The sequence below is a fragment of the Streptomyces sp. NPDC059248 genome (genome assembly GCF_042753905.1).
Lineage (GTDB): Bacteria > Actinomycetota > Actinomycetes > Streptomycetales > Streptomycetaceae > Streptomyces.
Genome location: NZ_JBHYZV010000006.1, coordinates 17,721 through 133,063 on the forward strand (window position 1 = coordinate 17,721; position 115,343 = coordinate 133,063).

At 71.8% G+C, this 115,343-nt stretch carries 84 protein-coding genes (1 of these 84 only partly in view); 55 read left to right on the plus strand and 29 right to left on the minus strand.

The genetic code is table 11. The features are described from left to right. The 4 genes from ACFXG1_RS04215 to ACFXG1_RS04230 form a co-directional block, all read left to right on the plus strand. Positions 1-1,061 (plus strand): acetate--CoA ligase family protein (locus ACFXG1_RS04215; RefSeq protein WP_384740855.1); only part of this gene is annotated, 1,061 nt, incomplete at its 5' end. A 58-nt stretch (positions 1,062-1,119) separates the two neighbouring features. Beyond that, entirely contained in the window at positions 1,120-1,707 is a 588-nt protein-coding gene (locus ACFXG1_RS04220; RefSeq protein WP_384711754.1) for a DUF5998 family protein, read from the plus strand. Further along, the gene (locus ACFXG1_RS04225; protein WP_384740858.1) at positions 1,707-2,909 is read left to right on the plus strand and encodes an alkaline phosphatase family protein; all 1,203 of its coding nucleotides are present in this window, start codon (positions 1,707-1,709) and stop codon (positions 2,907-2,909) included. Before ACFXG1_RS04220 ends, ACFXG1_RS04225 begins: the two co-directional genes overlap by 1 nt. A 120-nt stretch (positions 2,910-3,029) precedes the next feature. Then, positions 3,030-3,680, plus strand: a complete 651-nt coding sequence (locus ACFXG1_RS04230) for a thymidine kinase (protein WP_384711757.1) — start codon at positions 3,030-3,032, stop codon at positions 3,678-3,680. 143 nt (positions 3,681-3,823) lie between these two features. On the opposite strand, the gene ACFXG1_RS04235 is transcribed toward ACFXG1_RS04230, so the two are convergent. After that, positions 3,824-4,684, minus strand: a complete 861-nt coding sequence (locus ACFXG1_RS04235; protein WP_384711760.1) for a VOC family protein — start codon at positions 4,682-4,684, stop codon at positions 3,824-3,826. Positions 4,685-5,002: 318 nt separating this feature from the next. Here ACFXG1_RS04235 and ACFXG1_RS04240 point away from each other — a divergent pair, with 318 nt between their 5' ends. The 3 genes from ACFXG1_RS04240 (at position 5,003) to ACFXG1_RS04250 (ending at position 7,583) form a co-directional block, all read left to right on the plus strand. Beyond that, positions 5,003-5,851, plus strand: coding sequence for a sulfurtransferase (locus ACFXG1_RS04240; RefSeq protein WP_384711763.1), 849 nt, complete (start codon positions 5,003-5,005; stop codon positions 5,849-5,851). Between the two features lie 288 nt (positions 5,852-6,139). Further along, on the plus strand, positions 6,140-6,487 hold the full coding sequence (locus ACFXG1_RS04245; RefSeq protein ID WP_384711766.1) for a cupin domain-containing protein: 348 nt from the start codon (positions 6,140-6,142) through the stop codon (positions 6,485-6,487). 118 nt (positions 6,488-6,605) lie between these two features. Further along, positions 6,606-7,583, plus strand: a complete 978-nt coding sequence (locus tag ACFXG1_RS04250) for a zinc-binding dehydrogenase (protein WP_384711769.1) — start codon at positions 6,606-6,608, stop codon at positions 7,581-7,583. A gap of 93 nt (positions 7,584-7,676) precedes the next feature. Here the strand turns inward: ACFXG1_RS04250 and ACFXG1_RS04255 are convergent, their stop codons facing one another. Next, positions 7,677-9,374, minus strand: coding sequence for a VanW family protein (locus tag ACFXG1_RS04255; protein WP_384711772.1), 1,698 nt, complete (start codon positions 9,372-9,374; stop codon positions 7,677-7,679). A gap of 387 nt (positions 9,375-9,761) precedes the next feature. On the opposite strand from ACFXG1_RS04255, the gene ACFXG1_RS04260 reads away from it, so the two are divergent. Continuing rightward, positions 9,762-10,013, plus strand: a complete 252-nt coding sequence (locus ACFXG1_RS04260; protein WP_384740864.1) for a glycosyltransferase — start codon at positions 9,762-9,764, stop codon at positions 10,011-10,013. A gap of 185 nt (positions 10,014-10,198) precedes the next feature. On the opposite strand, the gene ACFXG1_RS04265 is transcribed toward ACFXG1_RS04260, so the two are convergent. Continuing rightward, the gene (locus tag ACFXG1_RS04265; RefSeq protein WP_384711779.1) at positions 10,199-10,948 is read right to left on the minus strand and encodes a carbonic anhydrase; all 750 of its coding nucleotides are present in this window, start codon (positions 10,946-10,948) and stop codon (positions 10,199-10,201) included. A 611-nt stretch (positions 10,949-11,559) separates the two neighbouring features. Here ACFXG1_RS04265 and ACFXG1_RS04270 point away from each other — a divergent pair. After that, complete coding sequence (locus ACFXG1_RS04270; protein WP_384740867.1) at positions 11,560-12,504, plus strand: CHRD domain-containing protein; 945 nt, start codon at positions 11,560-11,562, stop codon at positions 12,502-12,504. A gap of 82 nt (positions 12,505-12,586) precedes the next feature. On the opposite strand, the gene ACFXG1_RS04275 is transcribed toward ACFXG1_RS04270, so the two are convergent. Together ACFXG1_RS04275 and ACFXG1_RS04280 are read right to left on the minus strand one after the other, a co-directional pair. Further along, positions 12,587-13,531, minus strand: coding sequence for an SCO0930 family lipoprotein (locus ACFXG1_RS04275; RefSeq protein WP_384740870.1), 945 nt, complete (start codon positions 13,529-13,531; stop codon positions 12,587-12,589). A gap of 313 nt (positions 13,532-13,844) precedes the next feature. Further along, entirely contained in the window at positions 13,845-15,362 is a 1,518-nt protein-coding gene (locus ACFXG1_RS04280; protein WP_384713910.1) for a hypothetical protein, read from the minus strand. A gap of 320 nt (positions 15,363-15,682) precedes the next feature. On the opposite strand from ACFXG1_RS04280, the gene ACFXG1_RS04285 reads away from it, so the two are divergent. The 4 genes from ACFXG1_RS04285 (at position 15,683) to ACFXG1_RS04300 (ending at position 28,128) form a co-directional block, all read left to right on the plus strand. Further along, positions 15,683-21,193: a beta strand repeat-containing protein gene (locus ACFXG1_RS04285; RefSeq protein WP_384740873.1), complete on the plus strand. Its 5,511-nt coding sequence runs from the start codon at positions 15,683-15,685 to the stop codon at positions 21,191-21,193. A gap of 99 nt (positions 21,194-21,292) precedes the next feature. Then, positions 21,293-21,589, plus strand: a complete 297-nt coding sequence (locus ACFXG1_RS04290) for a hypothetical protein (protein ID WP_384713904.1) — start codon at positions 21,293-21,295, stop codon at positions 21,587-21,589. Between the two features lie 126 nt (positions 21,590-21,715). Continuing rightward, entirely contained in the window at positions 21,716-26,287 is a 4,572-nt protein-coding gene (locus ACFXG1_RS04295) for an FtsK/SpoIIIE domain-containing protein (RefSeq protein ID WP_384740876.1), read from the plus strand. 599 nt (positions 26,288-26,886) lie between these two features. Beyond that, positions 26,887-28,128 carry an NAD(P)/FAD-dependent oxidoreductase gene (locus tag ACFXG1_RS04300; protein WP_384719476.1) on the plus strand — a complete coding sequence of 414 codons (1,242 nt, stop codon included), beginning with the start codon at positions 26,887-26,889 and terminating at the stop codon, positions 28,126-28,128. A 130-nt stretch (positions 28,129-28,258) separates the two neighbouring features. Here the strand turns inward: ACFXG1_RS04300 and ACFXG1_RS04305 are convergent, their stop codons facing one another. Together ACFXG1_RS04305 and ACFXG1_RS04310 are read right to left on the minus strand one after the other, a co-directional pair. Beyond that, positions 28,259-28,942: a hypothetical protein gene (locus ACFXG1_RS04305; RefSeq protein ID WP_384740880.1), complete on the minus strand. Its 684-nt coding sequence runs from the start codon at positions 28,940-28,942 to the stop codon at positions 28,259-28,261. After that, positions 28,939-29,238 (minus strand): hypothetical protein, encoded by a 300-nt coding sequence (locus tag ACFXG1_RS04310; RefSeq protein WP_384740883.1) that lies wholly within the window; start codon positions 29,236-29,238, stop codon positions 28,939-28,941. The genes ACFXG1_RS04305 and ACFXG1_RS04310 overlap by 4 nt, the downstream gene beginning before the upstream one ends. 163 nt (positions 29,239-29,401) lie before the next feature. Between ACFXG1_RS04310 and ACFXG1_RS04315 the strand changes: the two genes are divergently transcribed. The 5 genes from ACFXG1_RS04315 (at position 29,402) to ACFXG1_RS04335 (ending at position 32,997) form a co-directional block, all read left to right on the plus strand. Further along, positions 29,402-30,373 (plus strand): DUF1996 domain-containing protein, encoded by a 972-nt coding sequence (locus ACFXG1_RS04315; protein ID WP_384710191.1) that lies wholly within the window; start codon positions 29,402-29,404, stop codon positions 30,371-30,373. Between the two features lie 94 nt (positions 30,374-30,467). Then, positions 30,468-31,049: a sigma-70 family RNA polymerase sigma factor gene (locus ACFXG1_RS04320; protein WP_384710194.1), complete on the plus strand. Its 582-nt coding sequence runs from the start codon at positions 30,468-30,470 to the stop codon at positions 31,047-31,049. Further along, positions 31,046-31,765 carry a zf-HC2 domain-containing protein gene (locus ACFXG1_RS04325; protein ID WP_384710197.1) on the plus strand — a complete coding sequence of 240 codons (720 nt, stop codon included), beginning with the start codon at positions 31,046-31,048 and terminating at the stop codon, positions 31,763-31,765. The genes ACFXG1_RS04320 and ACFXG1_RS04325 overlap by 4 nt, the downstream gene beginning before the upstream one ends. Before the next feature lie 183 nt (positions 31,766-31,948). Continuing rightward, positions 31,949-32,755: a helix-turn-helix domain-containing protein gene (locus ACFXG1_RS04330; protein ID WP_384710200.1), complete on the plus strand. Its 807-nt coding sequence runs from the start codon at positions 31,949-31,951 to the stop codon at positions 32,753-32,755. Then, positions 32,752-32,997, plus strand: a complete 246-nt coding sequence (locus ACFXG1_RS04335) for a DUF397 domain-containing protein (RefSeq protein ID WP_384710203.1) — start codon at positions 32,752-32,754, stop codon at positions 32,995-32,997. Before ACFXG1_RS04330 ends, ACFXG1_RS04335 begins: the two co-directional genes overlap by 4 nt. Before the next feature lie 107 nt (positions 32,998-33,104). Here ACFXG1_RS04335 and ACFXG1_RS04340 read toward each other — a convergent pair whose 3' ends face one another. Then, positions 33,105-35,432, minus strand: coding sequence for an ATP-binding cassette domain-containing protein (locus ACFXG1_RS04340; RefSeq protein WP_384710206.1), 2,328 nt, complete (start codon positions 35,430-35,432; stop codon positions 33,105-33,107). Between the two features lie 278 nt (positions 35,433-35,710). Here ACFXG1_RS04340 and ACFXG1_RS04345 point away from each other — a divergent pair, with 278 nt between their 5' ends. Both ACFXG1_RS04345 and ACFXG1_RS04350 read left to right on the plus strand, forming a co-directional pair. Beyond that, positions 35,711-38,524 carry a hypothetical protein gene (locus ACFXG1_RS04345; RefSeq protein WP_384710209.1) on the plus strand — a complete coding sequence of 938 codons (2,814 nt, stop codon included), beginning with the start codon at positions 35,711-35,713 and terminating at the stop codon, positions 38,522-38,524. Then, complete coding sequence (locus ACFXG1_RS04350; RefSeq protein WP_384740890.1) at positions 38,521-42,669, plus strand: hypothetical protein; 4,149 nt, start codon at positions 38,521-38,523, stop codon at positions 42,667-42,669. The genes ACFXG1_RS04345 and ACFXG1_RS04350 overlap by 4 nt, the downstream gene beginning before the upstream one ends. A 22-nt stretch (positions 42,670-42,691) precedes the next feature. Here the strand turns inward: ACFXG1_RS04350 and ACFXG1_RS04355 are convergent, their stop codons facing one another. From ACFXG1_RS04355 to ACFXG1_RS04380, 6 genes are all read right to left on the minus strand, one after another. Beyond that, positions 42,692-43,543 carry a S8 family serine peptidase gene (locus ACFXG1_RS04355; RefSeq protein ID WP_384740893.1) on the minus strand — a complete coding sequence of 284 codons (852 nt, stop codon included), beginning with the start codon at positions 43,541-43,543 and terminating at the stop codon, positions 42,692-42,694. A gap of 4 nt (positions 43,544-43,547) precedes the next feature. Beyond that, the gene (locus tag ACFXG1_RS04360; protein WP_384714101.1) at positions 43,548-43,868 is read right to left on the minus strand and encodes a hypothetical protein; all 321 of its coding nucleotides are present in this window, start codon (positions 43,866-43,868) and stop codon (positions 43,548-43,550) included. Between the two features lie 14 nt (positions 43,869-43,882). Further along, complete coding sequence (locus ACFXG1_RS04365; RefSeq protein ID WP_384714098.1) at positions 43,883-44,728, minus strand: hypothetical protein; 846 nt, start codon at positions 44,726-44,728, stop codon at positions 43,883-43,885. A gap of 38 nt (positions 44,729-44,766) precedes the next feature. Beyond that, positions 44,767-44,976 carry a hypothetical protein gene (locus tag ACFXG1_RS04370; protein WP_384740896.1) on the minus strand — a complete coding sequence of 70 codons (210 nt, stop codon included), beginning with the start codon at positions 44,974-44,976 and terminating at the stop codon, positions 44,767-44,769. Positions 44,977-45,113: 137 nt separating this feature from the next. Further along, positions 45,114-45,473 (minus strand): hypothetical protein, encoded by a 360-nt coding sequence (locus ACFXG1_RS04375; RefSeq protein ID WP_384714092.1) that lies wholly within the window; start codon positions 45,471-45,473, stop codon positions 45,114-45,116. 242 nt (positions 45,474-45,715) lie between these two features. After that, a complete protein-coding gene (locus ACFXG1_RS04380) occupies positions 45,716-46,456 on the minus strand; it encodes a DUF4097 family beta strand repeat-containing protein (protein ID WP_384714089.1) in 741 nt (246 codons plus the stop codon). A gap of 257 nt (positions 46,457-46,713) precedes the next feature. On the opposite strand from ACFXG1_RS04380, the gene fabG reads away from it, so the two are divergent. Next, the gene (gene fabG, locus ACFXG1_RS04385; protein WP_384714086.1) at positions 46,714-47,493 is read left to right on the plus strand and encodes a 3-oxoacyl-ACP reductase FabG; all 780 of its coding nucleotides are present in this window, start codon (positions 46,714-46,716) and stop codon (positions 47,491-47,493) included. Positions 47,494-47,603: 110 nt separating this feature from the next. Here the strand turns inward: fabG and ACFXG1_RS04390 are convergent, their stop codons facing one another. Continuing rightward, positions 47,604-48,191, minus strand: a complete 588-nt coding sequence (locus ACFXG1_RS04390) for a dihydrofolate reductase family protein (RefSeq protein ID WP_384714084.1) — start codon at positions 48,189-48,191, stop codon at positions 47,604-47,606. A 735-nt stretch (positions 48,192-48,926) separates the two neighbouring features. On the opposite strand from ACFXG1_RS04390, the gene ACFXG1_RS04395 reads away from it, so the two are divergent. The 4 genes from ACFXG1_RS04395 to ACFXG1_RS04410 all read left to right on the plus strand — a co-directional run bounded on the left by ACFXG1_RS04395 (position 48,927) and on the right by ACFXG1_RS04410 (position 52,729). Further along, complete coding sequence (locus ACFXG1_RS04395; RefSeq protein WP_384714081.1) at positions 48,927-49,916, plus strand: ABC transporter substrate-binding protein; 990 nt, start codon at positions 48,927-48,929, stop codon at positions 49,914-49,916. Between the two features lie 77 nt (positions 49,917-49,993). Then, positions 49,994-50,956 carry an ABC transporter permease gene (locus ACFXG1_RS04400; RefSeq protein ID WP_384714078.1) on the plus strand — a complete coding sequence of 321 codons (963 nt, stop codon included), beginning with the start codon at positions 49,994-49,996 and terminating at the stop codon, positions 50,954-50,956. After that, positions 50,949-51,974, plus strand: coding sequence for an iron chelate uptake ABC transporter family permease subunit (locus tag ACFXG1_RS04405; protein WP_384714076.1), 1,026 nt, complete (start codon positions 50,949-50,951; stop codon positions 51,972-51,974). The genes ACFXG1_RS04400 and ACFXG1_RS04405 overlap by 8 nt, the downstream gene beginning before the upstream one ends. After that, positions 51,971-52,729 (plus strand): ABC transporter ATP-binding protein, encoded by a 759-nt coding sequence (locus ACFXG1_RS04410; protein WP_384714073.1) that lies wholly within the window; start codon positions 51,971-51,973, stop codon positions 52,727-52,729. Before ACFXG1_RS04405 ends, ACFXG1_RS04410 begins: the two co-directional genes overlap by 4 nt. A gap of 97 nt (positions 52,730-52,826) precedes the next feature. Here the strand turns inward: ACFXG1_RS04410 and ACFXG1_RS04415 are convergent, their stop codons facing one another. Together ACFXG1_RS04415 and ACFXG1_RS04420 are read right to left on the minus strand one after the other, a co-directional pair. Further along, positions 52,827-53,402: an EF-hand domain-containing protein gene (locus ACFXG1_RS04415; protein WP_384740903.1), complete on the minus strand. Its 576-nt coding sequence runs from the start codon at positions 53,400-53,402 to the stop codon at positions 52,827-52,829. A gap of 139 nt (positions 53,403-53,541) precedes the next feature. Further along, positions 53,542-54,168 carry a hypothetical protein gene (locus tag ACFXG1_RS04420; protein WP_384716998.1) on the minus strand — a complete coding sequence of 209 codons (627 nt, stop codon included), beginning with the start codon at positions 54,166-54,168 and terminating at the stop codon, positions 53,542-53,544. A gap of 152 nt (positions 54,169-54,320) precedes the next feature. Here ACFXG1_RS04420 and ACFXG1_RS04425 point away from each other — a divergent pair, with 152 nt between their 5' ends. Beyond that, positions 54,321-55,526 (plus strand): RNA-guided endonuclease InsQ/TnpB family protein, encoded by a 1,206-nt coding sequence (locus ACFXG1_RS04425; RefSeq protein WP_384716995.1) that lies wholly within the window; start codon positions 54,321-54,323, stop codon positions 55,524-55,526. Between the two features lie 50 nt (positions 55,527-55,576). Here ACFXG1_RS04425 and ACFXG1_RS04430 read toward each other — a convergent pair whose 3' ends face one another. Beyond that, the gene (locus tag ACFXG1_RS04430; protein ID WP_384716992.1) at positions 55,577-57,862 is read right to left on the minus strand and encodes a hypothetical protein; all 2,286 of its coding nucleotides are present in this window, start codon (positions 57,860-57,862) and stop codon (positions 55,577-55,579) included. After that, a complete protein-coding gene (locus ACFXG1_RS04435; protein ID WP_384716989.1) occupies positions 57,863-58,381 on the minus strand; it encodes a hypothetical protein in 519 nt (172 codons plus the stop codon). Positions 58,382-58,698: 317 nt separating this feature from the next. Between ACFXG1_RS04435 and ACFXG1_RS04440 the strand changes: the two genes are divergently transcribed. Beyond that, positions 58,699-59,169 (plus strand): Lrp/AsnC family transcriptional regulator, encoded by a 471-nt coding sequence (locus ACFXG1_RS04440; protein WP_384716986.1) that lies wholly within the window; start codon positions 58,699-58,701, stop codon positions 59,167-59,169. Positions 59,170-59,345: 176 nt separating this feature from the next. On the opposite strand, the gene ACFXG1_RS04445 is transcribed toward ACFXG1_RS04440, so the two are convergent. After that, entirely contained in the window at positions 59,346-59,879 is a 534-nt protein-coding gene (locus tag ACFXG1_RS04445) for an Lrp/AsnC family transcriptional regulator (protein ID WP_384740908.1), read from the minus strand. Positions 59,880-60,217: 338 nt separating this feature from the next. On the opposite strand from ACFXG1_RS04445, the gene ACFXG1_RS04450 reads away from it, so the two are divergent. The 7 genes from ACFXG1_RS04450 to ACFXG1_RS04480 all read left to right on the plus strand — a co-directional run bounded on the left by ACFXG1_RS04450 (position 60,218) and on the right by ACFXG1_RS04480 (position 66,622). Further along, positions 60,218-61,147: an ABC transporter permease gene (locus ACFXG1_RS04450; protein WP_384740911.1), complete on the plus strand. Its 930-nt coding sequence runs from the start codon at positions 60,218-60,220 to the stop codon at positions 61,145-61,147. Then, positions 61,144-61,941, plus strand: coding sequence for an ABC transporter permease (locus tag ACFXG1_RS04455; RefSeq protein WP_384714617.1), 798 nt, complete (start codon positions 61,144-61,146; stop codon positions 61,939-61,941). Before ACFXG1_RS04450 ends, ACFXG1_RS04455 begins: the two co-directional genes overlap by 4 nt. A 121-nt stretch (positions 61,942-62,062) precedes the next feature. Then, complete coding sequence (locus ACFXG1_RS04460) at positions 62,063-63,136, plus strand: PotD/PotF family extracellular solute-binding protein (RefSeq protein WP_384714614.1); 1,074 nt, start codon at positions 62,063-62,065, stop codon at positions 63,134-63,136. A gap of 2 nt (positions 63,137-63,138) precedes the next feature. Continuing rightward, positions 63,139-64,257, plus strand: a complete 1,119-nt coding sequence (locus ACFXG1_RS04465) for an ABC transporter ATP-binding protein (RefSeq protein WP_384714611.1) — start codon at positions 63,139-63,141, stop codon at positions 64,255-64,257. A gap of 118 nt (positions 64,258-64,375) precedes the next feature. Continuing rightward, a complete protein-coding gene (locus ACFXG1_RS04470) occupies positions 64,376-65,176 on the plus strand; it encodes a carbon-nitrogen hydrolase family protein (RefSeq protein ID WP_384714607.1) in 801 nt (266 codons plus the stop codon). 9 nt (positions 65,177-65,185) lie between these two features. Next, the gene (locus ACFXG1_RS04475; protein WP_384714604.1) at positions 65,186-65,854 is read left to right on the plus strand and encodes an RraA family protein; all 669 of its coding nucleotides are present in this window, start codon (positions 65,186-65,188) and stop codon (positions 65,852-65,854) included. A 48-nt stretch (positions 65,855-65,902) separates the two neighbouring features. Then, the gene (locus ACFXG1_RS04480; protein ID WP_384714601.1) at positions 65,903-66,622 is read left to right on the plus strand and encodes a 3-keto-5-aminohexanoate cleavage protein; all 720 of its coding nucleotides are present in this window, start codon (positions 65,903-65,905) and stop codon (positions 66,620-66,622) included. A gap of 337 nt (positions 66,623-66,959) precedes the next feature. On the opposite strand, the gene ACFXG1_RS04485 is transcribed toward ACFXG1_RS04480, so the two are convergent. Beyond that, on the minus strand, positions 66,960-68,033 hold the full coding sequence (locus ACFXG1_RS04485) for an XRE family transcriptional regulator (protein ID WP_384714598.1): 1,074 nt from the start codon (positions 68,031-68,033) through the stop codon (positions 66,960-66,962). Between the two features lie 219 nt (positions 68,034-68,252). Then, on the minus strand, positions 68,253-69,053 hold the full coding sequence (locus ACFXG1_RS04490) for a LysR family substrate-binding domain-containing protein (protein ID WP_384740918.1): 801 nt from the start codon (positions 69,051-69,053) through the stop codon (positions 68,253-68,255). 57 nt (positions 69,054-69,110) lie between these two features. Between ACFXG1_RS04490 and ACFXG1_RS04495 the strand changes: the two genes are divergently transcribed. Continuing rightward, a complete protein-coding gene (locus tag ACFXG1_RS04495) occupies positions 69,111-69,518 on the plus strand; it encodes a DUF5997 family protein (RefSeq protein ID WP_384718570.1) in 408 nt (135 codons plus the stop codon). Between the two features lie 20 nt (positions 69,519-69,538). Here the strand turns inward: ACFXG1_RS04495 and ACFXG1_RS04500 are convergent, their stop codons facing one another. After that, positions 69,539-70,312, minus strand: a complete 774-nt coding sequence (locus ACFXG1_RS04500) for an NUDIX domain-containing protein (protein ID WP_384718568.1) — start codon at positions 70,310-70,312, stop codon at positions 69,539-69,541. 172 nt (positions 70,313-70,484) lie between these two features. Between ACFXG1_RS04500 and ACFXG1_RS04505 the strand changes: the two genes are divergently transcribed. From ACFXG1_RS04505 to ACFXG1_RS04515, 3 genes are all read left to right on the plus strand, one after another. Further along, positions 70,485-72,146: a hypothetical protein gene (locus tag ACFXG1_RS04505; protein WP_384718566.1), complete on the plus strand. Its 1,662-nt coding sequence runs from the start codon at positions 70,485-70,487 to the stop codon at positions 72,144-72,146. Beyond that, positions 72,143-73,063: a hypothetical protein gene (locus ACFXG1_RS04510; RefSeq protein WP_384718564.1), complete on the plus strand. Its 921-nt coding sequence runs from the start codon at positions 72,143-72,145 to the stop codon at positions 73,061-73,063. The genes ACFXG1_RS04505 and ACFXG1_RS04510 overlap by 4 nt, the downstream gene beginning before the upstream one ends. A 61-nt stretch (positions 73,064-73,124) precedes the next feature. Further along, positions 73,125-73,790 (plus strand): hypothetical protein, encoded by a 666-nt coding sequence (locus tag ACFXG1_RS04515; protein WP_384718562.1) that lies wholly within the window; start codon positions 73,125-73,127, stop codon positions 73,788-73,790. 84 nt (positions 73,791-73,874) lie between these two features. On the opposite strand, the gene ACFXG1_RS04520 is transcribed toward ACFXG1_RS04515, so the two are convergent. Then, complete coding sequence (locus ACFXG1_RS04520; RefSeq protein WP_384712845.1) at positions 73,875-74,861, minus strand: LacI family DNA-binding transcriptional regulator; 987 nt, start codon at positions 74,859-74,861, stop codon at positions 73,875-73,877. 128 nt (positions 74,862-74,989) lie between these two features. Between ACFXG1_RS04520 and ACFXG1_RS04525 the strand changes: the two genes are divergently transcribed. From ACFXG1_RS04525 to ACFXG1_RS04545, 5 genes are all read left to right on the plus strand, one after another. After that, on the plus strand, positions 74,990-75,910 hold the full coding sequence (locus ACFXG1_RS04525; protein ID WP_384740924.1) for a ribokinase: 921 nt from the start codon (positions 74,990-74,992) through the stop codon (positions 75,908-75,910). Between the two features lie 41 nt (positions 75,911-75,951). Beyond that, complete coding sequence (locus ACFXG1_RS04530) at positions 75,952-77,298, plus strand: NtaA/DmoA family FMN-dependent monooxygenase (protein WP_384712839.1); 1,347 nt, start codon at positions 75,952-75,954, stop codon at positions 77,296-77,298. A 34-nt stretch (positions 77,299-77,332) separates the two neighbouring features. Beyond that, on the plus strand, positions 77,333-77,857 hold the full coding sequence (locus tag ACFXG1_RS04535) for a flavin reductase family protein (RefSeq protein ID WP_384712836.1): 525 nt from the start codon (positions 77,333-77,335) through the stop codon (positions 77,855-77,857). After that, positions 77,850-78,308 carry a riboflavin kinase gene (locus ACFXG1_RS04540; RefSeq protein WP_384712833.1) on the plus strand — a complete coding sequence of 153 codons (459 nt, stop codon included), beginning with the start codon at positions 77,850-77,852 and terminating at the stop codon, positions 78,306-78,308. Before ACFXG1_RS04535 ends, ACFXG1_RS04540 begins: the two co-directional genes overlap by 8 nt. Before the next feature lie 116 nt (positions 78,309-78,424). Continuing rightward, the gene (locus ACFXG1_RS04545; protein ID WP_384712830.1) at positions 78,425-79,186 is read left to right on the plus strand and encodes a nicotinamide riboside transporter PnuC; all 762 of its coding nucleotides are present in this window, start codon (positions 78,425-78,427) and stop codon (positions 79,184-79,186) included. Between the two features lie 121 nt (positions 79,187-79,307). Here the strand turns inward: ACFXG1_RS04545 and ACFXG1_RS04550 are convergent, their stop codons facing one another. Beyond that, positions 79,308-79,688, minus strand: coding sequence for a hypothetical protein (locus ACFXG1_RS04550; RefSeq protein ID WP_384712827.1), 381 nt, complete (start codon positions 79,686-79,688; stop codon positions 79,308-79,310). A 219-nt stretch (positions 79,689-79,907) separates the two neighbouring features. Here ACFXG1_RS04550 and ACFXG1_RS04555 point away from each other — a divergent pair, with 219 nt between their 5' ends. Further along, complete coding sequence (locus ACFXG1_RS04555; RefSeq protein WP_384712848.1) at positions 79,908-80,816, plus strand: aminoglycoside phosphotransferase family protein; 909 nt, start codon at positions 79,908-79,910, stop codon at positions 80,814-80,816. 62 nt (positions 80,817-80,878) lie between these two features. On the opposite strand, the gene ACFXG1_RS04560 is transcribed toward ACFXG1_RS04555, so the two are convergent. Then, positions 80,879-82,420, minus strand: coding sequence for a hypothetical protein (locus tag ACFXG1_RS04560; protein WP_384712825.1), 1,542 nt, complete (start codon positions 82,418-82,420; stop codon positions 80,879-80,881). Positions 82,421-82,494: 74 nt separating this feature from the next. Further along, the gene (locus ACFXG1_RS04565) at positions 82,495-85,245 is read right to left on the minus strand and encodes a hypothetical protein (protein WP_384740931.1); all 2,751 of its coding nucleotides are present in this window, start codon (positions 85,243-85,245) and stop codon (positions 82,495-82,497) included. Positions 85,246-85,925: 680 nt separating this feature from the next. On the opposite strand from ACFXG1_RS04565, the gene ACFXG1_RS04570 reads away from it, so the two are divergent. Both ACFXG1_RS04570 and ACFXG1_RS04575 read left to right on the plus strand, forming a co-directional pair. Next, complete coding sequence (locus tag ACFXG1_RS04570; protein ID WP_384740933.1) at positions 85,926-89,237, plus strand: right-handed parallel beta-helix repeat-containing protein; 3,312 nt, start codon at positions 85,926-85,928, stop codon at positions 89,235-89,237. A 53-nt stretch (positions 89,238-89,290) separates the two neighbouring features. Beyond that, positions 89,291-90,496 (plus strand): S8 family serine peptidase, encoded by a 1,206-nt coding sequence (locus ACFXG1_RS04575; protein ID WP_384740936.1) that lies wholly within the window; start codon positions 89,291-89,293, stop codon positions 90,494-90,496. A gap of 90 nt (positions 90,497-90,586) precedes the next feature. Here the strand turns inward: ACFXG1_RS04575 and eccCa are convergent, their stop codons facing one another. Next, positions 90,587-94,561, minus strand: a complete 3,975-nt coding sequence (eccCa, locus tag ACFXG1_RS04580; RefSeq protein ID WP_384740939.1) for a type VII secretion protein EccCa — start codon at positions 94,559-94,561, stop codon at positions 90,587-90,589. Positions 94,562-94,744: 183 nt separating this feature from the next. Between eccCa and eccD the strand changes: the two genes are divergently transcribed. The 9 genes from eccD to ACFXG1_RS04625 all read left to right on the plus strand — a co-directional run bounded on the left by eccD (position 94,745) and on the right by ACFXG1_RS04625 (position 114,769). After that, positions 94,745-96,148: a type VII secretion integral membrane protein EccD gene (gene eccD / locus ACFXG1_RS04585; RefSeq protein WP_384715608.1), complete on the plus strand. Its 1,404-nt coding sequence runs from the start codon at positions 94,745-94,747 to the stop codon at positions 96,146-96,148. A gap of 94 nt (positions 96,149-96,242) precedes the next feature. Further along, positions 96,243-97,712 carry a type VII secretion protein EccB gene (gene eccB / locus ACFXG1_RS04590; RefSeq protein ID WP_384740943.1) on the plus strand — a complete coding sequence of 490 codons (1,470 nt, stop codon included), beginning with the start codon at positions 96,243-96,245 and terminating at the stop codon, positions 97,710-97,712. 64 nt (positions 97,713-97,776) lie between these two features. Further along, positions 97,777-98,148 (plus strand): hypothetical protein, encoded by a 372-nt coding sequence (locus ACFXG1_RS04595; RefSeq protein ID WP_384715611.1) that lies wholly within the window; start codon positions 97,777-97,779, stop codon positions 98,146-98,148. Positions 98,149-98,236: 88 nt separating this feature from the next. Further along, a complete protein-coding gene (locus ACFXG1_RS04600; RefSeq protein ID WP_384715614.1) occupies positions 98,237-98,560 on the plus strand; it encodes a WXG100 family type VII secretion target in 324 nt (107 codons plus the stop codon). A gap of 76 nt (positions 98,561-98,636) precedes the next feature. Beyond that, entirely contained in the window at positions 98,637-99,119 is a 483-nt protein-coding gene (locus tag ACFXG1_RS04605; RefSeq protein WP_384715618.1) for a type VII secretion system-associated protein, read from the plus strand. A gap of 180 nt (positions 99,120-99,299) precedes the next feature. Next, the gene (locus ACFXG1_RS04610) at positions 99,300-102,377 is read left to right on the plus strand and encodes an AAWKG family protein (protein ID WP_384740947.1); all 3,078 of its coding nucleotides are present in this window, start codon (positions 99,300-99,302) and stop codon (positions 102,375-102,377) included. A gap of 60 nt (positions 102,378-102,437) precedes the next feature. Then, on the plus strand, positions 102,438-102,929 hold the full coding sequence (locus tag ACFXG1_RS04615; RefSeq protein ID WP_384711537.1) for a YbaB/EbfC family nucleoid-associated protein: 492 nt from the start codon (positions 102,438-102,440) through the stop codon (positions 102,927-102,929). Then, positions 102,926-103,237, plus strand: coding sequence for a hypothetical protein (locus ACFXG1_RS04620; protein WP_384711534.1), 312 nt, complete (start codon positions 102,926-102,928; stop codon positions 103,235-103,237). Before ACFXG1_RS04615 ends, ACFXG1_RS04620 begins: the two co-directional genes overlap by 4 nt. Positions 103,238-103,243: 6 nt before the next feature. Next, positions 103,244-114,769, plus strand: coding sequence for a hypothetical protein (locus tag ACFXG1_RS04625; RefSeq protein ID WP_384740951.1), 11,526 nt, complete (start codon positions 103,244-103,246; stop codon positions 114,767-114,769). 36 nt (positions 114,770-114,805) lie between these two features. On the opposite strand, the gene ACFXG1_RS04630 is transcribed toward ACFXG1_RS04625, so the two are convergent. Continuing rightward, positions 114,806-115,343, minus strand: partial view of a TetR/AcrR family transcriptional regulator gene (locus tag ACFXG1_RS04630; RefSeq protein ID WP_384740954.1) — the 3' portion only. It continues 104 nt past the right edge of the window; only the last 538 of its 642 coding nucleotides appear in the window; its start codon lies off the right edge, out of view; it ends in the stop codon at positions 114,806-114,808.

The following is a 115,343-nucleotide window of genomic DNA, read 5'->3' on the forward strand; positions in this document are numbered from 1 at the left end:
CGTACACGGACCCACGGGGGGCCCGGGCCCCCGCCCCCCCCGGGGCGCCCCGCCCGCCCCGCCCCCCGCGGGGTCGGGCCCGGGCCCCCGCCCCCCCCGCCCCGGGCGGCCCGGCGCCGACGAGCCCCCCGGCCCCGGACACCCCCGCCCCGACCAGCCCCCCCGACGTCCCGGCCGGCGGGCACCGCCCACGCGGCATTCCCGCCTACCCCGCCGCCGAGCGGGCCGTGCGCGCGCTCGCCGAGGCCGTCAAGTACGGGCAGTGGCGGCGCGAGGCGGCCGAGGGTGGCAAGGTGCCCGAGTACGAGGACATCGACGAGGCGCGGGCCGGGGAGCTGATCGGCGGACTGATCGGCGGAGCCGTCGGCCCGCGCGGCGTCACCCTGGGCGACGGGGACACCCGCGCGCTCCTGGCCGCGTACGGCATCCGGGTACGGCCCGCCCTGCCCGCGCCCGACCCCGACGAGGCCGTCCGGGCGGCGGAGCGGCTCGGCTACCCGGTCGCCCTCAAGACCACGGCCCCCCACCTCCGGCACCGCGCCGACCTCGGCGGCGTCCGGCTCGACCTGGGCGGCGAGGCCCAGCTCCGCCGCGCCTACCGGGAGCTGACCGAGCTGCTCGGCAAGCCCGTCGAGCTGCGGCCGGTCGTCCAGGCCATGGTGCCGCGCGGCGTCGACACCGTCGTCAGGGCCGTGGTCGATCCCGCGGTCGGCCCCTATCTCTCCTTCGGGCTCGCGGGCGTCGCGTCCGAGCTGCTCGGCGACACCGCGCACCGGCTCGTCCCGGTGACCGACCGGGACGCCGCGGGCCAGATCCGGAGCATCCGTACCGCCCCGCTGCTGTTCGGCTGGCGCGGCTCGGCACCCGTCGACACCGCGGCACTGGAGGAGCTGCTGCTGCGTGTATCACGACTCGTCGACGATCACCCGGAGGTCGTCGGAATCAGTCTGGAACCCGTCGTCGTGGCGCGCCGCGGACTCTCCGTCCTGGGCGCCTCGGTACGGCTCGCGCCCACTCCTGTCCCCACCGACCTCGGCCCCCGCCGACTTCCCAGCTACTGAGCACCCACTCGGTACCACCGAGCGTTCGACGCCCCCGATGGCCCGTAGGATGGACCACATGGCGAAGACCGGTACGACGACCCAGGGGCTGCGCGCGGCGATCGAGCGCAGCGGCTACTACCCGGCTCTCGTGGCAGAGGCGGTGGAGGCGGCCGTCGGCGGTGAGCAGATCGCCTCGTACCTGGTCCACCAGGAGACCACCTTCGACGCCAACGAGGTCCGCCGCCATGTGACCGTCCTCGTCCTCACCGCCAACCGGTTCATCGTCAGCCACACCGACGAGCAGGCGGCCGATTCCAGCTCCCCGACCCCGTACGCCACGACCTCCACCGAGTCCGTGAAGCTCGACCGGATCTCGTCCGTCGTGGTCAGCCGGGTCGTCGCCAACCCCGAGTCGTACACCCCCGGCACCCTGCCGCGCGAGGTCGTCCTCACCATCGGCTGGGGCGCGGTCTCCCGGCTCGATCTGGAGCCCGCCGCCTGCGGCGATCCGAACTGCGACGCCGACCACGGCTATACGGGCAACTCCACCGCCGACGACCTCAGCCTGCGGGTGAGCGAGGCGGGCGACGGGCCCGACACGGTCCGGCAGACGCTCGCCTTCGCCCAGGCCCTGTCCGAGGCGACCGCGGCGACCACCCGCTGATGGGCCGGCCCGAGACGGCCGTCTTCTGGCCCGACGAACCCCAGCCGCTCGCCCTGAGCGGCGCGCCCGTACCCGAATACGGCTCCGGCTCGCTCGCCGACCTGCTGCCGACGCTCGCCGCGGGGCTCGGAGTGCCCGGCTTCACCGCCGCCATACCCGAGCTGCTCCCCGCCGACCGGGTCGCGGTCTTCCTGATCGACGGCCTCGGCTGGGAGCAGATCAGGAGCCACCCGGAGCAGGCGCCCTTCCTCCACTCCCTCCTCCCCACCTCCAGGGGCGGTACGGGACGGCCGATCACCGCCGGGTTCCCGGCCACCACGGCCACATCGCTCGCCTCCGTCGGCACGGGCCTGCCGCCCGGCCGCCACGGACTGCCCGGCTACACGGTCCGCGACCCCGCGACCGGCGCCCTGATGAACCAGCTCCGCTGGAAGCCGTACACCGATCCGCACGCCTGGCAGCCGCATCCCACGGTCTTCGGGCTCGCCGACGCGGCCGGGGTCCATACGGCACAGGTGTCGTCCCCCCTCTTCGAGCACACCCCGCTGACCCGGATCGCGCTCAGCGGCGGAACATTCCACGGCAGGCTCAGCGGCGAGGAACGGATGGATCTCGCGGCGACGCAGCTCGCGGCGGGCGACCGGTCCCTCGTCTACACGTACTACAGCGACGTCGACGGCATGGGCCACCGCTACGGCGTGGACTCCGACGCCTGGCGCGGTCAGCTCGCCCATGCCGACCGGCTGGTCCAGCGGCTGGCCGAACAGCTGCCCCGGCGCGCGGCGCTCTACGTCACCGCCGACCACGGCATGATCGACATCCCGTTCGACGAGGAGTCCCGGATCGACTTCGACGAGGACTGGGAGCTGCGGGCCGGGGTCGCCCTGCTGGGCGGCGAGGGCCGGGCCCGCCATGTCTACGCCGTCCCCGGCGCCGAGGCCGACGTCCTGACCGTCTGGCGCGAGGTCCTGGGCGACCGCTTCTGGGTGGCGAGCCGCGAGGAGGCGATCGCCGCGGGCTGGTTCGGGCCGGTCGTCGACGAGCGGGTGCTCGGGCGGATCGGCGACGTCGTCGCCGCCGCCTGCGACGACCTCGCCATCACCGCCTCCGTCCACGAGCCGCTGGAGTCGGCGCTCGCCGGGATGCACGGCTCCATGACCCCCGTCGAGCAGCTCGTTCCTCTCGTCGAGGTCCGTACCTGAGTTCTCGAGCCCGCGTTTCCGACGGGACGCGCCCGCCCCTCCGTACCCCCGCCGCTCAGCCGGACGGCCCCGCCGAGGCCGAACACTGCCCCACGACTGCCGAAAGGTCCGCCGCCACCCATGCCCGAGCTGGTCTTCTTCTCCGGAACCATGGACTGTGGAAAGAGCACCCTGGCCCTGCAGATCACGCACAACCGTTCCGCTCGCGGACTCCAGGGCGTGATCTTCACCCGCCGGGACCGCGCGGGCGAGGGCAAGCTCTCCTCCCGGCTGGGTCTGGTGACCGACGCCGTGGAGGTCACCGACACGATGGACGTCTACGGCTATCTGGTGAGTGAGCTGTCGGCGGGCGGCAAGGCGGACTACGTGATCGTGGACGAGGCGCAGTTCCTCGCCCCGGAGCAGATCGACCAGCTCGCCAGGATCGTCGACGACCTCGGTATGGACGTCTTCGCCTTCGGTATCACCACGGATTTCCGCACCAAGCTCTTCCCCGGCTCGCAGCGGCTGATCGAACTCGCCGACCGGCTCGAACAGCTCCAGGTCGAGGCCCTGTGCTGGTGCGGGGCGCGCGCCACCCACAACGCCCGTACGGTCGGCGGGGCCATGGTGGTCGAGGGCGAACAGGTGGTCGTCGGAGACGTCAACCGTCCGGCGGAGGAGGTCGGCTACGAGGTCCTCTGCCGCCGGCACCACCGGCGCCGGATGACCTCCGCGTCCGAGCGTGCCGCGTCCCTCTCGCCGGACGTCCTGCCCGTCAACCACGCCTGACGCGCGCTGCCCGCTGCCCGATGCCTGATGCCCGGCGTCTGACGACCTGACGCGCGGCGCGTGTCCCGCCCGGGCTGCCGGTATCCCGACCGGCCGGGGCGGAACGCGCGCCGTCACGTGTCAGCTTTGCGCGGCTCCACGTGTCAGCGGGCCGATCTGACCAGTGTGAACACCGCGCCCTCGGGGTCCGCGACCGTCGCCCGGCGGCCCCGGGCCGCGGACCGCGGCGGGTCCACCACGCGTCCGCCCAGCTCCACCACCCGCTCGGCCGCCGTGTCCACGTCGTCGACCTCGAACCAGGTCACCCAGTGCGAACCGCGGTCGCGCGGCAGCGCCTTGCCGACTCCGCGCAGCCCGGCCACCGGCACGCCGTCCCGGACGAGGGTCACATAGTCGCCCTGCCCGCCGTCCCCGGAACCGTCGGCACCGTCGTGCCCGCGGTCCACATCCGTTCCGGGGACGGGGACGGGGTCGGCGCCGGGAACGGAGCCGGGGTCGGGATCCCGCGACTCCTGGTAGCCGAAGACCGACCGGTAGAACTTGACGACCGCCGCGGTCTCCGCCGTCACCAGCTCGCTCCAGACCGGCGTGCCGTGGGTGCCGCGGGCCGCGATACCGAGATGACCGGCGGCCTGCCAGAGCCCGAACACCGAGCCCGCGGTGTCCGTGACGATCGCCAGCCGTCCGGCGTCCTCGGCGTCCAGCGGCCCCACTCCGACCGTGCCGCCGCAGCAGCGCAGCGTCTCCGCCGTGCGGTCCACGTCCGGGGTCGCCAGATACGGCGTCCACGCGACCCGGAACCGGGGGTCGGCGGGCAGCCGCCCGACGCCCGCCACCTCCTTGCCGTCGATCAGGGCACGGACGTACGGGCCGAGCTGTTGTGGGCCTGGGTGGAACTCCCAGCCGAACAGCCCGCCGTAGAAATCCATGGTCGCGTCAAGGCCGTGCGCCATCAGACTCACCCAGCAGGGTGAGCCGGGAGCACGCCGAGTCGCCTCGGTCATCGTCATTCTCTCCTCGGACCATCGTGGTGGTCGTACGGGGGACCAGGGGGCCTGTTGTAGGGCCCGCGGGCGTGCGACGTGTCCGTCGTGTGTGCGTGGCCGCACGCCTCGTGCGCATGTTTCCACTCACCGGTGCCACTGGCGCCCCGGCCGCGCCGCATTTGGCGGGTTCCCGCTGGAGGTTGCCCGCTTTGGTGAGTTTTAGGGGTTGCGCGGCGGGGAGACATCTGCCCGCGGCCCCGGTGCGGCGCGTCAGCGGAACGCCCCCGGGGCCGGGTGGGCGGAACGCCCCGGGGCGGAGTGCGCCAGGATGGGCGCATGACTGCGACTCCGACCGCTCGCCCGATCGTCTCCGCCGCGGAACTCGCCGACGCCGTCGCGGGACCCCGGCCGCCGGTCCTGCTCGACGTCCGTTACCGGCTCGGCGGGCCCAACGGCCGTCCCGACTACGAGGCCGGGCACATCCCCGGCGCGGTCTTCGTCGATCTCGACGCGGAACTCGCCGGAACGCCCGGGGAGCGCGGCCGCCACCCCCTGCCCGATCCGGCGGAGTTCGGCGCGGTGATGCGGCGGGCCGGGGTGTCGGCCGGCCGGCCCGTCGTCGCGTACGACGGGGACAAGGGATGGGGCGCGGCCCGCGCGTGGTGGCTGCTGCGGTGGGCGGGGCATACCGATGTACGGGTCCTGGACGGCGGGCTCGCCGCCTGGACGGGGCCGCTGGAGACGGCGGAGCCCGTACCGCCGCCGGGTGATTTCGTGCCGGAGCCCGGTGGGCTGCCGCTGCTGACGGCCGACGCGGCGGCGGCGTTCGCCCGGTCCGGGCTGCTGCTGGACGCCCGGGCGGGGGAGCGGTACCGGGGCGAGGTCGAGCCGATCGACGCCGTCGCCGGGCATATTCCGGGCGCGGTGTCGGCGCCGACCACGGAGAACCTCGACGAGGACGGCCGGTTCCTCGCGGCCGACGCGCTGACGGCCCGTTTCACGGCGCTCGGAGCGGCGGAGCGGGGTGCCGAGATCGGGGTCTACTGCGGCTCGGGGGTGTCGGGCGCGCAGCAGGCGCTCGCGCTCGAACTGGCCGGGTACGTCCCGGCGCTGTACGCGGGCTCCTGGTCGGAGTGGTCCCGCGACCCGGCCCGCCCGGTGGCGACGGGCGCCGAGCGGGGCTGATCGCGGGGCGTTACGCAGCCGCATGCCGACGGCCCGCGGGGCGGTACGGAGCCGTACGCCGACGGTCCGCGGGGCTGACCCGGTCGCCGGGCGCGTTCGGGGCAGCCGTTCATCCGGCTCGCGGGCCCGGCCGTACCGTACGGTCCGACCTGCACGGTCCGACCTGCGTCAAGGCCGCCCCGACGGCTGTGAGATCGTCGGCGGGCGCCCGCGACGGGGCGCCGCGCACCGCGCACCCCGCACTCCCGTCGCCCGCCCGCTCGGACCGCAGAAAGGCAGTGCCCCGCCATGGACCGGAGTTTCGCCGTGCACATCCCGGACGCCGTGCTCGAACCCGACCCGCTCGATCCGGCGCAGATCGTCTCCGGTACGCCCGAGGTCAGCGGGGCCGTCCTGTGGGAGTCGCCGGACGGGCGGCTGACGCGCGGGATCTGGCAGATCACCCCGGGCGTGGTCACGGACGTGGAGGAGGACGAGATGTTCGTCGTCGTCAGCGGCCGGGCCACGATCGAGATCGAGGACGGCCCGACCCTGCGCGTCGGGCCCGGGGACGCCGGGGTCCTGCGGCGCGGGGACCGTACGACCTGGACCGTGCACGAGACGCTGCGCAAGGCGTACGCGATCAATCTGCCCTGAGCGGCCCGATCCCGGCCCGATCCCGAACCAATCCCGACCCGGCGCCGGTTGACCTCGACCAAGCTTGAGGTAGCAGGCTGGCCGTGTCAGGAAAGATCACGAGATCCGGGAGACACCCATGCGCGCCGCCGTCCTCCATGCCTTCGGTCCCGCCGGCAATCTGCGGTACGAGACCGTTCCCGACCCCGAGCCGGGACCGGGGCAGGTGCGGATCGCCGTCCGCGCGGCCGGGGTGCATCTCGTCGAGACCATGCTGCGGCGCGGCCCCGAGTGGAATCCGCTGCCGTGGACCCCCGAACTGCCGACCGTGCTCGGGGGCGAGGTGTCGGGGGTCGTCGAATCGGTGGGGCCCGGAGTCGACCCCTCCTGGGCCGGCCGGTCCGTGGTGACCGCGTCGGGCACGCCCGGCGGATACGCCGAACTCGCCGTCGCCGACGTGGAGTCCCTGCACGCCGTGCCCGGGGAGCTGAGTCACGAGGCGGCCGTCGCGATGGTCGTCACGGGCACCACGGCGCTGGAGTTCCTCGATCTGGCCGCCCTCACCCCACAGGACGTCGTCCTGGTGACATCGGCGGCCGGCGGAGTCGGCCAGCTGGTCGTCCAGCACGCGGTCGGGATCGGGGCGCGGGTGGTCGGGGTGGCGGGCGGCCCGGAGAAGGTCGCGACGGTACGGGCGCTGGGCGCGGAGATCGCCGTCGACTACCGGACGGCCGGCTGGACCGAGCGGATCTCCGACGCGCTCGGCGGGCGCAAGGTGACGGCCCTGCTCGACGGCGTCGGCGGGGAGTCGGCACGGGCCGCGCTCGGTCTCGTCGCCGACGGCGGCCGGCATCTGTCCATCGGCAGCGCCTCCGGATCGGAGTGGGTGCCCGATGTCGCGTTCCTGGCCGGGCGGCGGATCACCTACACCGACGCCCTCGGGCACATGCTGGAACACCGGGAGCGGGCCCGGGGGTTCCAGACCGCGGCGCTGGCAGCGGCGGCGGAGGGGCGGCTGGTTCCGGCGGTACGGAGCTTCCCGCTCGCCGAAGCCGCGGCGGCGCACGCCGAGCTGGAGAGCCGGGCGACCAGCGGCAAGGTCGTCCTCGTCCCGTGACGAACGCCGGGGCACGGGCGGCGGGCCCCGAACGGCGAACGGCCGCCCCCGGGGCGGGGGCGGCCGTTCCGACGCGTGGCGGTACCGGGACCGTCAGTCGCAGGTGACCTCGTCGCGCGGGGTGTAGCGGGTCTTGAACGGCTCCCGCTTCACCTCCTGCCCGTTGTCCATGAAGATCCGCTGGACCGTGACGTCGAAGCCCTCCAGCGGGGTCTGCGGCTGGCAGTCCTTCTCGGCGCCGGGGCGGGTGCCCGGCTCCTTCACATTGGTCCGCGGGCCCTTCTCGGCCTTGATCTCGTCGTACTTCTTCGTCCCGACGAAGGTCACCGTCACCGAGTCGCTGTCGGCGCTGGTGAGGATCTGGATCGCCTTGCCGGTGTCGTTCTTGAAGCGGAGGTCGAGGCTGCCCCAGGCCACGGTCGCCTCACGGCCCTCCGGGTAGCGCTCGATGTAGAAGGAGTGGGCGCCGTACTCGACGGGCTTCACCCCGGCGAAGAACATCGCGTTGAAGACGGTCGTGGCCACGGTCGACACACCGCCGCCCGCCGCCTTCGTGTACTTGTCGTTGAGGATGATGATGCCGTCGACGAACCCGTTCTCCGGGGTCCGCTCGCCGACCGTGTCGTTGAAGCTCCAGGTCTCGCCCGGCATCACCGTCGAGCCGTTGATCAGCTCGGCGGCCCGGCCGATGTTCGTGGTGCGGTACGAGGCGGTCTCGAAGGTCGAGGTGTAGGACGCCACCTTCTCCGTCAGGCCCAGCTCGGTGACGCTGTCCTTGGTCAGCTTCGGCTTGGTGGCGACCGTGGCGACCTCGGCGGTCCTGGCCGCGGCCCCCTCCTTCGTCAGCAGCGGCATGACGGCGTCGGTGAGGCCCTTGGCGGTGACCTCCTGGCCGGGGGTGCCCTCGGACGCCACCTCGACCCGGTCGCCGACGAGGCGCAGGGTGGCGTCCTTCGCCTCGTTCGTGGCGGCGGCGATCCGGGGGGCCATGATCCGGTCCTTGAGGAGCTTCGCGCCGTCCAGCTTCGGGGCCAGCTTGCCGTCCGCGCCGGGGGCGACGGTCAGGGCGCGGCCGATCGCGCCGGTGGTGACCGTGATCCTCTTGCCGCCCGTGGTCAGGGTCACCGGCTCGGACATCGCGGGTTCGGCGAACTCGCGCATCACGCGCTCCGTCTCCGCCGCGTCCGTCTTCGGGGCGGTCTCCTTCACGGTGAGGTCCGCGGGGCCGCCGGAGGCGCCCTCGGAGAAGGCCGTCCGGAGCGCGCCGACCGACTTGTCGACGTTCAGCGACTGGCCGGCCACCGCGGGTATCGCCTTGGCGTTGCCCTTGTCGAAGGTGATCCCGCCGTCGCGGACCTTCCGGTCGTGCTTCTTCGCCAGGGCGTCGAGGGCGGACTTGGCCTTGTCCTCGTCCATCTTCACCACGGGCTCGACGGCGCCGCCGCCGGACGAGAAGAGGTTGCCGATGACCGTGAACGGGTCCTTGTCGGAGCGGGTCGCCTTCGCCGCCGTCGCGGCCGTGTCGAAGGAGAGTCCGGCCGCGGCCGGACTGACGGTGTCCTTCTTGTCGCCGATGGTGACCGGGAGGGGGGCCGCGCCGAGCGCGGCCAGTTCCTTGTCCAGCTCGGCCCGCGCTTCGGACTCGCTCAGCCCGCCGATCGCCACGCCCCGGACCGAGGTGCCTCCGGGGACCTCGTCTCCCGTGAGCAGCAGTCCCGTGGCGTACAAGGCGCCCACGCCAAGGACGGCGGCCCCGCCCACGATGGCAGCGGGATGTATTCGGCGGCGCAAAGGGGACCCCCCGGGGAAGAGCGGTACGCGTCCGGCCGGGGGAGACCCGGCGACAGGCAAGACTGCTGTGGACGCTACCGGCGCGTGGCTAAGGGAACGGTAAATAATCCTACCTTTCGGATATCGCGGGCCTGTCGCCGGGGTACCCACGGGGGGTGTCCGATGGCCGGTTCCCGGCGTTCCCCGCCATCCGGACCGGACCCTGCGGATCTACGGCGGCGGCGAGGGGGAGGACGCCCTGCGGCGCCGGGGCGGGGCGCTGGGCGTCGCGGACTCGGTGGCCTGAATGGGGCGTACGGCCGATGTCGCGGGCGCGCTGAGGGGCGGCTCCGTCTTCGTCCTCGGCTCCCGGGGCGAGGGCTTCCCCCTCGCGCCGATGGAGGCGCCATGGCGACGGGCGTCCCGTGTGTCGCCTTCGATGTCGCCCCCGGCGTCGACGAGATCATCACGGACGGCGATGACGGGCCGCCGGCCCCACCGGGCGATCCGGAGCAACTCGCCCACCGGCTGGGGATGCTGGTGGCGGACGAGGAGATGCGGGAGGCGATAGGGGAGCGGGCCCGGCGGAACATCCGCCGCTACTCGACGGACCGGATCGTCTCCCGCTGGGAGAACCTGTTCGCCCTGCTGGAACGGTAGCCGTCGACGGGCCGTACCGACGGGCCGTACCGCATGGCCGGCCGGGGCGCCGAGGTCCCTTGCCGGAGGCGGACGGGCGGCCCCAGCCCCGTCGGGGCCGGGGCGGACGGGGCCGGGGCCGCACCGAAGTGCCGCCCGGTGTGCCGACGGGGGACGGCGGCGCGCCGGGCGGCGGTTCGTGCCGGTCAGACGACCTTGGTGACGGCCCAGGTGTCCAGGTCGTACCGCGCGCCGATCACATTGATCGTGCCCGCCGTCACCCGGGGGGCGATGTCCGGCTCCTGGAGGAGCTGGCTCTTGATCCGCCGGACGTTCTCGTCGATCGTCGCGTTCACCCGGTCCGGTGTGCCCACCGGGGGGATGGCGGCGTGGATCCGGGCCGACAGGAACTCCAGCCGGTCGGAGTACGGCGGGGGATAGGCCGGGTCGTTGTCCTTGCGGCCGATCGCGTACTCCACCGCGCCACAGCGCTCGTGTCCCAGGACGACGATGAGCTTCACGGACGACTTGCTCGCCGCGAAGGCGGTACTGCCGAGCACCGCGTAGTCGATCACCGGGCCGGCGACCCGGGTGGTGAAGAGGTCGCCCAGGCCCTGGTCGAATATCAGCTCCGGAGGCAGGCGGGAGTCGATGCAGCTCACGACCGCGGCCCACGGTGCCTGGCCGCCGGCCACGACGGCCCGTCTGGCGGCGTCCTCGCGGGGATGCGTCTGCTGCTGGTTGACCCAGCGCAGGTTCCCCGCGAAGAGGGCCGTCTCCGCGTCCGTTGGGTTGGCCGGCGTGACGAAGTTCTGGACCCCCAATGGTCGTGCCCCGGGTGCCGCCGCGGCGGGACCGGCGCCGCCGAGAGTCAGTCCGGTTCCGGCCACCACTCCACCGGCGACGAGACCGCGCAGCACCCCGCGGCGGCTGCCGTTCGCGACCGGATTTGCCAAGGATTGCTTGTCAGTTGACTCTTTCTTGCCTTCTTCTTTCATGAATCGAAATCTAAAGTCCTCAACGCCCCTTCGTAAGCGATCAATTACGCCAAGGCGATATGTTGCGGATGAGGCGGTTGTTTCTTTAAGCACGTGATGACCGGAGTGGAACGGCGTTCCCCATCCGATGCGTTACGTCGGACATTCCGCCCGAGCCCTTGTTGGCACATGTTTGACCTCCGCTTACCGTCGGTACGCTGCGGCGACGCGAGCGCGCTGCGGGACGAACGAACGACGAGCGTTCATTCCAGTACGGCTTCGCGGGCGGTCCCGGGCCGGAAGCGGCCGAGCGGCCGACCCCTCGGTCGGGTCGTGGAAATCATGATCCGCACGGGGGCCGGATTGCGACTGGACTTCCCCATCGGTAGGAGCGTCCCGAGGTTCCGCATCAGTCGAAGTCGGCTGGGTTCGGTCGGAGTCGGTCGGAGTCGGCCGGTTCATGGTTTCGCCGGTGAACCCTCGGCGCGCGGGACGCGTGCACCGGGTGGCCCGGACTCCGGCCCCCGCCGCCCGGACCGTCACCCGTCCGCTCGCGCTCCCGCGCGTACGACCCCGAGGACACAGCGACCATGCCGACCGAGCCGATACCCCGGCGCCGCGGACTTCTCGTCGCCGCCCAAGCCCTGCTGCTGACCGCCGCCGTGACGGCCTGCGCCGATCCGGCGCCGTCCGGTCCCGTGACCGATGGTACGAACCCGGGGGCCGAGGCTCCCGGGAGCCCGGCCACCGCACCGTCGCCGGCGGGTGCGCCCGGCGCGTCCCTGGTCGCCCGGCTCGACGGCGGTCCGGGAGTCGGAGCCGTCGCGCTGCTCGCGATCGACGGCGACACCGTCACCTACTCCCTCACCTGGAGCGGATTCCGCGCACCCCGCTCCGCCCGGATCGTCGGCGGCGACGCGACGACGGCCGTCGAACTCTTCGGCTCCCCGCTGCCGGACAGCGCGACCTCGGTAGCGGGCCGGACGACCGTGACCGACGCGGCGCTCGCCGAGCGCCTGCGGACCGCACCCACCGGCTTCGCCGTCTCCGTCGCCGCGCCCGGACTGCCCGGTGGCACCCTCGGCGGGGCCGTCGCCGCCTCACCCACCCCGGTCGACCCGCTCGGCGCGCTCCCGGCCGGGGTGCTGCGGGCCGTCGCCGACGGACGTCAGGAGTCCGGTGGCGGAGACGGAGACGGAGGCGGCGGTGGTACGGCCACCGGCGACCGGGACGCCGAGACCACCGTGTCCCTCAGCCCCGGCAAGGGGACCATCACCTACTCCCTGACGTGGCGGAACCTGGAACCGCCCACGGCCGCCCATGTCCACCGGGGCGCGCTGGGACAGGACGGCGAGATCGCGATCCCGCTGTTCACCACCCCGGTCCCGGCGAACGTCACCGGCCTCGCCGGAACGGCCCCGGCCGGTGACGCCGCCACCCTGTCCCGGCTCGCCACCGCGCCCGGCGGCTTCTATGTCGGCCTGCACACCGCGGACTTCCCCCGAGGGGCCGTCCGGGGGCAGATCTTCCGCTGAGCCGGGTTCGTCGGGCCGGTGCCGCAACGGCAGAAGGGGCGGTTCCCCCTGACGGGAACCGCCCCTTCTGCCGTACCGGGGTCTACTTCACGAGCTTGCCGTTCGCGCGGACCGTGTACCAGGTCCCGCCCACGCCCTGGCCATTGGTCTCACCGGGCGTCTTGTCGCCGGTGAACCAGTACAGCGGCCAGCAGTCGATGGCCAGCTGGCGGGTGCCGTCGGGCCGGACGTACGCGGTCAGCAGCTTCGGGTCGATCCCGGTGACCTCGGCGATCCGTGCCTTGTCGGGCATCTTCGCGGGCCGCCACTTGTCGAGGCAGGCGCCGAGGCAGTTGGACTTCATGGGCTTGTCGGTGTCCTTGGTGAAGCGGTAGAGCGTCCGGCCCTCGGCGTCCCGCAGGATCGGGCCGAGTGCCGCGTCGTTCCGTACGGACAACGCGGGCAGCGCCGCGCCCGTACCGGCGCCCGTGTCGCCCGTCCCCGTGCCGCCACCGGCCGTCGGGGCCTTCGCCTTGTCGCCGTCGGGGGCCGCGGCGAACCAGGTGCCGCCCACGCCCTGGCCGTTGGTCTGACGCGGCCCGGTGTCCTTCGCGAAGCGGTACAGCGGCCAGCCCTTGAGGGTCAGCTGCCGGGTGCCGTCGGCGCGGGCCACCGCGCCGAGCAGGGCCGGGTCCATCCCCTCGGCGGCCCCCGCGTCCGCCGCCAGCACCGGGGGCCACGCCTTGGCGCAGTCGCCCTCGCAGGTCGTCTTCGGCGGCGACGCCGTGTCGTTGTCGAAGCGGTAGAGCGTGAATCCGGTGCTATCGGTCACCACGGGACCGAGGGGGCCGCTCTGCCAGACACTGAGCTTTCCGGCGCTGACCGGCCGCACCCCGGCGGCCTGGGCCGTGCCTCCTCCGGCCGGGGCCTGGGCCCGGGCGGTGCCCGGCTTCTTCGCGTCGCCGTCCTGACCGCCGCAGGCGGTCAGGAGGACGAGTGCCGCCGCCGCGCCGGCCGCCGTGACCATCGTGCTCCGCAGGTTCCGCATGACTGTGCCTCGTCTTTCTTCTTCTCGGTTTCTCGGGTCACTTCTCGGTGCCGCCCCGGTGGCCGGGGAGGAGGCCGTCGACCACCGGGGCGGGGTCCTCATCGCCGAGCTCTCCGCCGTTTCCGTCTTCCGGTCTCGCCATTCATACGGCGCCCGGCGCCGGGCGGTTCAGCGGTTCGGAGAAGAATTCTCCGGGAAATTCCGGGAAGGCCGGACGGGTATTTCCGGCAGGCCGAATACGCCCGCGGCGAGTTCGCCGGGGCGTATTCGGCCATGGAGTCTTCCGGTTTACGGGGCCCCTTTTCGAGGGGTGTCAGATCACATTCGCGGCGGCCGGTCGCCGGGCCGGTACGGTCACCTTCAGACCCAGCACCCCGAGATCGACCACGCCCTCCGGCTCCGCGTACCAGCGCCAGTGCGCCCCCGGTACGTCGCCCACCGCCAGGACCGTCCAGCCGCCGCGCGGCGAGGCGAGTTCGGCCAGGACCCCGGCGTCGTCGGCGTCCACCGGACGCGGGACCAGGAGGAAGCCCGCGACGACACCCCGGCCGCCCACCGAGCGGACCAGACCGAGCCCGAGGCCCTCGGCCGCGTCGAAGACCGCCTCGGGCGCCCGGTGCCGTACCTCCGCGACGGAACGGACCCGGACCACGCCGTGCACCCCCGGCAGCGCGTCGGCGGCCGGGTCGACGGCCACCACCACCGTGTCCTGCCAGGGGAGTTCCAGCAGCCCGTCGGCGAGGGCGGTGACCGTGTCCCGGGCCACCCGCAGATCGCCCCGTACGCTCAGCGCGCCGTCGAGCTGGCCCAGGCCCACCATCACCTGCGCGCCGTGGGCGTCGACGCCGACGCGGGCCAGATGCGGCAGCGTCAGCCGCGGCCCGCCCTCACCGGAGCCGTCGGAGCCGTGAGAGCCGTCGGAGCGGTCGCTCCCGCCCGGGGTGTCCGGCAGTCCCGCACGGCGCCAGCCGGTCCGGGACTCCGCGACCCACGGCTCCGGGGCCCGGCCCGGGGCCGACACCGACGCCAGCAGCCCGCCGGGATCGGCACGTACCGTGTACACCCGGGTGGGGGCGGCCGGATCTGCGGCCCTCGCCAACTCGTCCAGGGCGCCCCTGACCAGCACCGGTGTACGGGTGTCGGCGGCGAGCCGCCCGGCCAGCGCCGCCCGGCGGCGGCGCAGCAGGGCGAGCGCCACGGGACGCGGCAGCCGGGGCCGCAGCACCCGGGCCGTGCGGACCAGGCCCCGGCCGACGGCGCGCAGCGCGCGGGCCAGCCGCCGCCTGGCGATCACGGCCACCGTGAGTGCCGTGACCCCGGCGATCCCGCCGATGAGGACCGGGACGGGCACCCGGTCGCCGATGGACGCGAAGGGGTTGGCGGCCCGTGCGGACCGCGCGACGGGGGCGCCCGTCCCGGGCCCGATCCGCTGTCCGCTCCGGCTGTTCGCCTCGGGCAGTACGCCGAACTGGACGCCCTCGCCCTCGGCGTCGGCGGGGAGCCGCAGGGCGAAGCCGGGCACGACCTGCTCGTCACCGAGGAAGAGGCTGCCGTCGGCCAGCTGGCGCCCGGTGTTGAGGACCAGGATCTCCTGGAACCGGTCGGGGCTGCCGAGCGTGCGGGCCGCGATATCGGCCAGGGTCTCGGGCCGGCCGCCGTTCTCCTCCACCGCCTCGACGACATAGAACTTCGTCGACTCCGTGACCTTCGCCGGGGTGAGCACGGTCCGGCGGTCGGGGAGTGTGCCGGAGGGCGCCGCGTGGGCGGGCGCGGGCAGCAGCAGCACCGTACCGAGCAGCAGGGACGACAGGACGGGGACGGCGCGCGGCACCCGCGGGCGCGTGCCGGATCGGGCACAGGATCGCGCACCGGATCGCGCGGTCACCCCCCTCCTCGTCACCGCCGTCCTCGTCGCCGTCACCGCCGCCGGGTGCGCGCCGGTCGTCGCTCCGGTCGTCGCTCTGGGGTCGTCTCGCATCTTTCCGGTCTCCTCCTCCGCCGGGCGGGCCGTGCGTCGAGGACCACACGCGCGGTGTCCGTCCATCGGTTCAACCGCGCCCTGGGGACCGGCCGTTCACGACGGTGCTGAACCGGTGGGCGGGGCCGGTACGTGGTGGGCGCGACGACGATCGGGAGCCAGGAGGCGGGCGGATGCCGCGACGACACACCACGGGGTTCGAGGTGCTCGGATTCGGTGAGGACCCCACGCCGGGCAGCCCGGAGGACATCCGTGTCCTGTCGGGGAAGTACCGGGAACTGGGCGACCAGGCAGGTGAGGGGGTCGATCTCCTCCGGGGCGACGGACGGATCAGGACCGGCAAGGGCCAGGCGATGGACGCCCTGCGCGAGCGGATCAAGGAGGTGCCGGGGCTGCTGGAACGTACCCGTGACTCCTTCCGGCGGGCCGCCGACGCCTACGACGCGTACGCCGGGGAGTTGGAGACCGCCCAGGGGATTCTCGACCAGGCCGTCGACCTGGGGCAGGCGAACCAGGCGCTGGCGGGGACCGAGGTCCCCGCCCCGGCCCCGGACGCCACGCCCGAGCAGCTCGCGGCCGGTGACGCGGAACGCGGCCGGGTCGACGAGGCCAGGGCCGAGCTGGACCGGGCGATCGGCTTGGGGCGGCAGGCGCGGGAGTTGCGGGAAGGCGCGTCGAACCGGGCGTCGGTGACCCTGCGGGACGCCGCCGACCAGGCGATCGAGGAGCGCTCGCCCGGCAAGAAGATCGGCGACTTCCTCGCCGACAACCCGATCGTCGAGATCATCGCGGGGATCGTCGTCGGGATCGTCGCGGTCTTCTTCCCGCTGGTGGGGGTGTTGCTGGGGGCGGCGCTGCTGACGTTCTCGGTGATCCGGATGGTGTCCCAGGGGAAGATCGACGTCGGCGAGCTGCTGATCAACATTCTGACGCTGGTACCCGGCGGGGTGCTGCTGGGCACGCTCGGGAAGGTGGGCGCCTCGTTCGCCAAGCTGTCGAAACTGGCGCCGCTGCTGGCCAAGTTCGGCAAGGGGGCGGGGACGGTCTCGGCGTTCGTCACCAAGACGCTCACCGGCTCGACCGCGTTCCGGAAGTTCATCGGGCCGCTCGGCAAGGGAATCGCCGGGCTCGGCACCAAGCCGGCGGTGGCGCTGGCGGGGAAGCTCACCGTGGACGCCGGTACCGAGTTCGCCCTGGGGATCACCGCTTCCGCTATCACGGCGGCGGTCGAGAAGAAGCCCTTCGACGCCAAGGCGGCGGCCATCGGCGCGGCGATCGGCGCCGCCGTCGGCGCCGGGATCGGGATAGTCGGCGGTACCGCTTTCGCGGGCAACCTCAAGAACGCCTTTACGGAGAAGGGGAAGTTCAAGGGCAACCTCGACAAGGCGTTCTCGAAGCAGAGCATCGGATACGGCGCCGACGGGCAGTTCTCCTTCGGGAACCTCCTCTTCGTGGACGGGAAGGGATTTCCGCAGAAGACCGGGTTCCACGGCATCAAGGGGAAGACGAGCGCCGACTCGGAGACCGGCGCCGTCAAGACGAAGATCACCACTCCGGAGGGTCTGAAGACGGAGACGGTCATCGACCCCGGCGCCCAGAAACCGCCGGGGACGGGCGCGGGGCAGCCTCCGCTGCTGAGTACGAAGACCACCACCCCGGACGGCTTCACATCCGAGACCATCGGGAACGTCAACACCATCGCATCGCCGGGCGGCGAGAAGGTGATCTCGGACGGCACCACGACCACGGTCGAGACCCCGGTACCGAAGGGCGGCGGTGGTCCGCTGACCACGACCGTCACACCCGGCGGCTTCACCACGTCCGGGTCGTTCGGCGAGATCTCCCAGGGGCCCGGCGGTACGACGATCTCGGGTCCCCCGCCCCCGGACGGTACGGGCGCGCCGCCGAAGTTCGTCCTCGGCGACGGCGGTATCGGCACCCCCGACGGACTGCTTGATGTGGGCAACGACGGCGCGTTCACCACCGTCACCACGGACACCACGACCATCACCAACCAGAACAACGTCGTCGACGTCTTCGACCGGCCGAACCCGGGCGACGGCGCCCAGCCCGTCGTCACCGTCGCCCCCGGGACCGGTGCCGTCACGGTCGCCACCGGCGGCGACCACACCATCACCACGAACACCAACACCCCCGGCACCGTGAATGTGGACACCCTTCCGGTGACGATCGACGGGGCCGGGAAGACCACCGTCGGCGGTTTCGACAACGGCCAGAGCGTCGAACTGCCCCCACCCGGCGGCCTCGCGCCCGTCACCGTGAAGGACGGTCCCACCACCACGACCATCGGCGCCGACGGCACCGCCACGATCAGCACCCCCGGCGGTCCGACGACGACCCTCGGCAACAACGGCTTCTCGGTGAACACCGGCACGAGTACCGGGACGGGGACGGGTACGGACCCGGGTACGGGCACCGGTACGGGTACGGGTACGGGTACGGGCAACGCGACCACCGTCGACTTCAACGGCCCGGCGGGTACGCTCGACATCACCCCGGGCGCCACCGGACCGAAGGTCACCGTCGACGCCGCGGGCGGCTTCACCGTCGGCGGCATCAACAGCACCGCGCCCGGTACGGGCGGCCTGGCCGGACCGGCTGGCACGGTCGCGTTCGGGCCCGACGGCCATACCTTCACCCCCTCCGGCACCGGCGGCGGCGCGCCGTTGACCGTGAAGCCCGACGGCTCCTTCGACCACGGCGGCGTACAACAGACCCCCGACGGCACGGTCACCACGACCGGTACCGCCGCCCCGACGACGGTCGCCCCGCCGGGCCCTGACGGCTCGACCGTCATCACCTCCGGCGATCTGGCGGTGACCGTCGGGGCGGACGGCGCGCTCACCGTCAAGGCCACCGTCGACGGGCAGACCACGGACGTCCCGTTCGGCTCCCAGCCCACGGCCACCCAGCCGGCGACCGTCGGCGACGCGAGCGTCGGACTCGACGGCACGGGCTCCACCGTGATCACGGTGGACGCGGGCCAGGGCACCGTACTGACCCTCGGCGGCGGCGCATCCGGCGCATCCGGTACGTCAGCCGGTACACCCGGTACGTCAGTCGGTACACCCGGTACGTCAGCCGGTACGTCCACCGTTGTCTCGGGCCCCTTCACCTCCACCCACGGGCCGAACGGCCTCACCAGCGCCCTGCCCTCACCCGGTGCGGCGGCGGGGACCGTCACCACCTCGCCCGCCGGGGCCACCACCGTCACCCAGGGCCCCACCACGGTCATCTCGTCCCCGGCCACCGGCTCGTCCACGGTCGCCGACGGCACCGGCCCCACGGTCACCGTCGTCCCCGGCGGAGATACCGGCCCGACCACCGTCACCACCTCCGACGGCACCACCACGACCCTCACCGGCGACGGCGCCCAGACCTCCGTGGGCGGTACCCCGGTCGCGTCCGCCGACGTCGACATCACCCCCGACGGCCCCGGGATCACCGGCCGGGCGCCCGGCGGCGGCCAGACGGACATCGTCCACACCCCCGCCGGGACCACCGCGTCCGACAGCGGTGGCGGCTTCACCGTCGACAACACCGGCACCCTCCACAGCGGCGATACGACGATCACCACGGGACCGGACGCCACCGGCGCCCCCGCCGCCACGGTGACCACGCCGAACGGCAACGGCGGCACCTCCACCTCCACGTTCAACGGCAACGGCGTCACCACCCCCGGCGCCACCCTGACCACCCCGGCAGGTGGCGGTGTCGGCGTCACCACGAACCCGGGCGGCGCGGCCCCCACCACGGTGACCGTCGCCCCGGACGGGTCGCTGAAGGTCCAGGGTCCCGGCGGCAACACGGCCGACGTCAAGCCGGTCGGTACCGCGCCGCCCACCCCGGAGGGCGGGGGCGGCGGCCCCGTCCCCGGCGCCGTACAGATCACCAACGCGGACGGCGACTCCATCGGCAGCCACGGCGACACCACCACCGTCTCGCAAGGCGGCTTCTCCACCACCTTCGTCGGCGGCGACAACGGCCCCACGATCACCACGACCCACGGCACCAGCGGTATCGCCCACACCGTCGCCCCGGGCGGTCAGCTCACCGTGCAGAACGCGCCGAGCGGCGCCACCATCGGTGCCGCGAATACCGGTGGCACGGTCGTCACCCCGCCGAACACCGGCCCCTTCGGCCACCCCGCCCTCGAAGGCGGCAACAACACGCTCAGCAACGGCCGGAACGGCCCCACCATCACCACACCCGGGTCCGATCCGGTCTTCGACCCCGGTAGTACGGTCGTCCATCACACCGCGCCCGTGAACGGCCTCAACGGGGTCGTCACCGTCACCCACGGCCCGGCCACCGGCTCCTTCGCCCCCGGCGGACCGACCGAACTCAAACCGTCCGGCAACCAGGTGAACGGCCAGACCGTCGACACCGCGGGCAACCCGGTGGGGGACCAGCCGGGCCAGACCAAAGTCAGTACCGTCACCGGCGACGGCCTCGGCGGGATCTCCGTCCCGGCCTTCGGCGGCGCGGGCACGGTCCAGCACGAGGGCTTCTTCGGCGGCAAGACGACGGTCGACACCGGCGCCACCACCATCACCAAGACCACGGACGGCTTCGCCGACAACGTGAGCGTCCCCGGCCAGAAGTCCGGGGTCCTCGACGGCCCGCAATCGCCGTTCGACCCGGCCCCCAAGGCCGCGCCCGTCTTCACCGTCGGCGGGACCAACGGCAACGGGCCGACCGTGGAGATCCCCGTGAAGGGCGGCGGCCCGGCGACGGTCCACGGCGGCGCCTTCGACGTGAAGGCCGCGGGCGGCGGCGCGTTCGAGGTCTCCGTGCCCGTGCCCACGGGCGGCAACGACGCGGTGACCATCGGCGCGAACGGCGATATCTCCGGCCCCGGTGTCGTCCAGCCGCCGGCCGGACAGAACGGGGTCCTCCCGCCCAAGACGATCACACTCGGCAACGGCGCCGTGGTCACCGCCGGATCCCCGCCCACCTTCACCCCGCCGCCCGGCCAGGCCGGTGGGGCGACCCTCACCTTCAACCCCGCCGACGGCACCGCGACCACCCAGGACCCGGCGAGCGGGATCACCGTCGTCCAGCAGCCCGGCGGTTCGGCCGAGTTCCAGAACATCGCGGGCGGTCAGAACACCACCCTCGTCCTCACCAACGGCGGTGTCGGCGGCGTCGTCACCACGACCGGCGGGGCCAATCCGGGGATGTTCACGGTCGAGGCGGGCGACAGCGGCGCCGTCCAGGTGAAGGACCCGGCGGGCCAGGTCACCGAACTCGACCCGGGCGGGTCCTTCCACGAACAGCACTCGCCGTCCGACCTCTACGACGGCCATGTCAACGGCCCCACCGCCACCAGCGACTACCGCGCCTACGGCTACGAGGCGGCGACCAACCTCATCAAGGGCACCATCGGCAACCTCGTCACCGCCAAGTACCAGATCGACCAGGGCGCCGATCCGGCGACGGCCCTGGAGAACGCGGGCGTGAAGACCCTCAACGGCGCGGTCAACGCCCTGTCCAATCTGAAGCTGGAGAACCAGTACGGCTTCAAGACCGGCGGTCTGGAGACCGGTCTGGCCGGCATCCCGTCGAAGACCATCCACAACCTCGACAACAACCAGGACACCGGATACCTCAACCCGGTGCCCGTACCGGTGCCCGACCCGGTCGCCGGCGGAACGCCCTGACGGCGCCCGCGGCTGAACCACCCGGCCCGCCGGTACGTGTTCCCGGTGCCCGCGCCGCTTCCGCCGGGCACCCCATCCCGACCCCATGCGGAGGACCCCATGGCCGACTACATCCTGAACGACGAGCGGATCGCCCAGACCGCCGCCACCACGATGAACCAGTACGACACGGCGATCGCGCAGCTCCAGGCGATCCGTACCGAACTGACCAACCTCACCGCCGACGGCTACAACACCCCCGCAGCCAAGGCCGACTTCATCCCCTTCGTCGAGGAGTTCTTCCGCGGCTACGAGCCCGTCGTCGAGGGGCTCAAGGGCATCTCCACCTTCGTCAAGAGCGTCGGCGACGGCTTCACCCAGCTCGACCGCGACCTCGGCGCCAGCCTGCGCGGCTGACCAGGACCCGTCCCTGGACCCACGCCCTGGACCCACCCGCCTGAACCCACGCCCGGGGACCGGCCGCGCCGCACCCGGCCGGTCCCCTCCCACCCGTACGAGCACCCACCGAGCACGAGGAGCGCCATGCGGCTCACCGTCACCGCGGTCGACCCCCGAGAGGGCCGGAGCGCGGACTTCCTGATCGACACGGATCCCGGCGTCCCCGCCGGTGACCTCGCGGTCCGGCTGTGCCACGAGCTGAACGGCGTCCGGCCCGCCGAGCCGCCGCCGCTCTATCTGGACGCCGGGCTCCTCCCCGCCGACCGGCCCGTCGGCGAACTCGGCCTGCGGGCCGGGCGGATCGTCGGCGTCGGCGCGCCGCTGCCGCCCTCGGGCCGCGAGCCCGACGGCACCGCCGAGCTGCGGGCCGTCGGCGGGGCGGGCGCCGGGGCGGTGTTCCGGCTGCCGCCGGGGGAGTACGCCATCGGGTCCGCCGCCTCCTGCGCGGTACGGCTCACCGGCGACGGCCTCCCCGCGACCGCCGCGCTTCTCGACGTGGGCGCGGACGGCGGTGTCACGGTACGCGCCGCGACGGAATCCGCACCGGCGCCCGTACCCGTAACCGGGACCGGGACTACGGGCACCGCGACCGGGACCACCGCGGGTACCGGTACCGGTACCGGTACTGACACCGTGCCCGCCGCCGAGCGGCACACCGTACGGCTCGACGGCGCCCCCGTCCCCGACCGCACCCCGTTCCCCGTGGGCGGCGTCCTCACCATCGGCCCCGTCCTGATCGAACGGGCCGAGCCCTCCCGCCCCGACGCGGCCCTCCAGCCGTCCGACGACGGCACCGGGCTCGACTACAACCGCCCGCCCCGGCTCCTCCCGCCCCCGGTGAAGGACCGGTTCCGGCTGCCGTCCCGCCCGGCCAAACCGCCCCGCAACCCCCTCCAGTTCGTGATGATCTTCGCCCCGCTGCTGATGGCCCTGGTCGCCGTGGTGGTCTTCGGCAATATCCGGTTCCTCGTCTTCGGGCTGCTGTCCCCGGTCATCGCGATCGCCGGACAGCTCAACAACAAGCGCCGGGGCCGGGAGAACTACGAGGAACTGCTCCAGGAGTACGAGCGGCGCAAGGCGGCGGTGGAGGCCGATGTCGACGAGGTCGTCCTCGCCGAGCAGCGGGCCCGCCGCGCCGCCTGCCCCGACCCGGCACTGATCACCCTCATCACCACCGGCCCCCGGCAGCGGCTGTGGGAGCGCCGCTGGCGCGACGACGACTTCCTGCTGCTCCGGCTCGGCGTCGCCGACCGGCCCGCCCGGCTGGAACTGGAGGACCCGGACGAGCCCGAGCACCGCCGCAGGCTGACCCGTACCACCCATGCCGTCCCCGTCGCCGTGTCGCTGCGTACCGCGGGTGTCTTCGGCGTCGCCGGGGGAGCCGCGGCCGAACCGCTCGTACGGTGGCTCATCGGCCAGGCCGCCGCCCTGCACAGCCCATCCGACCTGCGGATCTGCGTACTGTCCGGCAGCCGTGACCGCACCGGTGACGCCGACCGCTGGTCCTGGCTCCACTGGCTGCCGCACACCGCGCCGGCCAGTGGCGACCCCCTCGGTCCCGCCGGGACCACCGCCGAGTCCGTGGGCCGCCGGATCGCCGAACTGACCGCCGTCGTCGCGGCCCGGCAGGCGGCGGGCGACCGGGCCCCGCGCGGCGGCGCCGCCGGGGAGCCGGACATCCTCGTCGTCCTCGACGGCGCCCGCAGGCTGCGGTCCCTGCCCGGGATGATCCCGCTGCTGCGGGAGGGCCCGGCCGTCGGTGTCCACGCCCTCTGCGTGGACGACGAGTCCCGGCTGCTGCCCGAGGAGTGCCGGGCCGTGGCCGTCGCCGACGGCGGACGGCTGCGGGTCGAGGAGGCCGGCGCCGACCCCGTGGACGACGTCCTGGCGGACGCGCCCGGCCGGGGCTGGATCACCGGTGTCGCCCGCGCGCTCGCCCCCGTACGCGATGTCGGCGACGACGCCGAGGAGAGCCTGCTGCCGACGGCCGCCCGGCTGCTGGACGTCCTCGGCCTCGAACCGCCGACCGCCGCGTCGGTCACCGCGGGCTGGGCCGCCGGTGGCCGGTCGACCCGGGCCGTCGTCGGCGAGGGGGTCGACGGCCCGTTCGCGGTCGACCTGGCCGCCGACGGGCCGCACGCCCTGATCGCCGGCACCACCGGATCCGGCAAGTCGGAGCTGCTCCAGAGCCTGGTGGCGTCCCTCGCCGCCGCCAACCGCCCCGACGAACTCACCTTCGTCCTCGTCGACTACAAGGGCGGCAGTGCCTTCGCCGAGTGCGAGAACCTGCCGCACACCGTCGGGCTCGTCACCGACCTCGACACCCATCTCGTGGAGCGCGCTCTGGTCTCCCTCGGCGCCGAGCTGAAGCGCCGCGAGCGGATCCTCGCCGACGCGGGCGCCAAGGACCTCGACGACTATCTCGACCGGCGGTCCCGCGCACCCCGGCTCGGTCCGATGCCCCGACTGGTCCTCGTCATCGACGAGTTCGCCTCGATGGTCCGCGAACTGCCCGACTTCGTCGCCGGTCTGGTCAATATCGCCCAGCGCGGCCGGTCACTCGGTATCCATCTCGTCCTCGCCACCCAGCGGCCGTCCGGCGCGGTCACGGCCGATATCCGCGCCAACACCAATCTGCGGATCGCCCTGCGCACCACCGACGCCGGCGAGAGCCGCGACATCATCGACGCCCCCGACGCGGCCCGGCTGTCGCCCCGCACCCCGGGCCGGGCCTTCGCCCGCCTCGGGCACGCGGCGCTGCTGCCGTTCCAGACCGGCCGGATCGGCGGCCGGCGGATCCGTGCGGCGGCCGCGGCGGAACGCCCGCCCGAGCCCCGGGTCACCGAGATCGACTGGGAACTCCTCGGCGACCCGCCGCCGGCCGTCCCGACCGCCCCCGACGCGGCCGTACAGCCCGTCACCGATCTCGCCGTCCTGGTCGACGCGATCCGGGCGGCGGCCGACGGCCTCGGCCTGCCCGCCCCGCGCCGGCCGTGGCTGCCGCCGCTGCCCGAGCGGCTGACCCTCGACGACCTCGCACCGCCCGACGGCACGGCCGCCGAAAGCCCGACCGCGGGCACCGTCGCGCCGGCCGTGCCGGGTGCCCTGCCCGCCGTCCCGTACGGCCTGATCGACGTCCCCGACGAGCAGACCCGCGACCCGCTCCTCCTCGATCTCGACACCATGGGCCATCTCCAGATCATCGGCTCCCCGCGCGGCGGCCGGTCCCAGACCCTGCGGACCGTCGCCGCCGCCCTCGCCCGCGCCCACAGCAGCGCCGACGTCCATCTGTACGGACTCGACTGCGGCAACGGCGCCCTCGCCGCCCTCACCCGGCTTCCGCACTGCGGCGCCGTCGTGGACCGTGCCCAGACCGAGCGGGCCGCCCGGCTGCTGGCCCGGCTCACCGAGGAGGCCGCCCGCCGCCGGACCCTGCTGGGCCGGGCCGGGGTCGCCGACCTCGCCGAACTCCGCCGTACCCGCCCCGAGGCGGAGCGCCCGCCCCATCTCGTCCTGCTGGTCGACCGGGTCGAGGTCTTCGAACGCGACTACGCCGGATACGACCAGGGCGCCGTACTGGAGCTGCTGGTCCAGCTCCTGCGCGAGGGCGCGGGGGCGGGCATCCATGTGGTGGCCACCGGCGACCGGGTCCTGACCCAGAGCCGGTTCGCCGCCGCCGTCGAGGACAAACTGGTCCTGCGGCTCAACGAACGCAACGACTACTCCATGGCCGGGGTGAGCCCGCGGACCGTTCCCGACGCCATGCCGCCCGGCCGCGCCGTCGAGGTGCGGACCGGCCGCGCCGCCCAGATCGCCCTCGTCGACCCCGATCCGGCCGGAGCGGCGCAGACCGGCGCCCTGAACCGGATCGCCGACACGGTACGGGACCGGGACGCCGCCGTCCCCGACGCCCTGCGGCCCTTCCGGCTGGACGCCCTCCCCGACGAGCTGACCTTCGAGGACGCCTGGCGACGGCGGCCCCGGGAGGTCTCCCCGCTCTGGGCGATGGCCGGGGTCGGCGGCGACGAACTCACCGCCGTCGGCACGGATCTGTCCCGGGTGCCGTCCTTCCTGATCGCCGGCCCGCCGCGGTCCGGCCGCAGTACGGTCCTGCTGACGATGGCCCGCTCCCTCCTCGCCCACGGCACCGGGATCGTGGTCGTGGCCCCCTTCGCGTCCCCGCTGCGCGAACTGGCCGGACTGCCCGGAGTGGCCGCCGTCTTCACCGACGCCGACCTCGCGGTCGCCGACTTCCGGGCGGCCCTCGGCCGGATCGACAGCCCGGCGGGCGGTGTCCTCGTCGACGACGCCGAGATGATGATCAACTCGGAGATCGACGGGGATCTCGCCGCCCTGGCCCGCGGCGGCGCCGGGGACGGCTGGGGACTCGTGGTCGCCGGGAACAACGAGGCCCTGTACGGCGGTCTCGCCGGCTGGCACACCGTCGTCCGCCGCAACCGGTGCGGCGCCCTGCTCGCCCCCCGCGCCCTCGGCGACGGCGAGATCCTCGGCCTGCGCGTTCCGCACGGCCTCCTGGGCGCCGACCCGGAACCGGGCCGGGCCCATCTCCACCTGGGCGACGGCCGCTTCCTCACGGTCCGCGTCCCCGCCCCCGTCCCCGCCCCGGCCGCCGCCGACGTCCTCCCGTCGCGCTGAGCCCCGCGCGCCGAGGCAGTACGCCCCGCTGCGACGCGGCGACGGGGCGTACGGCCCGCCGACCCCTGCCACCGACCCCTGCCACCGCCCCCTGTCGAGCCGATGAAGGAATTGCTCGACAGATTTCCCGTGAGCATGCCAGGAATTGACCCGGGCGGGTATCGGGTTGATCCGCCGCGCCGTGAGATATGTCTCGACGGTGAACCGCGGGTCCTCGGGCGCGTGCCGCGGGGGCGAATCGCGGCACGTTTCGCGGGAGAAAGCCCCGGTGGTATTCGACCGGGAGGTCAAAGGGTTCCCGCCTCCCGGGCGCGTCGATCCCGTGACCTGCCGAAGTAAAGCCGTTGTAGGGGCTGATCAGGGCGGGAGCCCGTCGCGGGCACGGCCTCCCTACGTCGACGGAGGCTTCCGGAATAAGTCATTCAGATTTCCTCGTCCCATGAGGTCGCATTCTGTGAAGTTGATCAACTCTTGACCTTTTGCGTTATGTGCTCTTAGCCTCTTCGTCCATGCCGCGCATCTTTATTTTTGGGTTCAATGCGGCGGCGTACAGGCGTGGTTTACCGCAAGGAAACCCATTCCGCTTTCAGGGGGATCTCGTGTACGACGTAATCGTGGTTGGTGCCCGCTGTGCGGGCTCGCCGGTGGCGATGCTGCTGGCCCGACGAGGGCACCGGGTCCTCGTGGTGGACCGGTCCTCATTCCCGAGTGACGCCGTCTCCACCCACTACATCCATCAGGCGGGGCTCATGAAACTCCGGGAGTGGGGGCTGCTCGGCGAGATAGTCGACGCCGGGACCCCGGCGCTGCGCGAGATGCACTTCTCCTACCGGGGGGTCCGCCTCGACGGCTTCGCCGAGCCGGTCGGCGGTATCGACGCCGTGTACTGCCCGCGCCGCGTCGTCCTCGACAAGATCCTCGTCGACGCCGCACGCCGCGCCGGAGCCGAGGTCCTCGACGGCTTCACCATGAATGACCTGGTCTTCTCCGGCGACCGTGTCATCGGCATCCGGGGACGCCAGGGCGACGGGCCCGAGCGGGAGTTCCGTGCCACCGTGGTCGTCGGCGCGGACGGCTTCCACTCGAACGTCGCCAGGAAGGCCGGGGCCGAGCAGTACAACGTGCGCCCCGCCTCCGGCTTCGTCTACTACTCGTACTTCAGCGGTCTCGATCAGGGCCTGCGCCACAAGACCGGCTTCAACGAGTCCTGGTTCGGCACCTGGCCCACCAACGACGGTGTGAGCATGCTGTCCGTCATCTGCACCCGGCGGCAGCTCAAGGAGTTCCGGCGGGACGCGGAGTCCGCTTTCCTGGCCGTCTTCGACGACATAGACCCGGAGATGGGCGAGCGGCTCCGCGACACGGGGCGGCGCGAGGAGGACTTCAGGCCCATGCGCTACCCGGACAACTACTACCGGCGCGCGTACGGACCCGGCTGGGCCCTCGTCGGTGACGCCGGCTACCACAAGGACCCCTACTCCGGCTGGGGCATCTCGGACGCCTTCCTCCACGGCCAGCTCCTCGCCGACCGTCTCCACCAGGGCCTCGCCGGAGAACGGCCGATGGACGAGGCGCTCGCCGAGTACAACAAGGTCCGCGACGAGGAGAGCGCCGGCGTCTACGACTTCACGACCGCTTTCGGCGCGCTGACCGAGCTGCCGCCCTTCTTCCGCACGACGCTGGAGGCGGTGAGCAGGAGCCGGGAGTGGACGACCAAGATGCTCGGCGTCATCGGTGGAGTGGTCCCGGAGTACGAGATCTATGCCCGGGATTCCCTGGAGCGTCTCTACGAGGACGTCGGCGTGCCGCGTGAGCGGCGAATCTACGCCCCCCTCGGCTGACGCCCCTCGGCCGACGCCCCTCTCGGCCGACACCCTTCCCGGCCGATATCCGTCGGATGCCCCGTGGTCGGCCCGGCCGCCGGGCCGGACCGACCACGAGCCGCCGGAAGCCGCCCGTCGACGCGGCCGGTCAGGCGGGCGGCTCGCCCGCCCCCTCCGCGTACTCGAACGAGAAAGTGTCCGTGATCGCGTCGAAGACGTCGTAGAGCTGCTCCGCCACCGGCAGATTGGGGCTGTAGCCGGTGATGATCAGCACCTGCCGGGAGCCGGGTACGGGCACGATCGTGTGCATCACCACGATCTTGTACGACACCCCGTGGGCGGCGTCGGCCTCCTCGATACCCGTCAGCCGGCCGACGGGCCCGATACCGGGAAGGTCGACCGTGGTGAACCGGCGGTCGCCGGGGCTCCGGCCCCGGCCCCGGCTCCGGCCCCGGCGGCCGGTCGCCGAGAACTGCCGGGCCAGTTCCTGCGCGGTGAGGGTCTCTCCGGGCGGCGGGGTCAGCCGGAAGATCATCACTCCGGCCAGCAGCATCCCGTCCTCGAACATCCGGGTGATGCCCGCGGCGTAGACCGCGCCGTGCCGCCGGGCCGCCGCGAGGATCCGGCGGGCGTCGCGGAATGTGCTGTTGACCAGCTCGCGCCCCGGCCGGTCGGGCGTCTGCCGCAGCATCTCGGCGCGGATCGGCGCGAGCCCGTCGCCGTCGAGGTCGTACCGGATCCAGCCGTCGGGGACACCGATCCCGAACGCGTCCGGTTCCCGTACCGCCGTCCCGCCCCCGGGCCCGACCGCCGAGGGGTTCTCCGCCGTCATCGGTTGCCCCCCGCGCCCCCGCCGTCGCCCTTCAGGGTCGCCGCCATCTCCCTGTCCGCGTCGGCGAACCCCTTCACGATCGCCTCGCACCCCTCTTTCAGCCCTTTGCACTCCCGCTTGAGCTGAAAGCGGCCGTCGCTCCACGCGTCGTCGAAGTCCCGCCCGGCGGCGGCCAGCGGCGGACCGACGGCCACCGCGTCGAACCCCGCGCTCCGGGTGTCGACCAGCTCCATCACCCGCCCGATGAGCTGCGCCATCCGCTCCACCTCCGCCCCGGGCATATCGATCTCGGCCATCGAACGGGCCCTCCTCGGACATTCGGCGACGGCGGGACGCCCCCGCCTTCCCCCGCACACGCGCCCCGGAAGGAAAAGGTTCAACCGCCGCTTGTTGAACGGCGGTTCAAAAGCTGGAACCCTGGTACGCGTGGGGACACAACTCCGTTCGTTACGCGGCACGTTGACACGCAACGCGGTCGTGCTGACCGTTCTCGTCATGGCGGTCGTCACCGCGATCGTCGCCAACCGCCCGGCCGGGGCGCCGAACGAGCCCCCCGAAAGCGCCTATGCCGCCCTCGCCGACACCCCCGCCGCCCCGCCCGATGCGATCCGCGGCCCCGACGCGAGCACCGGCAGCTTCACCGTGGAGTGCGGACGCAATGAACGCGGCCACCGCAACACGGACAACGTGGTGACGTCCCCGGGGTACGTCGGCGGCGCCCACCACACCCACGACTACGTCGGCAACACCACGACCAGCGCGCTCTCCACGGACGCCGGCCTCGCCGCCGGATCCACGACCTGCGCGGGCGGCGACCGCTCCGCGTACTTCTGGCCCGTCCTGCGCAGACTCGACCGCGAGGGCTCCGACGCCCGCGCCCACGGCGGCGGTCGGCACGGCAACACCGGTGAGATCGTGGTGGCGTCCGCGGTACGGATCGCCTATCTCGGCAACCCGGTCGGCAAAGTGATCCCCCAGCCCGCCGGACTGCGGATGATCACCGGCGATCCGGTGGCGGCGACCACCACCACCGAGCACGTCCGGGCCCGTTGGGGCTGCTCCACCGACCCCGGCCGGCACACCGCCACCCGCTATGTCCGCTGCCCGTCGGGGAGCGGTGTGACCCGTACGCTCGACTTCCCCAGTTGCTGGAACGGGCTGCACCCCGACAGCCCGAACCACCGCGGCCATATCGTCCACCCCGACGGCGCCGGGATCTGCCCGCCCGCGACCTTCCCCGTACCCCGGCTGCGGATCACCCTCGTCTACGACCTCCCCGAGGGCGCCGGGTTCGCCGTCGACTCCTTCCCGGAGCAGAAGCGCGACCCGATGACCGACCACGCCATGTTCGTCGGCGCGCTGCCCGACCGGGACCGGGCCCGGATCGCGGAGTGCGTCAACCAGGGCCGCCACTGCCGCGCGACGCCCTGACCTGCCGTTCGGCACCCGGCCCCGGCGGGGTTGAACCGCCGGGCGCCCCCGCCCGTGTTCAGCACATCGGACCGGCGGAGGACGGAGTGAGTGGATGGCGGCACTGTGGTCGCGAACTCGGCAGAAGTCGAGTGACGAGATACTGGTCCGGGCTCTGTACGAGGAACACGGCAGAGCCCTTCTCGCCTACGCCCAGCGGCTGACGGGCGACCGGGCGGCGGCGGAGGACGTGGTCCAGGAGACCCTGATCCGGGCCTGGCGCCACCACGACTCCCTGACCAACGGCAAAGGATCGGTCCGGGGCTGGCTGCTCACCGTGGCCCGCAACATCGTGACCGACCGCTGCCGCGCCAGGGCCGCCCGCCCCACCGAGGTCGCCGAGTCCCCGACGAACGGACCGGTGGAGGGCGACCACGCGGAGGGCGTGGTCGACTCCATGGTGGTGATGGAGGCCCTCGACCGGCTCTCCCCGGACCACCGGGAGGTCCTGGTCGAGATCTACTTCCAGGGCCGTACGGTCACCGAAGCGGCCAAAGTTCTCGGAATACCGGCCGGAACGGTCAAATCCCGATCACACTACGCACTGAAAGCGTTGAGGGAGCAGTACACCGGGAACGGTGAACAGAGGAAACCGAGCAAGAGCCGACTGGTCGTGGTGAAGGAGGCGGCGGCATGAGCATCCAGCAGCACGACAGCGCACTGGTCGGCGCCTATGTGCTCGGCGCTCTCGACGCGGAGGAGGTCCGCGGGATCGAGGGCCATCTGGCCGAGTGCGAGGAGTGCCGGATGGAGGCGGAGGCGCTCCGGGAGCTGGAGTCGACCCTCGGCGAGGTGCCGCCGGAGGCGTTCCTCGACGGGCCGCCCGACGGCGGCGATCTGATGCTTCAGCGGACCCTGCGCCAGGTCCACACCGAACGGGCCCGCGCCGAGAGCGGCCGCCGCGCGGTGCTGGCCGCCGTCGCCGCCGTGGCGGCGGTCGCGGTCCTGGGCGCGGGATTCCTGGCGGGCCGCGGCGCGTCCGACGCCGACGAGGCGAGGCCGCCGACGCCCACCGTCACCACCGCCCCGGTCCGGACCCCGCCGCCGGAGGGCGTGAGGGTCGCGTCGGTGACCGACCCGGGGACGAAGACCCGGATGGCGGTCCGGATGACCCCGGCCGCCGACTGGGTCCGGGTCAACGCCGCCGTCGCCGGGATCCCCGCAGGTGAGCTGTGCCGCATCGTCGTCGTCGGCAAGGACGGCGAACGCGAGGTCGCGGGCAGCTGGACGGTCGGCAGCGCCGAGAAGGGCGCCAATCTCGACGGCTCGGCCGCGATCCCGGCGGACGAGGTCGAGGAGATCTACGTCGAGAACGCGGCGGGCAAGCGGTATGTGACGGCCCGTATGGCGTGACCGGACGCCGGGCCGGCGGAACCCGTACGCGGACTCCGTGTACGGGTTCCGGCTCTGGACACCGGGTGCGACTCTCCGTGAGCATATGGGCGTTCAGCGTGATGGAGTGCGTCGGCGGGAGGGCCCGGGATGCCGGACAGTGCGAGTGCGGGGGGCGGCCCCGCCGACCGTGTGGAGCCCGAGATGTCGGACAGTCTCAAGACGTTCGGCGAGATCATCCGGGCCTTCCGCAAACGTCAGGGCCTCACCCAGGAACAGCTCGCGCCGCTGGTCAACTACTCCCCGGAGACGGTCGCCAGCATCGAGCAGGGGCGACGATTCCCGCCCGCGGACTTCGTGGAGGCCGCGGAGGATCTCTTCGACGCGTTCGGCGCGATCCGGGGCCCGGCGAAGCATCTGGCGCGGCAGCCCGGACTGGCGAACTGGTTCCGCCAGTGGGCCAAGCTGGAGGCCGAGGCCATCAGTCTGTACACCTATGAATGCCGGGTGGTGCCAGGGCTTTTGCAGACCGGGGCGTATGCCCGCGCTGTCTCCCTCAGCGTTCCCCCGCTGCCGGACGAGGACGACCTGGAGCAGCGGATAAGGGCACGGTTGGCGCGACAGGAGTTGCTGTCGACGTCACGGAAGCCGCCGACGGCGTTCAGCTTCATCGTGGAGCAGGCGGTGCTGGAGCGACATACGGGTGGCAAAGACGTCACGCGTGAACTCTTCGACCATCTCATCGACGTGATCGAGCGCCACTGGAACGTGGAGTTCCAGATCATGCCGCTACGACAGCCTGTACACGCGGGGTTGGACGGCTCCCTGCAACTTGCCGAGACCCCGGACCACACATGGTTCGGTTACTCCGAAGGACAGGAGAACGGACGCCTCATCAGGGACCGGAAAGAGATCAGCCTCCTCCAGCAACGCTATGCCAAGATGCGCTCACAGGCTCTTACCCCCGAGGACTCCTTGAGCCTGCTGAAGCGATTGCGAGGAGCGCTATGAGCACGTCCGAACTGGCCTGGTTCAAGAGCAGCTACAGCGGCTCGCAGGGTGACAGTTGTGTGGAGGTGGCCATGTCCTGGCGCAAGTCCAGCTACAGCGGCTCCGACGGTGATGACTGCGTCGAGGTCGCCGCCTGCCCCGCCGCCGTCCATGTGCGTGACTCCAAGCTCAACCGGAGTCCCGAGCTGATGGTCGCCCCGACCGCCTGGGCCGACTTCCTGTCGTACGCGGCCCGGGGGTGACTCCGGCGTAACCCCGTGAACGCGCGCCCCGCCCGGCTCACCTTCCCGGGCGGAGCGCCTAACCTCCGCTCGACGTGCCGCGGCGGCCGTGCCCCGGCCCCCCCGGCTCAGCTCCCGTTGACGTACTCCGCGAGATGGCGGGCCGTCAGGGTGTCACCGGAGGCGACGAGATCACGCGGCGTACCGGTGAAGACGACCTCACCGCCGTCGTGACCGCCGCCGGGGCCGATGTCGACGATCCAGTCGGCGTGCGCCATCACCGCGAGGTGGTGCTCGATCACGATGACCGAGTTCCCGTTCTCCACCAGCCGGTCCAGCAGCGCCAGCAGCTTGTCCACATCCGCCAGATGCAGCCCCGTCGTCGGCTCGTCCAGGATGTACGTGGACGACTTCTCGGCCATGTGGATCGCCAGCTTCAGCCGCTGCCGCTCACCGCCGGAGAGTGTGTTCAGCGGCTGGCCCAGCCGGACGTAGCCGAGCCCGACGTCGTTCAGCCGCCCCAGCAGGGTGTGGGCCTGGCCCGAGGGGAAGAAGTCGTACGCCTCCGCGATCGGCATCGACAGCACATCGCTGATGTTCTTGCCGCGCAGCAGGTAGGTGAGGACCTCGGGGGTGTACCGCTTGCCCTCGCACTGCTCGCAGACCGAGGCGACCCCGGCCATCATCGCCAGATCCGTATAGACCAGACCGACTCCGTTGCAGCCCGGGCAGGCGCCCTCCGAATTGGCGCTGAACAGGGCCGGCTTCACACCGTTGGCCTTGGCGAAGGCGTTCCGGATCGGATTCAGCAGACCCGTGTACGTGGCCGGATTCGAGCGGCGGGAGCCCCGGATGGGGGACTGGTCGGCGACCACGACGCCCTCCCGGTCGGCGAGATAGCCGTGGACGAGGCTGCTCTTCCCGGAGCCCGCGACACCCGTGACCACGGTCAGCACACCCAGCGGTACGTCCACCGACACATTCTTCAGATTGTGCAGCGTGGCGTTCTCGACCGACAGCCGGCCGGTCGGTGTGCGGACGGTGTCACGGAGCGCAGCCCGGTGCCCCAGGTGGCGGCCGGTGAGGGTGCCGGAGGTACGGAGCCCGGCGACATCGCCCGCGTATCCGATCTCACCGCCGTTGGTGCCCGCGCCCGGACCGAGGTCGACCACATGGTCGGCGATCGCGATGACCTCCGGCTTGTGCTCCACCACCAGGACCGTGTTGCCCTTGTCGCGGAGCAGCAGCAGCAGTCCGTTCATCCGCTGGATGTCGTGCGGGTGCAGCCCGGTCGTCGGCTCGTCGAAGACATAGGTCACATCGGTGAGCGGTGAGCCCAGGTGGCGGACCATCTTCACGCGCTGCGCCTCGCCGCCGGAGAGCGACCCGGAGGTGCGGTCCAGGCTGAGATAGCCCAGACCGATCTCGACCAGGGAGTCCAGCAGTCCGCCGAGGTTCGCCAGCAGCGGTGCCACGGTCGGAGCGTCCAGCTTGCGCACGAAGGCGGCCAGATCCGATATCTGGAGCGCCGCGCACTCGGCGATGTTGAGCCCGTTGATCCGGCAGCCGAGCGCGGCCCGGTTCAGCCGGGCGCCGTCGCACCCGGGGCAGTCGCGGAAGACCACGGCCCGGTCGACGAAGGCCCGGATATGGCTCTGCATCGCCTCCCGGTCCTTGGCCAGATACGTCCGCTTGATCCGGGTGACCAGACCCTCGTACGTCATCGTGCTGGTGTCGATCTTCACCTTGGTGACCGGCTTGTGGAGCAGGTCGGACAGCTCGGCCTCGGTGAAGTCGGCGATCTTCTTGTCCGGGTCGTAGAAGCCGGACGAGGCCATGACCTTCCACGACCAGGAGTCCACCGGGAAGCCGGGGACGAGGATCGCGCCCTCGTTCAGCGACTTGGACCGGTCCACGACCTGGTCCGGGTCGATGTCCGAGACCCGGCCGATGCCCTCGCACTCGGGACACATGCCCTCGGCGTTGTTGAAGCCGAAGAAGTGCGAGGGGCCGACATACGGCTCGCCGAGGCGGCTGAAGACGATGCGCAGCATGGTGTACGCGTCGGTGGCGGTACCGACCGTGGAGCGCGAGTTGGCGCCCATCCGCTCCTGGTCCACCACGATCGCGGCGCTGAGATTGCGCAGCGCGTCCACGTCGGGACGGCCGACGGCCGGCATGAACGACTGGATGAAGCTGGTGTACGTCTCATTGATCAGCCGCTGGGACTCGGCCGCGATCGTGCCGAAGACCAGGGACGACTTACCGGATCCGGAGACGCCGGTGAAGACGGTGAGCCGCCGCTTGGGGATATCGACGGAGACGTCGCGGAGGTTGTTCTCCCGGGCGCCGCGGACCTCGATGACATGGTGGCTGTCGGCGGGCGCGACCCCGGCGGGACCGGATCCGGCGGGAACTGCGCTCTGCTGGTGAAACGTGCCATCGGCGGCGGACATGGTGGTTCTCTCCTCCGGGCCTGGGTGAGCGGCCGGGTGGCCGACCGCTCCGCGAAACGCACACTCTACCTGAATTGAATACACTGTACGCAGATGATCACCGGTGATATCCGGCCACCGCTACCGATGGTTGACGGGGCACATACCGGCCGGTCAATTGCCCGCTGGCAGGCCCCCGGTGAGGATGAAATACTAATAAAAGGGATGTTTCGCCCGGTAGGGGGTTCTGCTGATCACGGGAGCTGGTGCCGATGTGCGCCGCGGCCTCGGGGACGCCCATGGACGGGACGACCGTCACCTTCCTCCGCCGTGAGGACATGCTCGTCCTGGACTTCACCTTCTCCGACATCTCCCGCTCGGGTGCGGCGGGCGCCGTCGTCCTCACCCCCACCACCCCCGGCACCGCGGGCACGATAACCGCCCACTTCCCGCCGCAGTCCGTCCTGGAGGAGGCCACGTCCCCGGGCGCGGAGTCCACCGGCACCAAACGGGTGCGGTACTCCGGCGAGAGCACCGTCGCCCTGCGGGTACCGGCGGGCGCGTCCGTACCGTTCACCGCGGACGGGCTGCTGTCCTGGGCCGCCCTCCAGGCCACCCAGACGGGTACCGTCCTCGAATGCGTCTGGGGCCTCTTCCTCGGGCCCGCATCCGCCGACCTGGTGTGGCGGCATGCGACCGCCCCCGTCACGGGCGCCTCCGGCGCCACCGGCATCTGGCACACCAGGATCGCCCCCGCGTCCGCCGACCCCTACGAAGGCGGCGGCGTGGGGCTGCGGGGCCTCTCCGTGCCGCGGACCTCGGAGCCCTTCGACAGCTCCCTCGACGCGATACAGCGCCAGCAGATCCACAACGCCTCCGGGGCCCGGCCGGTCACCGCCGACGGGCTCGTCCTCAGCGCCCTGGGCGCCGACGCCGACCTCATCGCGAACTGGGAGGACCTGCCGGCGTACGGCGTCAAGGAGTACCGCCACCGGTCGGCAGGCGGCCGGGACGTCGTCGTCCGGGTCGACCAGCTCGGCTTCCTGCTGCCGTTCGGATTCCCCGTCCAGATCTCCACCCGGACCGAGCGCCGTCTCGACTACGGACTGATCAGGACCATCCGGCTGACCGTACTGCGACCCGAGACCACCTACGAGGGAGTCGCCGCCCTCCCCGACGCCGGACGCGCCTTCCCCTTCGTCCGGGTCCGGATCGAACGGCCGCGCGACACCGAGATCGTCCAGGGCCCGTCCCTCGACGACATCGGCTACTGGATCGACGCCCCCGACCAGTCGGGGCAGCGGCTCCTCTTCGATCTCAGCGCCGACGACCGGCTCGGCCACCGCGTCGCCTTCACCGCCCCCCTCGTCTTCGTCTACGGCGACAGCGCCTACGGCGGACTGGGCGGCGCCCTCGCCACGTACGAGAACATCACGAAGGACCTCCCGCTCCCCGCCACCGGCCGCCTCGAACTCGCCCCCGACAGCACCACGACCGAGGAGAAGACCACCGTCGACCTCGACGAACTCCGCGTCGGGGCCGAACCGTCACAGGCCACCGCCGCCCAGCTCATGGCCGCGGGACGGCTGGCCGCCCACCCCCGGCTGCTCTCCGTCGGAGCCCGGATCCCGGCCCTGGACGCCCTCGCGCCACCACCCGCCACCGCCGGGGCGAGCGCCGCCGCCCCGCCCGCCGTCACCGGCACCGTCCGGCAGATCACGCTGTACGAGAAGTATGTGACCGACGGCCTCGCCGCGGCCGGCCAGGTCTACGCGAGCCTGCCGACGGCCGCCGACTTCACCCCACCGCCCGCCGCCTCCGGCGCCGTCGCCGCCCTCGGTCTGCCGGTCAACGGACTCTCCGCCGCCACCGGACTCGTCGGCGGAAATCTGGACACGGTCGCCTCCGGTCACTTCGACCCGGCCACGTTCTTCACACCGCCCGCCGTCCCCGGCGGTCTGCCCACCACCCGGCTGCTCGGGGTGATCGACCTGACGAAGCTGGTCGACCCCGGACCCATCGGCGCGGGCGACGGCACCAGCACCCCCAAGATCGTCACCACCGTCCTGCACGAACAGGGCGACCTCAAGCCACCCACCGGCGTCAGGACCGAGCTGACCTGGCGCCCCACGATCAAGGTCGACACCTTCGGCGTGCTGACGACGACCCGGCCCGACAGCCTCGACATCGCGTCGACCAGCCTCGCCCGGTTCGACGGCTCCCCGCCGACCGCCGAGGTCCGCGGCGAACTGCGGGACTTCCGGCTCAGCTTTGCGAGCATCCTCTCCATCGAGTTCCGGCGGATGGCGTTCACCGGCAGGGCGGGCACCACCCCCGCCCTCGATGTCAAGATCGGCAAAGTCGGCTTCGACGGCGACCTCCGCTTCCTCGACAAACTCCGCGAATACCTGCCGTCGCCCCCCAACGGGCTCCGGGTCGACGCGGACCCCACGGGAGTCGAGGTCGGCTACGGACTCGCCGTACCGACCGTGGGCGCCGGGGTCTTCCTGCTCCAGAACCTGGCCCTGTCCATCTCCGTACGCCTCCCCTTCGACGGCACCGCCGTCCGCACCACCTTCGACGTCTCCTCCCGCGACCACCCCTTCCTGCTCACCGTCTCCCTCCTCGGCGGCGGCGGATTCCTCTCGCTCACCGTGGAATCCGGCGAGGTCACCATCCTGGAGGCACAGCTGCAATTCGGCGCGGCCGCCGCCCTCGACCTGGGCGTCGCCAGCGGCTCGGTCTCCATCACCGCCGGGGTGTACCTCAAACTCGACCACGGCAAGAGCCTGCTGGACGGCTTTCTGCGGGCCGTCGGCGCACTCGACGTCCTCGGCATCATCAGCGTCTCCGTCGAGTTCTATCTCTCCCTCAGGACGGTCGACGTCCCCAAGGACCCGGCGAACCCGAACGGCCCCCAGCGCAAGGACATCATCGGCAGCGCCGTCGTGACCGTCCGGGTCCGGGTCGCCTTCTTCTCCCAGTCCGTCAGCCTGCCCATGGAGCGCCGGTTCGGCGGCGGCGGAGACCCCTCCTACGCCGACGCCTTCCCCACCCGGAGCACCTGGGACAAGAGGTGCGCCGCCTTCGCCGCCATGGAGGACGCGTCATGATCAAGCAGACGCTGATCTGGACCCTGCTCCCCGATCCGGCGGCACCCCCGAGCGCCCCCGGGACGATTCCGCTGACACTGATCCTCAGCGTCCGGCTCTCGAACGACGAGGGCAGCCCACCGGGCACCGCCGTCCTCCCCCTCTCCCGCTACACCTCGATCGCCGACTTCCCCCACCTCGGCTACGAGCCGTTCAGGGTGATCGTCAAGAAGAAGAACGGCGCTTCCATCACCCCCGTCGCCACCCTCGTCGACACCCCGCCGCTGCCCGCGCTCTGGCAGGCGCTCTTCCCCGGATCGCTGCTCGTCCAGCCCTTCGTCTTCGCCGAACACTCCGTGCGGGAGCCCATCGAGTCCTATCCGGCCCGCCAGTTGGCCGGCGCGCTCTCCGATGTGTACGCGCGCCTCCTGTCCCAGGCCGTCAGCGCCGCCGCCGCCGACGGGACCCCCGAGGACACGGCACACGAAGCCGGCCAGGCGTGGGAGACGATCGAACGGCTGGTACGGCGCGTGGGCGCGCCCGACCCGTCGGGGCCCGGCGACTCGGCGCTCCGCCGCGAACTGCTGCGTACCAAAGTCGTCGACGACGACGACGCGCGCGACGCCGAGGGCTGGACCCGGCTCGCCGACTTCCACCGGCCCATCGCCCCACCCGCCGTCCCCCGGGTCCGGATGGGCCCCGGCACGGCGAGCCCGTACGAATTCCACGCCCTGCTCGCCGCCCTCGCCGACCACCCGGCGCTGATGGCCCCCCTCGGGCTGGTCCGCCGCCTCACCGTCCAGATCCCCCCGGACTTCGACGAGCGCGACCCCGTCACCATCCAGGCGGACCCGAACCAGAGCGTCTTCATCCAGAACTACCGGCCCAGGACCCTGTGCCTCGCCCGGACCGGCCGGCTCTCCCTCGCCCGCCCCGACGGCACCTCCGGCGCCCTGTTCCTGCCGCTGGACGACACCACGGTCTACACCCCGATCGACGTCGACCTCGACGCGGGCGGACTCGCCCTCCAGAACTACGCCCGCACACTGGAGTCCCTGCCCCGCGACGACCCCCCGCCCGTGACCAAGCCCCCCGCGCTGCGCTCCGCCGGCATCTTCGTCGCCGAGGCCAACCGGCAGGTGACCTTCCAGAGCGTCCTCGACGTCCTCGCCGATATCGACGACGACCTCAAGCAGGGCGGCGAGGGCGATACGAAGACCCTCGACGCGGCCACCGTCCAGCAGGGCGTCCGGGTGGACGTCCACGACGCGGGCTCCAACCGTTGGTACCCCCTCTGCCGCCGGCAGGGGAAGTACACCGTCGACGGCTACGGCACCCTGCCCATCGACGACGAGGGCTCGGTCACCGACGCCGTCAGCCGGGGCGTCGACGCGACCGGTACGGAGCTGGCCCGGCTCACCCAGGCCGTACTGCGCTGGGACGACTGGAGCCTTGTCGCCGAACCCCGCGGCCGGACCATCGGCGTCGACGGCGAGGTCACCGACCCGGGACCCGAGGCGAACCCCGCGCTGCCCTTCGCCGCCGCCGTCGACTGCCCCGACGGCCTCCTGCCGTCCCTCCGCTTCGGCCGCACCTACCGCTTCCGCGCCCGCCTGGTCGACCTCGCGGGCCGCAGCGCCCCCTTCGTCGCGACCCCCGCGGCGGGCGAACCGGCCACCGTCCCCCTGACGTTCTCCCGCTACGATCCCGTGCCCGCCCCCGTCATGGTGCTCCGGCGCCCCGTCACCGCGGGCGAGTCCCCGGCCGACCTCGTGGTCCGTACCGACAACGCCGACCCCGCGGCCCCCGTCGCCGGACCCACCTGCGAGCGGCATCTGCTCGCGCCGAAGGCGTCCGTGGAGCTGGCGGAGCGCCACGGGGTGCTCGACCTCTCCGGCGAGCACCGGACCGACCCGGCCGTCCACACCCTGCTGACGACGTACGACGGCGGGAAGATCACCGGCACCCCGGACCCCGGCGCGGGCGGCAGCCCGTACCAGGACACCGACCGGATCGAGCTGCCCTGGCTGCCCGATCCGCTGAGCCGGGGCACGGCGCTGCGCGGTGTGCCCGACACCCCCGAACTGCTCACCACCTGGCCCGCCGGGGGCCCCGGCTGGTACCAGCGGCTGCCGATGCGCCTGGTCGTCGAGGCCGGACCGATCGGAAGCACCCGGTCCACGGCCGTCGCGGACCCCGCGAACCGGACGATCCGGGTGACGCTGCAACCGGCGGCGTCCTTCCCCGCCGTGCTCGGTTCGATGCTCGCGGCGGGTGACGAGGCCCTCCTGGGCCAGTGGCGGTGGTACACGGAGCGGGCCCGGCAGGGCGGCGAGGCCTCCGGCGCGGCCGGTGGTACGGGGGAGACGAGCGGACCGGCGTACACGACGGACCACCACGACGATCCGGTCACGGCCGCCGGCGAAGGGGCCGCATCGGACGTCCACGAACTGCTCGCCGACGCGGCGGCCTCCGGGCCGCGGTCCTTCGGACCCGTCGGCAGCAGCGACCGGGACGACGGCGTCCCCGGCGCGTCGGCCGCCGAGATCGGCTCCGCCCTCCGCGCCGCCCTCGCGGGCCGGCTCGGACAACTCACCCCCACCACGGGACTGACCTTCGTCCACGCGGTCCGCTGCCCCGTCACCCCGCCCGCCTTCAACGGACCCCGCGTCCTGCGCGCGCCCGGCCAGACCGTCTACGCCCTCGACGAGGCCGCGATGGCCGTCCACGGTGCCTCCACCCTCAGCGTGTACACCGACGCGACCTGGACCGAGTACTCCGATCTGACCGGCGAAGGACCGACCGAGTCCCCGGCGCGGATCGTCCTTCGCCCCGAGACCGACACACTGGGCGCCCCCGAAGGACCCACCGTGACGAGTGCGCCGTTCCGCAGCCGCCACGATCCCGGGGACACCCGGCACCGGCTCGTCCAGTACACCCCCGTGGGCGCCTCGCGCTTCGTGCCGTACTTCGCCGAGCGGCGCACCGTCGTCCTCAACGGCACCACGGGTGCCGCGGTGGCCCGAGCCTTCGTCCCGGGTACCGTCGCCGTCCGGAAGGCCGCCGCACCGCTCCTCGCCGACGGGACACCGGCCGCGCCCGGGACGTCGTACAGCGTCGGCACCGATGTGACCGTGGACGACGTGAACGGGACGGTCACCCGGAAGCCGGACGGGACGATCCCGGACGGGACGTCGGTGGAGGTCTCGTACGTCGTACCCCCGGTCGTCCGCGCGGGGCCGCCGGTCTCCCTCCATGTGCCGTCGACCGTCCGGCCCCCGGCGCCCGTGGTGCACTCGATCGTGCCCGCGTTCGTCTGGGAGCGGACCACCTCGGGCACCACGACCACCAGCATCCGCAACGAGGGGACGGTCCGGGTCCATCTGAAACGGCCCTGGTACCTGTCCGGCGAGGGCGAACTCCTCGGCGTACGGGTCGTGGACGCCGCGATGCCGGGCCCGATCGACCCCTCGGCGCAGCAGTGGGCCACGACCTGGGGCCGTGATCCGATCCGGGACCCGGGGGACGCGCCCGTCATGGCGTACCCCACACCCGCGAACCTCGACTCCCGTGCCGTCGACGTACCGTTGGACCAGGGCCATGCCCTCGGCTTCCCCGTCGACTACGACCCGCGGCGACACCTCTGGTACGCGGACGTCCGGTTCCTGGGGAACACCCTCTACCAGCCCTTCGTCCATCTGATGGTGGTCCGGCTCCAGCCCGACTCGCTCACCGCTCCCGAGGATCTGCGGGCCTCCCCGGCGGTGGACGCCGGATGGGTCCAGCTGCCCGCCTACCGGCGCGCCAAGATCGTCGTCGGAGGGAGCACCGCGGGCTCGCCGGTGCGGGTGACGGTCGTCGCGCCGGAGCCGCCGCCGGGACGGGACGGGCTGGCATCGGAGTTCACGGTGGTCGTCCAGTTCCGCAGCACGACGCTCACGGACGACGCGGGCTGGCTCACCCTCGACACCGTCCCGCCGGTGGCGATGGTCCGTCAGCCGGGCGGGGGGCCGGTCGCGATCTGGCGCCAGGACCTGACGCTGCCCGCGGACGTCGGCGCCCGGGCGATGCGCGTCGTGGTCCGGGAGTACGACGTCCTGGCCGACAGCCCGGAGCCGGGGCAGACCACCCGCCGTATCTCGTATCTGGACACGATCCCCATCTGACGCATCTAACCCATCTGAGGCCCTATGCCGACAGGTCGCGCAGTACGTCGTACGCGTACGCCGCGTCGAGCGGCGGGGGGACCACGGACGGCCGCCGCCCCGGTGGCCGGACCCGGGTGACGGCGTACCGCACGGCTTCGGCGGGCGCGCCGGGGAACAGGGACCACAGCAGGGCCACCGTCCCGGTGACGACGGGAGCGGCGGCGCTGGTGCCGGTGAGGGCGCCGGGGAGGACGGGGGCCGTCAGACCGTGGCGCCCGATCGCCCGGCCGAGGGTCGACGTCGGCAGAAGGCGGCCGTTTCCGTCCCGGGCGACGACGGGGATCACCCAGGGGTGGCGGACCAGCGGGGAGCCCCCGAGCCCGCCGTCGTTGCCCGCCGCCGCGACCACGACGACCCCGTGCCGCGCGGCCCGGTCCACGGCGGCCAGCAGCAGCCGGATGCCGGTATCGGTCGCCGTACGGCCGTATGCGACGGGCCCGAGCGCGAGGCTGATGTTCACCACCCGGGCACCCGCCGCCGCGATCTCGTCCAGGGCGGCGGCCAGTTCGGCGGGCGCGGCGGGCGGGGTGTCCACGCCCGCGACGGGGCGGACGAGAAACGCACAGCCGGGGCAGAGGCCGGGGACGGGAGCCGTGGGCCGGGCGGCGAGCGCCGCCGTGACCAGGGTGCCGTGACCGGGCGAAGGCCCCGGTTCGTCCGGTGCCGGGTCGGCGCCGGCGCCGATGACGCGGACGGACTGGAGCGCCAGACCGGGGTGGCCGAGGTCGACGGAGCCGTCGACCACCCCCACCACGACGGCCGGATGCCCGGCCGGACGCGCCGTCACCGCGCCCGGCCGGACCCGATTCCAGGGGTTGCGGGCGGCCGCCACCGGATCACGGACAGGTGGGCTTGATCAGCCGGGGCGGCGAGGTGCTCTCCGTACCGTCGCACTCCCGGCACTTGGTGACGGCGACGGTCGCCCCGTCCTCGTCGCAGTAGGTCACATCGTGGCAGTCCGGTGTGCACGGCGGACGCATGCAGTCGTCGACACACGGCCCCTGGCACCGCTGGCTGCAGGCGGCCGGATCGTACTTGTGCTGGCACTGCGACCGGCAGATGACACGGCACTCGTCCGAGCAGGTGCCGTAGGAGACCTGGGCGGGGAAGACGCCGTAGCCGACGCTCGATCCCGCGGTGAATCCCGGGAGGTTCATGAGATCACCCCTTCTCAGAGGCTCGGCCCGAGACGGTTCAGCAGATAGGGATTCATGTACTGGGTGGCGACGAGGACCGAGTACTTCTCCGTGATGTCGGTGGCGCGGCTGGTGTACGACACGACGAAGTCCATCACGCCCCGGTCGCCGCCGACCGCCGCCGGGGAGACGTCGATCGAGGTCAGCGCGTAGTCGTCGGCGAAAGCCTCGAAGGTCTTGAGATAGACGGCCTCGTACCGGCAGGCCACATAGTTCGCGGCGCGGTCCATGGGGGTCGCGCCCGCGTTCTCCGTGATCTGGAGGATCTTGGTCAGTACCGTGTCGGCCGTGGCCCGGAAGCGCTTGGCCGTCATGCCATCGGGCTTCCTGATCGCCTTGAAGAGGGTCGGGCGGTCGAAGGAGTAGAGCTGGTGGAACTCCACGACGGGCAGGGAACCGGCACAGGATCCGGTCGCCTGAGGTCCCCGTACCCCGATCACCACATCGAGATCGAGCGGTGAGGGTTCGGGCCGGAGGGCGCCGATCAGTTTCGCGTAGTCCTCCGTGAACCGGGGGACGACCGTATAGGTCTCCACGCCCTGGATGTCGAGGAAGAACTGCATCTGCCGGGCCAGATAACGGTTCTCGGGGCGTCCGATGACCTGGCGCAGCGCCTCGTCGTCCGTCCGTCCCCTGGTGTCCGAGCCATGGGCGATCTGGGCGAACTCCTTCTCGACGCCGGGGTCGGGGAAGCGGCAGCCGATCCGGCCGATGGCGAAGACATACGCGTCGTGACGGTGCTCGTGACGGTGCTCCCCGGGCTCCGGGGGCGGGGCCGCCGCCTCCCGTATGTCCCCCGGTATGACGGCTTCGTCGCTCATGAGTGGCTCCCGGTGTCCGTCGGCAGGCCGCCCCCCAGTCAGCGGCGCCGCTTGGAGAAGGTGACCCATTCGTTCATCCGCCGGGCCCGGCGGGAACAGCCGCCGCACGGGCGTACGCCCACGGCGCTCGTCGCCCGGCCGACCAGATCCCCCAGGCCGATCGCGTCCTCGTGGACGAACCCGGGGAGACGGACGTCGTGGCTGGCCCGCCCCTCGCGCTCGTCGTGTTCGTCGCGCTCCCGGCCCATGTCGGACGCTCCTGACGTCGGCCGTTCCAGGCCGAAAGAAAGGACCTCGCCCTTTCATTCTCCGCCGCGTGACAACGCCCCGCATCCGGAGGGAATGCGGGGCGTCGCGGGTGTCCGGGTCCTGCCGGGTGTGTCCGTCAGGGGACGTAGCCGACGAAGTCGAACGACAGATAGGGGGTGCTCGGGCCGGTCCACGAGTAGCCCGGATCGAGAATGGCGTCGGGCGCGCCCTCGCACGCGGCGCTGTACCGGTAGAGGTAGACCTTCATTCCGGTGTGGTTGTAGCCCTTCACCGCGCCGTCGGGCGTCGGGTAGCAGAAGTACGTGTCCGGGTTGGGGATGTCGTACTCCCGGTCGTACTGGTCCCAGTACGAGACGTAGCAGGTCTCGCCGGGATTGCAGGTGGGTGCCGCCTGAGCCGTACCGGACAGCCCGGGAAGACCCAGACCGAGCCCGAGGGCCGCCGCGATGGTGAACGCTGCCTTCCGGTGCCACATGACAGAACTCCTCTCACCGGAATTCCCCCGCTTCGCCTCGGTCAGGATGGCACCCGGCACCCCCTGCCGCGCTCGCCGGAGGCCGTGACCCTCCGGTCACGCGACCGCCCGGAATCCGTGCCCCGGCAGGGCTGGAAGCCCCGCCGGAGCCCGGTGGTGCTGTCGTCCAGGGGAGTGACGGGCGGCTCTCCGGCCGCTGGCGCCTCTCCGGCCGCCGGGGCCTTTCCGGCCGCCGGGGCGGGTCAGGAGTCCCTGAGGGTGATGTCGCCGTCCTTCGTCTTCAGCGTGATCTTGTGGCGTCCGCGCGGATCGTGCGCGATATCGACGTTCTTGTCGCCGCCGTCGGACGCGACGGCCACCTGGTAGCGCGCCTTCGGCACCCGCAGACTGATCCGGCCGCCGTCCGTCGTGGCCGTCACGCTCGCCGGGGTGCGTACCGTCAGATGGACCGTGCCGTCGCCCGCGGCGGCCGTGATCCGGTTGCCCTGGATGTTCCGTCCGGTGATCCGGCCCTTGGAGGTCTTCACCTCGACCGCGCCCTTGACCCCGTTCATCTCGATCCGGCCCGACTTCGTGGTCACCTTGACCGCGCCGACCCGGGAGAGCTTGACCGTGCCCTTGGACATCTCGCCCCGGACGGGGGTGCCCTCGGGGACCTCGACCTCGTACTCGACCGAGCAGTCACGGCCGCAGCCGCCGAGGACCAGTACCCCGTTCTCGATCCGGTGCGTGGGCTTCTTCGGGCGGTCGTCGCGGTACTCCACCCGGCGTTCGAGGGTGAGGCTCCGGGTGCCCGACGTCCCCTTGACCGTGACATCGGCGCCGGTGTCGTCCAGCAGGACGGAGGTGATCTTCCCGGAGAGCGCGCTGTTGTCGTCGAAGGAGTCCCCGTTGAGTCCGCATCCCGAGGCCCCGGCCACCAAGGCCACCACGAGCCCGGCCACCGCCACCATCCCCGGCCGGCGGAGTTGCCGACGCCGCATGTACGCCCCCTGATCCCTCGACAGCCCAACGGGCCCGCGCCCACGGCTCGTTCACCACGACGCTACCGTGCCCGCGCCTCGCCGACCATGGGGCGGGTCATCGGGTCGCCGGGTCGGGTCCCAGTGCGCGGCACCGGCTCTTTTCGGTCGGTCCGCCCTGTTCCCGGCCGGGATCGGGGCCGGGGCCGTACGGTGATGATCATGGTTGTGTCCATCGCGGCGGACGCGTGGACCATCGAGAGGGAGCGTGGGAGCGGATGACCGGTACCGACTGGCGTCAGAGGTCCGTGGTGGTGACGGGGGCGACCCGGGGGATCGGGCGGGGCATCGCGGAGCTGTTCGCGGCCCGTGGGGCGGCCGTCGCCCTGACCGGGCGGGACGAAGGGGTCGCCCGGGAGGCCGCCGGTGAACTCTCCGCCGCGACCGGCGGGCGGGTGACCGGTCTCGGGCTCGATCTGCGGGACCCGGACGCCATGGAGGCGCTGGCCGAGGAAGTCGAACGGCGGCACGGGCACGTGGACGTGGTGTGCGCCAACGCCGGGATCTTTCCCGGGAAGCCGTTGCGGGAGATGACGGCCGCCGACGTGGACGAGGTCCTGGCCGTGAACCTGCGCGGGTCGATCCTGGTGACGAAGGCGTTCCTGCCCGCCATGGAACGCGCCGGACACGGCCGGGTCGTCCTGACCTCCTCCATCACCGGACCCGTCACCGGCTACCCCGGCTGGTCCCACTACGGGGCGAGCAAGGCCGGGCAGCTCGGGTTCGTACGGAGCGCGGCGCTGGAGCTGGCGAAGGCCGGGATCACCGTCAACGCCGTACTGCCCGGCAATGTGCGGACCGAGGGACTGGCAGGACTTGGGGAGGAGTACCTGGAGCGGATGGTCGCCGCGATTCCGGCCGGCCGGGTCGGCGAGACCGCCGATATCGCGCACGCGGTGATGTTCCTCGCCTCCGACGAGGCCTCGTTCATCACCGGCCAGACGCTCACCGTCGACGGCGGTCAGACGCTCCCCGAGTCCCTCGACGGCCTCGGCTGATCCAAGGGGGCGGGACCGGCGGGTCCGGGGTCCGGGTCCGGGGCGCGGGGTCCGGGTCCGGGTCGCGGGAAGAACCACACCGTCGCGCCCGGCGGCGGGCGCGGACGGACTCAGATGTGGAGGGCGGGCCGGTAGACGAGTTCCTGGATACGGCCGTCGAGGGTCCGGTGTTCGAGCAGTTCGAGATCGAAGTCGGCGGCGCCCCGGAAGACCGGGGCCGTACCGGTCAGTCCGGTGAGGACCGGGAAGATCGTCACCTGGACGCGGTCGACCAGCCCGGCGGCCATCAGCGCCCGGTTCATCGACAGGCTGCCGTGCGAGCGCAGTGGCACCGGGGACTCCTCCTTGAGCCGGGCGACGACGTCGACGGCGTCCCCGCGGGCGACGCTCGCCTTTCCCGGCCAGTCGAGCGGCTCGTCCAGGGTCGTCGAGACCACCGTCGCCGGCAGGCTCGTCATCCGGGTGACCCAGGGGTCGCCCACGGCGGTCTCCCCGGTCTCCGGGTCCAGCAGGCGGACGAACTCCCGGTAGGTGTTGGCCCCGAAGACCATCCGCTGGTCCGCGCCGAACTGGGCGAGACGGTGGTCGAGGAGTTCGGGGCCCTGCTTGCCCCAGTAGCCGCCCCAGTCCCCGCCGCCGCCGTAGGAGCCGAAGCCGTCCAGGCTGGAGAAGACGTCGAAGGTGTACGTGGCGGTCATGGTGAGCTCCTCGGGTGCGGCTGATCGTCTCTCGCGGTAACGGTTCCCGCAGTACGGACCCGGCGCCCCGGCGGAACTCATCGGTCCCGCGCGCCCCGGCCACCGATCCGGCGGGTGCGGGCCGCGCGGTGGGGTACCCGTGGGGCGTACGGAACCGGTGAGGACGCCGTCCGCGAGGACCGCGGGCGGGCAACGACGCCGGGAGGTGGGCCGAGTATGCGGATACGGCCGGGAAGACGCTCGGGGCGCCTGCGGGGCCCGTGGCCGCGGTGGACGCTCCTGCTGCTGCGGAGATGGGTGTGGTGGCTGTGGGTCCTCCGCGGGCTCCGGTACTGGCGGCGCCGGTCGCGTACCGCGAGAGCGCGCAGACGCCGCGCACACCGCTCACGCCACGCACGCCGCGCACACCGCTCACGCCACGCACACCACGCACACTGCTCACGCCACGCACACCGCGCACGCCGCCGGGGCTGACCCCGTCCCGCCGTGTGATCGCCGTCGTGGCCGAAAACGTATGGGTCCCCTACGGCGCCGGAGACGGGTCCGCCCCCGGCACCGGCGCTGCTCCCGGCGCTGCCAACCGGGCGCTCCCGGGCTGGACGTATGCCGATTTGATACGCAACCCACGGTCAAGAAGGGCTAAAAGTTAGGTTAGGCTAAGCAAAGCAGTGCGTCTTCGCAGCCCCATCGCCGCCCGGCGTCGGGGCTGCCTGTCCGTCCGAGGAGTCGTCCGTCGTGCGTACCGTCCGTTTCCGCAAGAGCGTCGTTGTGACCAGTACGGTCCTGTGCGCCGGTCTGGTGCTCAGCGCCTGTGGCAAGTCCGATGAGAAGTCGGATTCGGCCAAGAGCCAGGGCGAGGTCACCATCACGACCGCCAAGGGTGAGATGAAGGTCCCGCTCAAGCCCGCCCGTGTCGCCGCGCTCGACAACACCTCCTTCCTCACGCTGAAGGCGTTCGGCATCAAGCCGGTCGCCGTGCCGAAGGGGCTGCTGCCGAACGAGGGCTTCGACGACTGGAAGAACGACTCCTCCATCAAGGACGTCGGCACCCACCGCGAGCCCAAGTTCGAGGCCCTGAACGCGAGCGCGCCCGACCTGATCGTCGGTGGCTACCGCTTCACCGACCACCACGCCAAGCTGGCCAAGATCGCCAAGACGATCGACGTGGCCCCGTCCGACGAGGCCAAGGGCGGCTACGTCAACGCCCTCAAGTCCCAGACGGAGACGCTCGGCAAGGTCTTCGGCCAGGACGCCAAGGCCAAGGAGATCGTCGGCGCCCTCACCAAGGCCGAGCAGGACGCCGTCAAGTCCACCAACGGCGAGAAGGTCTTCCTCGCCGTCGCCAGCGCCGGCAAGGTCGACAACGGCGCCAGCCGGATCGGCCGCCTCGCCCAGCCGCTGAACCTGAAGAACGTCCTCAGCGCCGGCGACGAGGACAGCACCTCCGTGCACAACGACTCCGGGCTCGCCCCCGAGACGATCGCCAAGCTCAACCCCGACTGGATGATCGTCCTCGACCGCGACGCCGCCGTGGGCGCCAAGGAGGGCACCGAGGCCGTCGCCGCGAAGAAGGTCATCGAGGGCATGGACGCCTGGGACAAGACCACGTTCCGCACCAAGGACCAGGTCATCTACCTGGACAACGACTTCTACCTGACCGAGGGCATCCAGGCGTACACCGACGCCTTCGGCCAGGTCGCGACCGCCTTCAACGCCGCCGGCTGATCCCTTCCACGCCGTACGCCCCGGCCCCCGACAAGGGGCCGGGGCGGCCGCGCACCTCCACCCGTACCGGAAGCCCGATGCGCCGAATACCCCTGCTGCTGGCCACGCTCGGTGTCCTCGCCCTGGTCACCACGTCCCTCTTCGTCGGCGGCTACGACATCGACCTGCGCGGTCTCTTCACCGACCCCGACGAACGCGAGATGTTCTTCATCTCCCGGGTGCCGCGAACCCTCGCCCTCGTCCTGGCGGCGGCCGCGATGGCCGTCTCCGGTGTGATCATGCAGATGCTGGTCCAGAACCGCTTCGTGGAGCCGACGACCACCGGCACCAGCGAGTGGGCCGCCCTCGGCATCCTGCTCCTCACCCTGTTCACCCCGGCCGCCTCGCCCCTGGTGAAGATGGCCACCGCCAGCGCCTTCGCCTTCGCCGGAGCCCTCGTCTTTCTGATCGTGCTGGGCCGGATCGCGCTCAAGTCCCAGGTCATCGTGCCGATCGTCGGCATCATGCTGGGCGCGCTGGTCGGCTCGGTGACCCTCTACATCGCCTCGTCGGAGAATCTGCTCCAGATGCTCGCCACCTGGCGCTCCGGCGGATTCAGCTCCATCGTCCGCGGCAACTACGAACCCCTGTGGGTGGTCGGCGCCATCGTCGTCGGGCTGTACTTCCTCGCCGACCGGTTCACCATCGCCGGCCTCGGCCGGGACACGGCCACCAGCCTGGGGCTCCCGTACCGCCGGATCCTCTTCACCGGTCTGGTGATGGTCGCCCTGGCCACCGGCGTGACCACCGTCGTCGTCGGCTTCATCCCGTTCCTCGGGCTGATCGTCCCCAACCTGGTCTCGATGGCGCGCGGCGACGACGTCCGCGCCAATCTGCCGTGGGTGGTGCTCTCCAGTGTGGCGCTGATGATCGCCTGCGATCTCGTCGGGCGGACCGTCGTCTTCCCGCTGGAGATCCCGGCGACGGTGGTACTCGGCGCCGTCGGCGCGATCGTGTTCGTCGCGATGATTCTGCGTCAGCGGGAGAAGATGCATGTCTGAGACCACAGCGCCCACCGCGCCCACCGCGGCCCCGGCCGCCGCGAAGGCCGCCGCCCCGGGCCGCCGCAAGCTCCCGCCGGTCGCGCGGATCGCCGTCGCGGCCGCCCTCACCGCCGCCGCCGCGCTCTGCTATCTCTTCCTCTTCATCGAGGGCTCGTTCGACTTCGCCTTCGAGCGGCGGCTCATGGTCTTCTGGACCATGGCCGTGGTGGCGTTCTGCCACGCCGTGGGCACGGTGGTCTTCCAGACCATCACCCACAACCGGATCCTGACCCCGTCGATCATGGGCTTCGACGCGGTCTACATCCTGATGCAGACCCTGATGGTGGCCTTTTTCGGCGGCGGTGTGCTCGCCGTCACCGACGGCATGCCGAAGCTGATCACCCAGACCCTGCTGATGGTCGGCTTCACCATGCTGCTCTTCCGCTGGCTCTTCTCCGGCCGCAACGGCAGCCTCCATGTGCTGCTGCTGGTCGGAGTGGTGCTCGGCCTCGCCTTCCGCAGCCTGTCGGACTTCCTCCAGCGGCTGCTGTCACCCGCCGAGTTCGATGTGCTGTCGGCCCGGCTCTTCGGCCGCCTCACCAGCGCCGAACCGGCGTATCTGCCGGTGGCGACCGTGGTCTGTGTGGCCGTCGGCATCGTCGTCGTCCAGCGCTGCTACCGGCTCGACGCCCTGCTCCTCGGCCGCGACACCGCCACCAACCTCGGCATCTCCCACAAGCGCGAGCTGACGGTGATGCTGCTGATGGTCTCCCTGCTGATCGCGATGGCCACGGCGCTCGCCGGACCGATGACCTTCTTCGGCTTCGTCACCGCGATCCTCGCCCACCAGATGGCGGGCACCCACCGGCATATCGTCGTCCTCCCCCTGGCATTCCTGATCGGCATGCTCACCCTGGTCGGCGGCCAGTTCGTGATGGAACACGTCTTCTACGCCTCCGGCATGCTCACCGTCGTCATCGAGTTCCTCGGCGGGGCGGTCTTCCTCCTCCATCTCCTCCGGAAGGGCACCCTGTGATCGAGTTCACCGACATCAGCAAGTCGTACGGCGACCACACCGTGCTCGGACCGGTCTCCGGGACCATCCCGGCGGGCGGTGTGACCTCCCTCGTCGGCCCGAACGGCGCCGGGAAGTCCACCCTGCTGACCATCATCGGCAGGCTCGCCGAACCGACCTCGGGGACGGTCACCGTCGACGGCGTCGACGTCCACCGGGCCAAGTCCCGCGACGTGGCCCGGATCCTGTCCGTCCTCCGCCAGGAGAACCACTTCACCGCCCGGGTCACCGTCCGCGAACTGGTCTCCTTCGGCCGCTTCCCGCACAGCCGGGGCCGGCTCACCAAGGACGACATCGCCAAGGTCGACGAGTCCCTCGACTTCCTGCACCTCGGCGACCTCCAGCACCGCTATCTCGACCAGCTCTCCGGCGGCCAGCGCCAGCGCGCCTATGTCGCGATGGTGCTCGCCCAGGACACCCGCTACGTCCTGCTCGACGAGCCGCTCAACAACCTGGACATGAAGCACTCCGTCCGGATGATGAGCCAGCTCCGCAGGGCCGCCGACGAACTGGGCAAGACCGTCGTCCTGATCGTGCACGACATCAACTTCGCCGCCACCTACTCGGACCATGTCATCGCCCTGCGCGACGGGAAGATCGCGGCGTCCGACACGGTCGACGCGATGATGCGGGCCGAGATCCTCACCGAGGTGTTCGACACCCCGGTACGGATCCACGAGATCGACGGCAGGCGGACCGCGGTCTACTACCGCTGAACCGGCCCGGTTTCCACGACGGACGACGGCCCGGCGGTACACCGCCGGGCCGTCGCTCTTTCCCGCTCTTTCCCGTCCTTTCCGCCCTCTTCCGCTCTCAGTGGTCGAGCGGTCCCAGCAGCCAGCCGCCGGGCCCGTGCGGATCGTCGTCGAAGTAGTACGCCCGGATCGCCTCCAACAGGTCGTCCCGGCCGATCAGCCCGTCCCCGTCGGTGTCGAGCCGCCCGAAGACCTCCCGCGCGTCGGGCTCCGGAAGACCCATCAGGGCCCCCGTCCACCGCACCTGCTCGCCCCGGGTCAGCCTGCCGTCGCCGTCCTCGTCGACCACGTCCATCAGCGCGTCGAGGAAGGGCCGGTACGCCCCGTCGAACGACGCGGGCGTCACCAGAAGACCGGCCGCGAAGGCCGCCGTGTACTCCTCCTCGGTGATCCGGCCGTCCCCGTCCCGGTCGGCGTTCCCCGCCAGGTGCTCCCACAGCCCCAGACTCAGTACCCGCACCCGGCCCAGCGCCGCGCAGTCCGGCGCCCGGCCGAACGCCGCCCCCAGCCGGTCGACGGCCGCCTCGAAGTCGCCGCGCTCCACGAAGCCGTCGCCGTCGGTGTCGTACGTCGCGAATCTGCGCGCGAGCCGCCGCCGCAGAAACGCATCCGTGTGCTCCGTCGCGTGCCCCATCCGTCGCTCCCCTCAACCGGACCGCCGGACGCCCTCGCGCCGGCGGCCCGTCCTTCCTACCGCGAACGCGGACGCTCCGGGACCGGAACGGCCGCGTTCGCGTACCTCGTCGCCTCGTCGCCGTACCGCTGAGGACGGCTCAGGACGGCAGTCCCGCCGGTACGTCGCAGTCCGCGTCCCGGTGGCTCTGGCGGGCCATCGCGAGCGCCAGGTCCTGGGCCGCCTTCCGGGCCTCCTCGGTGTCCTTCGGACGTACGCCCGCCGGGAGCCGGACCGTCACCCCCAGACTGCGCGCGCCTTCGGGGGACTGGTTCGTGGGCGCGCACGGCACCAGGATCGCCGCGGCCCGGCCGGACGAGCGGCCGGTGTCCGCCGGGCCGAAGTTCCGGATCTGCCCGTCCGGGTAGTCCCTGGCCCGGACGGTGGAGAACCATCCCGCGACGGGTTCGGTGGCCACCATCTCGGTATGGGCGACGAGGACGAGCCTCTTGTCGCCGTCCTGGATCCGGCAGGCCGTGGCGTAGCCGTCGGACTTCCGGACCCGGCGCTCCGCCGTCTCGGCCTCGAAGCGGTACGCCCCCCGGCCCGGAAGGACCTCGTTCAGAGTCTTCGCGGCCCGCTCGCCGGGCCCGAGCTGGGCGCAGACCCGGTCCGCCGCGACGGCGGCGGTGCCGTCGTCGGACGAGGGCGCCCCGACGGCCCAGTAGACGACGCCGCCCACCACCAGGGCGGTGGCGGCGGCCACCGCGATCACACTCTTGCGCATCTCGTCACCTGATTTTTCCCAGGAGGCCCCGGCCTTCAGGCCGGGGAGGAATGGGTTCTTGGAGCGGAGCCGCGAAGCGGCGGGGTTCGTTGCGCATCTGTTCTGACCTGCACTCTCTTTCGTTGTCAGTGGCGGTTGTTAGGTTCTGGGGCATGGTGACTGCAGCGTTGGCCGATGAAGTGGCCGGGTACGCCCGGTACACTTATCGGCTGCGTCCGTCGTCCACCGCCCGTACCGCTTTGGAGGCGGAGTGGGGGCGCTGTCGCTGGGTGTGGAACGAGTGCGTGGCGATGTCCCGCAAGGTCCACAGGCTCAGCCGTGCGGCTGGGGAGAAGGCGACGTGCGGCCCGGCGCGGCTCGACAAGATGCTTACTGGGGCGCGTCGTTCGATGTCCTGGCTGCGCGGGGGCTCCAGCGTTCCGCAGCAGCAGATCGTCCGGGACTTCGCCAGGTCCCGTGCCAGGGCGCTCAGGGACATCGGGGCGAGACTCCCGGTGCGGCGGCGGGCCGGGATGCCGAAGCCGAAGAGGAAGCGTGAAGCCGTGCCGTCGCTGAACTACACGATCCGGGGCTTCCGGATCAGGGACGGACGGCTGTACCTGGCAGGCGGGATCACCCTGACCGTGGTGTGGTCGCGGGATCTGCCCAAGCCGCCGTCCAGCGTGCGCGTGTACCGCGACAGCCTCGGGCACTGGTACGCGTCCTTCGTCGTTCCCGCCGTGACCCAGGCCCTGCCGGAAACCGGCGCGGTGATCGGGGTCGACTGGGGCGTGAAGGAGACCGCGACCACCACCAGCAACGCCCACGACCTCCCCCACACCCGGTACGGCAGGAAGGGTGCCGCGAAGCTGGCGCACTACCAGCGGATGACGGCCCGGCGCCGGACCCCGAAGAACCGGCCCGACACCAAGGGATACAAGAAGGCCCGCAGGGCGGCGGCGAAGGTGTCGAAGAAGATCGCCCGCCGGCGGCAGGACACCGGACGCAAGTGGGCCAAGCGGCTCGTACGCGACTTCGACCACCTCGCCGTCGAGGACTTCAAACCGAAGTTCCTCGCGAAGACCACCATGGCCCGCAAAGCGGCCGACGCCGCGATCGGCGCCACCAAGACGTCCCTGATCGAGATGGCCCGCAAGCACGGCAGGACCGTGCACCTCGTCAACCCCGCACACACCACCATGGACTGCGCACACTGCGGAGCGAGAGCCAAGCACCGCCTCCCCCTCTCCGAGAGAACGTACACGTGCACCGCCTGCGGAACCGTGTCCCCCAGGGACAAGAACTCCGCCCGCGTGATGCTCGTCCGGGCTGGTCTCAACCCGGCTAGTGCTGATCTTGTAAGCCCTGCCACCCGCTAGGTGCCAGGCAAAGTGAGCTAGGAATCCCCCTCCTTCAAGAGGGAGAGGTTTCAATTCTCCGTGTCCAGGGTCCTGGGGACGGCCTCGCCGTCGATGTGGTTCTTCACATTCGTCGTCGCGTGGTCGAAGCCCCGCTCGGCGGCGGCGGCGATGGTCCGCTCCAGCTCCGGGTTGGGGTTCTTCGCGGTCTCGCCGGCGGCGGCGGCCTCCCGCTCCAGCAGCCGGTAGGTGTCGTCGTGGGTGGAGTCCCACTTCTGGCCGTTCCGGTAGAGCACGTCGTCCGTGCTGTCCTTCTTCATACCGTCGGTGATCGAGCTGATCGCCGTCTCGGCGAAGGTGCCCGCGAGTTCGCCCGCGACGATGGCGCCGGGACCGGCGGTCGGCGCCACCATCAGACCGATACCGGTACCGGCGAGGGCGCCGCCCCAGGTACTGGCCGCGTCCAGGGCGCCGTTGTACTCGGCGTCGCTCGCACCGCCCCGCACCTCGGCCTCGTAGGCGCGACCGCCGCCGAGGATGCCCTGCACCTCGCCCATGACCTCGGCGGACCGCAGGGAGGCCGTGACGCCCTTGTCGTCCTTGATGAAGGCGTCCGGGTTGGCCGCGTGGTATTCGAGCAGGTTGGAGGTGTAGTTGTGCTGGCCGAGGGTGACCGCCGCATAGCCCTCGGGGTTGCGGCCCAGGGCGTACAGGAAGCGGGTCGCGTCGCCCTGGTCGAGATCGGCGGTCGCGCCGGGCGCGATGAAGACATCCGCCTCGCCCTTCTCGCCGGCGCTGAACGAGCGGTTGATGTCGGGCATGTACTCGGCGGTCATCTGGCCGAAGCTGTCCGACATATAGCCGTTCTTGAGGAGGCGGTCGGGGTTGTCCGACACCGACTCCACGACGTTCTTGTAGAGCGACGCCTGCTCGGGGGAGTGGGCCACGGTCTCCGACGTCGGCAGCTCGCCCGCCGGGTGGCCGGTCGTCGCGGCCTCCAGGGCGGCGGCGAGATAGTTCTTGCCCGAGATGCTCTGCTCGCCCTCGGAGTCCTCCTCCCGCATCCAGTCCCGCTCCTCGAAGAGGTACTGGAAGTTGGTGAGGTCGACATGGCCCTTCTTGCCGTCGTCGTCGGTGTCGCGCTTGAAGGGGTTGCCTTCGGCGTCCTTGTCGATGAACTCCGCGTTGAAGAACGCGGTCGCCGCGTCGGGGCTGTTGGAGAGCGCCTTCATATAGCCGGTCATCGGGTCGAAGCCGAAGTCCGTGCCGGTGGAGTTGAGGTGCGGCCAGAGCCCGCCGCCGTGGTAGCCCCAGATCTGTTCGGGCCGCCGGCCGTCGCGTACGCCCTCCTGCTCCTTGGCCATCATCCCCGTGCCGTAGCTGTTGAGGAAGTCGTCGTCGAAGTCGCCCGCGCGCATGAGGTTGCTCATCACCACATAGCCGGAGAGCCCGTTGAGGGCGCCGACCGGTTTCTCGACCGCGATCAGCATGTCCGTCTTCCAGGCCTTCATCTCGGGGGAGTGGCTCTGGGTGGCGTTGGCGAGTGTCAGGCTCAGGTTCTTCTGCAGCTCGTCGTACTGGTCGAGACGCTTGCCGTCGGCCGGGTAGTCCCGGGCGTTGGGGTCGTTGAGCTTGGCCCAGAAGTCGAGGGTGCCCTGCGCGCCGAGCTGCCGCGCGAACGTCTCCGCGAAGAGGCTGTCGCCGTTGTACTGGCCGAGCCCGGCGTTCAGCCGGTCGAACTCCTCGGCGGTCAGCTTGCTCGGGTCCTTCTTCGCCAGGGCGGCCAGTTCCTCGGCCTTCTTGACGGCGTTCGCCGCCTGGTCCCGGTCCTTGTACGAGGATTCGCCGAAGCCCTTCTCGGCCTGTCCGGCCAGGGTGCGCAGCACGCGCGCCGCGGTGCTGTCGCTCTCGGTGGCCTTGGAGACGATCCCCTGGATCCGGTCGCGCACCCCGTCGACGTCGCCCTGCTTGACGTCCTTCCCCGCGTCGCCGTCGGCGGCCCGGACGAGGAAACCGGCGCCGTCGGGGCGGACCGAGATATTGCGGCGCTGGGCCGCGGCTATCGCTTCGTCCAGTTCGCCCTTGAAGCCGCGCAGCTCGGCCGCGGTGTCCTTGAGGATATTGCGGATGGACTCGGCCTGGGTGTGGGCGTCGGCGAACTCGCCGACGGTCTTGCCGATGAACTTCCGGGAGACCTCCGAGTTCACCCCCCGCCAGTCGGCGCCGTAGGCGGTGGCCTTCAGCCCCTCGTTGGCGGCCGTGTCGATGTTCTTCAGATTCTTGACGAGGGTGCTCCAGTCGGTCACCGCCGAGTCGAGCTTGCTGAAGTTGGCGTCGAGAAGTGCGGAGAAGTCCATCTACTTGTCGTCCTTCTTCTTCTCGTCGCCGTCGCCGTAGACCTCGTTGCGTTTGCCGGGCGGGCCGACCCGCTCGTCGAAACCGGATTCGAGCGCGGCGATACCGCTCATCTCGCGCTGGATGAAGACCTCGTCACCGGCGTGGGCGTTCTTGGTGAAGTCCATGTGGTTGGAGATATGGGCGCAGGCGTCCATCAGATCCGCGAGCGACGAGGACCATTTGATACTCACATGCGTCAGCGCGCCGCCGAGATCGAAGCCCTGGGACGAGAGGTCCGTCCCCGCCGAGTCGGTGGTCTTCTCGGCCACCCGGCCCTCGTTCCACAACCGGTTGTACAGCCCGAAGGCCTGGTCGCCGACCTTGGCCAGATGCTGTTGGTCGACCTTGAGGTCGCCCTGGCTGTTCGTGGACAGCGTCTTGCCGTCGCCGGGCTCGTCGGGCACCCGGTTCAACTGCATCTGGGTCGACTGCCGCTCGACTGCGTCCGACTTCAGCTGTTCCCATTCGTCCCACGCCATGGCGGGATCCCCTCCCGTTTGGTTCTGCACATGCCGTCGGCGGACCGCGATGGCCGGATCCCGCCCCCGCCGCCCTCACCGCCCGTGCCCTACGGCAGCGGGTTCCGGCCAGGGCCGGGGGTTCGCCGATCATCCGGGCCCGTCGACGGGCCCATTCTGCTACGCGTCGCCGTAGTACTCGCGCATCCGTGTGCGGGAAGTGGGGAGGTTGCATGGCCGCGCGGCCGGACCGGTGGCACGGATCGGCCGGAATTTCGGATATGTGACCAAGGGCACATGGGGCGGTTTTAAGCCATCAAAGGTGACATGGTGGGAGCGTGCTGGACGATACGGACCGCAGGATCGTGCGCGTACTCACCCGGGACGGCCGGACCCCTTATACCGCCCTCGCCCGTGAGCTGGGCGTTTCCGAGGGCACCGTACGCCAGCGGGTGGCCAGGCTCCAGGAGGCCGGCGTGCTGCGGATCGTCGCGCTCTGCGATCCGCTGCGGCTGGGACACCAGTCGGTACGGCTGATGATCCGCGTCCGCGATCTCACCCCGAGGGCGGTGGCCAAAACGCTCTCCGGAATGCCGATGATCAACCATGTCGCGCTCTGCGCCGGAAGCCAGGACATCTTCCTGGAGGGCACCTGCCGCGACCAGGCCCAGCTGGTCCAGCTGCTGGACGACATCCGGATGCTGCCGGGGGTCTCCCGGGTCCAGGTCCTGCTGCTGCTCGAACTCTTCAAGGACTACACCTGGAGCGGGCTGGCGAGCGCCGTGGGCCAGGGCGTCGCGGAGGAGTAGCCGGTACGGGCCCGGTCCCTCGCCGCCTTCCGTACCGTACGGACCTGTTCGCGTCCCCGCCCTGTTCGCGTCCCCGCCCTGTTCGCGCCCCCGCCCCGTTCGCGTCCCCGGTCCGTTCGTGACCCCGGGCCCGTGCGCCTTCCCGGGCCCGTACGGCTCGCGCCCCGCTCGCCCGCTCAGCCGGGGATGATCCGCTTCCCCGGCCGGACCGGGACCTCCCGGAACCCCTCCCACAGATACGAGTCCTTGATGACCTCCAGCACGGTCAGCGCCTCGGCGTGGGCGACCCCGTTGACCCGGCGGACCCGCTCCGTCAGCAGCTCCGCGAGATGTTCGAGATTCCGGCAGCGCACGTCCACGATCAGGTCGTAGGGCCCGACGCAGGAGGCGACGTACCGCACCTCCGGCATCCGGGACAGCTCATGCGCGACCAGGGCGACCGGGATGTGGTGGACCCGGACCGCGAGATGGACCTCCATCTCGCCCATCCGCACCGCGTCGGTCATCCCCACCACCTGGAGGACGCCCTTGCGCTGGAGCCGCTGGTAACGGGCTCGTACCGACGCCTCCGACAGACCGACCGTCCGGCCGATCTCGGCGAAGGAGCGGCGGCCGTCGACCCTGAGCTGGTCGATGATCTGGCGGTCCAGGTCGTCGATCACCGGGGGACCTCCGGTCGGGTCGGGGGCGGGCACTGTCAGCACCATCATGGACCTGCCCTGCTGACACGCCAAATGGCGCCCGTCACATCCCGGGCTGCGAGATGCGTGGAAATCAGGCGGTCTTTCCACGGGATTCGTTTCGGTTTCATCTTTCCGGCGCCGGGTCGGTTAACCGACGCTTTCCCCAACCGAAACCCCGGCCCCCGCCGGTCCCGCCCAGGGCCGCCGAACGGGCTCCGGCCCCCTCTTCCGCCGCCCGGCCGCCGCGTCCACCGCGACGGGCCCGGCGGCGGCCGGGACCCGGACCGGAACCGCCCCCCGGACAAGGAGTTCAGCGCCATGCACACCACCCCTCCCCCCGACCGGACGTCCCACCGGGCACCGCGGTGACGGTCGCGGCGGCCACCACCGGCGCGACGCCCCGGCGGCCCGGGGAGCCCCCCGTCCCGTCCGCCCGGGAGCCGCGCGCCCGCCGGGCCGCGGTGACGACCCTGCTCCTCGCCCCCGCCGGGATCACCGTCGCCGGACTGGTCCTGGTCCCGCTGCTCCTGGTGATCCGGAACAGCTTCGCCTCGGCCGACGCCTACGGCGGCATCCAGGGCGGCTGGACCCTGGCGAACTACCAGGACCTGATGGACCCCGTCTATCTCAAGGTCTTCTCCTACAGCCTGGGCATGGCAGCCCTGAACACCGCGGTCTGCCTGGTGCTCGGCTACGTCGTCTCGTACTACCTGTCGAGCCGCTCCCCGCAGCGCCAGATGCTGCTGCTCCTGCTGATCATCGTCCCGTTCTGGACCGACTTCCTGGTCCGCACCTTCGCCTGGATCAATCTGCTGAGCCCCGGCGGCCCGGTGAACAGCCTCACCGACGCCATCGGGTTCACCGACGGCGCCACCCAGTGGATCCCCAGCCAGGGCGCTTCCTTCGTCGGTCTCGTGTACGCCTTCCTGCCCACCGCGATCTTCCCGATCTACGCGGCCCTGCGCGGCGTCGACAACTCCCTCGGCGAGGCCGCCCGCGACCTCGGCTGCGGCTGGTGGCGGGTGCACACCCGGGTCCTGCTGCCCATCGCCAGGCCCGGGATGCTGGCGGCGGCGCTGCTCACCTTCATCCCGACCCTCGGCGTGTTCGTCATCCCCGTCCTGCTCGGCGGCGGACGCGACCAGCTGGTCGGCAATCTCATCGTCACGCTCTACACCGAGTTCCGTAACCAGCCGATGGGCGCCGCGGCGTCCGTGGTGCTGCTGCTCCTGATGGTGGCCTCGATGGCGGTATTCGGACTCGCCGCCCGGCGGCTGAGGAGGAAGTCGGCATGAAGCACACCCTCGACACCGTGACCGCGTGGCTCGCCCGCGGCGTCATCGCCTTCCTCTACATCCCCATCGTCGTCGTGGTCGTGCTCTCCTTCAACGACTCCGAGGTCACCTACAAGTGGGCAGGATTCAGCACCCGCTGGTACGGGGAGCTGTCCCGGAACACCGAACTGCTGGCCGCCCTGCGGGTCAGCGCCGAGACGGCGCTGATCTCCGCCACCCTGGCCACCCTCTGCGGACTCCTCGCCGCGATGGGCATGTCCCGGCTGCGGTCCCGGGGCAAGGCGGTCTTCTCCGGCGGGCTCTTCCTGCCGCTGATCATCCCGGAGATCGTGCTGGGCGTCGCCCTGCTCTCGGTCTTCGGCGCGATGAGCGCGGAACTCGGCACGCAGACCCTGGTCCTGGGCCATCTGGTGGTGACCCTCCCGTACGCGGCACTGATCGTCCTCGGCGCCTACAACGCGCTCGACCCGTCGCTGGAGGAGGCCGCCACCGACCTCGGCTGCAACGCCTGGCAGGCGTTCCGCCGGGTCACCCTGCCCCTGCTCCGGCAGCCGCTGCTGGCCGCGTGGCTGCTCAGCTTCACCATCTCGTTCGGCAACATCGTGATGTCGACCTTCACCAACGGCGTCGGCAGCACCACCCTGCCGCTGCGGGTCTACTCGATGCTCAAGGGCGGCCTCACGCCCGAGATCAACGCCCTGGGCACCCTCCTGGTGCTCTTCACCCTGCTGATCATCCTCGGAGTCGGACTGCGGCAGATGCGCCGGGTCCTGCTCGGCGCGGGCCGCTCCTGACCCCCGCGCCCCTCCCCCTTCGGCCTCCCGGCCCCCTCCCTTTCGGCCCCTCCCCTTTCGGCCCCCCGGCCCCCGGTCTTCCCTCCCCGCGGCCAGTCCGCCCCGTACGAAAGGCACCACCATGCGCGCAAGAAGCGTCTCCAGAGGCGTCCTCGCGGTCTCCGTCGCCACCGTCACCGCGCTCGTCGCCACCGGCTGCGGCGGCTCCGGATCCTCGTCGGGCGGCGGCGGGAAGAAGCTCAACGTCTACGCCTGGGCCGGGGAGATCCCCGACACCGTGGTGAAGAAGTTCGAGCAGGAGACCGGGATCGACGTCACCCTCGACACCTTCGACAGCAACGAGACCATGACCGCCAAGCTCAGCTCGGGCTCGGCCGGCTACGACCTGGTGGAGCCCAGCCAGTACAGCGTGCAGCAGCTCGTCGGGCAGAAGCTGATCCAGCCGCTGGACCACTCCCGTATCAAGGGCCTCGACAACATCGCCGACAAGTTCCGCGACCCGTCGTACGACCCCGGGAACAAGTACTCCGTCCCGTGGATCTGGGGCACCACCGGCTTCGCGTACAACAAGAAGTGCATCCCGTCGGCGACCAGCTGGAAGACGCTCTTCGACGAGAAGCACAAGGGCAAGGTCTACATGCTGGACAACATGCTGGCGGCGTACATCGCGGGCCTCCAGGTCACCGGATCCCGGGCCACCAGCACCGACGAGGGCGAGATCGAGGCCGCCACCGAGGCGCTCACCGACCAGAAGAAGATGCTCGCGGGCTACAACTCCACCAACTACCCGCAGCTCCTCTCCTCCGGCCAGGCGTGCGCGGCCCAGGCGTGGAGCGGTACGGCGATGGCGAAGGTCGTCGCCGCCAACCCGGACGTCGAGTACGTGCTCCCCGATGAGGGCGGCTCCCTCTGGACCGACGGCCTCTCCATCCCCAAGGGCGCCAAGAACACCGACGCCGCCTACCAGTTCATCAACTTCCTGCTCCGCCCCGAGATCGCGGCCATGGCCACCGACGACGGCGGCAGCGCCAGCGCCAACGCCAAGGCGCGGGAGTTCGTGAAGGACAAGAAGGCGCTGGAGAACCCGGCGGTCTACGCCCCCGACGCGGCCGTCGCCAAGGCGGACTTCCTGCTCGACCCGGGTACCGCGATGAAGCACTTCCAGCAGGGCTGGACCAAGGTGAAGGCGTCCTGACCATGACCACCGAAACCAAGACCGCCCCCGGGGCGGCGGCCCAGGACCGCGGTGTCCCGGCCGTACGGCTCACCGGCGTGGGCAAGACCTTCGGCGACACCCCGGCCGTCCGGGACGTCACCCTCGACATCCGGCGCAACGAGTTCTTCTCCATCCTCGGGCCCTCCGGCTGCGGCAAGACCACCCTGATGCGGATGATTACCGGCTTCGAGACGCCCACCGAGGGCACCGTCGAACTCGGCGGCGTCCCCGCCACCTCCGTCTCGCCCCACAAGCGCGACCTCAACATGCTGTTCCAGAGCTATGCCCTCTTCCCTCATCTCTCGGTCGCCGACAATGTCGCCTTCGAGCTGAAGGTCCGCAGGTCCCGCCCCCGGGCGGAGATCGGCGGGGCGGTCCGCGAAGCCCTCGCCCTGGTCCGCCTCGAAGGCTACGGCGACCGGTCGATCGCCCAGCTCTCCGGCGGCCAGCGGCAGCGGGTCGCGATCGCCCGCGCCCTCATCGGACGGCCGTCCCTGCTGCTGCTCGACGAGCCGCTGGGCGCGCTCGACCAGAAGCTGCGGGCCGAGATGCAGCTGGAGCTGAAGAAGATCCAGCGCGAGGTCGGGGTGACCTTCGTGACCGTCACCCACGACCAGGAGGAGGCCCTGACCATGTCCGACCGCATCGCGGTCATGGACGGCGGCCGGGTGCTCCAGGTCGACACCCCGGAGGCGATCTACGAACGCCCCGCGACCCGGTTCGTCGCCGACTTCATCGGCACCTCCACCTTCCTCACCGGCGCCGTGGACGGCACCGCGATCGGCGTCCCCGGCCTCGGCCGGATCCCCGTACCCGAGGGCCACGACATCCCCGACGGCACCGAGGCCCATCTCGCCCTGCGGCCCGAGAACATCCGGCTCGCCCCCGCCGGGGAGAACCCGCCCGGCTGCGACGCCGTCCTCGAAGGCACCCTCCGGCAGATCGTCTACCTCGGCAACGCCACCCGCTACCACCTCACCCTCGCCGACGGGACGTCCCTGGTCGCCGAGGCCGGCGGCGCGGACCGCGGGGCGCTCGCCGTCGGCGCCCCCGTCACCGCCGGCTGGAACCCCGCCCGCGCCCGGCTGCTCGCCGAATGACCACCGCCGCCCGGCCCACCGGGCCCGCCCGATCCACCAGACCTGTCCGGCTCACCCGGCCCACCGGGTCCGACCGAGGTCGGGTCCGCCCCCACCACCCCAGCAAGGAGATCCGGCCGTGAAGGTCGCCGCAGCACAGTTCGCCCCCACCGCAGACGCGGCGGCCAATCTCGCGGTCGTCGAGGAGATGACCGCCGAGGCCGCCGCCGCCGGCGCCGAACTCGTCGTCTTCCCCGAGGAGTCGATGCTCCCCTCCGAGGTCTCCGACGAGACCGGGGTCCCGCTCCGGGACCTCGCCACCGCCCACTGGGAGCCCTTCCTCGACGGGCTCTCCCGCACCGCGCGGACCCACGGCGTCGCGATCGTCGCCGCGGGCTACGAGGACAGCGGCTCCGCCCTCCCGTACAACACCATGGCCGCCGTGGACGCCACCGGCGAGGTCATCGGCCTCTACCGCAAGATGCACCTCTACGACGCCTTCGACTACAAGGAGTCGCGGCGCATCCAGCGCGGCGACACCGGCCCGGTCGTGGTCCGGATCGGCGACTTCAACGTCGGACTCGTCAACTGCTACGACGTCCGCTTCCCCGAGTTCACCCGGTCCCTGGTGGAGATGGGCGCCGACCTCCTCGCCGTCTCCGCGGCCTGGGTGAAGGGCCCCCTCAAGGAAGACCACTGGCAGACCCTGGTACGCACCCGGGCCATCGAGAACACCTGCTGGGTCGTCGCCTCGTCGCTCACCACCCCCGACTGCATCGGTATGTCGATGGCCGTCGACCCGCTGGGCGTGGTGCGCGCCGCCCTCGGCGAGGAGGAGCGGTCGCTGCTCGTCGTCGACGCCGACAAGGACCGGATCGACCGGGCCCGCACCGTGCTGCCCGTACTCCGCAATCGCCGCATCATCATCGGACCGAGGTGACCCGCAGCCATGCCGCTCGACATCCGTGACCTGCCCGCCCCGCTCGACACCGCACTCGCCGACCGGCTGCGGACCGTCGACTTCCCCACCCTCGGCCACTACTTGGAGGAAGGTTTCTGCGCTCCGGCCCTCCAGCGCGTCGCGGGCACCGGCAAACTGGTCGGCCGGGCCGTGACGGTCCGTACCACCGCCACCGACTCGACCCTGCTCCACCATGCCGCCGGACTCGTCGGCCCCGGTGACGTCGTCGTCGTGGACACCGGCGGCGACCGCCGGCACGCCCCCCTGGGCGAGGTCGTCGTCAACGCGCTCGCCGCGCGCGGCGCCGCCGGGGCGGTCGTCGACGGGCTCTGTACCGATATCGAGGCGCTGCGGGCCGTGGGACTGCCGGTGTACGCGTACGGCCGCACCCCCCTGACCACCAAGCTGCACGGTCTCGCGGACGGCTCCCTCTGCGCCCCCGTCACCTGCGGCGGGGTCCCCGTCCACGCCGGTGACATCGTGCTCGGCGACGCCAACGGGCTGATCATCGCCCCGGCGGGCCGGCTCGCCGCCGTACTCGACGAGGCACTCACCGACGACGCCGAGGAACCCGCCCTGGTCGCCGAGTTGTGGGCGGGCGCCCCGCTGGGCGCCCTCACCGGCGCCACCGAGACCCTCCGCCGACTGACGTCCTAGACCGCCGCCGCCCTCCTCATCCCCCGAAATCCCCCCGAAAGGACCACCGTGTTCCTGAAAGCCGCCGTCAACGGCGGGCGCACCCCGACCGAGTGCCCCACCGTCCCGGTCACCGCCGAGGAGATCGCCGCCGACACCCGGGCGGTGCTCGACGCCGGCGCGGATATCGTCCACTTCCACGTCCGCACCCCGGACGGCGGCCAGACCATCCGCCCCGACCTGCTCGCCGAGGTACTCCACGCGATCCGCGCCACCGCCCCGGACGCCGTGGTCGGCACCACCACGGGACTGTGGACCTGTTCGGGCCCCGAGGAGCGGTACGAACTGGTCAAGGCGTGGGATCCGATGCCCGACTTCGCGTCGGTCGCCTTCTGCGAGGAGGGCGCTGCCGAGACCGCCGAACTCGTCGTGGCACGCGGCATGGTGCTGGAGAGCGCCGTCTGGACCATGGACGACGTCCCGGCCCTCCTCGCGTCGCCTACCCTGCACAGCAATGTCCGGATCCTGATCGAACCGGTCGAGGAGGACCCGGAGGCGGCGGTCGTCGCGGCCCGCGCGATGGCGGACCGTATCGTCGCCGCCGGAGTGACCTGCCCGATCCTCTACCACGGCGAGGGCGCCACGGTCTGGCCGCTGGTCCGCGCCGCGCGGGAGGACGGCCGCCAGGCCAGGATCGGCTACGAGGACGGCACCGACCTCCCCGACGGCACCCCGGCCCCCGACAACGCGACCCTGGTCCGCGCGGTCCGCGCCCTCGCCACGGACTGACCCGTACCCCGTACCCCGTACGCCGCCGCCCCCGCCCGTCACCGGACGCGCGGGGGCCTCCGGCCGCCCCGGAACAACCCGGCTCCGGAGGCACCCGGGCCCTCCGCTCCCGTCGATCCGCGGTACGAGGAACTAGACGACTTCTGCGCCGAAGGAACAGGAGTACTGGCGGGTTTCGCACACGGGAGTACGCCGAGGTTCTGTCTGTGTACCGCTACGACCTTCGGGGGCCGGTCCGCGTCACACCCTGTTCGGCACGAGGACGAGGTGGAAGGCGAAGACGCCGAGCACTTCCTTCTCGGGCGGGTAGATGCCGCGGATCGCGGAGACGAGCTGGTCATGACGCTCCGGGGGATGCCGCGGGCAGGGTCGGGCGGGCGGCGATCAGCCGTTCGGTCAAGCCGTCGACGGCCGCATGGCGGGGATAGCGGCGGTTCAGGACCGAGGTCAGGTCGCCGGCGCGGTGGCGGACGGAGTCGACGACGCGGGCGGAGCCGAGGGCCTGGTGGCCGAGGGCGACGGCGTCGTCGGGGTTGCCGAGGAGGGCATGGGCGAGGGCCAGATCGATGCGGGCGATGGCCTCGCGGCTCGGGGACCTCGATGCCGCGGGAGCCGCCTCATAGGTCGCCAGTGCCTGTTCGGCATGGTGGCGGGCTTGTTCGGCCTGTCCCAGCCAGATGTACGCGGTCGCCGGATAGGAGGTGAGGGCATAGTCCGCGAGGGGCAGGACATCCATGCCGAAGCGACGGGGCGAACGAGGCGGCAGGAGCCGGTGGGCTTCCTCGGCTGCTCGAAAGGCTCTCGTGAAGCCGTCCGCGTTGCCGTCGGCGGCGGCGGCGCGGGCCGCCTGGGCATGGAGCCGCACGGTCAGCGGATGGTTGGCCGGGGCCTCGATGAGGCCCTTGAGGGCCGCGTCGCGCGCTCTGCCGGGCCGTTGTTCATACAGGTTGACGGAGGCGGCGGCGTCCATCGCCCACGCACACAATTGGCCGTGTCCCGCCTGCTGTCCGTGGACGAAGGCGTCAGTGGCGAACGCCAGACCGGTGCGGGCGTCCCCGAGGTCGTGGGCGAGCCAGGCCAAGAGTTCGGACAGCCAGCCCGCAAACGCCAGCAGTTCGCGTTCCTGACGATGGGTGTGTCGGCCTTTGAGGAGGGCGTCGACCTTGCGCCGGTAATCGATCACCGCGTCGAAGACGGCCTGAGGTGGCTTGAGGGAGTACGCACGGTTGAACTCGGTGACCGCGAGGTCGAGATGGTCCAGGGTTCCCGAGCCGACCGAGGTCGCTTCGGCCTGCCGGGTGAACTCCATGGCCTCGGTGGTGGCCTGCTCAAGGATCTGTGCTGCGGCGGTCGGGGCCGAGACGGCCAGTCCGGCAAGCTTCACCGCGTTGCGACGTTTCGTTGCCTCCACCTCCGTGGCGGTGTGCGGGGCCGTGCCGACGTGTGCCGCTTCCTCTTCGGGAAGTGTTCCATCCTCCCTGCGAAGGACGACGCGGGGTTTCAGCCGGTACGGAACGGGGTGAGGCAAGGCTGGTCGGCTCACAGAAAGAGCCTTTGACCTGCGCCGGCGATGGAACGGCACCGTCACCGTCGCCCGGAGGACCGAACCGTACGGTTCGGATCTACAAGATCACCGACCCTGCTTACGGCCCCGGCCGCTTCCGGACCCGCGGCCGCGGCCCCCGCTCGAAGCGGGGCGCCCACGGGCGGGCTTCCCGGCTCCCTTGCCGGACGCGGAACCGGACCCGGACCGGCTCGTGCCGCGCGCGGTGGACTTCTTCTCCGGTTTTTTCTCCGGCTTCTTCTCCTCGCGGCGGCCCCGGGTGCTGTTCACGGTCCGGCCGCGGACGATCCCGATGAAGTCGTCCACCAGATCGGTGGTGGCGTCTTCAGGCCAGCACAGGGCGACCGAGGACTGCGGGGCGTCCACGACCGGCCGGTAGGTGAGGTCCCTGCGGTGGTGCAGCCGGGCCAGCGACTGCGGGACGACCAGCAGCCCCACCCCCGCCGCCACCAGCTCGACGGCGTCCGCCGTGGTCGCCGGGCGCTCGATCGCTGGCCGCCCCGGGAGCGCGTCCCAGCCCAGCGCGTCGTCGAGGGGGTGCAGCACGATCTCGTCCGCGAAATCCTCCGTGGACACCTCGTCCACCGCCGCGACCACATGATCCTTCGGCACCATCACCACGGTGGTCTCGGTGTAGAGGGGGATGGCGCTGAACACCGTACGGTCCACGGGAAGCCGTACGAGACCGGCGTCCGCGCCGCCGTCCCGCAGCAGCCCCGGAGCCTCGGTGACCGGGACCTGGAGCAGTTCGAGACGGATGTCGGGCAGCCGCTCCGTCCAGATCCGCGCCCATTTCGCCGGGGTCGCCCCGGGCACGTAGGCGAGCCGGAATACGGGGGACGAGGGGGTGGGATCGGGGGCTGTCACAAGCCCAGATTACCGTGCGTGGTCGGATTCGCCGGGGGCACTCGATATCCTGGACCCATGACGTCGCACCGCAGCACCCAGACCATGAAGCCCGCCACGGCGGCGAAGAAGCTGGGTGTGTACCTCGAAGCCACCCCCGCGGAGTTCCGTGAGGGGGTCGTCACCCGCGACGAACTGAACGCGCTCCAGACCGACCCGCCCGCCTGGCTGCGCGAGCTCCGCCAGAACGGCCCCCACCCCCGCCCGGTGGTCGCCGCCCGCCTCGGCACCTCCATCTCGGGTCTCGCCCGCGGCGGCATCACCGAGCCGCTCACCACCGAGCAGATCGAGACCCTGAAGCAGAACCCCCCGGAGTGGCTCACCCGCGAGCGCGCCACCCAGTCGGAGGTCCGCGAGGAGGCCAAGCGCCTCAAGGCCCGCCACGACGCCGAGTCCGAATCCGAGACTGGCGGCCCGGACGCCTGACGCTCCACGACGAACACCGCCTAACGCATCGGGCGCGCCTTTGAGGGAGCGGCGTCTCCGTCCGCTCCCGCCCGGCCGACGTGCCCGGAGCCGCGCAGAAGTGGTGGGCTGAGCAGCCATGTGTTCCCCCGGCGGTACAGGGCGGCCGGGCGCCCGGTGTGGGGGAGTCGTTGCTCCCCCGTGGGCTGGACGAATCCCGAACTGTTGAGCACCTTGCGCCGGAAGTTGCTCGGGTCCAGTTGCTGGCCCCAGATCACCTCGTAGACGGTGCGAAGATCGCTCAGGGTGAAGAGGTCGCCGCAGAAGGCCGTGGCGACCGCGGTGTACTCGATCTTTCTGCGGATCTCCTCCAGGGCGTCCGCGAGGATGATCGGATGGTCGAAGGCGAGTTTCCGTCCGTCGTCCGTCGGTTGTGACACCGGGGCCCAGTAGGCCCGCTTGGCGTCGGTGCCTCCGACGGGGACGGGCAGGTCCGGCCCCAATGCGAGATAGGCGATGGTGACTACCCTTCCCCTCGGGTCGCGCCCCGGATCCCCGTAGGCGCCGATCTGCTCCAAGTGCAGCCGCCTGCCGTCGATCCCCGCCTCCTCCCAGAGTTCACGGAGCGCCCCGTCGCGCAAGGTCTCGCCTTTTCGGACGTAGCCACCGGGCAGCGCGGGTTGGCCAAGGAACGGTTCCCGGCCGCGCTCGACCAGGAGCACCATCAGCTGATCACCTCTGATAGTGAAGATCGCCAGGTCGGCGGTCACCCAAGACGCCTCGACCTCGGTCGACTCCTTCGGCCGGTCATCCATCCGGAACTCCTAAAGGTCATGTTGACTTAAACGACTCCGAGCACTTATGGTCTCATGCACCATAACTCTCATGAGGTGGGGGCAGAGTGTGATCGCTTCCTGTGTGCCACCGGTCAAGGGGGCGGCCAGTGAGCCCACTGCCGCGACGCGCCACTTATGCACCGGCGTCTATGTGGACGAGCGATTCCGCGATCTCGTGATCGGTGAAGTGTGCACAGCGCCCTACCGTCGGGTCGCCCCGTCCTACGGATTCGACATCGTCCCCGTCATGCGCCACGCGTGGCGTGCCGCCGCACTGGGCGCGATCCCGCGACTGGCGTTGCTCGGTGCGGTGTTCGTCCCGGCCTTCTTCGGTGCGTTGCCCGCGACCGTCCTGGTCGTCTGCGGCCTTACCTTGCTGTGGCTGCTCCGCATCGCCCTGTTGCTCCGCAAAGCGGAGCTGCAAGAGCCGATACTGAGGCGGACGTCGAAACGCCGCAGGCTGGGGTCGACTCGGGACCATCGACGACTCTTCGGCGTGCTTTTCCCCTGGCGATTCCCCGACAAGAAGCGAGCGTTGCGGCGGATCGGCGTTGCCGCGATCTCTCTTACCCTGATCGGACTTGCCATGGCGCTCGGCCGTCCGGACCAAGCCGTCCTGGCGCTCCGCGTAGCGGTGGGCATCGCGCTGGTATGCCTCGGTGTGGGGGCCGTCCGCCAGCTGATACTGAATCACATACGCCGTACACCGACTCTTCGGCCCGCGCGCCTGTCGGGTCGGCAGCGCGCGGCGGACGCACAGCAGAGCCATGTCTGTGCCGTCTACCGTCGGCCTCGCCACAGTGAAGACGAAGACGACGACGAGGACGACCTCACCATGTTCACGCTCTTCGGAGCGGAGTCTCCCTTCGTCGGAGCCGGTGAGATCGTCTACCAGTGGAATCCGCCGATGAGTATTCAGTTGCTGCGTCCTGGCGAAGACGACGAGCCACTGCACAAACGTGAGTACCTGGTCCCACCGTTCCAGGCGCACGAACTGGTCGAGGCTCTGCGCGAGGCTGTCGGGCTACTGGAGACCGACAGTCAGGACGTACGGCTGCCGGCTCAGATCCGGGACCGTGTCTACGTGGCCGAGACCGACGTGGCGGTAGATCGATCTCTCGTTCCTCGAGAATTGAGCGAGGTCGATCTGCAGGACATCATTAATACGCCCGGATCGAAACAGCACCACTTTCTGGAAGTCACGACCCCGGTGGAAGGGGCGGAGTTCGTGGCCACCGTCCTGCTGCATATCAGCCTGCAGGGTCGTACCTTGAGCATTTCTACGGCCGCATGTGTGCTGGCTCACACCCCGAGGTCCTTCCAGCGGACCGAGGAGTTCGGTCACCACGGCGCCATGGCCGTGATCTGGGCGGCACTGCGTGAGCTGGCTGCGTTGCCGGTCGAGATCCAGCGATCCTGGCGGGTTATCCGCTACTTCTATGCCGTCGGCAAGGCCGCCCTGCTGCCGTGTGATCTCACCTCCACTCCTATTCGTAATGTGCTGATCGGTAGTCGGGTGAGCATACGGGAGAGTTCAGCTCAGGCGTGGTCCAAAATTCAGCTGGAGAAGAGCGACATCCTGGGGCGAATGAAGACGATCGAGCGTCGGCTGCTCAGGGCTGCCAGTGACTTTCTCCATTCCAGGGAAGTGGATATATCCGAGTTCAATGACCGGGCGATGAAGATCATCAACAGTGGCATTTTCAACTTCGGTGACAACAACAACTTCAGCAACAACGCCGTGGGTGACGCGGCTCAGGTGAATGTCACCGTGGATCAGTCGGCGGGCCCCGGCGGAGGAGGTAGTCAGTGATCAATAATCGAGGCATCATGAGCGAGGGTGACAACAACCAGTTCAGCGGCATCGCGATCGGGGATCACGCCCAGGTCTCCATGGGACCCCCGGCCGGTCCTGCCACGGACTCGGTGAACCGGGCGGGTGCCGAGGAAGGCTCCGAGGCCGAGTGGGACATCGGAGTGGTCACGATCCTCAGTGAAGAACTGCGTTCCGTAGTGGATGAACTGAAACTGGAGCGCTACAAGGAGCCCGGCGGCCTGTACTTCTATCGAGGCGAACACATGACGCCGGACGGCAATGTCCGGGTCGTGGTCACTCAGAGCCAGAGTCAGGGGCAGCGGTCAGCGATGGCCGCTCTGGAGAATCTCCGCCGTCACTACGCCCCGCGGCTCTGGGCCATGGTCGGGGTGGGCGGCGGCATCCACGACCAGCATGCCCGTATCGGCAATGTCATCGTCTCCACCGATGTCGTCTACTACGAGAACCGCAAGATCAATCCACGGGGAGACGTTCGCCGCCGTGGAGAGCACCGGCAGGCTCCGGCCGCGGTTGTCCACGCGGTGAACGCCTTTTTTGCCGAACACGGAAGACCCGCTCGTATCTCGGGTCAGCTCCCCGCCTACACCTCGGAGGAGTTCGAGGTCTACCCGGGAGTCATCGGGTCCGGTGAGGCCGTCATCGCCGACCGCGAGAGTGATATCCGCAGCTACCTCAAGGACTACCATGAGAAGGTTCTGGCTGTAGACATGGAAGCTGGCGGGCTGAGCCAGTACTGGCAGGAGAATTCCGTCCACGGGGAGAGCAATCCCGGCTGGATCGTTGTACGGGGTGTCTCCGACAACGCCGACGAGAAGAAGGGGCACGGCTACCACGAGCTCGCTGCTCGGAACGCCGCCCATGTCCTGCGGCAGCTGCTGCCCTATCTCTGCTGACTCCGGTGCCGCAGTGCCGGTGCCGCGATGGAGATCCCTCAGACCCAGGGAGACGGTTCGCATGACCGCGTTTACGTTCGGCGTACTCAGTTCCCTGGTGGCCAGTGTGATCCTGCTCGTCCTCGGGCGGCTGCGCGGATCACGCCCCTTGTGGTGGCTGGCCGCCGCAGTTTCCCGGTGTACCGGCACGGGGCTCGGTCGCGTATACCGCCATCAGTCTTCCGCCGAGGGAGATATTGCGCGCGATCTGAGCCGGGCCCGCTGGATCAAGGTGCTGGCAGGGCGTGGCAATGTACTGACGCGTGAAGTCTTCGCGCCCCTTTGGTCAGGTGAGTTGGCCCCCGAGTTCGTCCAGGTACTGCTGCCCGACCCAAACGCGCGAGGAGACTCCTGGCTCGACCGGCGCTCACGGGACGTGGTCCGATTCGACCCCGGCTTTACCCCCGACATGCTCAGAAATCAGGTCCGGGCCAACATGGACTACCTTGTTCGGGCGGCCGACGGGCGAGGCGACGTCGAGTTGCGAAGCTTCGACCTGCCCCACGCCTGCCGAGTGATTGCCACGGACCGGGCCGCCTATCTCACCTTCTACAGCGACTCCTCGCACGGGAGGAACTCCGCTTGCCTGTACGCCCGGGCGCCCGGACTCCTGTACTCCATCGCCATCCAGCAGTTCGATACGGCCTGGGCGAACAGTTCGCCGGCGATACCCGCCCCACGGTTTTGACGCCCTCCGGCAGGCGGGACGGCCACGGTGAGCCGTCCCGCGACGGGGGCATTTAGCACTTGGCACAGGGAATATGAAGGGGCGTCAGCTCTCGTCCGTCGACGCCCGGACCACCAGTCGCGGGGGGAACCGCTCGATCCGCTCGGCCCTTTCGCGGCCCGGTGCCTGAAGGAGTGTCAGGCCGCGTTCCGCCATGTCCGACAGGGGGTGGCGGATCGAAGTGATGGGCGGGTCGAGGAGTTTGAGCATCTCGGTGTCGTCGAAGCCGGTGACGGCGATCTGCCGGGGCACGGCGACCGACGAGCGGTGCAGGGTGCTCACGAGTCCCACGGCGAGGACGTCCGCGCCGCAGACGACCGCGTCGATCCGGTCGCGCCGCTCGATGATGCGGCGCCCCGCGGTCCGTCCCTCGTCGGTGCTGAAACCGGGCAGCAGGATGGTGGTCGCGTCGGGGCCCTGCGCCTCGGTGAAGGCCGCGACGCGTTCCGCGCCCGAGGACGACGCCTGGTCGGCGACGAGCGCGATCCGGTGCCGTCCGATGCCCTCCAGATGATCGACGAGCAGGCGGACCGCGGACGCGTTGTCGAGCGTCACGGCGACCGTGCCGGATCCCCTGGCCCACCGGTCGAACAGGACGACGGGACGCCGGGCCGCGGCGTCCCGGATCGCGGCCCCGGACGACTCGGCCGAGACGGGGACCACGAACAGGCCGTCCACCCGGCCGCTGAGCAGGGTCTCGATCTGCTCGGCCTCGATCGCGGTGTCGTTCGCCGCGTCGGTGACCACGAGCGTGCCGCCGACCGCCCGCACCTGCTGGGCGATGGCGTCGGCGAGTTGGACGAAGTAGGGGTTGGCGAGCGTGGGGACCACGACGCCGATGGTGCCGGTCTCGCCGGTGCGCAGCGCCCGCGCCGAGTGGTTGGGCTGGTAGCCGAGCCGGTGCGCCGCCTGTTCGACGCGGCGGGCCAGCTCGGGGTCGACATTGCGCGGAGTGCCCGCGAGGACGCGTGATGCCGTCGCGCGGGAGACCCCGGCGGCCTGGGCCACGTCGATGAGTCGGGGCGCTGTCACGTAGGGGGATCCTTCACGGTCGGTGGGCGGTGCGCCACGGCGGCGGGGCGAATGGGAAGCACGAGGCTACTTGACGGGGCGGGTGCGCTGGTACAGCATGTCGGAAATCGATCTCCCAAGGAGTCCAAATGTCGCCTGTGACCGTTGTCGGTTCGGTGAACCGCGACTTCGTGCTGACCGTCGAGGACCTGCCGCACCCCGGGGAGACCGTGCTCGCGCGGCGCTTCGTGGAGGGGGTCGGCGGCAAGGGTGCCAACCAGGCCGTCGCGGCCGCCCGCCTCGGATCGCGGGTCCGGCTCGTCGCCCGGGTCGGCGCCGACGCGGCCGTCATCCTCGACGCGCTCGCGGCCGAAGGCGTGGACATCGATGTCGTACGGTCCGACGAGCGGGTCACGACCGGGATCGCCGCCGTGGTCGTCGACGACGCGGGTGAGAACACCATCGTCGTGAACCCGGGTGCCAACGCCGAACTGGGCGTCGACGACCTGCCGGGCGAGCTCGTCAGATCGCCGGGCGAGATCGTCGTGATCCAGAACGAGATCGCTCCCGAGGTCGTCGAGCAGGCGGTCCTGCGGGCCCGCGAACAGGGCGGTGTGGTGGTCCTCAACCCGGCCCCCGCCCGCCCGCTCGACGCCCGGGTCCTCGCCGCCGTCGACGTCCTCGTCCCCAACCGCGGTGAACTCGCCGCACTCCTCGGCACCGAGCCGCCCGCCACCGTCGATCAGGCCCGTGACCTGCTGGTACGTGCCGCGCTGCCGTGCCGGGCCGTGGTGGTGACGCTCGGTGCGGACGGCGCCGTACTGAAAGAGGCGCACAGCCCGGACACCCTGCACATTCCCGCGCCGTCGGTCGACGCCGTCGACACCGTGGGCGCCGGCGACACCTTCTGCGGTGCCCTCGCCGACGCGCTCGGCCGCGGCACGGCCCTCCCGGCCGCGGTGGCGCGCGCCGTACGGGCCGCGTCGCACGCCGCCACCGGTCTCGGCGCCCAGACCTCCATGCCGTACGCGGCCCAGCTCGACGTCCCCGCGTTCACCTCCGCTTCCTGACCTCCCCCCGGGTCACCCACCAGCACTACGGAGAACCACCCATGAGGAACCTCAAGATCGGCGTTTTCGAGAACGCCCAGACCAACGCGAGCGGGACGGCCACCTGGCGGCACCCCGACAGCCGGCGGCACCTCTTCGACACCCTCGAGTACTGGCGTGAGCTCGCCGCGGTGTGCGAGGACGCCAAGCTGGACTTCCTCTTCCTCGCCGACGCCTGGGGCTGGTCGGAGATCGACGGCACCCGCCCGCCGATCGCCACCGAGGAGACCCTCGACCTGCCGCGGCTCGACCCGATAGTCGTGGCCTCCGCGCTGCTGTCGACGACGACCAACCTGGGCCTCGTCATGACGGGCTCGGTCCTGGTGGAGCCCCCGTACGCCTTCGCGCGCCGGCTCGCCACGCTCGACCAGCTCTCCGGCGGCCGGATCGGCTGGAACATCGTCACCACCGGCACTGCCGACACCGCGGTCAAGGCGTTCGGTATGGACATGGTGGCCCACGACGACCGCTACCGGATGGCCGAGGACTTCCTGGAGCTGGTCTACAAGTACTGGGAAGGGGCCTGGGAGCCGGACGCGCTGGAGAAGGACAAGGAGGGACGGTTCGCCGACCCCGCCAAGGTCCACCTCGTCAGCCACAAGGGCCCGTTCTTCAGCTCGGAGGGTTACGGGAACACCGCGCGCTCCCCGCAGGGCACCCCGGTGCTGTTCCAGGCGGGCGCTTCGCCCGCGGGCCGCCGCGTCGGCGGACGCCACGGCGAGTGCATGTTCGTGGGCAGCGGCTCCGTCGCCCAGCTCGCCGGGCACACCGCGTCCATCCGCGAGGAGGCCGTCAAGGCGGGCCGCGCGGCCGACGAGGTGAAGGTGATGTCGGCGTTCTCCTGCGTCATCGGCGCGACGACCCAGGACGCGGAGCGGCGCTACCAGCGGATCCTCGACGCCCAGCGGCCCGAGGTGACCGTCGCCAGCTACGCCATGTTCACCGGGCTCGACCTCTCCTCCTACGCGCCCGAGACGCCCATGACCGAGCTGTCGACCGAGATGTCGCAGACCCAGGTGGCCCGCTTCGCGGGCAAGACCGTCGGCGACGTACTCGCCGACTGGCACACCCACGGCGTCGGCGCCCGTCCCGTCGTCGGCACCGCCGAGGAGATCGCCGACGAGATCTGCTCCCTCGCCGAGGGCGCCGACCTCGACGGCTTCCTGCTCTCCCCGGCGATCCAGCCCACCGGGACCACGGACTTCGTCGAGTCGGTGCTGCCGATCCTGCGGTCCCGCGGCGTGTTCCGCGGCGAGTACACCGAGGGCGAGAGCCTGCGCGAGCGGCTCACCGGGGCGACCGACCGCGCGCTGCCGGACAGCCACCCCGCGGCCCGCTACCGGCACTGAGCCCAGAACGCGCGACGAGAGGATGTCGAAGACCATGGTCACGTCTGCTCACCACCCGCCCGGGGTGTCCGCGCCGGCCGAGCTGGACGCGGCGACGCTGCGACAGGCGTTCGGGGCCTACCCGACCGGTGTCGTCGCGATCTGCGCGCTGCGCGACGACGAGCCGGTCGGCTTCGCGGCCAGCTCCTTCGTCTCGATCTCGCTCCAGCCGCCGATGGTCGCGGTCAGCGTGGCCCGTACCTCGACCACCTGGCCGCGTCTGGCCGGGGCGCCCGTTCTGGGGCTGAGCGTGCTCAGCCGCGGCCAGGGCGCGCTCTGCCGGCGGCTGGCGGCCCGGAACGGCGACCGCTTCGACGGCGTGGCCCGGCGGACGACACCCGAGGGCGCCGTCGTGATCGAGGACGCCGCGCTCTGGCTGACGGCCCGGGTGAGCGCGACCTACGACGGCGGCGACCACGAGATCGTCCTCATGGAGCTGCTGACCGCCGAGTTGTTCTCCGGGGTGGAGCCGCTCGTGTTCCACACCAGCCAGTTCCGTGAGCTCACCCCCCATGGGTGACGACCGCGCCCTCCGCGCGCACCTCACCGGTGCGGTGGTACGCGGCGCGGGCCGGGGCCGCGGGCTCGGGTTCCCCACCGCGAACATCGCGGCGGACCCCGGCTCGCGGATCCCGCCGCCCGCGATCTACAGCGGCTGGTTCGTCCGCCACACCAGCGGCGCCGTCCATCCCGCGACGATCAGCATCGGGTCCAACCCGACCTTCTGCGACACGACTGACGTACATGTCGAGGTGTACTGCCACGACACGACCGGCGAACTCTACGGAGAGCGCGCCGGCCTGTGGTTCGTGGCACGCATCCGGGACACGGTGAAGTTCGCCTCGTCCGAAGAACTGGTACGCGCCGCCCGGCGGGACGTCCTGCGGTCGGAGGCACTGCTCGCCTCCGACCACGGCCGCCGGGTCCTCACCGGCGCACTCGCCGCCCACGGGAAGACCGCCTCCGCCTGAGGCGACGCCCACGCAGCGACCCGGCGCGCACCGCCGGCTCCTGCCTCATTGACCGGCCCGGTCCGGGCCCACACCCCCCACTCCAGCCTTGCTCCGAACGAACAAAGGTGTGAGTAATGAGTGCATTCGCGTGGCTGAACGAGCAATTCAGCTTCTTCGGACTGGACGTCTACTGGTCCGACTTCCTCGGCAACATCCTCGCGCTCGCCACCGTCATGCTGGCGCTGCGAAGACTGCTCATCGCCTGGCCCGTGCAGATCCTCGGCTCGGTGCTCCTGCTGATCGCCAGCCTCAACGTCGATCTCGGAGGCAATGCCGCCAGGCAAGTCGTGATCATAGCATCGGCCTCCTGGGGCTGGGCGACGTGGAAGCGCAGCAGGGAGAAGGAAGGCGCGATCAACGTCCGGTGGGCGCCGATGCGGGAACGCATCCTCCTGCTGGTGGCCATGGTCGCCGGAACCCTCGCCTTCGGCGCGCTGCTCAAGTCCACCGACGCGTCCTTCTACCCGGGCGCCCCCCTGTGGATGATCCTCGCGGACGCCTGGATCTTCGTCGGCTCGATCCTCGCGATGTACACCCAGGCCCGGCGGTACATCGAGTTCTGGTTCGCCTGGCTGGCCGTCGACCTCGTCGGGGTGCCCCTGGCCATCCACTCCGAGCTGTACTTCTCCGGCATCGTCTACGCGATCTTCTTCGTCATGGTCCTCATCGGCATCCGCGACTGGGCGTCCCGCAGCAAGGGCCAGGAGATCGCCTCCCCGCTGGAGTCGGCCGTGGTCCTTCAGGCCCGTGACGGCGCTTCCTCCGCCACCGGGGCGACCGACCCGGGCCGGGGCGCGGCGCGGACGAAGGATCCGGAGCCGTCGAACGACCGGTGACCTCGACCACGGACACCTACCGGTCACCTTCTCCGACCCCTCCGGACGAGGCACCCGGAGCCTTATTACCCGTTTCCCGGGCCGACGGACGACGATCCGCCGGCCCGGGACGCGTAGGTGCTCATGAGGTCGAACGGTCCGGACCGATCGCGTGGACCAGGTGGTTCCCCTTGATCAGACCGATCCCGGTCCGCTGCCGCAGCAGCCGCACGGCCGGTACGTGGTCGCCGCCCTCCACCAGGGCGCGGAGTTCGCGGTACAGGTCGGGCTCCAGCGATTCGAGAACACCGACGGCCTCCTCGTACGAGCCGGGCAGGCCGATGCCTTCGGCCAGCAGATCGACGGCGGCCACGGCCTCCCGCAGCCCCAGATCCGCGTCCTTGCGCAGCCGGGCCACCGCCCGCACCCGGTCCCCGTCGCCCAGCCGGGTCCGTACCGCCTCCCGGGCGGCCGGAGGGACCGGGGTGATCCGCGCCGTGATCTTCTTCGTGGTGCCGAACATGCTCACTCCTGGTGGGCGGTGGTGCCTGCCGAGCCACCCGGTCCCGGTCCGTTGTGGTGCCGCGACCATCGGCAACGGAGAATCCGCTGGTCAGCCGGTTCTGTCGAGCCTACCCCGGCGTGATCACGCGAATAATCCGGTCGACGGGCGGGGCCGCTCCGTACTGTGATGGCCGTCGTACGCCCGCCGTCCGGAGCGGGCCGACGGCGGGAGCTGTCCTTGTCGACCGGGAGTACCGCGGACCTCTCCCCCACGATCGACGCGGCGTTGGCCAGACGCCTGGTCGACACGCAGTTCCCGCAGTGGGCCGCACTGCCCCTGAGGCCGCTCGTCCCGGGCGGCTCGGACCATGTGATCTACCGGCTGGGTGATGAGCTGACCGTACGGATACCCCGTCACGCCGGGGCGATCCGCCAGGCCGTGAAGGAGTCGGTGTGGCTGCCGCGTCTCGCCCCGCAGCTGCCCCTGGCCGTCCCGGTGCCGATGGGCGTGGGTGAGCCCGCGTTCGGCTATCCATGGCCGTGGGCGGTGTCCCGTTGGCTGGAGGGAGAGGTCGCGACCGTGGAGGCGCTGGCCGAATCGTCCGCCGCCGCCGTCGAACTGGCGGAGTTCCTGATCGCCCTGCGACGGTTCGACACCGGAGCCGTTCCGGCCGACATCGCCGGCGCGGGCCTCTCCGCCGGATCGCTCGCCGACCGGGACCGGGACACCCGGGCCGCCATCGCGCGCATCGCACGGGCCGGCGGCCCGTTCGACACGGCGGCGATGACGGAGCTGTGGGACGAGGCGCTGGGCGCCCCCGCGTGGAACGGTCCACCGGTCTGGTTCCACGGCGACTTCCACACCGGCAATCTGCTGATGGCCGACGGCCGCCTCAGCGCCGTCATCGACTTCGGCGACCTGGGCGTCGGCGACCCGGCCCCCGACCTGACCATCGCCTTCACCTTGATGTCGGCCGGGAGCCGGGCCGCCTTCCGCGCCGCGCTCGGAGCGGACGACGCGACATGGACACGGGGGAGGGGCTGGGCCCTGGCGACCGGCCTCAACGCCTACAGCGCCTACGCCGCCGACAATCCCCGCGTCGCCGAGCAGACCACCCGTCAGATCACCCAGGCCCTCATCGGCTGAGACGACGACGGCGCGATGCCGGGCCCGGCGGCTCAGGGCCCGGCGGCCCAGGACGCGGCGGCTCAGGACGCGGTGCAGTCGACGCGCACGGGAGCCGCCGCGGCGTGGCGGTTGTCGGCACCGCTGCCCCGGTTGTCGAGCACGACGGAGATCTTGCCGCCGCTGATCCGGTAGGTCCCCGCAGGCACCCACTGACCGCGGCGCGAGGGCTGGTTGATCGTGAAGGTGCCCAGTCGATTGCTCGACTTCTGGGCGAATGCCCGGTACACCGTGTAGTGGGCCGGGGTGCCGCCGACGTAGTCGTTGTCGCCCACATCGGGGATGAACACCTCGACCGAGCAGAGCCCCTTCTCCACCCTGCCGGTGGTGAACTTCCACTGGGCCCAGATCCCGTCGGACGTGGAGCTGCCGGACATCGGCAGGCTGTAGAACAGGCCGTTGCAGCCGTGGGACTTCGTACTGCCCCAGTGCTTGAGCCAGCCCTCGTTCTTGTCCACGTAGTAGTCGCCCGTGGCGAAGCCGGGTGTGTCGCAGCCGAGTCCGATGAGATGGGAGTAGGTGGCGGCGGCGGGCGGTGCGGGCGGCGGGGCCGCGGGGGTCTGCTTCGCCGGGTTCGACTTCGGCGGGGTCTTCCCGCCCGGAGCGGCGGGCGGCTTCTGCTCCGGCTTCGCCGCGGCCTTCCCCGTGGGGGTGCCCGGCGCCTTCCCGGGTGTCGTCGTGCCGCCGGGCTTCGCGGCGCCGTTGCCCGAGGGCGGGGCGATACCGCCGTCCCGGGGTCCGGCCACCGGGCCGAGTCCCGCGGCCGGTACGGGACCGTTGCCGAAGCGGACTCCTCCTGCCCCGCCCGCGCCCGCGCCCGGCCGGGCCGTACCGCCCTTGGCGCCACCGGGAACCGCGAGCCGCTCCTCGCCCGGGACCAGCCCGGGGCCCACGCCGTCGGGGTTCATGGGGTTCCCGTCCGAGGCGTTCCCGGCGGCCGACTTCCGGGGCTTCTCGTCGGAGCCGGAGATCAGGAACGGGACCGCGACGAGTACCAGACCACCGAGTACGGCTGCGGCGATCAGGGGTTTGTTGGGCCTGCCGGGCGGGGTGCCCTCGGAGTTCGCGCCCGCGCCGGAGCCCGGCCCGGCCGTACGGGTCGCCGTGGCGAAGCGCGCCCGTACCGCCGCCATCGTTCCGGCGCGGGTCCGCGCGGCACCGTCGGCAGCGCCCGCCCCCGAGGCGTTCGTCTCCGCCGGCTCCCCACCGCGTGACCCGGTCGCCGGGGCCGCCGCCGTCGTTGAAGCGGTCGCCGAAGCGGCGGGTGCCGTGGACGAGGTAGGAGTCGGTGTCACCGGGGCCGCCGCCGATTCGGACGACGCGGCCGATGACGACGGGGCGGCCGTCCGCCCGCTCACGGTGGCGACCGCCGTCGACGACGCGCCGTCCGGCTCGGAGTCGGAGTCGGAGTCGGGGTCGGGCCCGGCCGAGGGCGTGGCGCTCGGCGCCGGGGCGGGAAACAGCCCGGTCGTCGGCTCTTCCGCCAGGGCCGCTACGGCCGCCGCGCGTCGCACGGGAGCGCTCGGTGCGCTCCCGCCGTCCGGGGTGGTCTCTCTGCTTGCCATGCCTGGGGCCGCCTTTCTGGTACGGGGAGGGGGAGAGGGCCGGCGGAGGGGCCGGGGCGCTGGGCCCGGCCCGCTCAGGACGCCGGCGGGAGGTACTGGACGAACGGGCCGGTGCACCGGCCGGGCCAGGGCGGCGCGCCGGAGGCCGGGCCGCGGGCCGCGGCGTCCAGCTTCTCCAGTGCCTCGGGGGACGGTTCGCGTGCCGGGCCGCCCGGGGGCGCCTCCGCCAGCAGCACCCGCGCGGGCAGCCCGCCACCCCGCTCCCGGCGGGCCAGAACGGTGAAGGTTGACCCGGCGGGGAACAGGGCGCCGTCGCCTTCGGGCGCGAGGACGGAGGTGCGCCGTGCGGTGACGGAGCGGATGACGTAGCGGACCAGAACGTCCGGCGGCAGCGGGGCGCCGGGGCGGCCCACCGGGGCGACGTCCAAGGGGACGTCGCAGCTCAGGACGGCCCCCGGGACCACGTCGCGCGGAATGCCCGGCTGGGGCACGGCGCGTACCAGGGTGCCGCGCAGGGCGGGCAGGCGGCGCAGTCCGGAGGCGAGACAGGCCGCGTAGGGGCGCAGCCGGTCCGTACCGGCCGCGAGGGCCCGGGCGCCGAACGGGTCGTCCGGGCCCGAGGAGAGATAGAGCCGTACGGCGATCAGATCGACGCTCGCGCCCTCATCGCCCGAGCCGCGCAGCGCGGGCAGTTTGATCAGTGCCTGTGCGACGGCTCCGCTGTGCTCCTCCCAGACGTCGGCGGCCAGTTCCCGGAAGGCCGACCGGGAGCGGTCGTCGCCGAACCCGGTGTGCACGGGTGGCCTGTACGCGGCCGGGGCCGTACCGGACCGTGTTGTGGACGCGGTCACCGGGGCCGGGGCGGATCGGATGTCCGGCCCGCCGGTGGTGGGTGCCCCCGCCGGTGACGCCGACGCCGATGACGCCGACGCGAGGGCCGGGCGTGTGCCGGACCCTGGTGGACCGGAGTCCGGCGCGCTGATCCGCGTGGGGACGGGAGCCGGACCGGACGAAGCGGTGCGAGCGGGGGAGACGGTCGGACCCGTGGGGGAGGTGAGGACCGGCCCGGCCGGAGTCGTCGGCTCCGGTGTTTCCGTCGCGATGGTCGCGATGGTGGTGACGGTCGCGACCGGGGTGGCGGCGCTCGTGGGCGGCGCGGAGACGGTCGACGGGACGGCCGGCCCGGCCGGGAGCCCGCCCGACGCCGTTTCCGTGTCAGGCCGTTCTCCCATGGCCGACGAGACCGGCGTGACCGGCGAGACGGACGAGACCGAGGCGACGGGGGCGACCGGGGGAGTCGGGGTAGCCGAAGACGCCGGGGGCGCCGACACGGCCCGCCCCGCGGGGGAAACCGCCGGGCCCCCGCTTCCCGTCCGCTCCGAGGCGTGCACCGCCGTCGACGGGCTCGTGGCCGCGGTCCCGAGCGCCAGGCCCGCCTTGACCGCGAACCGTCGCAGAGCGCCGAGGAGTTCGGCCGACGCGTCCGGGGGCAAGGCGATCTCGGCATGGGCGCGTGCGGACGGCTCCAGCTCTCCGACGAGACCCGCGACGCCCTTCAGATGCGCGTCGCGCTCCCCGCCGGTCAGGCAGGCGGAGTCGACGGTGACCCGCAGGGCGCGGGGGTCGGCGGGCCGGTCGCGTACGTCCCCGGACGGCCCGGGGCCGGTGCCGACCCAGAGTCCGGACCGTACGGCCACCGCCCGCGCCCCGGACGGCAGCCGCAGGGAGGCGGGTTCGGCCCCGGTGCCGTACGGCGCGTCCGGCAGGGACCAGGAACGGGGCCGGGGTCCCGGCCGGGCGCCTTCGGCCGGAGCGGGGGAGCAGACGACGGACGTCAGCGGCGGGGACCAGGTGAACTCGCCCTCGGGCGAGAGCAGTCGTACGGTCTCCCCCGCCGGGTCGCCCGAGCCGTCCGCGACCGGGAGACCGAGGGTCACCTCCAGCTCGGTGCCGAGCAGGTCGCACACCTCCTCGGCGAGTACGACCGCGTCGCGCCCGTCGGCGGGGACGAGTCTGACGGTGCGCCGGGCGTCGGCGGGCAGTCCGGCCAGGAGGGTCGCGACGTCGTCCGCCGGGACGGGCCGGGCCCGCGGCACACCGAGCAGGACGCTCACCCGGTCGGGATGGGTGGCCGCCGCGTAGGCGGGGGCGTCAGGCCGGGGGGCGTCCGCCTCCGCCGGGCTCAGCAGCAGACCGGCCGGTACGGGACGGGCCACGCAGTCACCGACCCGGCCGACGGCTACCCGGGACAGGGTGCGCTGCCAGCGCGGCGCGGGCAGCCGGGCGCCCAGGGCCTCGGGGGCGGCGTCCGGCGCGAAGCGCCACCAGCCGCCGCCCGGGGCGGCGGGCTCGGCGACGTACAGCATCCCTCCGGGGGTGAGTACGGCCGGTGCGTCGGGTGCCTCCAGCGTGAGGCGCCAGGCGTCGGCGAGACGCTGCGCGAGCGGACCCGCGTCACCCGCCGGGGCGGCGGCCCCGGAGAGCACCAGCCGTACGGCGACCGGATCCTCGTCCCGCAGCCGGGCCAGCAGCGATCCGAGCTCCGCACCCAGATTGCCCGCGGCGGCCGGGGGGACGTCCACGACGACGACCGGCCGGCGCGCGTCCGCGGGCAGCTCCCGCAGCAGATCGCGCACGGCGCCGCCGGTGGCTGCCGACGACCGCAGCAGATGGCGGTGGGAGAACTCCTCCCGTACCGTGCGCGGGGATTCCGCCACCCCCGCGCGCGGCCCGCCCGGGGCCGGGGAGGTACGGCGGCCGAGACGTCCCAGCAGCCCCGGGAGCCCCCGCTTCCCTTCCCCGCCGGGCGTATCGCTTCGTCCCACTGCTCCCGCTTTCCTTCGTCGGTTCGGCTCGGTTCGATTCCGGTTCGGCCCGGTCGTGCCGCCCGTCCGTCGCCACGACCCCACCGAGAGGGATGGACTTCCGGGTGATCAGGTTGCGGATCTTTCCTGCGATCCGGACACGGATGAGACACCGGTGGGCCACCGATACGGGCGAGTACCCCGGGCACACCACCGGGCCATGGTGGTGCCACGACCGCGAACACCGCGCTGACCAGCGGTTTTACCGCGAGGATCGGGCTCGTCCGCCAGGTCGGAGCGAGCCGGTGACGCGTGCGAGACGACGGACTCGTACCCGATAACTGGCCGTAAACATACGATCATTGGCCGGAAAGTGGATGAACGCCGGTCGGGCCGCGACCGATGGCCGCCGTGCCACCGGAAGAAGGCGGCGGGGAAACGGAACCGAACCGCCGTCGATTCCATCCCGACAGACGGCGAAGGCAGCCCGGGCCCGCGCCACGCGGACCCCACCCGGACCGACCCGGACCGACCCGCCCCGTTCCGCCTGAAGAGGGCCTCGCGGGGTGTGACGGTCCCGTCCCCCTCGGTGGCGGGCCGGTCGGCGCACCATGCATGATGATCGGAACAGTTGCACCCGCCCCGGCCGCGAGCGGACCCTTACGGAGGAGCGGCGCCGGGGCGCCCGGGAGGTTCAGAACGTGTCACGTCAGCTGCTCACCGTCGCCCCCGACGGCACGGGCGACTGCTCCACCATCTCCGAAGCTCTTCGCATCGCCAGGACCGGCGCCGTGATCAGCGTCAGTGCCGGGAGGTACGAGGAGAGTCTGACGCTCACCACCTCCCTCACCCTCACCGCGATCGAAGGCCGCGGCACCGTCGAACTGGCACCCCGCCGCGGCACCGCGTTGACGCTCGCCTGCGACTCGGCGATGGTCAACTCCCTCGTGCTGCGCGGCCACGACGACGAACTGCCGGTCGTGGACGTCCCGCGAGGGCAGCTGCTGCTCGACCGGTGCGATGTGTACGGGAGTTCCTGGACCGCCCTGTACGCCCGGGGCGACGGCGCCCTCGCGGTGCGCCAGTGCCGGATCGAGAACCCCAAGGGCGCCGGGATCGTGACCACCTCCACCCCCGAGAGCCTGGTCGAGGAGTGCGTCGTCGAGCACCTCGGGACCTCCGCCGTCGTCGCGGGCGAGGACGGCAGGCTCTCCCTGCGCGGCGGAAGACTGCGCGACGCCCGGGGCAACGGCGTCCTCGCCAACGGCCGGGCCCGGGTACGGGTCGAGGAGTGCGAGATCTCGGCGACCGACAAGCCGGGCGCCGCCGTCGAGGGGGAGAGCGATGTCGTCCTGCTCCGCTCCACCGTCACCGACTGCGCCGTCGGCGTCTTCGTCAACTCCTCCGGAACCATCATCGTGGAGGAGGTGACGGTACGGAACAGCGGCGGTCACGGCTTCGTCGTCGGCGGTGGCGCCGCGCCCGCCCTGCGGCGCTGCCGTACCGAACGCACCGCCGGGCACGCGCTGCTGGTCACCGAGCGGAGCCGGGGCACCGTCGAGGAGTGCGTCTTCACCGGAGCCAGGGACGCGGCCGTCCGCGTCGCCGGATCCTCCTCGCCGAGGCTGACCGCCACCGCCGTCCACGACGCGGAGTCGACCGGAGTGCTGCTGGAGGAGGAGTCCGCGGCCGAGACCGACCGGCTGGAGGTCACCGGCAGCGCCGGGAGCGGCGTACTCGTCCGCACCGGCGCCAACCCCCTGCTGCGGAACTCGGCCGTGACCCGCTCCGGCGGCCACGGCGTCGAGGTCGTCAAGGACGGCCGCGGCAGGCTGGAGGAGTGCCGGATCGACGAGAGCGGCGGCGCCGGGATCCATGTCTCGGGCCACGGCAGCCTCTACGTCGGCCGGGGCACACTCCGCGGCGGCACGGGACCCGCCGCGCACGTCGGTGCCCTCGGCGCCCTCACCATCCGCGATCTCGACGTCCACGACTGCCCCGCGGACGGCGTCCGCGTCGACGACCAGGGCGAACTGACCGCCACCCGGGCCCGGATCCGGGACGCCGGCGAGCACGGCGTACGGATCGCGTCCGGTGCCCGCGCCACCCTCACCTCCTGCGAGGTGACCTCCGCGCGCGGCGACGGCATCCGCGTCGAGGGCCCGGGGCCCGCCGCCCTGATCGACTGCGCCGTTCGCGACAACGGCGGCAGCGGGCTGCGCCAGACCGTCGCCGGCGACCGGCTCGCGGTGGAGCGGCTGACCAGCGCCGGGAACAGCGCCCCGGACGCCTGGGGCACCGCCGCCGACGCCGAGGCCGCGGGGGACGGCAGGCTGCCCGGCGGCGCGGCCGTCACCGGCGACGACGGCGAGACGGCGGGTCCGGTCGCCGAACTCCAGTCGCTGATCGGCCTCGACGACGTCAAACAGCAGGTACTGACCCTGATCAACCTCAACCGGATGGCACAGCGCCGGGCCGCCCTCGGCATGCCGGTGCCGCCGATGAGCCGACACCTGGTCTTCGCGGGCCCGCCCGGCACCGGCAAGACCACCGTGGCCCGTCTCTACGGCTCCATTCTCGCCTCCCTCGGAGTGCTCCGCTCGGGCCATCTGGTCGAGGTCTCCCGGGCCGACCTCGTCGCCCAGATCATCGGCGGTACGGCGATCAAGACCACGGAGACCTTCAACCGGGCCCTCGGCGGGGTCCTCTTCGTCGACGAGGCGTACACCCTGCTCTCCGACGGCGGATCGGGCGCGGACTTCGGCCGCGAGGCCATCGACACCCTGGTCAAACTGATGGAGGACCACCGCGACGACATCGTGGTGGTGGCGGCCGGATACCCCGGGGAGATGACGGACTTCCTGGCCTCCAACCCCGGCCTCGCCTCCCGGTTCACCCGCAATGTCGAGTTCACCGACTACACCTCCGACGAACTCGTCACCATCGTCGAGCGGATGTGCTCCGCGCACCGCTACGAACTCGACGGCGACGACGCCCGTACGGCGCTGCGCACCCACTTCGAGCGCATCCCCCGGGACGCCTCCTTCGGCAACGGCCGCACCGCGCGCAAGGTCTTCGAGGAGATGGTCGACCGCCAGGCGTCCCGGCTCGCCGCCCGCGGGGACGTCGGCGAACGCGACCTCGCCCTGCTGACCGCCGACGACGTCGGCGCGTCCGCCGCCGACGGCGGAGGCGGCGCGGACGACGAGGACCCGATGGCGCGGCTCGACGCCCTCGTCGGTCTGGCGGCCGTCAAGCGCGAGGTCGGCGACCTGGTCAATCTGCTCGCCACCACCCGGCGCCGGGCCGCGGCCGGACTCCCGGCCCCCCGTATCAGCAACCACCTCGTCTTCACGGGCCCGCCCGGCACCGGCAAGACCACCGTGGCCCGGCTCTACGGGGAGTTGCTCGCCTCCTTGGAAGTGCTGCCGCGCGGCCAGCTGGTGGAGGTGTCACGGGCCGACCTGGTGGGCCGGTACGTCGGCCACACCGCCCAGCTGACCAAGGAGGTCTTCCAGCGCGCCATCGGCGGTGTGCTCTTCGTCGACGAGGCGTACACCCTCACCCCCGCGTCGGCCGGGTCCGGTTCGTCGGACTTCGGCCAGGAGGCCGTGGACACCCTGCTGAAGCTGATGGAGGACCACCGCGACGAAGTGGTGGTGATCGCCGCGGGCTACACGGAGGAGATGGACCGCTTCCTGAACTCCAACCCCGGCCTCGCCTCCCGCTTCACCCGCAGCGTCGAGTTCCCCGACTACTCCTCGGACGAACTCGTCACCATCGTCCTGCGGCACGCGGCCGACAACGGCTACGACTGCGATCCCGCGACCGCGTCGGATCTGCTCGCCCACTTCGACACGATCCCGCGCGGCCGCACCTTCGGCAACGCCCGGCTCGCCCGGCAGACCCTGGAGACCATGATGACCCGTCAGGCGGGGCGGCTGAGCGCGATGCCCGCACCGACCCTCGACGATCTGCGCCTGCTGCTCCCCGAGGACCTCCGAGGCAAGTAGGCCTTCCTTTCCGGCCCTCCCTTCCGGCCCTCCCCAAGCAAGGACGTGTCCCTGTGCGCCGCCGTACCAACGCGCTGCTCTGCCTGGCCACCCTCGCCGTACTGCTGCCCGCGCCCGCCGCGCTCGCGGAACCCACCGATCCGCCCGGGGCCACCACCTTGCCGGGCATGCCCGAGCGGCTGGCCCCGGGACAGGAGTGCACCGAGCACCCCGGCCGGGTCACCGCGGCTGCGCCCTGGACGCGCCGGGCCCTGGGCCTCGACCAGGTGTGGCGGCTGTCGAAGGGGCGCGGTGTGACGGTGGCCGTCGTCGGTACCGGCGTCAGTGAAACCCCGGCCGTGCTCGCGGGCCGGGTCAGGGCCCTGGACTCGGCGGGTGAGGACTGCGTGGGGCGCGGTACGTTCCAGGCGGGTCTGGTCGCCGGGGCCGGCACCCCCGGTCACGGCTTCTCCGGAGTGGCGCCCGAGGCCGCGATCCTGGCCGTGCGCGGTACGGGCGAGCGGGGCGAACCCGACCGGGACCGGCTGGCGTCCGGGGTCCGGCGGGCGGCCGAGGAGGGCGCCGATGTGATCACCGTGACCGCTCCGCTGGACGGCGCCGACCCGGACGTACGGGCGGCGATGGCGGCGGCCGCGCGCCACGACGCCCTCGTCGTCGTCCCGGCCGCCGACGACGGCAAGGCGACGAGCGCGTCGTCGGGCGCGTCGGCGGGGCCGCCCGCCCCGGCCCCGCCGTCCGGGGCGCTGGCCGTGGTGGACACCGATCCGCGGGGCGACCGGAAGGCGGGAGCGCCGGCGTACACCCGGGCGGATCTGACGGCACCCGGCACGGCCCTGGTCGGCCCGGGGCCCGCCGGCGACGGCAAGTGGACGGCCTCGGGACCCTCCCTGGCGGCGGCCCTGACGGCCGGAGCCGCGGCGCTGGTCCGCTCGTACCACCCCCGACTGAGCGCGGCCGAGGTACGGGACCGGATCCTGTCCGGCGCGTACCCGGGCGCCGAACTCCCGGCCCTCGATCCCTACGGCGCGGTGTCCGGCGTCGCCCGCCCGGCGCCCGTCGCCGCCCCCGCGCAGGAGCCGCCCGTCACCCTGCCGGAGGCCGCCGGCACGACGGGCGCGCGTTCCACGGCCCTCCTCGTCACGGCCGGATCGGCCGGAGTGATCGTGCTGGTGGCGTTTCTGGCGGTGGTACTGCCGCGCGGCCGGGCCCGCGGCTGGCGCCCCGGCCGCTGGGACGCCGCGGACCGACCGGGCAGGTGACGCCCGACGACCCCGGACGAACCTCGCCCGGGGCCGGGCCGGGCCGGGCCGTCCGGACGGGAACCTCCCGCACCACTTTCGTCCCCGGGCTCACCCGGTGGCCGACTCGCCCTCCTCGGCCACCTCGTCGGGGAGCGCGAGCTGCATCATCCCGGGCTTGCGGCGCACCAGGCTCTGGGCCCGTCCCGGCGGCAGGATCCGTGACCGTACACCGTCGAGGACATGCCCCTCGGACGGCGGGCAGGACAACAGCAGCGCGGACGAGTTGACCTCCTGCATCTTGCGCACCACCGGGTCCTGGCGGCCGGCGCCCGACGCGGCGCGGGCGACGACCATGTGCAGCCCCACCTCGAAGCCGAGCGGGATATGCGTCAGCAGCGGTTCGAGGGGGTTGTCGAAGCCGGAGCCGATCAGCTCGTAGTCGTCGACCAGGACGAAGAGCCGGGGGCCGTCCCACCAGTCGGCCCGCCGCATGCGCGCGGGGGAGATATCGGGTCCCGGAGTACGTTCGGCCATCGCGCGGGCCACCCCGCCGACGTACTCCCGCAGCGGATCGGCGGAGACCGCGTGCCCGATGCGGTACTCCTCCGGAATGGCCGAGATCAGCTCGCGGCGGAAGTCGGCGACGAGGAACCGTGCCTCGTCCGGGGTGTGCCGGGCCATGATCCGCTGGGCGATCAGCCGCAGCGCGCCGGTCTTGCCGCTCTCGGTGTCGCCCACCAGATACAGATGCGGGCTCTGGGTGAAGTCGTGCCGGACGGGCTCCAGTTCGGCCTGGTCGAGGCCGATGGTGATCCGCAGCGGATCGGGGTCCGCCGGGAGTTCGGCGGAGAGCAGCCGGGCCGGCAGCATCCGCACCGGGGGCGCGGGCGGCGCGTCCCAGCTCTCCGCGACCGCCTCCACGAGGTCCGCGATCGCGTCCGACAGGTCTTCGGCCTGCTCCTGGCCGTCGATACGGGGCAGTGCGGTCAGGAAGTGCATCTTGTCGGAGCTCAGCCCCCGGCCGGGGCTGACGGGAACGGCGGCGGCCTTCCGGACGTCGATGGTGGAGTCCATCGGATCGCCCATGCGCAGCTCCAGCCGGGTGCCGATCTGATCCCGCAGCCAGGACGGCACCTCCAGCCAGCGGGAGGTGCTGAGGACGAGGTGGACACCGTAGTTGAGGCCGCGGGACGCGATGCCCTGGAAGTGTTCGAGATCGTCCTGCATGTCGGAGCGCACGGTGGACCAGCCGTCCACCACGAGGAAGACATCGCCGTACGGGGAGTCGGGGAAGTCGCCCCGCGCCCGCCGCTTGCGGAACGCCGCCATCGAGTCGATGCCGTGCTCCTGGAAGAAGATCTCGCGCCGGTTGAGCAGGGATGTGACCTCCGCGAGGGTACGGGCGGTGCGCTCGCGGTCGAGTCGGCCGGCGACCCCGCCGACATGGGGCAGCCCGGCGAGTGACGAGAGCGCCCCGCCGCCGAAGTCGAGGCAGTAGAACTGCGTCTCACGGGGCGAGTGGGTGAGGGCCAGCGCGCAGATCAGGGTCCGCAGCAGGGTGCTCTTTCCGCTCTGCGGACCGCCCGCCACGGCGAGATGGCCGCCCGCCGCCGACAGATCGACCGTGAGCAGGTCGCGCACCTGCTCGAACGGCCGGTCCACCAGGCCGACGGGCACCCTGAGCCTGCCGCGGTCCGGCCAGTCGGCGGCGGTGAGCCCGAAGCCGGGATACGGGGTCAGGGGCGGCAGCAGCGTGTCGAGGGCGGGTGGCGCGTCCAGCGGCGGCAGCCACACCTGGTGGGCGGGCGGGCCGCTGCCCCGCAGCTTCTCCAGGGCGAGCCCCATCAGGGACTCCTCGGTCTCCGGCTCGTCTACGGGCTCCGGATCGGGGGCCGCGGGCAGTACCCGCGGCACCACCCACTCGGTTCCCCAGGACACCACCTGACGGGCTATCTGCGCCCGCCGTACGGTACCGCGCCGGGGTGCCTTGTACGTGCCGGAGACATAGGCGGCCCGGAACCGGGTCAGCGCCTCCACCCCGCTCTTGAGATAGCCGCTGCCCGGCTGGGACGGCAGATGGTAGGCGTCCGGTACGCCGAGGACGCCTCGGCTCTCGATCGCGGAGAAGGTCCGCAGACCGATCCGGTACGAGAGATGGCCCTCCAGCTGGCTCATCCGCCCCTCCTCCAGCCGCTGGGATGCGAGCAGCAGATGGACCCCCAGGGACCGGCCGAGACGGCCGATCATCACGAACAGCTCCATGAAGTCGCGGTGCGCGGCCAGCAGCTCGCTGAACTCGTCCACGACGACGAAGAGACTCGGCAGCGGGTCGAGCGGAGTGCCGGCCGCGCGGGCCCGCTCGTACTCAAGGACCGAGGCGTAGTTGCCCGCCTTGCGCAGCAGCTCCTGGCGGCGGACGAGTTCGCCGTGCAGGGCGTCCTGCATCCGCCCGACGAGGGCGACCTCGTCGGCGAGGTTGGTGATGACCGCCGAGGTGTGCGGCAGTTCGTCCATGCCGAGGAAGGTCGCGCCGCCCTTGAAGTCGACGAGGACGAGGTTGAGCGTCTCGGAGGAGTGGGTGAGCGCCAGACCGAGGACGAGGGTACGCAGCAGCTCGCTCTTGCCGGAGCCGGTGGCGCCGATCAGCATGCCGTGGGGCCCCATGCCGCCCTGGGCCGACTCCTTGATGTCCAGCTCGACGGGCGTACCGTCCTCGCCGACGGCGATGGGCACCCGCAGCCTGCCCCGGCCCTCGACGGGATGGCGCCACAGCCGGGCAGGTTCGTGCCGTCGCAGGTCCGTGATGCCGAGAAGCGCGGTCAGCTCGGTGTCGGTGACGAACGGTTCGGCGGCGGTGACGCCGCCGCCGAGACGGTAGGGGGAGAGCCGCCGGGCCAGGGCCTGTGCGGCGACCGGGCCGAAGGCGTCGGGCTGCCCCAGCAGCGTCGCCTGTTCTTTGCGGTCGCGATCGGTACGGACCAGGTGCAGACCCTGGTCGTCGATCCGCAGCCGCAAGGTGCCCCGGCCCGACTTCCAGGCGAGCGCCCCGCCGAGGTCGACCAGGACGGTGTTGCGGTACCCGACCCCCGTCACCCGGTGCCCGGACGGTACGGCCCCGCCGTCGACCACGACGACGGTGAAGGGCTCCTCCCGCCCCGGCGGGGTATCGGGGTCGAACGGGGGACGCTGGACGAAGTCGGCGCCCAGCAACTCCTCCAGCGCCTGGAAGTCCGCCGCCGCCAGCCGGGCCTGCCCGGCGCCGTCGCGCTGATAACCGTGCTGGGCGTGCGGCAGCCACTTGAGCCACTCCCAGTCGGCGCGCCGGTCGTCGGACACGCACAGCGCGATATTCAGGTCCTCCGGCGCGTGGAAGGCGGCGAGCTGGGCCAGGAAGGCTCGGGTCAGCGCCCGGGACCGCGCCTCGTCCCCGGTGATCAGCACCCGCGACCAGGCCCGCAGATACAGGGCGATCGGCTGGCCGGGAAGGGTGCCGTAGGCGCGGATGAAGCTGCGCAGGGCATGGGCCGACAGCGGCTCCAGATCCTCCACGGGCCGGGTGGCGGGCGGGGCGAGGCGTACGGCCAGCTTCTGCTCGCCGACCGCGACCCGCACCTCGGTGAAGTCCTCATCGGACGAGCGGCGCTCCCACTGCCGGCTGGTGCCGCCGAGCGCCCAGAGCGCGGCGGGCTCCGGGTGCCGCCAGGCCAGTGCCCGCTGCTGCTCCTCCACCGTGACCCGGATCCGGCGGCGCATCTGCGTCAGATACCGCAGATAGTCCCGCCGATCCCCCTTGAGTTTGCGTTTGCGCTCACTCGCGGACCGGATCACCTGGGCGAGGATCATGACCACGGACGAGAGCAGCATGAGCCCGATGGCGATATAGCTGAACGTCGTCGCCTGATTGGGCCTCAGGAACATCATCAGCATCGCCAATGACGTCAGGCCCATGGGGAGATACGTCCACATGGCCGAGGTGTTCGGCTCCGCCTCCGGCAGGGTCGGCGGCTCCTGGAGACCGAGTTCTCCCTCGGGCATATCGGGGCCTCGTCGGCGGGCGGGCCGACGGAACAGCATGGTGCTCACGCTGGAAGGTCTCCTGGATTCGTCATGCCCCGGTCGCGGCCGTACCCGGAACCCGAGCGGATGGGTGCGGTGAAGAGGATGGCAAAAGGGGCCAAGGGGTTCTGCGAACCGACGTGTTGACCAAGGTAATGTGCGCTACCTCCCCTTCGACACCCCGGACCCTCGGATAGGTGCGTCCTACGCATGACGGAAAATTCGGGCACATCAACTCCCGGCCTGTGCCGGCTCACGGTGAAGACCCCCCGGAGACTGCTCGATCTCGCGGTCCCCGTCGACGTCCCCCTGGCGGACCTGCTGCCCACCCTTCTCGACCACGCGGGCGAGGAGCTGGCGGAACAGGGCATCGAGCACGGCGGCTGGGTGCTGCAGCGCCTCGGTGAGGACCCTCTCGACGAGGAGCACACACCCGACGCGCTCGGACTCCGCGACGGTGAGATCCTCCATCTGCGACCCCGCACGGAGACCCTGCCCGCGATCCACTTCGACGATCTGGTGGACGGCGTCGCCACCACCATGCGCGAACGCCCCCACGGCTGGGACGGCCGAAGCGGCCGCAGACTGCTGCTGGGCACCACCGCCGCGCTGCTGACCGCGGGCTGGGTCATCTGCGCCCTGCCCGGCGGCCCGCTCACCACCCGCGCGGCCGTCGCCGCCGTCGCCGGACTACTGGTGCTCTTCGGCGCCGCCGCCGCGTCCCGCGCCGTCGGCGACGCGGCCGCCGGAGCCGCCATCGGCGTCTTCGTCCCGCCCTACTTCGCCCTCGCCGGAGCCCTGCTGACGGCCGGTGAGTCCGGCGGCGGATACCTGACCGGAGCGGCACTGCTCGCGGCGGGCGCCGCCGCCGCGGGCGGAGCCGTACTCGCGGTCGCCGCGGTCGCCGCCTACGTACCCCTGCTGCTCTCCCTGGCCGTACTCGCCCTCGGCGGAGCGGTCTGGGGGACGCTGATGCTGCTCCTCGACGCGGGCACCGGCTCCGCCGCCGGCCCGGTCGCGGTGCTCGCCGTCGTCCTCGGCGGACTGGTCCCCGGGATCTCCTTCCGGCTCTCCGGACTCAGACTCCCGGTCCTGCCCTCCAACGCCGAGGAACTCCAGGAAGGCATCGACCCGCACCCGCACCGGCACGTCGTGACCAGGACGGCGCTTGCCGAGGAGTGGATGACCGGCCTGTACACGGCCATCGGCCTGCTGTGCGCCGCGGTCCTGGCCGCCCTGCTCATCGACGAACCCGACATGGCCGCCCGGGTCACCGCGGCGGTACTCTGCCTGCTCCTGCTGTTGCACGCCCGCGGCATCGGCCATGCCTTGCAACGCCCCGCGATCGTCCTGCCAGGACTGCTCGGCCTGGTGCTCCTCACCCTGACCGCCGCCCCGGACCTGGCTCCGGAACGACGGCCCGCCCTGCTCGCGCTCGTCCTCGCCCTCGCGGGCGCCGTGGCGATCGCCTCCTGGACGGTGCCCGGCCGCCGGATGCTCCCCCACTGGGGGCGCGCCGGGGACATCCTCCACACCTGCGCCGCCGTCGCCATGATCCCGCTGGCGCTATGGGTGCTCGACGTCTACGCCGACCTGCGCGCCATATCCGGCTGAGGCCGGGCGGGCCGGCAACGGCGACGGCCGAACCCCGGCATCGCGACACCGCGACCGCGGGAAGAACACCCGACCAGGGCGGAGGACACCACCCGTGCAGTCCAGAAAAGACCAGGTCCAGGCGCATATGTTCGTCATGGGCCGACTCACCGGCGGCATGCTCCGCCAAGACCTCGACGCCCCCGACACCCCCACCGGCCGCACCAACCGCGGGCTGGCCTGGGGCATCGGCCTCGCCGTCGTCCTCGTCCTCGGTTTCCTGCTCTACGGACTCATATCCCCGGCGGGCACCAAGTCGTGGCGCACCTCCAACGCGCTCATCGTCCAGAAGGAGACCGGCACCCGCTATCTCTACCTCGACGGCGTACTGCGCCCGGTCCGCAACTACGCCTCCGCCCGTCTGATCGCCGAGAAGAAGCCCAACACCGTCACCGTCTCCGCGGCATCCCTGCGCGGCGAGCCGCAGGGCACCCCGGTCGGCATCCCCGGCGCGCCGGACGCCCTGCCCGCCACCCGTGACCTGGAACGCGGTGCCTGGCAGATCTGCGCCGACGAACCCCGGCGCACCGGGCCCGACGGCACCGGGCGGCAGACCCGCACATCCCTGCGGCTCGGCGCACCCGCCGACGGCACGGCACCCGGCCGCGAGCGGGCCGTACTCGTCCGCGCGGACGACGACACCCGGTATCTGCTCTGGGGCGACCAGCGGCTGCGCATCGGCGGCAACGGAGCCCTCCAGGCACTCGGTTACTCCGGCACCGCCCCCGTCCCCGTCTCCGCGCCCTTCCTCAACAGCCTCCCCGCCGGAACCGATCTGGCGGCACCCGAGGTCGCGGGACGCGGCACACCGTCCGGCCGGATCGGAGCCGCGGACGCCCGGGTGGGGCAGGTCTTCCGGCTGGAGTCGCCCGGCGCGACGGACCAGTACTTCCTGCTGGAGCAGGCCGGGCTGCGCCCCGTCGGAGCGCTCGCCGCCGCCCTCGTCCTGGGAGACGGACGCACCGCGTCCCAGGCGTACCCCGGCGCGCGGCCCACCGCCCTGCCGCTGACCGCCGGCGAACTGACACGGCGACAGGCGCCGGCGGGCAGGACCGCGCAGGACCCGGCGAGCTGGCCGGACCGCACCCCTCGGCTGCATCCGGTCGCCTCCGGCACGGCGCTCTGCGCCCGGATCCAGCCCGAGGCCACCACCCCCCGGGTGCGTCTCGCCCTCGTTCCGGCCACCCAGGGGCGGCAGACGCCCCCGGCCCGGGGGCCGGAGATCGCACCCGCGTGCTTCCCGGTGGACGCCATCACGGTCCGCCCCGGCCACGGCGCGCTGGCCGTCGCCCTGGGGGCCGGCGGCGGTGTCCGCGGTGCCACGACATACCTGGTCACCGATGTGGGGGTGAAGTACCGGATCGGCGACGAGGCCGCCGCCAAGCGGCTGGGGCTGAGCGGCGCCCGCGCCCAGGCGGTGCCGTCCCGGCTGCTGGACATGCTGCCCACCGGACCCGAACTCTCCGTCGGCGCCGCGACCGGCGCCATGGACCGATCAAATTCAGCCAATCGGCCATGTGGGTGAACCAGGTGACACGGGATCACATCCTCCGGGTCGGAACACCCGCGCCTCGACCCAAGGACACACCTTGACCTCTGCCGCGCCCGGCCCCGGGAACCTCCAGACTTCCAGCCAGCACGCCAACCAGCTCGGCCACAACGCGCTCCAGCAGGCGGAGAGCGGGATCAAGCGCTCCCAGCAGGACGTCCGCACCACGATGGACGGCCTCATCAGGGCGTACGGCGGCAAGGACGGCGGCGCCTTCCAGAACCTGCTCAACGAGTGGAGCGGTCAGGTCGACCTGATCACCGCCCGGATGAACGAGATGATGGACGCCCTCCAGCGCACCGGCCTCGCCCAGAACCGCACCCAGAGCGAGATCGAGGAACTGATCGCCTCGGCGAAGTCCCAGCACGCCCAGTTGGGCGACAGCGCGTACGGCGCCCTGATGCGCAAGTAGCCCCACCGGCGCCCCCGTACGCGAGCGGCGGCGACACCCGCCCGCCCTCGTCCGCACAACCCATTCCACCGGACCAACTGGAGCCCCCGTGTCCTTCAACAGTCACCTCAACGACGGTGTCATCCACGTCGAGTACAACTCCGTCCACATGGCGGCGGAGGACATGCGCACGCAGACCAAGGCCATCCAGAACACGGTGCTCAACCTCAACCAGGAGCTGGACGCGCTGCGCACCGCCTGGCAGGGCGTCGACGCCGCGACGTACGACCAGAAGCAGGACGCCTGGAACGCCGCGTCCAACGGTCTCGCGGAGATCCTGCAGAAGCACAGCGGTCTGCTGGAGCAGATCGTCGAGATCTACCGCAGGCACGAGAACAAGGCCGCGGGCGACTGGGGCTCGATCCGGGTCTGACCCCCGCCGCCGCCCCGGGCGCGCCCGGGGCGCCGTCCCTTCCTTCCGCCCTCCGCCCGTCCCCGAGTGAGTGAGCATGAGTACGGACAAGGTCGACCTCTCCCACCTCGATGTGAAGAGCCTCCGCACGTTCAAGGACAGCAAGGCCGACGGGGTGCAGTGGTTCATCGACGAGATCGGCGTCCTGATGGACAACCCCGTCGACCCCACCGATCCCAGTGGTACGGCCAGGGTCAGCAGCATGCAGTCGCTGGCCAATGTGAACGGCCTCGCCAGCGCGGCCACTCCCCTCAAGCTCGGCAGGCTCGGCAAGCCGCAGGGCGCCGACGCGGTGGGCGCCGCCCCCCTGAACGAGTTCCACAAGAGGGCGGCCATGTCCCTCACCGATGTCGAGGTGCAGCAGCAGACCCTCTTCGGCAATATCTCGCAGAACCTGGCGATCACCATCGCCACCATGGAGTCCGCCCAGGACTCCAGCCTCGACCAGGTGGAGTCGGGCAGGTTCCTCGACGACTGGGCGAACATCAACGACGGGCTCGTCCCTCCGAAGCGCGTCTGACACCGCGACAGCGCGTCCGACTCCGCGTCCGACTCCGCGTCCGGCACCGCGTCCGGCACCGCGTCCGACTCCGCGTCCGGCACCGCGCCCGACTCCGCGTCCGGCACCGCGCCCGACAGTGAGACCGTCGCCCCCGATCGAACCCCGCCCCCGCCCGCCCCACCCGAAGGAACCGTTCGCATGGCCACCAATGCCCTCTGGGAGGACGTCGTCAGACCGATCACCGGTTTCGACGGCAAATCCCGTGTGGAGGTCGGATACATCGGCGGCACCGTCGACGCCCCCGAGTACGCGGGGCGGGGCTGGTTGAAGGTCGACATCAAACGGATGTCGCTCCACACCATCGGCCAGAACCAGAAGGCCAAGGCCCGCGACGGTGAGCGCGTCGTCGAGTTCTACGACGACGCCGACCAGGGCAGCGCCATCTCCAGCTACTACCGGGTGACACTGTCGCTCGCCGCGAACGCGGCCAGCGGCAAGGACTTCAGCGACGGCGGATTGGCCGGCCAGTTCAACTACGGCTACGGGCGGGCCCTCGGACAGCTGAAGGAGACGGGAACGGCCAAGGGCGTCGAGAACAGCCAGGGGAAGACCCCGACGGACAGTGTCGAACTCACGTCCTTCGTCGAGAACGCCAAGGCGTTCGACGCGGTCCTGAAGTTCTTCCGGGACAAGGAGCCGGCGCTGGCGTCGTGGCTGGACCAGCTCGGCGGCGACGACGCGGCCTGGCGGGGCGGCAGCGCCGACACGTTCCGGGAACTGATCGACGGAGTGCACCTCGGCTACAAGAACCTCGCCACCGTGCTCTCCTCCGGGCCCGCGGCCCAGCAGACGAAGATGTCGTACATCAACCCCGCCTACACCCCCGCCTCCACGGTCGCGAAGGCGCTCGTGGAGGCGGCCAACGGCATTCACGACGCCGCCGTCGAGCTGCACACCGCCTGGGAGACGTGGAAGAACCACGCGGGCGGTGGACACCTCCAGGCGGACCATCTCGACTACTGGATCGACCGGGTCGGGGTGTACCTCAACGACCACAACATCATGAGGACGAGAGACGCCTCGCGCCTGCACACCGTCGGCATGGGCAGCGGCTTCGGCACCAGGATCGAGACCCTGCGCGAAAAGGACGAGTCGACGGGCCCCTTCTCCGTCGCCCACCCCGAGTTCGGTGATCTGCGGAATGCGGAGGCCTGGCAGGCACTCGCCCAGAAGTCGTACCAGACCTGGGTGAACGGTGCCCCCGCCGTCCCCGCCGAGGCCGTCGGCGCGCTGACGGGCCTCGTCGCGCTGGACAATGTCGCGGGACCGCTGGCGACCCGGCTCAACAACAACCTGGCCAAGGTCGCGCGAACCACCTCCGTCTTCACCTTCAGCGCGGGATTCACCGATCTGCGCTCCCGCTACCAGCAACGCGAGGGCGAGCGCAAGGCCGGAGAGGCGGAGCGGGAGGCCGAGCGCCAGAAGGAGGAGATGGAGAAGAAGAAGGAGGAGATGGAGAAGGGGCTGGGCGGCGGCGGTCAGCCCCCGCCCGGGCTCGGCCCCAACGGACTCGGCGGCAAGGACGGCAACCTCGGCGCCGGCGGCCCGGGCGGTCTCAAGCCCCCGCCCGGGCTCGGCCTCAACGGGCCGGGTGGCAAGGACGGCAATCCCGGTACGGGCACGGGGGGCCCGGGGAGCCTGAAGCCCCCGCCGGGCCTCGGTCTCAACGGGCCAGGCGGGGACCCGGACAAGCAGGTCATCCGCAACCCCGACGGCTCGGTTTCGGTACGCAACCCCGACGGGTCGTACACCACCACGCGCCCCGACGGCAGCAAGGAGACCACCCCGCCCGGCGTCCTCCCGCCCGGGCTCGGCCCCAACCAGCCGCCCGGCACCGGACTCAAGCCTCCTCCGGGGCTCGGACTCAATCCGCCGCCCGGCACCCCCGGGGCCGGTACACCCTCCCCGCCGCTGAAGACCGTCAAGGGCCCCGACGGCTCCACCACCTCGTACAACCAGGACGGCTCGCGCACCGTCACCCACAAGGACGGCGCCACCACCACCATCGGGCGCGACGGTACGGTGACCACCGCCAACCCGGGCGGGTCCACCACCGTCCTGCACCGGGACGGCAGCCAGTCCGTGACCTATCCGGACGGCAGCAGGACGACCTTCAAGCCCGACGGCAGTTCGGTCACGCAGTACAAGAACGGTGCGACCGTCCAGCGCGCGCCCGACGGCACGCTGACGACCACGGACCCCGAGGGCGACAAGTCCGTCAGCCGTCCCGGCCCCGGCGACACCGTCCGCAACCCGGACGGCTCCACCACCACGTACAACAAGGACGGCTCGACCTCCACCGTCCACCCCAACGGCACCCGGACCACGGCCGGGGCCGACGGCACCGTCACGACCGTCGACCCGGACGGCACGAAGACCGTCTCCCGGCTCGGGCAGACCTCCTCGACCATCGAGTACGCGGACGGCTCCGTCGCCAAGGTCGAGAAGGACGGCACGGTCGTCACCACGTACAAGGACGGCGCCTCCACCCGGCTCGGACCCGACGGTACGTACACGGTGACCGACACCGAGGGGAAGAAGACCACCGAGCATCTCAACCCGCTCGGCGGCAAGGCCGGGGCCGTCACCCAGCACAACACGGACGGCTCCACCACCACCCGGTACCCGGACGGCACGGTCGACCAGGAGTTCAAGGACGGCAGGCGCAGGGTCAGCTATCCGGACGGACGGATCATCACCACCGACGAGGACGGCCGCACCGTCGGCACCACCGGCGGCAAGCCCGGTACGCCGCCCCCGATCCCCGGCGGCGCCGGGTCCGGCCGGCTCGGCGACGGAGACCTCTCGGGCAACCGGTGGAACCCCAAGTCCTGGCAGGGCCCGTCCGGCGGCGGCTACCAGCCCCCGTCCCTCAGCCTCAACTCCACCGGCGGCGGCCTCGGGCCCCCGCCCCCTCCCGGGGCCGGCCTCGGTTCCGGGACCGGAGCGGTGGGGGACGTACGGCCGGCCGCCGCGAACGACTCGGCCGGCGCCAGGGCCCGCCCGGCCCAGGCCCTGCTGGACGACCCGTCCCGCCGCCCCGCGACCTCCTCCGGAATGATGCCGCCGATGATGCCGCCCCCCATGGGAGGAATGGGCGGCATGGGTGGTCAGGGCGGCCAGAGCGACGAGCGCGAGCGGCAGACCTGGATCAGTGAGGACGAAGAGGTCTGGGGCGCCGACGAGGGCGGCGTCGCCGGAGTGATCGGCAGATGACCGGCAGATGACCGGCCGGTACGAGTACCGGCCACGAGAACGACAGGCGGACACGGAGAGATGACCAACCACTGGGAAGCGCGGCTCGCGGAAGCGCTCACGGAGTTCGAGGAGACCCGGGAGCAGCTGAACAAGGCCGCCGCCGAGGCCACCCGGATCTCGGTGACGGTGACGTCGAAGGACCGCTCGGTGGAGGCCACCGTCGGCGCCCAGGGCGAGCTGCGGAGCCTGCGGTTCCCCACCTCGCGCTACCGCTCGATGGCACCCGCGGAACTGTCGGGCGCCCTGATGAGCACCATCGCCCGGGCCCGCCGGGAGGCGGCCTCCCAACTGCTCGACCTCTACCGGCCCTTCGGCCCGGTCCCCGGGATGTCGGCCGACACCGAGGCCGGATTCACCCCCGTGGCCTGGGACGAGCTCCTCGCGCCGCTGCGCGAGGAGGGCATCGATGTGCCCGCGACGCGCCCCGCCCCCTCGGGCGCGCTGCTCGACGAACTGGTGGACGACGAGACCGACGGCGACACCGTGGCACGGGAAGGAACGACACGATGAGCGGGCTGGACGTCGACCCCGGCGGGGTCGACAAGGGCGGCGACGCCCTGGACGAGGTGGGCGAGAAGCTCAAGATCATCCGTGAGGAGTACCTCGACAAGATCAGCAGCTATCGGGGCTGCTGGGGCACGGGCGAGTTCGGCGAGACCTTCGAGAAGAAGTACTACGAAGGGCTCGACCCCACCGTGGAGGGCGTCGACGCGCTGAGCGCCGCGGTCAAGGGCAGCGCCGCCAGCCTCAAGAGCACCGCGGCCCGGTTCCGCAAGACCCAGCAGAGCATCTACGACGACGTCAACGGCAGGCGCTGAACCCCCATGTCGATCGAGTTTCCCCCCGAGTGCGCCTGGCTGTTCGCCATTCTGACGGGCGAGGTCCCGCCCGACGGCGACGAGGACAAGATGTTCGCCCTCGCCGAGGTGCACCGCGATCTGCACGGGAAACTGAACGGCGAGTTCCAGGCCCTGGTGGCCGAGGCGCTCGGCTTCACCAAGGACAAGTTCGGCGGGGACGCCGCCACGATGTACCAGGAGGCGATGAAGTCCTTCCTCGGCGGCCAGGAGGGACTGGACTACTTCAAAGCCGTCGGCGACCAGGCACAGCTCATGGCGGATTTCACCCGCAAGAGCGCCACCCAGCTCCAGTACACCAAGTACATGATCATCGCCCAGTTGGTGGCGCTGCTCATCGAGGCCGCGATCGCGGCGGCCACGGCCTTCTTCTTCGGTGCCTCCATCGCCGTCTATCTGCAGAAGATGGCGATCGTCCGGGTGATCCTGAAGTCGTGGATCGGCCGGATGATCGTGACACTGCTGACGCATCAGATCATCAACGTCGGTATGGGCGTGGCCATGGACGCCATGATCCAGTGGGTCCAGCTGAACCAGGGCTCCCGCGACGAATGGGACACCGACCTCACCAAGAACGCCGCCCTGTCGGGCATGGTCCAGGGCATCCTGGCCGGCCCGTTCAACTTCCTGGGCGACCGCTTCGGCAAGCTGATGGCGAAGATGTTCGGACTCGACTCCGGACGCGACCTCGGCAAGCAGATCGACAAGGTCCTGAAGAAGCCGGACGCGGACCCGGACGTACCGCTGCCGAAGGGCAACCGGGACAAGGTCCCGGATCCGAAGCCGGAGGGCTCCGCCCCGCCGCCGAAAGCCCCGGCTCCGAAGCCGGAGACGGAGAGCCCCGCCCCGCCGGGCCGGACGAAGCCCGAGCCGGAAGGGGCCACCCCGCCGCCGGACTCCGGCAAGCCCCGGACGGAGACACCGGAGCCCGAGCCGAAGCCGACGAAGAAGGACCCCGAGCCGGAGAAGGCTTCGCCGCAGCCCTCGACCCCGTTCGCCCGGGACCTGACCGAGGCCTTCGGCAAGCACCTCCCGAAGACCCACGGACCCGCCGGACCCCTGGCGGCCGAGGCGTTCGTCAAGGACGTCGGCGAGGCGTTCCGCAAGCAGTTCGGCGCGAAGGCCGGCGACGACATCGCCCGGGAGGCGGGGGAGAACTGGGCCCGTACGCTCCTGGAGAAGACCGGCACCAGGGGGCTGCCCGACGACCTGGGGGGCGCGCTCAAGCCGATCACGGACAACCTGGGCGGAGACCTCACCAAGGTACTGACCAAGGGTGTCTCCGACGCCTTGGGCGCCGGCATTATGCGGACGATCGTGGAGGGCGCGGGCCGCGGCGTCTTCGAAGGCGCCCATGCCGCCGTCTCCGAGGGCATGTACAACCTGATCTTCTCCGACGAGCACACCTTCACGACGTCCGGGCTCACCTTCGCCTCCGGCATGGTCGAGGGCCGGCTGGGCGCCATGATGGAGGCGGGCGGCGAGAACCTCGCCATGGGGCTGCGCGGAAATCTGGGCATGGAGCCGCCGAGTGGCCCGACCGGCGGTGACATCGGTACGGGGAGTGACGCCGACTCGTCCTCGGCCGCCGTGGGCGCGGATCCCGAGAAGGGCACGGGCAGCCTCACCGAGGAGGTACCGGACTACGGCCTCGACGAGTTCTTCGCCCACGAGGACGACGACCTCGACTATCTGGTGCCCTGGGAAGGCGACTCGTCCACGTCGGAGGGGAACGACGACGGGGACGGGCTTACGGGGCCGGGCGGCCGGGACGGCGAACAGCCGGTGGTCCCCCCGCTCACCATGACCTCCGGCCCGACAGCCACGGCCACGGGTGCCGGTGGCGGCACTTCCACGAGTACGGCGCAGTCTCCCGCCGCCCAGCCCTCCGGCACCGGCGGGCAGCAGCCGAAGTCGCAGACGAACGCGTCCGACACGTCCGGATCGTCCGGCTCATCCTCCTTGGTCTCCTCGTCGTCCTCGTCCTCCTCGAACTCCGGCCCGGGAGAGCCCGGCTCCACCGCGCACAAGCCGGCGGACTTCTCCACCGAAGGCGGTGCCCCCGCCCAGGGCCAGACCCAGACCCAGACCCAGGGCGGAGACCAGGGGAACGAAGAACCGGCGGGGCAGCAGAGCCGACCCGTCACGGAGAGTACGGTTCCGGCGGTCGGCGACCACGAGGGTTCCGCCCCCCGCTCGTCGACCGGCGACGAGAACACGACCGACACACCGATCCCGCCGGTCCCACCGGTCACGAGCTCCGACGGCACGACCGTCCCCGCGGCGAACTCCCCGGGCGATACGGCCCCGGTGGAAGCCCGCCCGGTACCGGATACGGCATCCGACGACAGCGCCCGCGACCACGACAGCGCCCGCGACCGCACCCGCGCCGAGGAATCCGTACAGGCCCCGATGGTCTCGACACCCTCGCCCGACGCGGAACAGCAGACGTCGTCCGACCGGCGGTCCCGTGTCGCCCCCGACGAAACGCCGCTCTTCCCCCCGAGCCTCAGTCCCCTGACGGACGGTTCCGGCCTGGGGTCGGGCGCGCACCGGGCCCAAGGGGTGATGCGTCCGGCGGAGTTCGAGCAGAGGACCACGACGTCCGATTCGGGCCCCCGCGAGATCCCCCGCTCCGTCGTGCGGCCCGGCGAGGGGATGATGACGGCGAGGGAGTTCGAGCAGCAGACCCCCTCGTCCCGTTTCGTGGGGCGCTCGAAATCCGAGATCAACGCGGTGGACAAGGCCCTCGCCGGGTACCACAGGCTGCCGGGTGACGCCGATCCGTCGGACCGTGCCTATGAACTCGGCAATGTCGTCAAGGCGTGCGACACCTATCTCCAGCACAAGGGGAGCGGGGGAGGCTCGCGCGTCGACGGTGTCAAGGAGCTGAGGGAGCGGGCGAGCGTCGGCCAGGTGGAGGCGTTCCTCCGGCGCGTCCACGAGCTGCCACCCAACCGCCCGGCCGAACGGCGCACAGCCCTCGAACAGCTCGTCACCATGGCCGACAAGTACCTCAAGGACAAGGGGGACGGCGGAGGTCCGCATGTCGCGGACGTCGGGCGGCTGCGTGAGCAGGCGAACATCGCGGTGGTGGACACCGCCGTCGGAGCGCTCCACGGACTGCCGGACGGCGCCGGGCCGATGGACCGGCTGGCAGCCCTCAGGACCGTGGCCGAGGCGTCCGACAAGTATTTTGAGAACAACGGTGACCGTGGGGGCCCGCGCGCCGACGTCGTCCGCGAAGTAGGCGAACAGGCGCGTACGGAGGGGAGCCGGCTGGGCGAGGAGACGTTCCGGGAGCGTCTGGGGGAACTCGACACCCTGGTGAACGAGGGACGGCTCCACGAGGCCCCGACACTGCCCGGCGACGCTCAGAAGGCCGCCCTGGCGATCCGGGCGGACCGGTTCCAATCGATCATGGGTGAACTCGTCCAGAAGCTCTTCGCACTCCGCGCGGACACCACCCTGCCCGAGGTGACCGGAGACGTCATCGGGGAGTTGATGAACATCGAACGCCTGGTGACCGTGATGCAGTACGGCAAGGGCGGAATGAAGCTCACCTCCGCCACCGACGCCGCGCCGGCCTTCACGTTCAATGTCGACGCCCAGGCCAGAAGCGGTACGTCGTTCCTCCTGGGGCATATCGCCCATGAGCTGACGCATGTCGCGGCCCACCAGGCGTTCGGCAGCAGCCCGGTGATGGAGCTGGCCCCCACGGGCACCACGGTGGAGGGAATCAGGCAACTGGCGAAGGAGCGCCGCGAGGTGCTCGCCGACCTGAAGAAGGACCTGGACGGGAGCACGGAGTTCGGGGGTCCCGGCGATGTCCGGCGGCTGCTGCTGGACGAGAAGCTCGGCTACGGGAAGCAGAAGGGAAAGCTCGGGCAGTACGCGCAGGCCTTCTGGAGCGCGAAGACGAAGAAGGACGCCGAGGCGGCGGAGGCCACCGCGGCCGGGCGGTCCCCGGAGCCCGGCCCCCGACAGCTCACCGAGCAGGAGAGGGACCGCCTGCTGGCATGGGACAAGGCGGCCGATGAGGGGTCCGGCACGCTGGTCGAGTACGACACCGTCCTCAACCAGATGCTGGTCTATCTCCACCAGTGGGACATCTCCGAGGACAATCCCTTCTACGTACGGCTGAAGGAGGCCGCCGAGGTCGCGTACGACCGCCGTGAGGCCGCCCGCCAGGACGCCGCCGGAACCGCGACCGGGCCGGTCGCCTCGCCGGTCCCCACCACCTCGGGGCAGCCGCCCGCCACCCCGACGACCACCCTCCAGACCTCCCAGGCCCCGGCGGGCTCCACCACTGCCCCCACCCGTCCCGCGCCCGGGGCGACCTCTCCGCGCCCGCCCCGGGTGATGGTCCGACCCGCCGGAGCACTGCCCGGGTCCCAGGACGCGTCCGCGTTCGACGGCGCGGCATGGGCCGCCGTGCATACGGAGCGGTTCGACCCGAAGCTGGGCCAGAGCGACCGCCGGCCGGGTCTGCTCAACGGGTCGACGACACTGATCCGCAATCATGTACGCCGCGAACACTCCCCGGACGGCGGTACCGTCCGCCACTTCGTGATCACCTTGCCCGTCCGACCGGTCGGCGGCCTCGGCGACGGGGATGTGCGGCAGCTCGAAACGCGGCTCCAGCGGACCTTGGACGAGACGCTCAACAGCGGCTACGACCTCCCCAGGTCCGGTGACCGGCTCCGGGTCACCGTCGAGCTGGAGCCCGACGCCACGCACGGTGAGGCCGTCACCCTGACCCGGGACCGGGAACCTGGCCGTGCCGACCAGCTCCACTGGGACCTGGCGCACGGCGACGGCACGCTCGTCCATGAACTCCTGCACTACCTCGGGCTCCCCGACGAGTACCTGGACACCACCGACGGCAGGAAGACCGACGACACCCATGTCTTCCGGAGCGACAGCCGGCTCACCGGTGTCCGGACCACCGGCCCGATGGTCGGGGCCGAACGAAGCGACCTCGACACGCTGCCCCTCGATCACCTCCAGAGGATCGAAGACGTCAGCGACACCGTGAACATCCCCTCGCACACCCGGGGACCCTCCACGTCCGAGCTGCCGACCCTGTCCACGGACACCACCGGCACCACCAACACCACCGGCACCACCGAATCGCCTGGCAGCAACGACACCACCGAATCCCGTCTCGCCCCGGACGCCGATCCGGCCCACCCGCCGAGCGGCAGCCCCCCGCAGCGGCCCCCGATGCCGAGCACGGAGGAGTTCGAACGGAACACCACACCGTCCGGTACGGGCCCGGGGGCGGCATCCGCCTCCGCGCCGCCGAACGGCCGCGAGGTGATGAGCTTCCCCGAGTTCGACAAGGAGACCACGTCGGGGCGGCGCTCCAACTCCACGATCGGCGATGTGGACCACGCCCTCCGGGCCTTCCACGACCTGCCGGCCGACACCGGGCCGGGCGATCGGATCGCCGCCCTCGGCCGCGTCGTCCTGGAGTGCGACAAATACCTCGCACACAAGGGAGACAAGGACGGTTCGCGCGTCGATGGGGTCAGGAAGCTCGGTGAGCAGGCGAACATCGGCAGGGTCGACATCGCCCTGAAGGAGTACCACCGGGTCCCGGCGGACCGGGACGGCGCCCGGCTGCTCGCTCTCAAGGACGTCGTCAGGGCGAGTGAGCAGTACCTCTCCAACCCGCACCGCCGGGGGACCCGGGACGGGGCCGTCCAACTGCTCATCCAGCGGGCGACGGACATCCGATCGGGTCTCGACTCCGGGAAGGTCTTCCGGGATCTCCTCGTCGAAGTCGACGGCACGATGCGCCGGGGGGAGAACCCGGATATGGACAAGCGCCTGATCAACGACGAGATGCGGGACGCCGCCAGGGCCATGGCGCCCGCCGATTTCCATCGCATGATGGACGATCTCGTCCAGGATCTGAACACGCTCCGCGACGACTCCGCGCTCCCCGCCGTGACCGGCGCCGTCATCGGGGAACTGATGGAGGTGAAAGACCTGGTGACCGTCATGAGGCCCACGATCGCCAAGCCCGGGATGGCCCTCACCCCGGACCCCGACGGGAATGTGGCGTACACGTTCTATGTCGACACACAGTCCCGGGGCGGCTCCTCCTTCCTGCTGGGGCATATCGCCCACGAGCTGACGCATGTGGCGGCCCACCGGGCGTTCCGCAGCAGCCCGGCGATGGAGCTGGTGCCGGCCGGGACGGAGAACGCCGAGGTCGCCGGCTTGGCGGCGGAGCGGGGGAAGGTGATCAACCGTCTGAAGGAGCTGGCGGACGACCAGGCGTTCGACGCCTTCCAGCGGAGCCTGCTCAAGGAGAAGCTCGACTACGGCGTCAAGCCGGGCGCACTGGAGAAGTACGCGGAGGCCCTCTTCGGCGCGAAGCCGCCGAGGATCACCTCCGAGCAGCGGGACACGCTGAGGGGCTGGGGCGCGGCGGCCGGGGACGCGTCCAGCACCTTGGTCGAGTACGACACGGTGCTCAACCAGATGCTGGTCTATCTGCATCTGTGGGGGACCCCGCCGAACAACCCCTTCTATACGTATCTCCAGCAGGCGGCCGAGACGGCGTACGGGCGCCGGGAGAGCGCTCGTACGGATACGACCCCCTCCGCCAGGCGCGACCGCCTGCCGGCCTCCGGCGAGACCCCGGTCAACCCGACGAGCGCCAGTCCGCCGAAGGGCGACCCCGGGGCCGGTGCCGGCCCGCGCCGGACCGACGGTGCGTCCTCCGCTTCCACGGCCGCGAACAGCGCCGGGACGATGAGCGCGCGGGAGTTCGAGCGGAGGACCACGTCCGGTGTGACGTCGCTGCGTTCCCGGTCCGGGATCAGCGGGGTGGACACCGCCCTCCGGGCCTTCCACCGGTTGCCGGACGACTCCGCGCCCATCGAACGGCTCTTCGCCCTCAACGACATCGTCACGGCGTGCAAGAAGTACGTCGAGCACAAGGGGGACGAGAGAGGGGCGCGGGTCGAGGGAGCCGAGGAGCTCGGCAACCAGATACGCGCGGAGCGGAGTCCGCTGGGTGAGACGATCTTCCGGAACCATCTGGCCGAGATCGACCGCCTGATGGCCGAGGGGCGACAGCACGAGGGCCCCATGCTGCCCGACGAGGCCCGCAGGGCCTCGCAAGTCGTCCTGCCCGAGCAGTTCCAGACGATGATCGGTGACTTCGTCGACGAACTCTTCGCGCTGCGCGACGACCCGTCGCTGCCGCCCGTGACCCGCCGCGTCATCGACGAGCTGACGGACGTACGGCACCTGGTGACCGTGATGCGCTACCCCATGGGCCACGCGGGGATGACGCTGACCCCGGGCCCCGACGGGGCGCCCGCGTTCACCTTCAACGTCGACACCCAGCCCCGGGGCGGCACGTCCTTCCTGCTGGGGCATATCGCCCATGAGCTGACGCATGTCGCGGCCCACCAGGCGTTCGGCAGCAGCGCCGTGATGGAGCTGATGCCGCCGCGAACGGGTGGCGCGGAGGTCGGCGCGCTGGCCAGGGATCGCGCGAAGGTGATCGAGGAACTGCTGGCCCTGGCCGACGACGGTTCGTTCGACGACTTCCAGCGGAGCCTGCTGGCGGAGAAGCTGGACTACGGCAAGGACAAGGGGAAGCTGAAGCAGTACGCGGGCCTCTTCCACCGTCACAACAAGATCGAAGCCGCCGACCGGGACCGTCTGTTCTCCTGGGACGAGGCGGCCGGAGACGCGTCCGGCACGCTGGTCGAGTACGACACGGTGCTCAACCAGATGCTGGTCTATCTGCATATGTGGGGGACCCCCTCGGACAATCCCTTCTACGCGCGGCTGCGGGACGAGGCCGAGGCGGCGTTCGCCCGCCGGGACGCCGCCCGTACCGGTGAACGCGCCCCGGAGAGCACCGGCCCGTCCACCGCACCGATCCCGACCACCTCGGAACCCTCGCCCTCCGACGCCCCGGCGCACGCTCCGAGCGCCGCCCCTCCCAAGAGCGACCCCCACCCGGGAACGGGATCCGCCTCCGCCGCCTGGAACTCCGACGGAATCATGAGCCCGGACGAGTTCAAGGCGAAGACCCCGTCGTCCGTCCTGACGGGCCGCGCGAACTCCGGGATCGCCGGGGTGGACCAGGCCCTCAGAACCCTGCGCGACCTGCCGTCCGACACCGGCCCGGCGGGGCGGCTGCGTGCCTTCGTCGACACGATCAAGGTGTGTGACGACTACATCGAGCACAAGGGCGGGAAGGGAGGCCGGGTCGAAGGCGTCAGAGCGCTCAGGGAGCAGATCAAGGCGGGGATGGGGCGGCTGGACCCCGAGACGCGCTTCCGCGGTCTGCTGGGCGAGATCGACCGGGTGATGCGGTCGGTCGAGAACCCGGGCAGCAAGCACCCGTGGATGGCCGGCGATGTCCAGCACGCCGCCCAGGCGCTCGCGCCCGAGCGGTTCCACGACGTGATGGACGAATACGTCGACCAGTTGGGGGCGCTTCGGGACAACGCGTCGCTGCCGCCTGTGACGCGCCGCGCCATCGGGGAGGTGATGGACGTACGGCACCTGGTGTCCAGGATGCAGTACCCGCAGGCCAGGTCGGGAATGACCTTGACCCCCGGCCCCGACGGAGCTCCGGCGTTCACCTTCAACGTCGACACACAGGCCCGGGGCGGCTCCTCCTTCCTGCTGGGGCATATCGCCCATGAACTGACCCATGTGGCGGCTCATCAGGCCTTCGGCAGCAGCGCGGTGATGGAGCTGGCACCCTCCCGGGCCACCGATCAGCAGATCCGGGAGCTGGCGGCGGAGCGCAAGCGGACACTCGAAGGGCTGAAGCGCACACTGCGCGGAGACCGGGCGTTCGGGGATCTCCAGCACTCCCTGCTGGACGAGAAGCTGGATTACGGCAGCCAGCCGCACAAGCTCGCGGTGTACGCGGGCGGCTTCCTGAAGGCGAACAAGATCAGCGCCGAGGAGAAGCAGCGCCTGGTGACCTGGGACGGCCTGGCCGGTGAGGCGTCCGGCGCGCTGGTCGAGTACGACACGGTCCTCAACCAGATGCTGGTCTATCTCCATCTGTGGGGGACCCCGCCGAACAACCCGTTCTACGAGCAGCTCCGGCAGGCGGCCGAGACGGCGTTCGACCGCCGTGAGGACGCCCGCCGGGCCGCCCCGGACGCCCCCGCCGTGCCGGACGCGTCATCGTCCTCCGTCCCGACCGTCTCACCACCGTCCCAGGCCCCGGCCCCGCCCGGCGCGCAGTCCCGCCCGGGCCCTCCGGCCGTCGCCGCTGCTGACCCGGGTCCGTCGACGGCGCGGCCCGTCGCCACCTCCTCCGGCACTCCCCGGCCCGCCGAAAGCGACCGCGCCGCACTCGCCTACCAACTCCTCAACCGGATCCCACCCGCCCCGCCCGCACCACCGACCCCGCCAGCCCCGCCGGTCATCGATCCCGCGCGGGACACCACGGCCACGCCCCCGCGGACGACCGGGGGCCGCCCCCCTCGGGCCGAGGCTCCCCGGGCCGCGGCCGAGCGGGTCGCACGGCTCGTCACACCACGCGAACTGGCCGCGGCCGGCGACGCCGAAGGCCCGTGGGCCAGGGTCCGCACCGAACGGTTCGACCCGGTCCTGGGCCAGCGCGACCGCCGTCCCGGACTGCTCAACGGGTCGGCGACGCTGATCCGCCACGAGGTGCGCCGCGAGGACCTCCAGGACGGCCGAGTCGTACGGCACTTCCGGCTGACCCTGCCCGTCAGGCCGGCCGGTGACCTCGACGCCTCCGCCGTGGAGAGCCTGGAGACCCGTTTGCAGAACATCTTGGACACCACGGTGAACAGCGGTTACAAGCTTCCCCGCTCCGGCGACCAGCTCCGAGTCACCCTCGATTTCCGGCGTCCCGAGCCCGGCGACGGTGAAGCGGTCACCCTGACGCGGACCGCGCGGCCGGGCCGCGCCGACCAGCTCCACTGGGACGTCGGACACGACGACGGCACGCTCGTCCATGAACTCCTCCACTACCTGGGCCTTCCCGACGAGTACCTGGACACCACCGACGGCGGGAAGACCGACGCCACCCATGTCTTCCGCAGCGACAGCCGGCTGGGCGGCGTCCAAGAAACCGGTCTGATGGCCACCGCCGCACGGCGCGACCTCGACGCGCTGCCCGCCGACTACCTCGGGCGGATCGAGGACGTCAGCGACACCGTGAACATCCCCACGAACACCCGGGGGCACATCCCGCCCGCGGTGCCGACCCGGTCCACCGACAGCACGCCCGGCACCGGAAGCACCGACAGCCGGCCGGTCCACCCGCCGAGCGCGAGCCCGCAGCAGAACCAGGGCGGTGCCGGCGGTCCCGGGGAAGGGCCCGGGCCCCGCCGGGTCATGGCCTTGGACGATTTCAAGACCCTCACGCGCGCCTCGATGCTCAGCGGGCGGCGGGAGAACTCCGAGATCGCCAAGGTGGATACGGCCCTTGAGACGTACCACCGGATTCCGGACGGCCGCCAGGGCGCGCGCATGCTCGCCCTCATGGACATCGTCAGGAGCTGCGACGACTACCTCTCGCACAAGAACGACAAGGGGGAGCGCGTCGAGGGCGTCAAGCAGCTCGGCCGGGAGGCGGCGGCGGCTCGGGGACAGCTGGACTCCGAGGCGGTCTTCCGGGATCTGCTGGCCGAGATCGACGACACGATGAGCAGGGGACTGAACCCCTACTTCGACATCCGCAACCCCGCCGGGGCGGCGCAGACAGCGGCCCGGATCATTCCGCAGCCCCGGTTCGACGCGATGATCCGCGACCTCACGCGGAAGCTGGACACGCTGGGCGACGACTACGGGCCGCTGCCCGACGTGACCGGCGCCGTCGTCGCGGAACTCATGGCCGTGAAAGACCTGGTGACCGTGATCCAGCCCCCGGTGGCCACCTCGGGAATGACGCTCACCTCGCGCGGCGACGCTCCTCCGGCGTTCACCTTCAATGTGGACACCCAGGTCAGGGGCGGTACCTCGTTCCTATTGGGGCATATCGCCCATGAGCTGACCCATGTGGCGGCCCACCAGGCGTTCCGCAGCAGCTCCGTAATGGAGCTGGTGCCGTCGGGAACGTCGAACGCGGAGGTCACGGCCCTGGCCGCGGAGCGCGGTCGGGCACTTGCCGACCTGGCGGCGCTGACCGGCGGTTTCGGCGATTTCCAGCGCAGTCTGCTGGAGGAGAAGCTGGTCTACGGCGCCCAGCCGCAGAAACTGGAGGGGTACGCGGACCGGCTCTTCAGGGCGAACATGATCTCGTCCGAGCAGCGGGACCGGCTGGTCGGCTGGGGCGAGGCGGCCGGGAACGCGTCCGGCACCCTGGTCGAGTACGACACCGTCCTCAACCAGATGCTGGTCTACCTGCACATCTGGGGGACCCCTCAGGACAACCCGTTCTATGTGCGGCTGCGGCAAGCGGCCCAGGCGGCCCTCGACCGCCGGAACGCGGCCCGGCAGGCCCCGGCTCCGGCGGAGTAGCGCCGACCGCGGAACACACGGGCGGCGCCGGCCCTCTCAGGAAGCCGCCAGAGCGGCGGGCGCCAGTCCGAGCTCCCGCTCCGCGACCGTACGGGCCAGGTCGGCGATCGGGTCCGTACGGTCGCCGGCGCTGGTGTTGATGTAGGCGCTGCTTCCGTCGATCGCGACGAGGATGTGCACGGCCGCGGCCCACGGGTCGGCGCAGCGGAAGAGTCCCGCGCCCGTGCCCGCCGCGATGAGCTGTTCGATACGGCGGCACCAGAGCCGCTCCTGTTCGACGACGTGGTCGCGGAGCACGGGTCGGTAGCGCGACAGATGCCGTGCGTTCAGCCAGAGCTTGCTGACATTGTCGAACTCGGTGCTCGCGATGAGGACGAAGAAGCGCCGCAGCGTGCTCAGCGGGGTCTCGTGCCCGGGGCCCGCGGGTTCGTCCGGGATGAGGCCGTCGAGTTCGGCCCCGGTGGCGCTGGTGAACGCCTCCGCCACCAGGGTGTCGGCGGCGGGAAAGTAATGGCTGACCAGTCCGGGCTGGACGCCCAGCTCGTCGGCGACCCGCCGCAGCGTGACGCACTCC

Coding starts and splice junctions, on each gene's coding strand:
- ACFXG1_RS04220 (WP_384711754.1), top strand. CDS start 1,120: ATGGCGAAGACCGGTACGACGACCCAGGGGCTGCGCGCGGCGATCGAG.
- ACFXG1_RS04225 (WP_384740858.1), top strand. CDS start 1,707: ATGGGCCGGCCCGAGACGGCCGTCTTCTGGCCCGACGAACCCCAGCCG.
- ACFXG1_RS04230 (WP_384711757.1), top strand. CDS start 3,030: ATGCCCGAGCTGGTCTTCTTCTCCGGAACCATGGACTGTGGAAAGAGC.
- ACFXG1_RS04235 (WP_384711760.1), bottom strand. CDS start 4,684: ATGACCGAGGCGACTCGGCGTGCTCCCGGCTCACCCTGCTGGGTGAGT.
- ACFXG1_RS04240 (WP_384711763.1), top strand. CDS start 5,003: ATGACTGCGACTCCGACCGCTCGCCCGATCGTCTCCGCCGCGGAACTC.
- ACFXG1_RS04245 (WP_384711766.1), top strand. CDS start 6,140: ATGGACCGGAGTTTCGCCGTGCACATCCCGGACGCCGTGCTCGAACCC.
- ACFXG1_RS04250 (WP_384711769.1), top strand. CDS start 6,606: ATGCGCGCCGCCGTCCTCCATGCCTTCGGTCCCGCCGGCAATCTGCGG.
- ACFXG1_RS04260 (WP_384740864.1), top strand. CDS start 9,762: ATGGCGACGGGCGTCCCGTGTGTCGCCTTCGATGTCGCCCCCGGCGTC.
- ACFXG1_RS04270 (WP_384740867.1), top strand. CDS start 11,560: ATGCCGACCGAGCCGATACCCCGGCGCCGCGGACTTCTCGTCGCCGCC.
- ACFXG1_RS04275 (WP_384740870.1), bottom strand. CDS start 13,531: ATGCGGAACCTGCGGAGCACGATGGTCACGGCGGCCGGCGCGGCGGCG.
- ACFXG1_RS04285 (WP_384740873.1), top strand. CDS start 15,683: ATGCCGCGACGACACACCACGGGGTTCGAGGTGCTCGGATTCGGTGAG.
- ACFXG1_RS04290 (WP_384713904.1), top strand. CDS start 21,293: ATGGCCGACTACATCCTGAACGACGAGCGGATCGCCCAGACCGCCGCC.
- ACFXG1_RS04295 (WP_384740876.1), top strand. CDS start 21,716: ATGCGGCTCACCGTCACCGCGGTCGACCCCCGAGAGGGCCGGAGCGCG.
- ACFXG1_RS04305 (WP_384740880.1), bottom strand. CDS start 28,942: ATGACGGCGGAGAACCCCTCGGCGGTCGGGCCCGGGGGCGGGACGGCG.
- ACFXG1_RS04310 (WP_384740883.1), bottom strand. CDS start 29,238: ATGGCCGAGATCGATATGCCCGGGGCGGAGGTGGAGCGGATGGCGCAG.
- ACFXG1_RS04320 (WP_384710194.1), top strand. CDS start 30,468: ATGGCGGCACTGTGGTCGCGAACTCGGCAGAAGTCGAGTGACGAGATA.
- ACFXG1_RS04325 (WP_384710197.1), top strand. CDS start 31,046: ATGAGCATCCAGCAGCACGACAGCGCACTGGTCGGCGCCTATGTGCTC.
- ACFXG1_RS04330 (WP_384710200.1), top strand. CDS start 31,949: ATGTCGGACAGTCTCAAGACGTTCGGCGAGATCATCCGGGCCTTCCGC.
- ACFXG1_RS04335 (WP_384710203.1), top strand. CDS start 32,752: ATGAGCACGTCCGAACTGGCCTGGTTCAAGAGCAGCTACAGCGGCTCG.
- ACFXG1_RS04340 (WP_384710206.1), bottom strand. CDS start 35,432: ATGTCCGCCGCCGATGGCACGTTTCACCAGCAGAGCGCAGTTCCCGCC.
- ACFXG1_RS04345 (WP_384710209.1), top strand. CDS start 35,711: ATGGACGGGACGACCGTCACCTTCCTCCGCCGTGAGGACATGCTCGTC.
- ACFXG1_RS04350 (WP_384740890.1), top strand. CDS start 38,521: ATGATCAAGCAGACGCTGATCTGGACCCTGCTCCCCGATCCGGCGGCA.
- ACFXG1_RS04360 (WP_384714101.1), bottom strand. CDS start 43,868: ATGAACCTCCCGGGATTCACCGCGGGATCGAGCGTCGGCTACGGCGTC.
- ACFXG1_RS04365 (WP_384714098.1), bottom strand. CDS start 44,728: ATGAGCGACGAAGCCGTCATACCGGGGGACATACGGGAGGCGGCGGCC.
- ACFXG1_RS04370 (WP_384740896.1), bottom strand. CDS start 44,976: ATGGGCCGGGAGCGCGACGAACACGACGAGCGCGAGGGGCGGGCCAGC.
- ACFXG1_RS04375 (WP_384714092.1), bottom strand. CDS start 45,473: ATGTGGCACCGGAAGGCAGCGTTCACCATCGCGGCGGCCCTCGGGCTC.
- ACFXG1_RS04380 (WP_384714089.1), bottom strand. CDS start 46,456: ATGCGGCGTCGGCAACTCCGCCGGCCGGGGATGGTGGCGGTGGCCGGG.
- fabG (WP_384714086.1), top strand. CDS start 46,714: ATGACCGGTACCGACTGGCGTCAGAGGTCCGTGGTGGTGACGGGGGCG.
- ACFXG1_RS04390 (WP_384714084.1), bottom strand. CDS start 48,191: ATGACCGCCACGTACACCTTCGACGTCTTCTCCAGCCTGGACGGCTTC.
- ACFXG1_RS04400 (WP_384714078.1), top strand. CDS start 49,994: ATGCGCCGAATACCCCTGCTGCTGGCCACGCTCGGTGTCCTCGCCCTG.
- ACFXG1_RS04405 (WP_384714076.1), top strand. CDS start 50,949: ATGTCTGAGACCACAGCGCCCACCGCGCCCACCGCGGCCCCGGCCGCC.
- ACFXG1_RS04415 (WP_384740903.1), bottom strand. CDS start 53,402: ATGGGGCACGCGACGGAGCACACGGATGCGTTTCTGCGGCGGCGGCTC.
- ACFXG1_RS04420 (WP_384716998.1), bottom strand. CDS start 54,168: ATGCGCAAGAGTGTGATCGCGGTGGCCGCCGCCACCGCCCTGGTGGTG.
- ACFXG1_RS04425 (WP_384716995.1), top strand. CDS start 54,321: ATGGTGACTGCAGCGTTGGCCGATGAAGTGGCCGGGTACGCCCGGTAC.
- ACFXG1_RS04430 (WP_384716992.1), bottom strand. CDS start 57,862: ATGGACTTCTCCGCACTTCTCGACGCCAACTTCAGCAAGCTCGACTCG.
- ACFXG1_RS04435 (WP_384716989.1), bottom strand. CDS start 58,381: ATGGCGTGGGACGAATGGGAACAGCTGAAGTCGGACGCAGTCGAGCGG.
- ACFXG1_RS04445 (WP_384740908.1), bottom strand. CDS start 59,879: ATGATGGTGCTGACAGTGCCCGCCCCCGACCCGACCGGAGGTCCCCCG.
- ACFXG1_RS04455 (WP_384714617.1), top strand. CDS start 61,144: ATGAAGCACACCCTCGACACCGTGACCGCGTGGCTCGCCCGCGGCGTC.
- ACFXG1_RS04460 (WP_384714614.1), top strand. CDS start 62,063: ATGCGCGCAAGAAGCGTCTCCAGAGGCGTCCTCGCGGTCTCCGTCGCC.
- ACFXG1_RS04465 (WP_384714611.1), top strand. CDS start 63,139: ATGACCACCGAAACCAAGACCGCCCCCGGGGCGGCGGCCCAGGACCGC.
- ACFXG1_RS04475 (WP_384714604.1), top strand. CDS start 65,186: ATGCCGCTCGACATCCGTGACCTGCCCGCCCCGCTCGACACCGCACTC.
- ACFXG1_RS04495 (WP_384718570.1), top strand. CDS start 69,111: ATGACGTCGCACCGCAGCACCCAGACCATGAAGCCCGCCACGGCGGCG.
- ACFXG1_RS04500 (WP_384718568.1), bottom strand. CDS start 70,312: ATGGATGACCGGCCGAAGGAGTCGACCGAGGTCGAGGCGTCTTGGGTG.
- ACFXG1_RS04515 (WP_384718562.1), top strand. CDS start 73,125: ATGACCGCGTTTACGTTCGGCGTACTCAGTTCCCTGGTGGCCAGTGTG.
- ACFXG1_RS04525 (WP_384740924.1), top strand. CDS start 74,990: ATGTCGCCTGTGACCGTTGTCGGTTCGGTGAACCGCGACTTCGTGCTG.
- ACFXG1_RS04530 (WP_384712839.1), top strand. CDS start 75,952: ATGAGGAACCTCAAGATCGGCGTTTTCGAGAACGCCCAGACCAACGCG.
- ACFXG1_RS04535 (WP_384712836.1), top strand. CDS start 77,333: ATGGTCACGTCTGCTCACCACCCGCCCGGGGTGTCCGCGCCGGCCGAG.
- ACFXG1_RS04540 (WP_384712833.1), top strand. CDS start 77,850: ATGGGTGACGACCGCGCCCTCCGCGCGCACCTCACCGGTGCGGTGGTA.
- ACFXG1_RS04545 (WP_384712830.1), top strand. CDS start 78,425: ATGAGTGCATTCGCGTGGCTGAACGAGCAATTCAGCTTCTTCGGACTG.
- ACFXG1_RS04550 (WP_384712827.1), bottom strand. CDS start 79,688: ATGTTCGGCACCACGAAGAAGATCACGGCGCGGATCACCCCGGTCCCT.
- ACFXG1_RS04560 (WP_384712825.1), bottom strand. CDS start 82,420: ATGGCAAGCAGAGAGACCACCCCGGACGGCGGGAGCGCACCGAGCGCT.
- eccD (WP_384715608.1), top strand. CDS start 94,745: ATGACGGAAAATTCGGGCACATCAACTCCCGGCCTGTGCCGGCTCACG.
- ACFXG1_RS04605 (WP_384715618.1), top strand. CDS start 98,637: ATGAGTACGGACAAGGTCGACCTCTCCCACCTCGATGTGAAGAGCCTC.
- ACFXG1_RS04610 (WP_384740947.1), top strand. CDS start 99,300: ATGGCCACCAATGCCCTCTGGGAGGACGTCGTCAGACCGATCACCGGT.
- ACFXG1_RS04615 (WP_384711537.1), top strand. CDS start 102,438: ATGACCAACCACTGGGAAGCGCGGCTCGCGGAAGCGCTCACGGAGTTC.
- ACFXG1_RS04620 (WP_384711534.1), top strand. CDS start 102,926: ATGAGCGGGCTGGACGTCGACCCCGGCGGGGTCGACAAGGGCGGCGAC.
- ACFXG1_RS04625 (WP_384740951.1), top strand. CDS start 103,244: ATGTCGATCGAGTTTCCCCCCGAGTGCGCCTGGCTGTTCGCCATTCTG.